Origin of the sequence: Aquamicrobium sp. LC103, from assembly GCF_001014615.2 — a bacterium.
GTDB lineage: Bacteria > Pseudomonadota > Alphaproteobacteria > Rhizobiales > Rhizobiaceae > LBCQ02.
Window position 1 is genome coordinate 1 of the sequence record NZ_LBCQ02000016.1, and the last position, 113,948, is coordinate 113,948.

Here is a 113,948-nt window from a genome sequence, read left to right on the forward strand (position 1 = left end):
CGCCAGCGCGGCGCCTGCCGCCGACACGCCGGCCGATCGCGGAGCCGCGATCTACGCCGCGGCTTGCGCCGTCTGCCACGACGGCAGCAGGCAGCCCCCCTTCGGCGGCGTTTCCCTGCGCCTGTCGACGGCGATCAACGCGTCCAATCCGCAGAACGCGATCAACACGATCCTGTTCGGCCTGCCGGCGGCCAGCGGGCGCCAGAGCGCGATCATGCCGGATTTCGGGGCGACCCTCAGCGACGAGCAATTGACCGATTTGCTCGCCTATCTGAGGGAGGAATTCGCCGGGCGGCCACTCTGGCCGGACGCTGCCGATCGCGTGGCAGCCACACGCAGTGGGGATTACCATGTCAGCGTTCGTCCGGCCGATGGCATCGAACGCGGCCCGGACAATATAGGAGCGCAGGACCGATGATGAAGCTCGATATCAACGGCGCAATCCATGAAGTCGAGGCGGACCCTTCCACTCCGCTGCTCTATGTGCTGCGCAACGATCTCGAAATGAACGGCGCCAAGTTCGGCTGCGGCCTTGGCCAGTGCGGCGCCTGCACGGTGATGGTGGACGGAAAGGCGGTCTTCTCCTGCCTTGTCCCGATCATGCTTGTGGAGGGCCGCAAGGTCAAAACGGTCGAGGGTCTCGGCACGATCGATGATCCGGCGCCGATGCAAATTGCGTTTATCGAGGAGCAGGCGGCGCAATGCGGCTACTGCATTCCCGGTATGATGATGCGGGCTCAGGCGCTGCTCGAATCCCGGCCGGATGCGAGCGACGCGGAGATTAGGACGGCGCTGGAGCCCAATCTCTGCCGCTGCGGGACGCATATGCGCATCCTGCGAGCCGTCCAGCGAGCGCGCGAACTCATGAAAACGGCCGCGGCGCCGGCCGCCAATGGAGGGAAAGCCTGATGAACGCCTCCAATTTCCCGGCTTTTTCCCGACGCGGTTTTCTTTTCGGCTCCGGTGCGCTCGTCGTCAGCTTTTCCATCGTTCCGCATGTTCTCGCTCAAGAGGGAGAGGTGCAAGGCGCTACTCCGGCGCCGGCGGAGCCGGATTTGCCCGGCAGCCTGGGCGATACCCCTTCCCTTGATGCGTGGATTCGGATCGAGGCCGACGGCGGCATCACCGTTTTCACCGGCAAGGCTGAGCTTGGACAGGGTACCAAGACTTCCCTACGGCAGATCGCCGCCGAGGAGCTGGAAGTCGAGCCTGCGGCAATCAACCTGATCACCGCCGACACGGCGCTGACGCCGAACGAGGGCTATACCGCCGGCAGCCAGACAATCCAAAACAGCGGTACGGCCATCCGCTACGCTGCCGCGCAGGTGCGCCAGATTCTCCTCGGACAGGCGAGCGAGAGGCTCGGCGTGCCGGCGGAGCAGCTTCGGGCGGAAGGTGGACGAGTACTCGGCCCCGGCGGCGCGTCGCTGGGCTATGGCGAGTTGGTCGCGGAAAATCTGCTCCACGTCAACGCCGATCCGGCCACGGTGCTCAAGGCCCCGGACACCTATCGAGTGATCGGCAAGCCTTTCGCCAGGGTCGACATTCCCGCCAAGGTGACCGGTGGAGAGGCCTATGTGCAGGACATGCGTCTGCCCGACATGGTCCATGCAAGGGTGGTGCGCCCGCCCAGCTACACCGCAAGTCTGGCCGAGCTCGACGAGCAATCCATCGAGGCCATGCCGGGTGTCCTGGCGGTGGTGCGCGACGGTGATTTTCTTGCCGTGGTGGCCGAACAGGAATTCCAGGCCGTGCAGGCGATGCGGGCCCTGGCCGCTGCGGCCAGATGGGAGGAGCGGGCGGCACTGCCCGACCAGCAGCAGCTTGCCTCCTTCTACGAGAGTTCCGCGACCGAAGTCGGGTCTGTCTCCTCGGTCGGTGGGGAAGCGATTTCCGGCGCGAAGACGATCGAGGCGCAGTTCATGCGCCCCTACCAGATGCATGGCTCGATCGGGCCGTCGGCAGCCGTGGCAATGCTCGAAGATGACAGGATGACGATCTGGACGCATACGCAAGGCGTCTATCCCGACCGCGGCGCCATCGCGCAAATGCTCGCCATGCCCGCGGAGAATGTGCGTTGCATTCATGTCGAGGGATCCGGCTGCTACGGTCACAACGGCGCGGACGATGCCGCCGCCGACGCGGCACTGATCGCCAGGGCGCTGCCCGGCCGGCCCGTCAGGGTGCAATGGATGCGCGAGCAGGAGCATCTGTGGGAGCCTTACGGCCCAGGCATGATGATGCGCACGCGCGCAACGCTCGATGCGGGCGGCAAGATCGTCGATTGGCACTACGATTTGTGGAGCAACACCCACAGCACGCGACCCGGCTCGGCAGGATCGCTTATCGCCGGCCGCCTCATGGGCCGGCATTTCCCGCAAGATTCCGCAACGCTCCGGATCTCGCCGCTGGGCAATGGCGACCGCAATGCCATACCGCTCTATGAAATTCCGAACCAGCGGATAAACTGGCATTTCATTCCGGACATGCCGGTGCGCGTGTCGGCCCTGCGAGGGCTTGGCGCCTATGCCAATGTCTACTCCATCGAAAGCTTCATGGACGAGCTCGCGCTTGAAGCCGGGGCCGACCCGGTCGAGTTCCGCCTGCGCCACATGACGGACCCTCGCGCGCGCAAGGTGATGGAGGTGACGGCGGATGAGTTCGGCTGGTCATCCGATCCCATGCCGGAGCGGCGCGGAAGAGGCTTCGCCTTCGCCAAGTACAAGAACCACGCCGCCTATCTCGCCATAGCGATCGAGATGGAAGTGGATGCCGATACCGGCCTTCTGCGCGTGTCGCATGTCGTTTCGGCGGTGGATTGCGGCGAGGCGGTCGCGCCGGATTCGATCATCAACCAGACGGAGGGCGGCATTCTCCAGTCGCTGAGCTGGACACTCTATGAGGCTGTCCACTTCAACGACACGCGCGTCACCAGTTCCGACTGGTCGGCCTATCCGATCCTCCGCTTCAGCGCGGTGCCGGACAGCATCGACGTGCATGTCGTGGATAATCCCGGGACACCCTATCTCGGCGTTGCGGAAGCCGCCCAGGGGCCGACCGCCGGAGCGCTCGCCAATGCGTTTCGCAATGCGACCGGCAAGCGCATCTACGACCTGCCTTACACACGCGAGCGGGTGAGGGCGACACTGGGTGTTTGACCTCGCCCGACAAGGCTTCGGGCGAGTGCCAGTTCGTCGGCTTGTCCATGAGCCCGGGAAAAGCTCACTTTTTGCTGGCTTCGTAGCGCGCCTTGTTCTCGGCATTGGGCGGATACAGGCCCGGCAGAGGGACACCGGCCTCAACCTCGCCCATGATCCATCCCTCCAACCGCTCCTGCTCCGGCGCGAGCGCGGCCACATCCTCGACCAATGAGGCAGGGATCAGGACCGCACCGTCCTCGTCGATGACGATCATATCTCCCGGATAGACGGCGACGCCGCCGCAGGCGATGGGTTCCTGCCAGTTCACAAAGGTCAGGCCCGCGACGGAGGGCGGGGCTGCGACGCCGTTGCACCAGACTGGAAGCCCGGTGGCGCGCACGCCCGCGACATCGCGCACGACGCCGTCGGTGACAAGCGCGGCAACGCCGCGCTTGTGCATGCGGGCGCAGAGGATATCGCCGAATATCCCGGCATCGGTCACGCCCATCGCGTCGACCACGGCGATACAGCCCTCGGGCATGGCCTCGATGGCAGCCCTTGTCGAGGTCGGCGAAGACCAGCTCTCGGGCGTGGCTAGGTCCTCCCGGGCCGGCACGAAGCGCAATGTGAAGGCACGGCCGACGATGCGCGGCTGGCCGGGGTTGAGCGGCCGGGCTCCTCGCAACCAGACATTGCGGAGCCCTTTCTTCAGAAGAATCGTGGTCAGCGTTGCGGTGGTGACGCCGGAAAGAGTTTCGATGAGCTTGTTTTCGTCGCTTGCTTCAGAGGTCATGTTTTCTTCTCCTCGTATCTCTTTGCCGTCTGCCGTGACTTATACGCGATACCTTGCGATCAACTCGGCCATGCGCTCTACCGCCGCCACCGCCGCTTTATGATCCTGGGAGAAGTTCAGCCGGACGCTATTTGCGGAATGCGGGGAGAATTCGGTTCCGGGCGTGACGACGACACCAGCTTGAATTCGCAGGAGCTTGACGAAATCCGAGTGAGAAACGCCGAGGTCCGGAAGACGCGGAAACAGATAGCTGCCCGCCTCGGGGGCGCGCGCAAAGGCGCCGTCAATCGCCTGCAGGACCTTCAACAGGTCGTCGCGGATCGCCTGATGCAGCCTTATGCGTTCGTCCATCCAACCCTCGGGCTCGTTGAACCAAGTCCTGAGCACCGCCTGGCTGTATCCTGCGGCCCTGAGCGAGACGATCGCCTGAAGCTTCTCCATGCGGTTGATGATCGTGCTCGAACCGAAGGCGACGCCGAGGCGGTAGCCGCTCAGCGATTCCGTCTTCGACGGCCCCATGATGGTGACGACATTCTCGGCATCGATCTCCTGGGCGCGTAGATGAGTGTAGGAGACGCCTTGGTAGCGCAGCCGGGAATAGAGCTGGTCGACGATCACTGTCGCGCCGTACCTGCCTGCGAGTTCCGCGATCCGGCGAATCTCGTCCTTCGAATAGACGACGCCCGCGGGATTGTTCGGATTCGAGAACAGGAAGATCTTGGCGCCTGCCTCGAAGGCCGCCTCGAGCTGGTCGAGATCGAGGCCGGCGCGTCCTTCCTCCGTACCGGAATAGTCGAGGCGAACCGGAATCATCTCGCCCTCGAAGAACTCCACCAGCTTGCGGTTGGCGAAATAGTCGGGCTGGACGATCGCCACCTTGTCGCCTCGCGAGACGGTAGCGGCGACGGCGAGAAAAAGCGCCCCTTGCGTGCCGGGAGTGATGATCATGCCGTCACGCGCGTTGACCGGAGCGCCGGTGAAGGCCGCCAGCTTTTCGGCCACCTGCTCGCGGATGTCGATGTCTCCACGATATTCTGTGTAGGCCTGCCTGCCGCCAAGCGAAACGCCTTCGGAGAACGTTTCGAACGAGCCGGGGGTCGGCTCGAACGCGTCAACGTCGCCGTGCGAGAAGTCGACGGGCGTGCCCTCCAGTACCTCGCCGCGCAGCAAGGCCACGAGGCCGGTGGATTGCTGCCGGACTTCCTGGCCGGGGGCGTTGTCGGTGCCCAGCCTGGAGAATTTGCTCAAGATCGACATTGGGTACTCCGTGAATCCAGTGGCGCAGCCATCGCCAATTTTCCCGATTGTATCTTCGCGGAATAAATGAAAAATCTCTTTTCATGTAGTTTTAGAAGATAGAATAATTATCTTTATGGACATCCGATTCCTCGAGAGCTTCGTTGCCGTCGCCGATTGTGGATCGATCGCAGTGGCCGCGCGCCGGCTGAACCTGACCCCTGCGGCGGTTGCCCAGAGGCTGAAGACGCTCGAGCGCGAGCTGGGGCATTCGCTCGTCAGCCGCGTCGGCCGGACGGTGCGGCCGACGGCATCGGGGCTGGCCGTGCTGCGGCACGCTCACCAGCTGATCGAGGGCGCGCGCGATTTAAAGGCGATAGCGGCCAATGACCTGCCCGCGGGTCAATTGCGGCTGGGCGCGACGGCGACCGCGTTGACAGGATTGCTCCCGGAGATCATCGCCATCCTCAGCGCACGTTATCCGCAGATCGAATACCACATCCGGCCCGGCGCTTCGGTCGATCTTTACCACGGCGTCCTGGCCGGCGAGATCGACGCGGCGGTCATCGTGCGGCCGCAGTTTCCGATGCCGAAATCGACCGGCTGGCTGACCCTCCGCCAGGAACCTCTGGTCTTGATCGCCCCTGTCGATCAGCCGCTGGATAGCCCAAAGGCGCTCATCGAGCGGTTCCCGTTCATACGCTACGATCGCAACCAGTGGGGAGGGCAGATCGTCGATCGATATCTACGAAACCACGATCTCGAAGTGCGGGAATGGCTCGAGCTCGACGCCCTCGATGCCATCGCGGCGTTGGTCGATCGCGGCCTTGGTGTTGCGATCGTACCCGACTGGGCTCCGCCCTGGCCCGACGGCTTGAAGCTTCGAAAGATACTTCTGCCGGACGGAGAGATACGCCAGTCGGGCGTGTTCTGGAGCCGGTCTGGCCCGCGAATCGCCGCCGTGCGCGCTTTCGTCGAAACCTGCGAAGAGATAGTCGGGAGAGGGCGGGACGTCCGCGCGGCGGTCGCGGCTCGCTCGCAACGAAGTCGGTAGCCGAGGGATGCCGGTTGCCGGGGCGGCGTCGCGCCATCCCGACAAGCGAAGGTTTTCGTCGTGCGACGTCAGCCTGATCGCGGGATCAGGCTTCCCGCAGCCTGGCCTCGGTGCGGGCCATCAGCCGGTCGATCTCGGCTATGTCCGTGGGCGAGAGCTTCGGCCCCGGCGCGCGCGTGGCGGCCGAGGCGATGGCGCCGCGTCGCATCATCACATATTTGCGCACCGCGAGGCCGAAGCCGGGCTGCTGTTCATGGCGCAGGATGGGGAGATAGCGGTCGAACAGATCTTCCGCCGCGTCTGGCTGCCCGGCTTGATGCAGCGCGACCGTCTGCACCAGCGCCTCGGGATAGGCAAAGCCCGTCATCGCCCCATCGGCGCCGCGCTGGAGTTCCTGCGGCAGATAGAGGCCGCCATTGCCGCAGAGGATCGACAGCCGTTCGACCCCCGTCGCCTCTTCCTGCTTGCGCAATGCGGTGATCTTGGAAAGCCCGGGCCAGTCCTCGTGCTTCAGCATCACGATTTGAGGGCGCTCGACGGTTAGGCGGCGGATCAGGGAAGCGGAGACCGGTTGACCGGTCGCGAGCGGGAAATCCTGAAAGACCAGCGGCACGTCGCTCCCCAGCGCGTCGCAAACCGCATGGATATAGGCCTCGATCCGGTCCTCGCGCGGCGGGCCCGCATTGGGCGCAACCATCAGCCCGGCCGCTCCGCGATCCATTGCGTAGCGACCGAGATCGGCGAGGTTGCGGAGGCCGGCATCCGAAACGCCTACGACGACCGGCAACCCACCGGCCGTCTCGATGACCGTATCGACTACCTGGCGTCGCTCGGCGGCCGTCAGCTTGTCCGCTTCGCCCATCATGCCGAGGATGGTCAGGCCGGAGACGCCGTGACCGAGATAGAAATCGACCAGCCGCCGCAGGCTTTCGAGATCGAGCGCGCCGGCATCCGTGAAGGGGGTCGCGGAGATGATGTAGACGCCGCTTGTCGCCCGGTTGATCTTCTGTGCCATTGTCTTCCCCTCAAATAGCCGCGCTGCGGCGGGTCTCGATATAGATGCGGCGCAGGTCGCGGGTCAGGGCCCCCGGCGTGCCGTCGCCGATCGCGGTTTCGTCGATACGGATCACCGGAACGACGAAATTCGTGGCGGACGTTATGAAGGCTTCGCGCGCCGAAAGCGCTTCCGCTGGCGTGAAGGCGCGTTCCTCCACGCGGATGCCGTTCTGGGCGGCCAGCTCGAGGACCGACCCGCGCGTGATGCCGGACAAGAGCGCGTGCGAAAGGTCGCGCGTCACGAGGACACCGTCCGCCGTCACGATATGAGCGTTCGCCGCGCTGCCTTCGGTTACAAAACCGTCCTCGACCAGCCATGCATCATCCGCACCGCGCGACATGGCTTCCATCTTCGCCATGGACGGATAGAGGAGCTGTATCGTCTTGATGTCGCGCCGTCCCCAGCGAAGGTCGGGCAGGAGCGCTACGGCGATTCCTTTCTCCGCGACCTGGTTCTGCAGCACGTTCTTGGCCTGGGTGAACAGAACGAGCGTGGGCGGCGTCCCTTCGGCGGGATAGGCGAAATCGCGATCCGCCACGCCGCGCGTGAGCTGGAGATAGATCATGCCCTGATCCAACCCGTTGCGGGCCACGATCTCGCGATGAACCGCGAGCAGTTCCTCCTCGTTCAGCGGCAATACCATGCCGAGCTCGCGGGCGGAGCGGTGCAGTCGCGCCGCATGCCCGGCATATTCGACCAGCTTGCCGTCCAGCACGCAGGTCACCTCATAGACCCCGTCGGCCATGAGGAAACCGCGATCGAACACGGAAATCCTGGCCTCGTTTTCGGGCAGCCACTCGCCGTTGAGGTAAACGATCCTCGTCACTTTTAAATCCTTCAAGATTTGGCAAAAGGCGCGATTTCGATGCCGTTTTCGACAAGCGCGCCGCGCAGAGTGCGTACGATTTCCACTGCTCCGGGCGTGTCGCCATGCACGCAAAGCGTGGCAGGTTCCACGGGAAGCTTTTTGCCGCCGGTGGTGGGGATATGACCGTTCATGACCATCTCCAGAACCTGATCGAGACTGTGCTGCGGGTCATGAATGACCGCACCGGGCTGGCTGCGCGGAGTGAGTTCGCCCGCGTCGGTATAGCTGCGGTCGGCATAGATCTCGCAGGCGACCTGAAGGCCGGCGTTCTCGGCGACCTTGTACGTCTCCGAATAGGGAAGGGTGACGAAGACCAGCGAAGGGTCAACCGCCTGGATCGCGCGCACGCACAGCGCCGCCAGATCGGGATCGACCGCCGCCATGTTGCCGAGCGCGCCGTGCGTCTTCACATGGGTCATGGGGTGGCCCTCGAGCGCGCACATGCCCTGCATCGCCACGATTTGGTAGATGATCTGGGTTTCCAGATCTTCCGGCCGCTCGCCCGAGATTCGGCGTCGGCCGAAGCCGTAGAGATCGGCAAAGGACGGATGTGCCCCGACCGAAACGCCGTTCTCCTTGGCCATCCGGATCGTGCGACGCATCACCACCGGGTCGCCTGCATGGAAGCCGCAGGCGATGTTTGCGGTGCTGACCAGCTTCAGCATCGCCGCGTCGTCGCCGATCGTAAAGGCGCCGAAGCTCTCGCCCATGTCGCAGTTCAGATCGAGTTTTCTGGTCATTCCCGCTCCCGCGATTCCGGTTTTTCCCTAGGGGTGGCCACTTTCGATTGACAGCCCGCCGCAAGCCGCCTCATATTGGAATACAGGTGGTATTCCGAAATCTCAAGTTCTTTCGAAGCCATCTCAATTCAGAAGGGGAAAAATCATGAAGCAGAAAAACATCTTCGCATTCGCGGCTGCCTGCGTCGTTTCGATTTGCGTGACGAGCGCTCATGCGGAAACTGCCTGGGACATGGCGGTCGTATGGCCCGAGGGCAATTTCCACACCCAGAACGCCATTGCTTTCGCCAAGGAGGTAAAGGAGGTGACGGACGGCGAGGTCGCCATCACCGTGCACTCGGGCGGCGCGCTCGGCATCAAGGGCCCGGAGGGCATGGCAGCGGTACGTGACGGCCTGGTGCCGATCGCGGACATCCTCCTGAACCAGCAGGTGGGCGAGGCCCCCGTCCTCGGTATCGAAACGTTGCCCTATCTGGCGCCGACCATGTCGGATCTCGCCCTGCTGCACAAATTCTACAGGCCCAAGCTGGAAGAGATTGCGGAGGGCATGAATCAGAAGTTGCTCTACATGGTGCCGTGGCCGGGCCAGGCGGTCTTCTCACCCAGCCAGATCGATACGCTCGACGACATGAAGGGGCTGACAATCCGCGTGGTGGACGCCAATGGCACTGCCTTCTTCGAGGCGCTCGGCGCGACGCCGATCCAGATGCCTTGGGGTGAAGTCGTTCCCTCGCTGGCCGCCGGCACGATCAAGAGCGTGACCACGTCCTCCTCCTCCGGCGTCGACGGGGCGTTCTGGGAATTCACGAAACACATGAGCACCTTCAACTGGCAGGCGTCGTCGAATGCGGTCACCGTCAATCTCGACGCCTGGAATGCATTGCCGCCGGAAACCCAGACCGTCATCGAGGAGGTTGCCGCGCGAATGGAAGGCCAGTTCTGGCTCAACAGCCGCGCCGAGGACGCCAAGAAGATCGCGCTCCTGAAGGAGCATGGGGTCGAAGTGCTCGCACCTTCCAAGGAATTGAGCGAAGCGCTGCTCGAGAAGGCCGTGCCGCTGTGGGATGAGTTCAAGGCGCGAGTGCCGGAAGCCGCGCCTTATGTCGACGCCTATCTCGCCGCCCGCCGGTGAGGCTGGTTCCGCAGACCCGGCATCCCTTCGGGGATGCCGGGGCCGCTCTCGACGACAGCCCCCGGCAGGGGGCGCTCAGCTCTAAATGGACAGTAACATGACGCTACCAATCCCCTCTCGCTTCCGAGGCATCATTGCCTTCATCGACGGGCTCACGGAAATCGGCGGCATTGTCGCGGCACTCAGCCTTCTGGGTATCCTCGTCCTTATCGCTTCGGAAATCTTCGCCCGCAATGTTCTGGGCCTTTCGCTTCACTTCTCCTGGGACCTCGCCGGGTATCTGATGGGGGCCTGCTTCCTCTTCGGCTGCGCTCCTGCCTTGAAGGGCGGCAGCCATGTGCGGGTGACGGCGCTGCTGGAGGTGCTGCCCGTATCGACAGCCCGGGTTCTCGAGCGGTTTGCCTGTCTGGTCGGTCTCGTCATCTGCGTTGTCCTCGCCTGGGCGCTCATCGACATGGCGTGGCTTTCCGGACAGCGGGGATCGACCGCGGCCACCGCCTTCAGAGTTCCGCTGGTCTATCCGCAGGCGGCGCTCGCGGCGGGTGCCGTGCTGCTCACCATGCAGTGCTTCGCCCAGCTTCTGCGGCTCCTGCGCGGCGAGATGCTCGCGACCGGTCCCGGGCTCGAATAGGGGGCGGCAATGGGAAAGATCATCACCACTCTTCTCGGTCTGATGACGCTGCTTCTCGGCAGCGGCATCTGGATCGGCATCGGGCTCATCGGCACCGGCGTGGGCCTTCTCGAACTCTTTCGCCCGCAGATGCCGGCTTTGAAGCTGATTGCCCAGCAAGCCTGGAATACGGTGGTCTCGCCGGAGCTTCTGGCGCTGCCGCTTTTCATTCTGATGGCCGAGATCCTGTTTCGAACCAGGATATCGGAAGCGCTCTTCACCGGCCTCTCGCCGTGGCTTCGGCGCGTTCCGGGACGCCTGAGCCATCTTACGGTAATGGGCTGCACGCTCTTTGCCTCCGTCTGTGGGTCTTCCGCGGCCACCACCGCGACGGTCGGCAGGATCACCGCGAAAGAGCTGATCGGCCGCGGCTACAACCGTGATCTCGTGACCGGCAGCCTTGCCGGCGCCGGGACGCTCGGCTTCCTCATTCCGCCGTCGACGATCATGATCATCTACGGCGTCATGGCCGAGGAATCGATCCTGCGCCTGTTCATAGCGGGCATCCTGCCGGGCTTTCTGCTTGCCGCCGCCTATATGGGCTATCTCGGAATCCGGGCGTGGCTGAATCCCTCGCTGGTAGGCACTCCGCCGCCTCCGACAACCCTGTGGGAGAAGCTCGTTGCACTCAAGGACCTGGGGCCGCTGCTGCTTCTGATCATCGGCGTGATCGGTTCCATGTACGGCGGCATCGCCTCGCCGACCGAGGCGGCCGCCGTGGGCGTTCTGGCGGCGATGGGTATCGGCTTCATGCAGCGCACCCTTGATCTCAAGGGCGTGCTGGTCGCGGCACGGCAAGCGGCGGAAAGCTGCGCCATGATCGGCTTGATTATGATCGGCGCGATGTTCCTCTCCACCGTGATCGGCTATCTCGGCGTGCCGCGATTCATTGCATCCGAAATCCAGAGCTGGGGCATGCCGCCCTTCATGCTGATCGTCGTGCTGCTGGTCTTCTACGTCATCCTCGGCATGGTGATGGAGGGGCTCGGCATCATTGTCATGACCTTGCCGATCACGCTTCCGCTGGCCATGGCCGCGGGCTATGACAAGGTCTGGTTTGGGATATTCATCGTGATTGTCGTGGAAATGGCGCAGATCACGCCGCCGGTGGGCTTCAACCTCACCGTGATCCAGCGTCTGACGGGTGACAGCATGGGCCGGATCACGCGCGCCGCCATGCCGTTCTTCTTCATCATGTCGGCTTTCGTTCTGTTGATTGCTTGGTTCCCCGGCATCGTCAGCCTGGTTCCAGGCATGATGGGTGGCCGTTGACACCCTTGAGCCCGATCTTCGAATGAGACCCGACCAGATGACCCCGACCATTCACCCCTGCGGCGACAGCGCGCTGATGCTGCAGCTCGGCGACAAGATCGACGCGGAGGCAAACGCCCGGATTATCGCCCTTGCCGCAAGGATCGAAGCGGCTGGGGTGATGGGCGTGGGGGAGGTGGTGCCGACATACCGTTCCCTGCTCCTGCGCTATGATCCCGAACGGATCCGGGGCGCGGAAGTCGAGCGTATGCTGCTGCGCGGCTACGAAGGACTTTCGGACACGGAGACCGCCGGCCGACATTGGACGGTTCCCGTCGTATACGGTGGCGAGGTTGGCCAGGATATCGAGGAGATGGCGCTTGCCAAGGGACTGACGCCTGACGAGATGGTCGCGCTGCATTCCGGCGCCGAGTATCGCGTCTACATGATCGGTTTCGCGCCCGGCTTCGCCTATCTGGGTGGTCTACCCGAGATCCTTCATACGCAGCGGCTTGCCACGCCCCGTCAGAACATTCCCGCGGGCGCCATCGGTATCGGCGGGCAGCAGGCGAGCATCAACTCGGTTGCGGGGCCTTCGGGCTGGCGCTTCATCGGCTGGACGCCGGTAAAATCCTTCGATCCCACCCGACCGGAGCCGTTTCTGTTCAGGGCGGGCGACCGCATTCGTTTCCGCGCCGTGGAGGTGGATGAGGGAAAGCTTCTGGCGGAACGAATCGAGGCGGGAGAAGCCGTCATCGAACCCGAGGCGGCGGCATGAGCATCGAAGTCCTGTCCAGCGGACCCATGCTGACGGTGCAGGATGCCGGTCGTTGCGGTCTGCGCCACCTCGGCGTCTCGAATGCCGGACCGATCGATGGGCCGGCCATGGCTCTCGCCAACGCGTTGTGCGGCAATCCCGTCGATGCGGCGGCGCTGGAGTTTGCCGGTCCTGGCGGCAGTTTCCGCAGCACGCGTGCGGTGCGTTTCGCCGTGACGGGCGGGCTTTGCGACATCCGCATCGAAGGCCGCCCGGTGCTCGCGAGCATGAGTCACCGGCTCAATCCCGGCGAAATCCTGCGGGTTGGAGTGCCCGACGGCGTGGTCTGGGGCTATCTCGCATTCTCCGGCGGGATCGCCATCGCTCCAGTGCTGGGATCCCGTTCGACACACCTGCGCAGCGGGCTCGGCGGTGTCGAGGGGCGCGCGCTACGGGCGGGAGACGTCCTGCCCCTCGGCCCGGATGAAATCGATGCGCCCTGCCTGCGTTCTGGCAATACGCTGCGTGGATCGAAGGTCGGCGAGCCGATCCGCGTCATCCTCGGTCCGCAGCAGGATTATTTCTCGGCCGAGATACTGGAGCGGCTGACAACCGAGGAATTTACGGTCACGCCGCAGCGCGACCGTATGGCGATGGTGCTGGGCGGCGTCGACATGCCCGCCGCCGGCGGGCACGACATCGTCTCCGACGGCACTGTTCCCGGTTCGATCCAGGTGCCGGGCTCCGGCCGGCCCATCGTCCTGCTGGCGGAAAGCCAGACCACTGGCGGCTATCCCAAGATCGCGACCGTCGTCTCCGCCGACCTGCCTCGGCTGGCGCAACTCCCGGTCGGAACCCGTTTCCGATTCGGTATCGTGTCGCGAGACGAAGGCGAGGAGCTCTGGCTCGCCCATTGCCGCAATTTGAGGGCGACGCTTGCCGATCTGGTGCCGAAGTCGGAAGGGGTGCTCCGCTCGGACTATCTGCTTTCCTGCGATCTGGTCGGCGGTATCTTCTGCCCCGAGGAAGTGGTCTGGTCCGAGCTTTCGCAAGGCAACAGGAGGTCGGAATGAATGGCTCCTCGAATCTGGCGCGCAATGCGCGTCGCCGGATCATCGACATGATTCTCAACGGTACGCTGAAACCCGGCGACGCTCTTCAGGAGGCGGCTCTGGGAGATATCCTCGGCATGTCCCGCACCCCCGTGCGCGAGGCGATCAAGCGGATCGAAAGCGAAGGGCTCGCCGTTTCCGCGGGCAGGTTCATCCGTGTTCGCCATCTTACGCCGGCGGAGATCGAGGAGATCTTCTTCCTGCGGCTTCAGCTCGAACCAATCTCGGCGCGCGCGGCGATCCGGCTGCCTGCGCCGCTGATAGACGGGATGGAGGCGCGTATCCGCACTTTGATGACGGACGGGCCGGATGGCGATGATCTGCAATGGCGCATTGACGACGACTTGCATGCCATGCTGGCGCGCGCGGCCGGAAATCGAACCACCGAAAGCGTAATCGCCGGACTGCGCAATCGCACCTGCGTCTTCGACCACAATCAGGTGCCCGAGCGCTTTCTCAAGGGCTGCGAGGAGCATCTCGAGATTCTGGCTGCGATCCGATCCGGTGATGCCGATGCGGTCGAGACGGCGGTGGCAAGGCATCTCGAACACGCGCGCGACGCCGTTCTCGCGCGCCTGCAGCAACTCCAGTCCCAATCCAAGCCAGAATCATGAAGTGCCTTATCATCCAACCGATCCACGAGGCAGGTCTTCGCCTGCTTGAGGAAAACGGCATCGAACCCGTCCTGTGCCCGGCATCCGACATGACCACCGTCGCACGTCATATTCCCGGCTGTGATGCCGCGATAACCCGCGATGCCGGCCTGAGCGCGGAGGCTTTCGCCGTTGCCGACCGGCTGCGGGCCGTCGTCGTCCACGGCACCGGCCATGATCCCGTCGACAAGGCAGCGGCGGCATCGCGCGGCGTGATCATCGCCAACACGCCCGGCGCCAATGCCCGCTCCGTGGCGGAGCTGGCTCTTGGTCTTGCCATCGCCGCGGCGCGTCGGATTACCGCCGCGGATCGTGCCGAGCGCTCCGGACAGGCAGGCTTCCGTGAATCCGCCCGCTTCACGGAACTTTCGGGCAAGACGGCGCTGATCATCGGCTGGGGCGCGATCGGTCGCGATCTCGGGCGGATGCTCGACCAGGCATTCTGCATGCGGGTCCTCGTCTACTCGCCGCGGGCGCCGGCGATCGAGCGCTGCGAGCGCGTTTCGACGCTTGCGGAAGGACTGGCCGAAGCCGATCTCGTTTCGCTGCACACTCCCCTTCGGCCCGAAACCCGTAACCTGATGGGAGCCGAGGCGTTCGCGGCGCTCAAGCCCGGCGCCATTCTGGTCAATGTGGCGCGCGCGGGTCTGGTCGACGAGACCGCGCTTATCGAGGCGCTTCGCTCCGGTCGACTTGGCGGCGCGGCTCTCGATGTCTATTCGCCGGGGGCGCCGCAGGGAGCGCTTGCGGATTTTCAGAATGTGATCTTCACCCCACATCTGGGCGGAACCACCGAGGAGGCGCTGCGCCGCGTGGCCGAGGCCGCGGCAAGCCATGTGATCTCCGCCCTTGCGGGAACCATGCCACCCACGGCGCTCAATCCCGAGGTCTGGAGGAAATCGGAATGAGCCGCGTTGCAGCAGCAGAGACATCCATGATCCTTGGCGAGACGATTTCGCGGGTTCTGTCTCGGGTGAACGCCCTTTCCGATGTCGGCCCGGGCTGGACGCGTCCTTCCTATAGCGACCTGGAAAGCGCCGCCCACGTCATTATCGAGGACGAGGCGCGCCGACTGGACCTTGATGTTCGGCGCGACGCGGCGGGCAATCTTTTCGCGCGTATGCAGGGCAGCGACCCGCAGGCGGTGCCGCTCTATGTCGGTTCGCATCTAGATACGGTGAGCCAGGGCGGTGCCTATGATGGCCAGGCCGGCGTGGCGGCGGCGCTGGCGCTGGTCGCGGCGTTGCGCGCCGAGGGGATTATCCCGCTCATGGATATCGTGGTCACCGTAACGCGAGCCGAGGAAAGCGTCTGGTTTCCGGTCTCCTACATCGGCTCGCGGGCCGCTCTCGGGCGGCTTGACCGCGAAGAGCTTCAGGCCAAGCGGGTCGATACCGGACAGAGCCTCGCCGATCATATGCGGCGGCAAGGCTATGATCCCGAGGCCGTCCTTGACGCGACGCCTCCCGCGCCCGCCAGGTTTCTGGAGTTCCATATCGAACAAGGGCCGGTGCTGCATGGCGCGGGTGAGCCCTATGCGATCGTCACCGCCATCCGCGGCGGCCTGCGCTACCGTTCCGCGTCGATCCATGGCGTCTGGGCGCATTCCGGCGCCGCGCCGCGCGAGGGCAGGGCGGATGCCGTCGTGGCCCTCGCCGATCTGATCATGGCGATGGACCGGGTCTGGGCCGAGATGCTTGGCGAAGGCGCCGATCTGACCGTGACATTCGGCCGGGTGGATGCGGCAGGTCCCGCCCATGCGATGGCCAAGGTGGCGGGTACGCTCGAGTTCTGCCTCGATATGCGCTCTTCCGACGTGGCCGCGCTCGATACTGCCGATGCCCGCCTGCGCGCCGAGATCGCTCGGATAGAGGCGGAGCGTCCGGGAATCCGTTTCGACCTCGGCCGGCAAAGCCGCAGCCATCCGGCTGCCCTTTCCGCTGCCATGGCTGATCTGGTCGAACGTGGAGCCGCAATGCGCGGCGACCGACCCCGCCGGATGCTCTCGGGCGGCGGGCATGATGCAGCCGCGTTCGCGGCCGCGGGCTGGGAAAGCGTCATGGTCTTTATCCGAAATTGGGACGGCAGCCATTGTCCCGAGGAAGGCATGGACGAAGCCGACCTTGTCAGGGCCGTGGAGGCCGTTCATGCTGCCCTCGTTGGGGGAGGCGGTTCATGACATCCGAGACACTGGCCCAGATGGCCTATCGCCGGATTAAGCAGGATATTCTCGAAGGCCGTATCCCGCCGGATACCATCGTGTCGGAGCGCGAGCTTGCCGAGAAGCTGGGGATTTCCCGCACTCCGCTGCGTTCCGCGCTGTCGCGCCTGGAGCGCGAGAACGTCATCGGCCGGCTGGACAACGGCGTATTGTTGGTGCGCTCGGTCTCGGTCGAACAATTGATCGAGATCGTACAGTTGCGCCAGATGCTGGAAAGCGCGGCTGCCGCGCGTGCCGCCGCTTTCGGGCTGACGCCGGAGCTTGAACGATTGCGCGAGGTGATGGCGGCTTATGCCGACGGCCTCAATGTCGCATTCGACGATTTCTGGAAGGAGGACGACCTGTTCCACGTCGCCGTGGCGCAAGCAGCGCGGCTGGATATCCTGCCGGGAATTCTCGCCGAGCAGCGCGCAATCGCCCGGCGCTGCACCATCACCCGCACTCATGACCGTTTTGCCGATCAGGCACGCGAACATATCGCCGTGATCGACGCCATCGCCAGGGGCGACGCGGAAGCCGCGCGCGACGCAATGTCATGTCACTTCGACAATGTGCGCCACCGTTTCCTCAACTGGCTTTCGCGTCATTGAAAGTAATCTGAAATGTCCATGGAACTTGCACTTGCCCGCCCGGAAAGCGGTCCGGCTCGCGGCTCGGAGGCGGTATTTCCCGCGGAGGAGTTCGCAACACGTATCGATCGTATCCAGAAAGCGCTTGCGCCGCTCGGCGCGGACGGGCTGCTTCTTACCGGTCCTGAAAACATCTTCTGGGCGACTGGCCGACAGACCGCGGGCTATTTCGCTTTCCAGGCGCTGGTCGTGCCGGCAAATGGCGATCCCGTGCTGCTCGTTCGTCAATTGGAGACGACCGGCGCGCGCGCCTCGACCTGGCTTGCGGACATCCGGGCATGGGAGGATGGCGAGGATCCGGCCAGGGCGCTTGGCGCTCTCGTCGCCGAATTGAAGCTGAGGCATCTCGCGATTGAGCGCAACGGGTGGTTTGTGAGCCCTGATCTGTTCGATCGCATCGCGAGCGAGCTTTTCGGCGCGCGCCTTTCGGACGGCTCGGGGCTGGTGGAGGGATTGCGGCTCGTGAAATCGGCGGCCGAGCTTGCGGCGATCCGTTTGGCCGCGTCCTATGCCGAGACCGGACTTTCCGCCGCGATCGATGCGTGCCGACCAGGCACCAGCGAAAACGAAGTGTCGGCCGCGATGATGGCCGCCGCCATTTCGGCGGGATCGGAAGCCATGGCGATGGAACCGCTCGTTTCTTCCGGGCCGCGCTCCGGCATTCCCCATGCCACATGGCGGCGGCGGGTGATGCGTGAGGGGGATGGAGTGTTCCTGGAGCTTGCCGCCAGCCGCGATCGCTATCACGCCGCATTGATGCGCAGTGTATGGATCGGGGAGGCGCCCGCCGACGCGCGGCGCATGATGGACACCGCCCTGCGTGCACTGGACGCCGCTCTGGGCGCGATGCGACCCGGCGTCGCCGGCTCCGCTCCCCATGATGCGGCGCAGATCGTGATCGACGCCGCCGGACATACCGCGGCCTTTCGCAAGCGCACCGGCTATTCCATCGGGGCCGCTTTCGCGCCCGACTGGGGCGAGGGGGCGATCATGTCGCTGTTTTCCAACGTGTCGCGCCTTCTGGAGCCGGGCATGGTCTTCCATCTGCCGGTGACCTTGCGAAGACACGGCGTATTCACCGTGGGCGCCTCGGAAACCGTTATCGTCACCGAAAACGGCGTCGAGCCGCTTTCCGGCTTGCCGCGAGGGATGACGATCCGCTAGGTCCGAACCCGATCCCTTTTGCAAGCGAGCGCGGGTATCCCTCCATGCCAGAAAGAAAGCCAAGATGAACTACGTCCTGCCGCCTGCTCTTCCGGCCTCGGTTCCAGTCGCCGGCCGCGACGAGCGATTTGCTGTCCGCCGCATTTACTGCGTCGGCCGCAACTATGCCGAACATGCCCGTGAAATGGGTCACGACCCGGAGCGTGAACCGCCCTTCTTCTTCTCCAAGCCGGCTGATTCGCTTCTGACGGACGATCGCGATTTGCCCTATCCGTCGCAGACCGGCGATCTTCATTTCGAGGGGGAGCTGGTCGTCGCGCTCGGCAAAGGCGCGCGGGACATCGCCGCCGACGATGCGCTGCAATTGGTCTGGGGCTATGCCGCCGGCAACGATTTCACGCGACGCGATCTTCAGGCCGTGGCCAAGAAGCTGGGACGGCCCTGGGACCTTGCCAAGGGTTTCGACCATTCCGCGGCCTGCGGCAGGCTGCATTCGGTGGCCCAGGTCGGCCATCTCGCAAGCGGCAGGATCCGGGCGCTCGTGAACGGCGAAGTCCGCCAGGACGGGGATCTGTCCCAGATGATCTGGTCGGTGGCCGAGATCATCGCCACGCTTTCGCAATCCGTCGCGCTCGAAGCGGGAGACTTGATCTTCACCGGAACACCCGCTGGTGTCGGCGCCGTGGAACGAGGAGATATCGTGGCGGTGGAGATCGCCGGTCTCAGTCCGCTGGTCACCGCTATTCGCTGACCTGCGACGGCTTGTTTGCGACAGCCGCATAATTGCTGCGCCAATCGCCTGCAGGCTGATTGCCGAACCGCCCCTTCGGGCGTGTTTTTAACGCGCGATCAAGGGTCGGGCGTCCCTTCGCGCCGGCGAACCATCTCGGCGATCCACAGCGGTGCGTAGGGTGGCGTGCAGCCGGGCGATGCGGGGTAGTCAATGAGAACGGCTAGCTGCTTTCCGATTCCGATTGCCCGGGCGCGATGTTCCGGATGACGAATGCCGATCTCGGCGAGGCAATGGTTCATGGCCCATTGCTTCTCGGCGGGAGCCTGCTTCATTTCGTTTTCGATCTGGCTGAGCAATGCATCGAGGTCGAGGCCTTCCGCGTTCTTGACGACTCTCTCGACCGTCAGGCTCCAGCCCGCGCGTCCGACCAGATTGTCGCCGTCCTTCCAGCCGAGACGAAGTTCTTCGCCGTGGCGGCCAGGCTTCACCACGTTCACGATGAACCAATCGAGGAGCTTGGGAGATCGGATGTCGTTGACCATCGCGTCGAGCTCGCTCGCTGAAAAGGCCTTCGGCCTGCAGACCAGCGTCGCGAGAAGGCGAGCGGCGGTGTCGCCTGTGGCCCAAAGCTGAAGCGCGAGTTCTTGTTGCGTCTTCAGACGCTTGGCAAGTGAGCGAAGGTGGGTGAGGTTGACGCCATGATCGTCGCCGCGGCGCTCGTTGACCGCGCGCATCTTCGGGTCTTCGAGCGTGGCGAGCTCGCGCATCACTTCCTTGGTGGTCGCGCCCGTCGACATGATGCTTCCCCATGTTTTCAGCCCGAGAGGTCTCCCGCACCCCGAACGGCTCCATCATAGCCCATGAGCAGCCTGGCAACAAAGCCGCCGAGCGGACGACATCTCGCGGCCTTCGTCCGGAGAGGCACGCGGATGCCCGTAGGCGAACTGCATATTTTTCCCGTCCGTTGTCGAAAGCGGCCGCGCCCATTCGTCCTTATTGTGTAGCGCGGGGCCGCAACGGCCCGAAGGAGAATAGAGATGAGGAAGATCATCACTGGTGCATTTGTGAGTCTCGACGGCATCATGCAGGCGCCGGGCGGGCCGCAGGAAGATCCTACCGGGGGCTTCGAATATGGCGGTTGGGCCGCCCCCTATTTCGACGGTGCAATGGGAGAGGCCGTGGGCGAGATATTCGCCGAGCCCTTCGACCTCTTGCTCGGCCGAAAGACCTACGACATTTTCGCTGCGCATTGGCCCTATGTCGGTTCCGACGATCCGATCGGCCCGTTGTTCGACCGCATCACCAAATATGTCGCGACCAGAAATCCCGATCTAAAGCTTGATTGGCAAAACAGCCAAACGCTCGGCACCGACGTGGTCGCCGCGGTGACCAAGCTGAAAGGGGAGGCGGCGCCCAATCTGCTCACTCAAGGCTCGACCGAGTTCCTGCAAACCCTGTTCAGGAACGACCTCGTCGACGAGCTCTACATCTCGTTTTTTCCGATCGTGCTCGGGAAAGGCAAGAAGTTGTTCGGTCACGGCGCCGTGCCGGGGGCGTTGAAACTCGTCAGTTCCAGGGTTTCTGGTTCCGGCGTGACGGTCAACAAATACGTTCGCGGCGGCGACATAGTCACAGGCTCATTCGAATTCGAACAGCCGACCGAAGCGGAACTGGAACGGCGCAAAAACCTGACTTGAGGCGGAAGGGAGGCGCTCAGTCATTTCTCCCGATGCAGAGCTTCCCTGAACCTCTTCCCTTCCGCATGAATGCCGTTTGCAGGGAAAGACATCGCCTTCCACAAGGCGATGTCGATCGTGGGGAAGCTACCGCTGCTTCAATTGACCACCGCGGCGGGATCGCCCGGCTCCTGAATGGTGCTGGGTGGCGGCGGTGCCTCGAACGTCCCAGGTTCCGGCGCGCCGCTGGCGGGTTGCGAACTGTTGCACCCGGAAAGCACGAGCATCGCGAGACCGATTGCGGGAAGGACGGCTTTGTAAAACATGTTTCCTCTTGGTCTTTGCCCGCCGCCGGTCGCATAGGGCAGAAGGCGACCCGACCGGTCAACCGAACCCGGGCTCAAGTTTGATTTCGGTCATTCATGATGGGCCGGCCTTCGAGGTTGAATGCGCGAAATCATCGGGCGCGGATCCAGTCGGCCTTCGGTCCGGTCGTCGGCGTCACACGCTGATCTCTCCATTGATCTAGCGGGCGGCGAGATGGATCTCCTTGCTGAAGGCATTCGTGAACGCCACGCCGCCCTTGTCGTTGGTTGCCTCGGCGAGCACGACGTCCAGAAACTCGCCCGTGACCCGTGCCACGGCAAAGCCGCCCATGAAGGTGGCCTTGGGCTTGAACAGGTCGATCCCATCGCTCTGATAGATCATCGGCGTCTCATGCTGATGCCCGTGAAAGAGGCCGATGACATTGTGGTCTTCGATCGCCGCAAGCAGCGCCCGCCTGTCGTCTCCGCTCCACCAATGCGGAGCGCCGGACCCTTCGGCATCGAACGTATGCCGATCCGGATCCCAATGCTCGGAGGAGAACGCGTCCCAGCCATAGTGCTGGAACAGGATGACTGGTCGACCGTCGCCGGCATTATCGGCCAAATCCTGCTTCAGCCAGGGAAGACTGTCCGCCGCGCCCCGGGTCTTGTCTCCGCCGAAGCGGTGAAGCTGGACGAGATGCAAGCCGCCCCAATCCCATGAATAGCAGTCGGACGAGGCATCGTAGTTGCCCGCCGGGACCGGTGGCTTGAAGAACACGCCGGGCCGGTGATTGATTTCCACGTAATCGCGAAGTTCGCGGCGATACCAGTCGACATGCGGCGGCGGTCCGTTCTGATCGAGATCGTGATTACCGAGCCCGGCATAAACGGGGAAATGCACCCGGTCTTCCCCCAGCCCCTGCTGATAGCGGTGGCTGAACTGCAGAAGCTGCGTGCCCTCATCGGGCATGGTTATCTGGCCGCCTCCGTCATCCGTCATGTCGCCGCCGACGACAAGGCCGGCCGGCGTGGAGATCGATGTTCCTGCGCCGCGAAGCCCCGTCGTCACCCCACCGATTTCGGTCGGCCAGCTGTGTCCGGCGATGTTGTTCAGCGCAGCGATGTGGCGGAGCAGGTTTTCATCGGTTTTTCCCTCCTCCTGGCAATTTGGACTGAGGCCGGTGGCCATGCGACAGGCATGCACGTCGGCGGTGAAGAGAAATGTGACGTCGATTGGCGGAATGGGATTTCGCGATTGACCGAAGGACATCGCGGGCAGAAGCCAAGACGCGGTGGCACAGGCGCCCGCGCCCAGCAATCTTCGCCTGGAAAGTGGTTCGAATCTCCTCATCCTGGGTTCCCGGCATCCGACTTCGGGATCATCCCGAAATCGTGCTGCGTGTTGAACGCCGATTCGGAGGCGGGCTGCGTTCCGGCAACCGTCACTCTGGAAAGTGAGCGACGTCGGGCGTCGTCGCGTATCCTTGCCGGCCTCTGTTCGGCGTCATCATACTCAATGGCGTCAGTTAACGCTGGAACTGCGCCGATTGCCAGTCCGAGACGATTAAAGGGCGGGCAGTCCTGCGCCGCACACGGGTACGGTCACGGTTTCGCCGGCGGCAACGCTTACCTTGCCCTGTGCGAGCGCAGCCACCGCCGCGGCGCCGCTGAGATCGGCGGCGAGACCAAATTCGAACCACAGCCAGTCGGCCGCTTCCTGCATGGCGTCGTCTTCGACCAGAACGACCTCGTCGACGACCGAGCGCGTCAGTTCGAACAGTTTTTCATCGGTGCGCCTGCAGGCCATGGTCGGCACGCGTGTTGTCACTTGCGCGAGCGTCATGACCTCACCGGCGGCAAGCGAATCGTGAAGCGTCGGCGAGCCGACCGGTTCCACGCCGATCACCCGTATCGACTGCTTCAGCGCCTTGAGTGCGACGCCCGCGCCGGTAATGAAGCCTCCGCCGCCGACCGCGATGACCACGACGTCGGTTTCCGGCGCATCCTCCATGATCTCAAGGCCCACCGTCCCTTGTCCCGCGACGATGAGCGGATCGGCGAAGGAGTGGAAATAGATCGCGCCTTCCCGCCTGGCGAAGTCGAGCGCGGCTGCATTGGCCTCGTCGAACTCGTTTCCGGCGATGATCGGATTGGCGCCCCATTTGCGGATCTTCTCGATCTTTTCCGGCGTTACGTTGGCGGGCAGGAAGAGCGTGGCCGGTACGCCGGCGACAAAGGCGCTGCGTGCCACGGCGAGCCCGTGATTACCCCCCGAGGCCGCGACGAGGCCGCGTCGAACTTCATCGGGAGAAAGCGAAAGCAGCTTGTTCGAGGCTCCCCTTGCCTTGAAGGATCCGGACGGCTGCATGCACTCGAGCTTGAGTTTGAGATTGCCGGCGGTGACTTCCCGGTGAAGGCCGCTGGCGTCCATCAGCGGCGTGCGCCGTACGAGCGGCCGGATGCGCTGCGATGCTGCCTCGATGTCCGCCAGTTTGATCATCACAGAACTCCTTTGAAGGGCGCGGCAACGACGAGGCAACAATTGCCGGGGCGTACCCTGCCGGGCTGCCGTCGGCCGTAGAGGATACCATCCTGTTGATAGGTCAACTCGCTCGGCGTCCGTGCCGGATCGTCCGGGAAGTGGATGCGGCCCGCCGGCTGGCCGGCCGAGACCTTTTCGCCGTTGGCGTGGAACGGCTCGAATATGCCATCGCCGCTCGCGAAGACATATCCCTTCTCACCCGGAATTTCGAGGATCGTGCGTTCCTCGCGCACGGCGTGAGCCACGGGCCGTTCGATCACGCCGAAATGGCCGAGCACGTTGCGAATGCCGTTGCGGCAAATCTTCAGCGCCTCGATGCCGACGGTGCCGCCGCCGCCCATTTCGGTGCCTACCGTCGTCAATCCAGCTCCGACGGAGCTGGCCGTGGAAGTGCGCGTTTCCCCCAGATTGCCGATGACGACGGTCAAGGGAGCATCGAAGGCAAGCACGGCCTCCACGTTGCGGCGATGATGCTCCTCGCTCGGGGCTGGTTCCACGATGGCGCTGGGGAGAATGTTCAGCGAGGAACCACCCGAATGCAGGTCCACGAAAGCGTCTCCGAGAGGATAGACCACGTCGTGCATGAAGGCGGAGATTTGTTGCGACAGGGAGCCGGCCGGATCGCCTGGGTAGGTCCTGTTCAGATTGAGGCCGTCGACGGGCGAGGTGCGTCGCCCGGCCATGACCGCCGGGATGTTGAGCGCCGGAAGAACGATCAGCCGGCCCTGGATGCTTGCCGGGTCGAGATCACGGATCAATTCGCCCAAGGCGATGGGGCCTTCATATTCGTCGCCATGATTGCCCCCGGTCAGGATGACCGTCGGTCCGCTCCCATTGCTGATGACGGCGAGTGGAATCCGCGTGGCGCCCCAGGCGTCTTCATGCGGCGAATGCGGGATATTCAATGTCCCGACCTGCTTTCCCTGGCGTTCGAAATCGACCGTCCAAAATGCCGTGCTGCGTCGCGCCATATTCGCAACTTCCCTCCGAATTTCCACAAAATGCAAATTGAGCGTTGTCAATCGCATCATAAATGATAACGTTGTCATAACTCGCCTGTCAGAGACCTACAAGGGGGCGGGACGCATTCAGAGGGGAGCAATGGGGATTGAAGCGAAGATAGATGGAGCCATCCGCGGCGTGCCGGTCGATCTGCCGGATTTCTCGGATGACTCGGTCGCGAAACTGGGATGGCGTCCAGAAGCAGGCGATACAGGATTGCCGGTTCTCACGCTCGATCGCGCCGCCTATCTGAACAACGTCGACGCCATGTTCACCTATGCGGCAGCGGTGGGAGTGGACATCGCGCCTCATGTTAAAACGCCGATGGCGCCTGCACTCGCCGACGATCTCGCCGCGCGTGGCGCCTGGGGCCTTACGGTTGCGGATGCGCGCCAGGCGTTCGTGTTTCTGAAGGCCGGGTTTCGCAAGCTGGTTCTCGCCAATCAGATAGGTGGCGCACGCAGCGGTCAGCGCCTCGGTCGCATGCTCGCCCGGTTTCCGGACGCGGAAATGATCCTGTTTGTCGACGGCGTCGAGGCGCTCGCGGCCGTGAATGCGGCAGGCGAGGCAGCCGGTCGCCCTCTCGATGTCCTGGTGGAGGTGGGCGGCGCAAGAGCCGGGGCGCGAACGATCGATGACGTCGCCGGCATCGTCTCGGCGGCGACGCGCGCCTCCTTCGTCCGGCTATCCGGGGTCGCGGCCTATGAAGGGGCGTCGGCCACCGCGGATGCGGATGGAACCCGTCGCGCGATTGCCGGTCTTCATGCCCTGGCCGGCGAGGCGCTCGCGCTGGTGCGGCAGGCGGAGCCCGGGCGCCGGCTGATCATAAGTTCCGGCGGCTCGTCCTTTTTTGATCTGGTCGTCGCGGATTTGGCCGAACTGGCGCGCGCGGACGGAAACACCCGGCTTCTGCTTCGCAGCGGCGCGATTTTCTTCCACGACCATGGTGTCTACCGTCGTGGTCTCGCCGAGCTGGATCGGCGTCGAGGCTTCGCGCCGGCCGGTCTCGGTCCTGCTTCCATGGCGTTCCGGCCTGCCTTGCGGATATGGGCGGAAGTCCTTTCGCGTCCGGCCGCGACGCTCGCCATCTGCGGCATGGGGATGCGTGACGTTTCCTTCGATCAGGGCTTTCCCGAACCGCTGGCCGCATGGCGCGAGGGGAGGCGGATCGCTCCTGCGGAAAGAACGGTGCGCAAGCTGAACGACCAGCACGCCTTCCTCGCCATAGCGCCCGACGACGGTCTCGAGGTCGGCGATATCGTCGAGTTCGGCATATCGCATCCCTGCACCTGCATCGACCGCTGGCGCTGGATATTCGAGCTCGACGAGGCGGGTTCGGTGCGCCGCCTGGTCCCAACCTTCTTCGGCTGACAATCATGGGAAATCTAAACTTTCGACCCCTGTGGCGTTATCAGGACGCGATCATCGAAGGCATCGTGACCACGCTGTGGCTGACGGTGATCGCGACGCTCGCCGGGCTCGTCATAGGCACGATCTGCGCCCTCGTCCTGCGCAAGGGACCGAAGCCGGTCCGCTATCTGATATACACCTATATCGAGATCATCCGGAACACGCCGCCGATCATCCAGATCTTCATCGTGTTCTTCGTGTTTCCCGGCTTCGGCGTTCGGCTGGACCCGTTTCCCGCCGCATCGATCGCGCTCAGCCTCTATTTCGGCGCCTATGCCTCCGAAATCATCCGCTCGGGTCTCGATTCCATTCCGCGCTCGCAGGTCGAGGCCGGTCATTGTCTCGGACTCAGCGGCCCGCAGGTCTTTTTCCACGTCGTGCTCGCGCCGGCGTTGCGAAACATCTACCCGTCCATCACCAGCCAGTTCGTGCTCGTCCTCCTCGGCACGTCGATAGCCTCGCAAATCTCGACCGAGGAGCTCTTCCACACCGCCGGTTTCATCGACAGCCGGACATTTCGAAGCTTCGAGGTCTATGCCCTCGTCGCGTTGATCTATGTGCTGCTGGTGACCGCCTTCCGCCTGCTCTTCGCACTCATCGGAAAGCTGGCTTTCCGCTGGCCGACACGGCGCTGAAGGAGAAACCGTCATGCGTCAGTTCTCTATGATCGATTTGGTGGCCTTGACCACGGCGCTTCAATACACGGTGCTGCTCGTGGTCCTGGCATTGGCGTTCGGAAGCCCGCTCGCGCTTTTCCTGGCGTTGTTGCGCACCACGCAGTCCACAATCCTGCGATTGTTCACGGCCTTCGTGCTGCAACTCGTCCAGGGCATACCGCTGCTTGCGCTGCTCATGTTCTTCTATTTCGGCCTGCCTGTTTTCCTGGGTGTGCAAATCCCGCCGCTGGTCGCGGTCACCGTTGCCTTCACCATCTACACCGCCGTGTTCCTCGGCGAGATCTGGCGTGGCGGCATCGAGGCGGTGAAACAGACGCAATGGGAGGCCGCCGCATCGCTCGGCATCAGCCGCTGGCAGCAGTTCCGCTATGTGATCGCGCCCCAGGCGATGAAGATCGCGCTTCCCGCCACGGTCGGCTTTCTCGTGCAGCTCATCAAGGGCACCTCGCTGGCGGCGGTCGTCGGCTTTGTCGAGCTGACACGTGCCGGCCAGCTTGCCAGCGCGGCGACCTTCCAGCCCTTGCTCATCTATTCGGTGGTCGCGGCGATCTACTTCGCGATCTGCTTTCCCCTGACACTCTGGTCCCGGAAATTGGAGGCCGTCCTCAATGGCTCTCGTTGAAATTCGCAACGTTCAAAAGTCCTTCGGCGCGCTGAAGGTCCTGCATGACGTCTCGCTTTCGATCGAGGAAGGCGAGATCGTCACCATCATCGGACGCTCCGGATCGGGCAAAAGCACGCTGCTTCGCTGCATCAACGCCCTGGAGGAGATCGACGGCGGCGAGATTCTCATCGAGGGACAGAAGGTCTACGGCAAGATGCCGAACCTGAAGGAGCTTCGCCAGCGCGTCGGCATCGTCTTCCAGTCGTTCAACCTGTTTCCGCACCTGAAGGTCGAGCGCAACATCACTCTTGCTCCGACCCTCACCGGCCGCGCCTCGAAGAAGGATGCGCGCGAGCTCGCACTGAGCTGCCTTGCCAAGGTGGGGCTCGAGGAGAAGGTCGACTCCTATCCCGAGCAGCTTTCCGGCGGTCAGCAGCAACGTGTGGCGATCGCCCGATGCCTCGCCATGTCGCCCCACCTCATGCTCTTCGACGAGGTCACCTCGGCGCTCGATCCGGAACTCGTCGGCGAGGTGCTGAAGGTCATGGAAGACATGGCGCGGCAGGGCATGACGATGGTCCTCGTCACGCATGAGATGGGTTTCGCGCGGGACGTGGCCACCAAGATCGTCTTCATGCATCAGGGTCGGGTCTGGGAAGAGGGGCCGCCCTCGGAACTGTTCGCGAATCCGAAGACTCCGGAACTGCGGGCCTTCATCGGCTCGACCCGACAGACTTGAAAAAACTTCATAAAACTGAGGAGAACCAATCTATGCGCATATTCAAGATGATGATGACGGCGGCGCTGCTCGTTGCGGCGCTGGCCTTGCCGGCGAAGGCAGACAAGCTGCAGGATATCCTCGGCGCGGGGAAGGTGCGCGTGGGCGTGCTGCTCGATGTCCCGCCCTGGGGATTCACCGACGACGCGGGTCAGCCGACCGGACTTGACGTCGAGGTCGCCAACCTCATCGCCAGCGAACTCGGCGTCGAGCTCGAGCTGGTGCAGCTAACCGGCACGAACCGGATTCCGAGCCTGCTTGCCGGCCAGGTCGACCTTCTGATCTCCGCAATCGGCGCGACGTCGGAGCGGGCTCAGCAGGTCATGTTCTCTCAACCCTATGCGGCGGTTCAGCTCGGTGTCTACGGTCCGTCCAGCATCGAGGCGACCGAAAACGTAGCCGATCTGGACGGCAGGCAGATCGCCGTCGCACGCGGCACCACGCTCGATCTCTGGCTGACCGACAATGCTTCGGGCGCGCGCATTTCGCGCTTCGAGGACGTGCCGTCCACATTGGCCGCCTATCTTACCGGCCAGGCCGAGATGTTCGCCGAAAACAGCGCGATCGTCGTCAACGCCAAGAAGGATCACCCGGACGCGGACATGGAGCTGAAATTCTCCATTCGGCAGTCGCCGGCCCATGTCGGCGTGCCGATGGGCGAGCACAATCTGCTTCAGTGGGTAAACACCTTCGTCTTCGCAAACCGCCTGAACGGTCGCCTGCCTGAGCTTCAGAAGAAGTGGTTCCAGGAAGAACAGGGCGATCTGCCGGCACTTTGAGCAACTCGAGGGTAAAGCACAGGACTGAATGATGACCATCAAACGTTTCCAGGTCGGACCGCGCATGAGCCAGGGCGTGGTCGCCCAAGGCATGCTTCATATCGCCGGACAGGTGGCGGACAACAGGAAAGGCTCGATCGAGGAACAGACGCGCGAGGTGCTCGCCAAGATAGAAGCGCTCCTTCGCGAGGCGGGGACCGACAAGTCCCGTCTGGTGACGGTCAACGTCTTCCTGCCGAACATCGCCGACTTCGATGCCATGAACTCGGTTTACGACGCATGGATCGATCCGGCAAATCCGGCGGCTCGTGCCTGTGTCGAGGCGCGGCTTGCCGATCCTGACCTGCGGGTCGAGATGACGGCCAGCGCGCTCGTCTGACCTTCCCGGCGGCCGGGTTTTCCCCGGCCGCCGGTGCCGTTTCAATTAAACTCGGCTTCCGGCGTCGCGCGAGACGAGGAAGCCGAGCCGATCCGGAGCAGCCCGCGCTGCCATCCCTGAAAGGATTTTTCTTGCACTCCGGTCTCCTGCATTCGCTTGATTTTGCCGCCGAGGGGCGGCAGGACGGCTTTCTCAGCATCCCTTATTCGATCGATCGCTCCCCCTATTTCCAGATTAAGATTCCAATCGTCCGCCTCAAGAATGGTGACGGTCCCCGTCTCCTCCTGATGGCTGGCAACCATGGCGACGAATATGAAGGTTGCATGGCCCTGGCCCTGCTGACGCGCCGCCTGCGGCCGGAAACGATCCGGGGCGAACTCACGATCCTTCCCTTCACGAACGCGCCGGCGGTGTTCGCGGCACGCCGCCGCTCGCCGCTCGACGACGGCAACCTCAACAGGGCGTTTCCCGGAAATCCGAACGGATCGCCGACCGAACGACTTGCTGCCTTTCTGGAACGCGATCTTTTTCCGCGCCATGACGTGATGCTCGATCTTCATTCGGGCGGCACGAGCATGGCTCATCTGGCGACGTCGCTCATCGAGCGCCAGGGACCGGCCGAGTACTTCGCAAGGACGCTGGAGCTGATGCGCGCGCTCGGCATGCCATACGGCTTCATAGCGGAGAACGGTTCCGATGCGCCGACCTCGCTGGCCGCTGCTGCGCGGGCGGGTATTGTCGGCCTGAGCGGCGAGTTCGGCGGCGGTGCGACCGTCACGCCCGCGAGCATGGAAGGCGCGATGTCCGCGATCGACAACCTGCTGATCGCCGTGGGCGTCTTGGATGGGCCCGTTCTCCTCGAGGAAAAACGACACAGCGAAACATCGCTGCTCGTGCTGAACAGTCACGAGCAAGCCATCTATGCAGACCGGCCAGGTTGGTACCAGCCGGCGCGCGACATCGGCGACGAGGTGGAGGCCGGCGACATTGCCGGTTGGTATCACGACTTCAATCGGCTTGATGCGCCGGAGCAGGTCTTGCGCTTCGGTCGAGCCGGCATCGTGCTGTCGCAGCGGCTGCATGCGATGTGTCAGACTGGCGACTGTCTTGTGCAGGTTGCGGTGCCGCACGTATAGAGCGTTTTGAGCGAAGCAATCGCGAGAGTCCGCAATGCCTCATTTTCCCTCTGAGATGGCCACGCCGGACCCGGTCGAACGTGTGCCCGTCACGGAGCCCTCGGACGGCATCCCGCCGATCGGCCAGAAGGTGAGGATCGAGGAGGTCGCGGCGCTCGCAGGCGTATCGCCGATCACCGTCTCGCGCGCGCTGCGCAATCCCGCCATCGTTTCGGAAGCGCGCCGGAAGCGGATCGAGGAGGTCGTCACCAAGACCGGCTACGCTTCCAATCCCCACGCCAGCGCGCTCAAGAGCGGCCGCTCGAACCTGGTGGCGGCCTTTCTGTCCAACATAACCAGCCAGCAATACACCGCCGCCGCGGAAGGGTGCGCGAAGGTGCTGGAGGAAGCGGGCTATCATCTGGTCATCGCTCGCACTTCCTATTCCTATGCGCGGGAGACGACGCTGATCCGGGCGCTGATGACGATGCGTCCGGCCGCGGCCTTCATCACCGGTGTGATGGAACTGGAAGAGAACCGCATCTTCCTGCGCAACCTCAAGGTTCCGATCGTGGAGAGCTGGGCCTATGCCAGCGATCCGATCGACATGCTCGTCGGCTTTTCCAATACCGACGGGGTGCAACTGGTCGTCGATCACCTCGCGGAGAAGGGCTACCGAAAGGTCGGTTTCGTCGGTCGCAGCAGCGGCCGGGGCACGATCCGGCTGAACGCGTTCCTGAAAGGGGCGGAAGCGGCCGGAATCGAGATCAAGGCGACCTTGACGGTGGCGAACGTGCAAGGGATCGCGGACGGCCGGCAGGCACTGCGCTCGATGCTCGCTGCTTCTCCCGACATGGACGCCGTCTTCTGCGCCAATGATCTCCTCGGTATCGGCGCGATGCTCGAAGCCCGCGCCATGGGCCTCAACATTCCGGGGGATCTGGCAATCGTCGGTTTCGGCGATAGCGAGGTGGCAGCGGAGGTGCCGCCGGGCATGACCACGGTGGTGGTCGATGCCCACGCGATCGGCGAAAAGGCGGGCGAGATGCTTCTGGCGCGCCTTACCGGGCAGAAAATCGAACGTCCATCCTGCCTCTTTCCCGTACGGCTCGAGGTGCGGGGCTCCTCGTAGCAGGCACGGCGGCGCCGGGCGCTGCATCAAAGCCGGCATCTCGGGTCGGCAATGAACTTCAAATGGAAACCGCGGGCGGCAGCTATCCGCAGTCGAAGTTCTTGTTGCTCGGGAACTTCCCGTGAGCCGGCTTTGCCTTGCTTGCGCTTATGAGAACGCTTGTCTTCAGCATAAAATACTAAAACCTGCCAAGCATTCGAAGTTATCGATGTGTTTCTTCCCAGTACCATTAACTCGCAAATGTCGTGCTTAAGCAATCGCTGAAGTAATCATGATCATTGCGAGGAGATCAATAATGAATGGGGAAGACAAGAATCTCGGCATGGGCCGCTCCATCCGGCGGCGCGATTTCATACAGGGAATGGCCGTGGCGGCAGGGGGCGCTGCCGCGCTTGCGGCAAGCTCCAAGGCCTTCGCACAGACCGCCGGTGGCACGATGGTGGCCGACGGGCCGCCGTCGCCCGGCAGCTACCCGCCGCTGCGCGACGGCATGCGAGGCATGCATCCAGGTTCGTTCGAGGCAGCTCATGCCTTGAGGGACGGTCAGGAATTCGGCGCGCCCGAGGACACCAAGGAGACATATGATCTCGTTGTCGTCGGCGGCGGGCTCAGCGGCCTGGCTGCGGCCTATTTCTTCCGCAAACGCGCGGGAGCATCCGCGCGTATCCTGATCCTCGACAATCACGATGATTTTGGAGGGCACGCCAGGCGAAACGAGTTTGTCCACGACGGCAAGCAGCTCATTGCCAATGGGGGCTCCTCCTACATGGTGGCTCCGTCCCAGTGGACCTACGAGTCGATCTCCCTCATCAACGAATTGGGTATCGCGAAGGGACATCCGACCGACAAGGTCGACCGCGAGCTCTATCGCTCGCTCGGTCTCAAGACCGCTACTTTCTTCCGCAAGGAAGTCTACGGGGACGACAAGCTCGTACCGGGAGGAACGCCGCTCAACCCGACGCCGGAGTTCCTTGCCGACACGCCGTTTCCTCAGGCGGTACGCGATGACCTGTTCAAGCTGGTCAAGGGCAAGGTCGACTATCTGGCAGGTCTTAGCGTGGACGAGAAGATCGCGAAGCTGAAATCGATCAGCTATCGCGACTACCTTCTGAATGTCGCGAAGGTACATCCCGATGTCGTGCCGCTCATGCAGGGCATGTGGTGTCTTGGGGCCGATATGGGCACGGCCTGGTTTGCCTTCTTCCGGATGAGGCCCGGTTTCGAAGGGCTGGGCCTGGAGCGTCCATGGGGTTCTCCCGAAAGCGAAGAACACATGGCGGACGATTTTTCGCTTCCGGCCGGCAACAGCGATATAGCGCGCCTCATCGTTCGCGCGCTCATACCGGAGGCGCTTGCGCCCGGTGATTTCGCGGAAGTCGAGACGAAACGTGTCGACTATGCCGCCCTCGATCAACAGTCCTCGCCGACGCGCATCCGTCTGGGCAGCCTTGCCACCCGCGTGAAGCCCGCCGGCGGCAGCCGTGTGATGTTCGAACCGGACGACGGCGAGATCGAGGTCACCTACATCAAGGACGACAAGCTGCAGCGGGTGCGCGGCAAAAATGTCGTGCTGGCCTGCATGAACAATGTCATTCCTTATCTTCTGCCCGAGCTGCCGGAGACCCAGAAGGATGCGCTTCGCCAGGCGGTGCGCGCGCCGAACCAGATGACGAACGTCCTGTTTCGCAACTGGGAGGCCTTCGCGAAGCTGAAAGTCAGCAGCGTGACCTTCCCCGGCACGTTCTTCGGTCGCATGGGATTGCCGACGCCGCGTTTCCTTGGGGAGATGACGCCGTCATTGGCTCCGTCGGAGCCGATAGTGGTGAGCTTCGGAACCGGTTCGAACTCCGGCATTTGCTCGAACGAAACCATGGTCGGCGAATTGCTGGGCGGGACGCCTCCGGAACCCGGGACGCCCATGGACGAGCAATTCCGCATGGTGCGCGCCGGATTGCTCGAGACACCTTTCGAGACGTTCGAGCGCGCAGTGCGCAGGCAGGCGGCAGCCGTCCTCGGTTCGGGCGGGTTCGACCCGGCGCGCGACATATTGGCGATAACCGTCAATCGCTGGCCACATGGCTTCACGACGGGGCGCAACACGCTGTTTGAGCCGGCGAAGCCAGACGACGTCTCACCGACGGTGATCGCCCGGCAGCCCTTCGGTCGAATTACGATCGCGAATGCGGATGCAGGCGGGGTGAGCACCGCCGGAACCGCCATCGACGAGGCTTTCCGCGCCGTGCGCGAATTGGAACAGCGAAGCCTCGGCTTCTACGAGCAGATTTGACGAGGCTGGTCGCCGGAGGCGCATTTCCGATGCGTCCCCGGCGGCCAAATTTTCGGGAAGGTCGACCGGTCCTTCGCTGCGACGGTCGCATTTGATTAGCCGGATCGTTCAATTTCTCTCTTCGCAATTGCACAAATCTATGCGAAGTGCCCCTGCGTCTGACGTAAGGGAAGGGATATCATGAGCGTGACGGGTCGCAAGGAATTGATCACCCCGCCGGGTATCGTGGCTGCGAAGGGGAAGCTCCCCATCGTCTGCCTGACCGCCTACACCACGCCTGTCGCGACCCTTGTCGATCCTCATTGCGATCTCGTGCTGGTGGGCGACAGCGTCGGAATGGTCCTGCACGGAATGCCGTCCACGCTTGGCGTGACGCTCGACATGATGATCCTGCATGGTCAAGCGGTTCGGCGCGGCCTGAAGCAGGCGCTGATGGTTGTGGACATGCCGTTCGGCTCCTACGAGGAAAGTCCGGAACAGGCTTTCCGCAACGCTGCCCGCGTGATGGCGGAAACCGGTTGTGCCGCGGTCAAGCTCGAGGGTGGCGAAGTGATGGCGCCGACGATCCGCCATCTGACCGCGCGCGGGATTCCGATCATGGCGCATGTCGGCTTGACGCCGCAGGCGGTCAACGCATTTGGCGGCTATCGGGTTCAGGGCAAGGGAACCGACGCGGAGCGGGTAATCCGCGATGCGGCGGCGGTGGCGGAAGCCGGCGCCTTTTCCGTGGTTCTCGAAAAAGTTCCTGAAACGCTTGCACGGCGGATCACCGGGGAGGTGGCGATACCGACGATCGGCATTGGCGCGTCGCCCGCCTGCGACGGCCAGATACTCGTGGTGGACGACATGCTGGGCATGTTCGATGCGTTCCGTCCGAAATTCGTCAAACGCTATGCGGAACTGGCGCAACTTGCCGGGAGCGCGATCGAAACCTACGCGCGGGAGGTGCGGACGCGCCGGTTCCCCGGACCCGAGCATGTCTTCGCTGAAGCCCGACAGACCACGGAAGGAGGATCGTCATGAGCGTCCCGATCGTCAGCACGCTTGCCGAGCTGCGGGCCACGGTAGCGGCATGGCGAAGCCGGGGGCTTCGCATCGCGGTGGTGCCGACGATGGGTGCTCTGCACGAAGGGCATCTGAGTCTGGTTCGCGCCGCGCTCGCCGAGTGCGACCGGGTCGTCGTGACCTTGTTCGTCAATCCGAAACAGTTCAACAGCGCTGCCGATCTGGCCGCCTATCCGCGCACCGAGCGGGAGGATGCCGCCAAGCTCGCGCCGCTCGGCGCCCACATGCTCTACGTCCCCGGCGTGGACGAGATCTATCCCGAAGGTTTCGCTACGACAATATCGGTGAGCGGTGTCAGCGAAGGCCTGTGCGGCGCGCACCGTCCCGGCCATTTCGACGGTGTCGCGACGGTCGTGGCGAAGCTGTTTCTGCAGACCGGCGCCGATCTCGCCTTTTTCGGAGAGAAGGATTTCCAGCAGCTTCACGTGGTGCGAAGGCTCGTCCGCGATCTCGACATACCGATCGGCATCGTCGCCTGCCCGACGGTGCGCGAAAACGACGGCCTGGCAATGTCGTCTCGCAATGTCCGGCTCCTTGCCGTCGAGCGCCGCGCCGCGCCGCGATTGGCCGGGATCCTGTTCGAGACCGCGGAGCAGCTTTCGAAGGGCGCGCCTGTCGGGACCGCGCTCGCGCAGGCCGAAAGCGCCATCGTCGCGGCCGGATTCGAAGAAGTCGAGTATCTTGATCTGCGCGGCGAGGACGATCTTGCTCCGTTGACGACGGTCGATCGCCCGGCTCGCCTGCTGGTCGCGGCGATGCTGGGGGGAACGCGCCTCATCGACAATGTCAAGGTCTCGCCCTCGCAGGCCGCCATGAGTGACCCGACGAAGTTCAAAAAGGTGGCCTAGGAATCGGCGGTCGTCGGGGAATGGAGCGACTGCCCTGAGTTTTTCAGGCGGTCGAAACGCGGATATTTCGGCCGGTTGATTTTCGACCTTGGGTTGTGGGCGCGCCGTGGAACACGCTCGGCGCGGCCGCCGGCTAGCTCGAATGGCGCATCAGGTCCTTCTTCATCTCGTCGAGGAGTCCGCCGATTTTTTCCTTCAACTCCGGCGTTCCCAGGCTCGTCGGATAGGAGATCGCGACACCGATCACCTCGAGGCTGTCAGGGTCGCGGAATGCGATGCCTTGCGAGGACACGCCCTCATAGGCTTCGTCCGATGAGGAGGACCGGCCGGTTTCCCGGACGCGCGCGATTCGTTCGATCAGCTCGTCGACGGTCCGGGGCGCATTCCGGGATATGAACGGCAGTTCGTCCGGCACACGCTGGCGCCATTCATCTTCATTGAGCAGTGCCAGCATTGCGCGGCCGTTCGAGGTCGCATGCGGCCAAGCGCGGTAGCCCGGTGCCGTGGCGATGGCGATCGGACTCGATCCTCGCAACATGCGCAGCACCGCCATTTGCGGCCCGTCGAAGACGGTGATGTAGCCGGTATGTCCGCCGACGGTGCAGACATGCTGCAAATGCTCCTGCACCCGGTCGAGAAAGCTCTGTTGGGAGTGGCAGATCTGCCCCAGCTCGAAAAGACGGATGCCCGGCGTGTACAGCCTGCTCGCGGGATCGAACTGAAGGAGGCCGCTCTCGCGGAGCGTCTTCATCACGCGCGACATGGTGGCCTTTGGACGACCGACGCGCCGTGTCAGCTCGGCCTGGGTGAGCGACGGTTCCTCGAGCGAGAAACAACCCAAGATGGCGACGGCATCCTCAAGCGAGCTCATTGATCAACCTCTGCTGGTAATTTGCACCAGTATTGTTCCATTATTGGAACCTAATGTCAAATATGAAACTTATGCTGGACTCGCCCATTCGTGCCGCCTATAAGTGGGGCAACATTCTTCATGCTTAAAAAACAGGCGGACGGGCCTGCCCCGGTCGATTTCTCGACGTGGCGGAAGAGGTCTCCCCGCCGACCCGGGACGGCAGAATCCACGTGAAGAAGACAGGCTTCCGCCGGCGATGGCGGCATCCGTCGGGGCCAGGTCGGCCCCGCCTAATGGGGATATGAATGCAATCGAATTCCAAGAATTTCCGGGCCGGCATCGATATTGGCGGTACATTCACCGATTTCATCCTGTTCGACGAGGCTGCGGCCTCCATTCGCCTGCACAAATGCCTGACCACGCCGAGCGATCCGTCCAAGGGCGCGCTCGGCGGTCTTGCCGACCTGGTTTCCGCTGCCGGCATCGCGGTTTCGGAGCTTGGCGAGATCGTGCATGGGACGACGCTGGTGACCAACGCGGTCATCGAGCGCAAGGGAGCGCCGGTCGGCCTCATCACGACGGAAGGCTTTCGTGACGTGCTCGAGATCGGCTCGGAGCAGCGTTACGACATCTACGACCTCTTCCTGACTTTCCCCGATCCGCTGGTCAACCGCTCGCGGCGGCTCGAGATTTCCGAGCGCGTTGGCGCGGACGGCGGCGTCATCCGGCCACTGGACGAGGTTTCCGTCCTGCGCGCGGTGAGGAAGCTCGCTGCGGACAAGGTCGAGGCGATCGCTGTCTGCCTCATGCATTCCTACCGCAATCCCGCTCACGAGCGACGGGTGCGGGAAATCATCAAACAGCATTATCCGGACATCTCCGTCTCGATCTCGTCGGAAGTCGTGGCGGAAATCTCCGAATATCAGCGTTTCGTGACGACTTGCGCCAATGCTTACGTTCAGCCGTTGATGGATCGCTATCTGCGCCGGTTGGAGCACGAGCTCAGGGCGCGGGGCTTCACGGGCGCTCTGCGCTTGATGCATTCGGCGGGCGGCCTGGTCTCGTTGGAGGAGGCGCGCGAATTCCCGATCCGGCTCCTGGAGTCGGGGCCCGCGGGCGGCGCGCTCGCCACCGCATGGTTCGGCAAGGCCGCCGGCAAGGAAAACGTCATTGCCTTCGACATGGGCGGCACCACCGCCAAGGCCTGCATGATCGAGAACGGCATGGCGCACATCGCCTCCTATCTCGAAGCAGGCCGTGTACGCCGCTTCAAGAACGGCTCGGGCCTGCCGATCAAGTCGCCTGTGGTCGACATGATCGAGATCGGCGCGGGCGGCGGCTCCATCGCCTCGATCGACGAGGTCGGCTTGCTGCAGGTGGGACCGCATTCGGCCGGCGCTTCGCCGGGGCCGGCTTGCTACGGAGCTGGCGGCGACAAGCCGACCGTGACGGATGCGAGCGTCGCGCTCGGCTATTACGACCCGTCCTTTTTCCTCGGCGGCCGCATGACGCTCGATCTCGACGCCGCCGAAAAGGCGCTTAAGACGATCGCCGAGCCGCTCAAGGTTTCGACCGTTGAAGCCGCCTGGGGCATTCACCAGGTGGTCGGCGAGAACATGGCGAGCGCCGCGCGCATTCATCTCGTCGAGAAGGGCAAGGACCCGCGCGGCTATTCGATGATCGGCTTCGGCGGGGCTGGTCCCGCCTTCGCTGCGCGGGTGGCGCGCATCCTCGGTGTTTCCGAAATCATCATTCCGCAGGCAAGCGGCGCGGCATCCGCCTTCGGCTTCCTCACGGCGCCGCTCTCCTTCGATCTCGTGCGCTCGCAACCGGTCGAGCTTTCGCCCGAGCTCGATGCCGCGGCGCTCAATGCCGTCTATGGAGAACTGGCCGAGGAGGGCAAAGCCAAACTCGTTGCCGCGGGCACCGATCCCGGGGATGTCGTGCTCGAACGCACGGCCGATATGCGGCTCGTCGGCCAGCTTCATGAAATCAACGTGCCGATTCCGGCCGGCGAACTGAATGCGGAAGCCTACGGGGTGATCCGCAAAGCCTTCGAGGACGTTTATTCCGCGCGCTACACCCGCGTGCCTGCGGAAGCGGAACTGGAAATCCTGACTTTCCGCATCAGGGCGAGCGGTGCGACGCCGCAGCTCTCCATCAGGCAGGCGGACATGCCGCAGGGCGGAGAAGGTGCTCTCAAGGGCCACCGCAGGGCTTATTTCGGCGAGGGTTTCGTCGATGCCGCCATCTACGACCGCTACAAGCTGACGCCTGGCATGACGGTCGAGGGACCGGCAATCGTCGAGGAGCGCGAATCCACCACGGTGGTTCCGCCCGGTGACGTGCTGACCGTCGACGCCGCCGGCAATCTGCGCATCGCCATCGCGGTTGCGAGCAAGGGCATGGACGTGGTGACGCCGGAGATGAGCAAGTCCCAGGCGATCGAGAAGATCGAGTCCGATCCGATATCGCTCGAGATCATGTGGAGCCGCCTGGTCACCGTCTCGGAAGAGATGTGGCACACGGTCTGCCGTACCGCCTATTCGCTGATCATCTCGGAATCGCAGGATTTCGGCTGCTCGATCCTCGACGCGACCGGGGAGACGCTCGCGCATTCGAGCCGCGTGATGCCGGTCTTCAATCTCACCTTGCCGATGGTGGTCAAGGCGGCGCTTGCCCGCTATCCGGTCGAGACGCTGGAGCCGGGCGACGTGCTCGTCTGCAACGATCCGTGGCTCTGCGCCGGGCATCTCTTCGACATCGCCGTGATCACGCCGGTGTTCAACGGCGGCAAGGTCGTGGCCGTCATGGGCACGGTCGGCCATGTCGGCGACATCGGCGGCACGCGCAACGGCATGAAGGCGACCGAAGTCTACGAGGAAGGCCTGCAGATTCCGCCGATGAAGCTGGTCAAGGCCGGCGCGGAGAACGAGGATCTCTTCCGTCTGATGGCCGAGAACATCCGTGATTCCCAGCAGGTCCTGGGCGATGTCCGCTCGCTGATCGCGGCCAACGAGACGGGCGCTCGTCGCCTTTCCTCCTTCATGGAAGAGTACGGTCTTTCCGATCTGCAGGCTCTCGCCGAGGTGGTGCAGTCACGTTCTGAAAAGGCGATGCGCGAGGCGATCCGCGCGCTGCCGGACGGCGTCTACGCTTCCGAGATCACCTACAATCCGCTCGGCACGCCGATGAGCGTGCCCGTCAAGATCACCATCAGCGACGACGAGATCGAGCTCGACTTCGAAGGCGCCCCGCCGGAAGTCCCCCTCGGCGGCATCAACTGCACGCTGAGCTACACGACGGCGCATTCGACCTACCCGTTGAAATGCATGCTGACGCCGAACGTGCGGGGCAATGCCGGTTGCTATCGCCCCTTCACCGTCAAGGCTCCGAAAGGGTCGGTCCTCAACTGCAACAAGCCGGCGCCGGTCAGTCTGCGCACCCGCACCGGCTGGTACACGTCCCCGAACATCTTTCGCGCCATCGCCGGCGCCGCGCCCGACAAGGTGGTTGCCCACACCGGCCTGCCGAGCCTGATGACGGTCTACGGCAAAACGCCGGAAGGCAAGGTCTTCTACGACCATCTGCTGTCCGGCGGCGGCCAGGGCGGCAGCGCGGCAAAGGACGGCAAGTCCTCCGTGCTGTGGCCGACATCGGCTGCGACATCGTCGATCGAGCTTCTGGAAAGCCGGTCGCCGGTGGTCGTGCTCGAAAAGGGCTTCGTGAAGGATTCCGGCGGCGCGGGCGAATATCGCGGCGGCCTCGGCGCGCGTATCCGGCTTGCCAAGCGCCACGATGACGGCCTGCCGCTCACCGTGTTCGTGTCACCGGAAGGCGTGAACGCGCCGATCGCGGGCTTGTTCGGCGGTGGTACCGGCCTGCTTGCGCACGGCCATGTGCTCGACGGCGAGGATAAGGTCGTCGAGGACGTGGGCAGCGGCGGCCTCGTCGTCGTCGACCGCGCCGACCGCGTGGTGGAACTGCAGCTCGGCGGCGGCGCCGGCTACGGAGATCCGCTCAAGCGGTCCGTCGAGCGCGTCGAGGAGGATGTGCGCGAGGACTATGTCAGCGCGGAAACGGCAGAGAGCGTCTACCGCCTTGCCGCCCGCAAGAAGGAACTCGCGGCCTGAAGCCTTGAACTATCGCGGGCCGGTTACGAAGCCGGCCTGCCCGTCAAGAACCGGCGGTGCCGGCAACAAAAGGGGAATGGATATGCTGAAACTCAACAAGCGACAGTTTCTGATCGGAGCCGCCGGCCTGACCGCGGCGGCGGCCATGCCGTGGTCCGCCGGTGCGGCGGGAAGAAAGATCATGGTGTTCGCGAGCACCGTCGACATCCCGAATTTCGATCCGCATGTGGCTACGGGCTACGCGCCGCAATGGCTGTTCCGCAACACCTACGATGCGCTGGTGCGTGTCGTCGGCAACCCGCCCGAACCGGCGCCGGGCCTCGCCAAGAGCTGGTCGCACTCAGAGGACGGCCTCACCTATACGTTCGAGCTCGACGAAAACGCGAAGTTCCACGACGGCTCGCCGGTCACCGCGAAGGACGTCGAATACTCCTTCGCACGGCTCCTGCGCCTGCAAAAGGGACCGGCATGGATGGTCGAGGGCATTCTCGACGAAACCAGCGTGAAGGCGAGCGGTGAAATGACCGTCACCATGTCGCTGAAGAAGCCGTTTGCGCCGCTCCTTTCCGTGCTGCCCTGGATGTTCGTGGTCAACTCCACCCTGGTCGAGGAGAATCTCGGCAGCGACGATGGCCAGGGCTGGCTGCTCGCCAACGTCGCGGGCTCCGGCGCTTTCAAAATGGGTCGCGCCAGGCCCGGCGATCTCTATCAGCTGGTCCGCGTGGAGGACGACTGGCACAAGGGCGGCAACATCGAGGGCGCGATCTGGAAGATCGTCCGCGAGGCGGCGACCACCCGCATGATGCTCCAGCGCGGCGAGGTGCATTTCGCGCTCGACCTGTTCGCCGAGGACATGGACGCCATCAAGGACATTCCCGGCGTGGCGCGGATCATGGAGCCGGACTATCGCAGCTTCTCCATCAAGATGAACACGGCCAAGGGACCGCTGGCCGACAAGAACCTGCGCAAGGCGATATCCTACGCCTACAACTACCAGTCCATGCTCGACGCGGCCGGTCCGGCCGAGCTGATGAGCGGCCCGCTGCCGACGGGCATGTTCGGCCACGATCCCGATCTCGCGATCTACCGGCAGGACATGGCGAAGGCCAAGGAGTATCTGGCGCAGTCGGAGCACAAGGACGGGGGCTTCACGCTCACCATGATGCATGCCGCGGGATACGAGAACCAGCGGCGCTGGTGCATGATCATGCTGGAATCTCTCAAGGCCCTGAACATCGGCCTCGACATCCGCCCCATGGTCTGGCCGGACATCGTGGCCATGGCGAGATCGCCGGAAACGATGACCGACCTCTATTCGATCTTCCAGTCGGCCAATTACGCGGATCCGGACAACACCGCCTTCGCCGGCTACCATTCGTCGCGCAACGGCCAGTGGCAGAACCCGGTCTACAGCAATCCCGAGGTCGACAAGCTGATCGAGGACGCCCGCGCGGAGGGCGACCCCGCCAAGCGCGCCACCCTCTACAGGAAGTTCCAGGAAGTCGTCATCGACGACGCGCCGGACATTTTCGGCGTGCTGGAGCTGCGCAAGTTCGCCATGCGCGACAACGTGCAGGACTACGCCTTCTGCCCGGTGGCGGCGAACACGATGGAGGTCTGGCCGCTCTCGCTCGCCTGATGTCCTGTCGCGGGCGTGCTCGCCGCGCGCCCGCGGACAAGCTGGAGCCTGGAATGCTGTTGTTCGTATTGCGCCGGTTGGTGCTCGTCGTGCCGATCCTGATCGGCCTCACCTTGTTGCTTTTCGTCGTCGCGCGCCTGCTGCCCGGCGACCCCGTCGGCCTTGCCGCCGGTCCGAATGCCACGCCTGAGCTGATCGCCTCGCTCCGGCAGGAATTCGGCCTCGACCAGCCGTTGCCCATCCAATACTGGACCTATCTCACAGGCCTGGTCACCGGCGACTGGGGTATGTCCGTCTTCACCCGTCGCCCGGTCTTCGAGGACGTGCTGACCTATCTGCCCGCGACGCTGGAGCTGGTCTTCGCCGCGCTCATCATCGCGGTCGTCGTCGGCATCCCGCTCGGCCTGCTCACCGCCGTCTACCGCAACGGCGTTCTCGATTACGCGACCCGCACGCTGGCGCTCGGCGGCATCGCCATGCCGCGCTTCTTCCTCGGCCTGCTCCTGCAGCTCGCTTTCGCCGCCTGGCTCGACATTCTGCCGCTTTCCGGCCGTTACCCGTTGATCGAGATTCCGCCCGAGACGGTGACCGGATTCTACACGGTCGACGCCCTGATCGCGGGCGACTGGTACGCCCTGCGGATCGCGCTGGCGCATCTGGCGCTGCCAGCGATCGCCATGGCGCTGTCTCCGCTCGCCACCATCATGCGCATGATGCGCGCCTCCACGATCGAGGTCCTGCAGCAGGATTATGTGATGACCGAACGCGCGCTCGGCCTGTCGAACCGGCTGATCCTCTTCAAATACGTCCTGAAGAACGCCATGACCTCGACGCTGACGGTGATCGGCCTCTACGTCTCCTGGATGCTCGGCGGCACGGTGCTGGTCGAAACGGTGTTCGACTGGCCGGGTCTCGGCCTCTATGCGACGCAGGCGATCCTCACCCAGGATTTCATGCCCGTCATCGGCGTCACGCTGGTCATCGCCATCATCTATCTCTTCACCATGCTCGTCGTGGACGTGCTTTACGGCGTCTTCAATCCGAAGGTGCGATACGCATGACAACACCTGAGCCGCTCGCCATTCCTCGGCGCAACCAGTCCGCGAGGCTGGAGAACTGGAGCCGGGCCTTCTATCGCTTCCGCCAGAGCTGGCTGTCGATGGTCGGATTGGCAATCGTCGTCGCCCTCATCGTGCTGGCGCTGCTTGCTCCCTTCATCGTTCCGTATCCGGAGCATGTCGAGGGCGTGACGAACACGGCCGCCCGCTTCCAGCCGCCCTCGGCGAGCGCCTGGTTCGGCACCAACGCGCTCGGGCAGGACATGTTTTCCCTCGTGCTCGTCGGTTCGCAGGTCTCGCTCTTCTCGGGCCTCGCGGTCGTCTTCATCGCCGTCGTCGTCGGCACGGCGGTCGGCGCCATCGCCGGCTATTTCGGCGGCTGGATCGACGAGATCCTGATGCGCGTCACCGATCTCCTGCTCACCATTCCAAGCCTCATCCTGGCAATGGCGGTGGCCGCGGCCCTGGGCACCGGCGTGTTCAACATGATCATCGCCATCTCGCTGACCTGGTGGCCGGCCTATGCCCGCCTGGTGCGCGGCGAGGTGATCGGCAAGAAGGAGGAGCAGTTCATCGCCGCCGCCCACGCGCTCGGCGCCGGCTGGCCGCGAATCCTGTGCCGCCACATCCTGCCCAACATCGTCTCGCCGATCATCGTCAAGGCCTCGCTCGACATGGGCTTCGCCATCCTCACCGTCGCCTCGCTGGGCTTCGTCGGCATCGGCGTGAAGCCGCCGACGCCGGAATGGGGCACGCTGCTCTCCGGCGCCCGCAGCTACATGCCGGACTATTGGTGGACGGCGGTGGCGCCGGGAATGGCGATCTTCCTGGCCGTGCTCGCCTTCAACCTCCTCGGCGACGGGCTGCGCGACGTGCTCGACCCAAAAGCGCGGCGATAGGGGGAGAGATGGCGCTTCTCGACATCAGGAACCTCAATCTCGCCATGCGCAGCTATGAGGGCGAGACGCAGATATTGCACGGCATCGATCTCGTCATCGAGCGGGGCGAAATCTGGGGCATGGTCGGCGAGACGGGCTCGGGCAAATCCCTGACGGGACTTTCGATCTCCCGGCTCATCCCGACCCCGCCCGGCCGCTACCTCGCCGGCTCGATCGAATTCCAGGGCACGGACGTTCTGAAGGCCGCCGAACGTGACATGCGGCGCCTGCGCGGCAGGCATATCGGCACGATTTTCCAGGACCCCACGACCAATCTCAATCCGGTCTTCCGGATCGGCACGCAGATCGTGGACGTCGCGCTGCATGCCGGTCATGCCGACCCTACCGTGCTCGGCCTTTCGGCCGGTGCTTCGCGTCGCGAATTCAAGCGAGCCGCGCGAGAGAAGGCGATCGAGATGCTCGACAAGGTGGGCATACCGAAGGCAGCCGAGCGTATCGACGACTATCCCCACCAGTTTTCCGGCGGCATGCGCCAGCGCGTGCTGATCGCCATGGCGATGATCGGCAAGCCGGACCTCTTGATCGCCGACGAGCCGACGACGGCACTGGACGTCTCGGTGCAGGCGCAGATCCTGCGCCTGATCCACGACCTGGTCGCCGAGCGCAATATCGGCGTGCTGCTCATCACTCACAATCTCGGCGTGGTCGCCCAGATATGCACGCATGTGGCGGTCATGCATCGCGGCCGCATCCTCGAATCCGGCAAGGTCGGCGACGTCCTCAAGCGGCCCGCCCACGTTTACACCCAGGCGCTTCTGAATTCCGTGCCGACCGTCCACACCAAGCGCGGCGAGCTGCGCGGCCTCAGCGGCCTGACGCCGGAGAGCTTCGCATGAGCCTCGTCATCGAAAACGTGACAAAGACCTTTCCGGGGCAGCGACAGGGACTGTTCGGCCGTGGCGACAGCTTCACCGCGCTCGACGACGTCAGCCTGCGCGTGGCGAAGGGCGCGAGCTTCGGCCTCGTCGGTGAATCCGGCTCCGGCAAGACGACGCTGACCCGTTGCATCCTGCGGCTCGAAAGCCTGACCTCCGGCCGCATATTGTTCGACGGCGCCGACGTACACGCGTTGGCGTCCGCCGAAATGCGTCGGCTGCGCTCCCGGCTCCAGATCGTCTTCCAGGATCCCTATGCCTCGCTCGATCCGCGCATGACGATCCACGACATCGTCGCCGAGCCGCTGGTCATCCATCGAGACGTGGTGAAAATGACGGAGCGCCAGCGCACCGAGCGGGTGGCCGAGCTTTTGCTGCAGGTCGGGCTCGGCACGCAGCACCTCTTCCGCTATCCGCACGAGTTTTCCGGCGGCCAGCGCCAGCGCATCGGCATCGCCCGCGCGCTCGCGGTGCGTCCGGAATTCCTCATACTGGACGAGCCGACCTCCGCGCTCGACGTCTCGGTGCAGGCCGAGGTGCTGAATCTCCTCCATCGGCTGCAGGTCGAGCTCGGGCTGACCTATTTCTTCATCAGCCACGATCTCGGGGTCATCCGCTACATTTGCGACGATGTCGCGGTGATCTATCGCGGCAAGCTGGTCGAACAAGGCCCGGTGGCTGAGATATTCGACCGGCCGCAAAACGACTATACACGTATGCTGCTTAACGCGATGCCGGACCCCGATCCGGACCGCTCGCCGTTCCGCCGGCCGGCGGAGGCCGGGGTTGGAGCATGATACGGAGAACAGAATGACCCTTCACGAAGAACTGACGGCGATTGCCGAGGAAGCCAGGTCCTGGCGCCGCCAGATCCATCAGTATCCCGAGCTTCTCTTCGACCTTCCAAGGACCGCGAAACTGGTGGCGGAGAAGCTCGAGGAGTTCGGCTGCGATGAAGTCGCTACCGGAATCGCCAAGTCCGGCGTCGTCGGCGTCATCAGGGGGCGCCGGGGAGAAGGGCCGACGATCGCGCTGAGAGCCGACATGGACGCGCTGCCGATGTCGGAGCAGACGAACCTTCCCCACGCCTCCAAGGTGGCTAACATGATGCATGCCTGCGGGCATGACGGCCATACCGCCATGCTGCTCGGCACCGCGAAGCATCTCGCCGCCTCGCGCGATTTCGCGGGCACCGTCGTGCTGGTGTTCCAGCCGGCGGAGGAGGGCGGCGCCGGCGGACGGATGATGATCGAGGAAGGCTTGCTCGAACGCTTCGGGATCGACGAAGTCTTCGGCATGCACAACGAACCCGGCCTCGCCGTCGGTTCATTCGCCACCCGTCCCGGCGCGATCATGGCGGCGGGCGACCGTTTCGTCGTGACGCTGAGAGGGCGAGGCGGCCATGCGGCAGCTCCGCATCTGGCGCGGGATCCGGTTCTCGCCGGCGCGCATCTGGTCACCGCGATCCAATCCATCGCATCGCGTCATACCGATCCGTTCGATCCGGTGGTGGTTTCGGTCACCTATCTCGCCGGCGGCAGCGCGACCGCGCTCAACGTCATCCCCGCCGCTATCGAGATTGGCGGTACCATCCGCACCATCGCCACCGAAACCCGCAAGGCCGTGGAAGCGCGCTTTCGCGATATCGTGACGACGACCGCCAGGCTTTTCGAGGCTGAGGCGGAGATCGACTGGCGGCCGGGCTATCCGGTCACCTTCAACGACCCGGCGATGACCGGCGCGGCGATTGCCGCCGCGGCGTCGGTTGCCGGGGCCGAAAGGGTCGACGGGGATTATCCCTGCACGATGGGTTCGGAGGACTTCTCATACATGCTGCAAAAACGGCCCGGCGCGATCATCTGGCTCGGCAATGGCGATTCCGCCGGTCTTCATCACCCTGCTTACGACTTCAACGACGACGCCATCATCCACGGCATTGGCTACTGGGCGGCGCTGGTCGATGCACGCCTGAACGACCGAGACGGCTGAGCTCGGCTCTCAGGGCCGCCCGCTTCGCATTCCCGCCGCTCGATGGAATGGGTCATTGCATTGATCTTTCCCTTCGCGGCGAGCGCATCGGTTCTGCCGAGGCTTCTCAGATCCGGCGTCACACCGGCGAACACGGTGAGCGGTCGCCGTTCGCCGCGATCGGGCGGCAGGCGCGGATATTTTCTTCGAAGATCGTCACGCTGGCGCATCAGGTCGCGACACGGGACTTCGTCATAGACGAGCGACGACTGGACCTCCGCCTCCTCGGCTTGCGGAACGGTCTGGCATCCCGAAGCCACCAGGCCGATTGATATGATGGCCGATCTCCAGCATCCGACGGACATTCTCGCCTCCTTCGCGCAGCCATTGCCCCACGAAGCCACACTGGTTGCGTGGGCAGCCATCTTGATGCGCGTCGACTGTGACATTGCGATGGAATTGCGCCGTGGCCAGATCGGCTTTCCAGAATAGATGTGGATTGGCGGGTTGCCGGGAATCGTTATGCCTCATAGTCTTTCTGGCTCGAGCAAGGCGGATCTGCTCGACCATAAGAGGAGGCTAAATTAAATGGACCGAATTTCTAGTGTCGCAGGCCTAGTTCTTCTTGCTGCGGCTGCTTCAAGTTCTGCATTGGCGCAAGGAGAAACGGAAGCGGTCAAGGCGGATATTATCATCGAGAACGGGTTTGTCTTCGATGGCACGGGGGCGCCATGGATGAAGGCGGATGTGGCGATCGCGGGAGAGCGGATCCTGGCGGTAGGTGAGTTGGAGGAGATGGAGGCGGATAGGCGCCTCGACGCGACCGGCCTTTACGTCTCGCCCGGGTTCATCGATGCCCATACGCACGCGGGTGTCGGCCTGGCCACCGCCGAGCTCTCTCACGGAAAGCCGCTTCTGGCTCAAGGGCTCACCACTGTCATGGTGAACCCGGACGGGGGCGGGGAAGTTGATCTCGCCGCGCAGCGAAAAGCGTTTCTTACCAATGGTATCGGCCCGAATATTGGCATGATGGTTCCGCACGGATCGGCCCGCAAGGAGGTGATGGGGGAAGAGGACAGCCACGCATCCCCCGAGCAGCTTGAACGAATGAAGGATCTGGTTCGCGCCGGGATGGAAGAGGGAGCCTTTGGAATGTCGAGCGGGCTTTTCTATGCGCCCGGCTCGTTCGCCGACATTTCCGAGGTCGTCGAATTGGGAAAGGTGGTCGGGGAATATGGCGGCCTCTATACGAGTCACATTCGCGACGAAAGCGACTATACGATCGGCCTGATCGCCTCGGTGGACGAGGTGATCAAGGTTGCCAGGGAAGCCGAGATTCCGGGCATCGTCACGCATGTCAAGGCGCTTGGCCCGCGCGTGTGGGGGTATTCTCAGGCCGTGATCCAGCGCATCGAGCAGGCGCGCGCGGAGGGCGTGGAAATGTGGGCCGACCAATATCCCTATGACGCATCCGCCACGGGGCTTTCATCCGCTCTGGTCCCCCGTCCGGCGATGGCTGGCGGCACGAAGGCGATGCTCGAGCGTTTCGACGATGCGGACCAGATGGACGAGATGCGGCCGCAGATCGCCGAGAATCTCGAGCGGCGCGGCGGCGCCGACCGTATCCAGATCAGAACCTTCCCGCCTGATACCTCCCTCGAAGGAAAAAGGCTGAGCGAGATCGCGCAGGCGCGCGGACTGGATCCGATCGAAACCACGATCGGAATGCTGAAGGAGGCGGATGGGGACGTCGGCATCGTCTCCTACAACATGCTCGACAAGGACATCGCCAATCTCATGCGGCAGCCTTGGCGAATGACGGCCTCCGATGGCGATCTCGTGCCGATGGGCGAGGGGGTTCCGCACCCGCGCAGCTACGGCACGTTCCCGAGAATGCTCGCCAAATATGCGCGCGACGAGGAGGTGGTGCCGCTGTCGACGGCCATCCATTCGATGACCGGCCTGCCGGCGACGGTGCATAGAATGAAGGATCGCGGTTTCATACGCGAGGGCATGATCGCCGATATCGCGGTGTTCGACCTCGAGAACCTGCGGGAGGTGGCGACATTCACCGACCCTCATCAGCTTTCGGAAGGGATCAGGTTCCTCGCCGTGAACGGAGAGCTGGCGATCGACGATGGCGAATTCACCGATGTCCTGAGCGGCAGGGTCCTGCACAGGAATGGCGAGGACCGGCTGCGGACGCAGTGACGTTCCCGACTTCGGTGCCTGCTTTTGCCGGCACTCACGTGCCGACCGGGATCCAGGCTTCGGCTAGTCGATCGAAGCCGTGGACTCCTCGTCAGGCCTCGTGGTCCATGGCGACGGGAACGAGCGGAGCTTGATGATCTCCGTTGCCGCCACCAAGACCATCTCCGCCAGATCGTCCTTGGTGAAGGATGCGGGATCCTTTGCCATCTGGAGCAATTCCTCCACTATGTCTTGCTCTTGGTCCATCTCGCCACCCCTTGCCTGCCGATCGTGAAAGCTTCCCAGCGATCGGCGGGCGAACATAGCTGGCAAATAGCTGTGTTCGTTCGACAATTTGGAGGAGGGACATGTTCGCAAAAGGCAGTCGGCCTACGCACCGGCGCGATTGCGGCAAAGGGGGCGAAAAGCGGGCGGATATGTGAACAATGAAAAACCCCGGCCGAAGCCGGGGTAAATACGTCGAATTCCGATGGTTTTCGCGCGATCAGTTCAACGTGATGCCCTCGGAGCGAATGATGTCCCCCCAGACCTTCATGTCGCGCTCGAGGATCGAGGTGACCGCCGTCGGCGCACCGGGATTGTTGGTCAGGCATTCGGCTTCCATGCGTTCGCGGATGCCTGCGTCCTGAAGTGCTATGTTGAGCGCCTCGTTCAGCCGCGTGACGGTGTCGTCCGGGGTTCCGGTAGGAACCATCAGCGAGTACCAGAAGGAACAGAGCAGGCCCGGATAGCCGGCTTCCACGACGGTCGGCGTGTCGGGCAGGCGCGCCATGCGGTCTGATGTCGTCACCGCAAGCATCTTCACCTCGCCGGACTTCTCATGCTCGATGAGAGAGGCGGGAGTGGAGAAGTTCAGGTCGTTCTGGCCGGCGAGCAGATCGAGGATCTGCGCGTTGTTGTTGCGATATGCGACCGGGGCCGAGGGAAGGCCGGTCGCCTTGCTGAAGAGGACGCCGAAGAGATGCGTGACGCTGCCGGGTCCAAGCGTGGCGTAGTGCAGAGGCTTGTTCCTCTCCTTCGCCCATTCGACGAGGCTCTTCATGTCGTCGACCGGGGCGGTCTTGGTGTTGACGGTGACGGTCAGCGGACCCTCGAGCATCATGCCGACGGGCTGGAAGTCCTCGATCTTGTAGGGAAGAGCCGAACGCAGGAGCGTGTTCAGCGGCAAGGTGCCGGTGGCGCCCACCAGGACCATGGTCCCGTCCTTGGGGCCACGCGCCACGCTCTGGGTTGCCACGATGCCGTTGCCGCCGGGCTTGTCCTCCAATATCACCGTCTGCCCCAGGGTTTTCGACATGTTGTCGGCGATCATGCGGATGATGTTGTTCACGGCGCTGCCGCCCGCGTAGGGATAGACGATGCGGATGGTCTCGCCGGCGGCGCGGGCGATCGTCGGCATGGCGAGCGGCGCAAGTGCTCCCGCGGTCATCAATTTGAGCGCATTGCGCCTCGAAAGCTGAAACATGCTGGTACCTCCCTGAAGCTTGTTCTGTAGCTAAAACAGTTCGCTCTATAACTAGTGACTGTCCGGTCAGTCAACAGCGTCCAAGGTCGATGATGTCAATTATTGGTTCTTGTCTGATCGAGAGTTGGCTGCTAGTGACTGACCGGTTGGTCAGCATGACTCGGATCAACGCGACGGCATCAAGCGGAAGTGGAGGGACTAAGGATGAGCGACGATTGCGTCAAATTGGAAGTGAGCGACCACATCGCTCTCGTTACACTCGACCGCCCGCCTGTCAACGCGCTCGACCGTCATATGCGGCGGCGGTTGATCGAGGTGTTCGATGAGATTTCCGACCGCGAGGATATTCGCGTCGCGGTGCTCACCGGTGCCGGCAAGGTCTTCTGTGCCGGCGCCGATCTCAAGGACCGTCCGGATGCGGAGAGGAAGGGCGATTTTCTCGAGCACAATCGCGTCACCCGCGAGACGGCGAATTCGATCCGCGAGTGCGCCAAGCCGATCGTCGCCGCGGTGAACGGTCCGGCCCTTGGCGCGGGACTCGGTCTCATGGCCGCGTGCGATATCTTTTACGCCAGCGAGAACGCCGTCTTCGGCATGCCCGAGATCGATGTCGGTCTCGCAGGCGGCGCCTCGATGCTCAAGACGCTGTTCGGCCGTTCCACCTTGCGCCGGATGTTCATGACCGGAGTGCGCCTCAGTGCGGCGGAACTTCACCAGCGGTGTGTGATCGAAGAGGTGACGTCGCCGGAGGATTTGCTGCCGACCGCGATGAAGACGGCCTCGCAGATCGCTTCCAAAAGCCCGATGGCCATCATTCACGCAAAGCACGCGTGCAACATGGTCGACCTGATGCCGCAGCGGGATGCCTATCGTTTCGAGCAGAACATCACGATGACGCTTTCCAAGACGGAAGACGCGAAGGAAGCTCGCATGGCGTTTCTGGAAAAGCGCAAGCCCGTTTTCAAGGGGCGCTGAGCCTTTGATGGTCGAGAGCATGACATTGGGACAAGGACTGGACGCGCTTTTCAGGCCGCGCTCCATCGCCGTTATCGGCGCATCGCAGGACGTGACGAAGATCGGCGGCCGGCCGCTGCAGCTTCTGCTGAAATACGGCTACGAAGGACGGATCTATCCGGTCAACCGCAATGGCGGCGAGGTGCAGGGCCTGCCTGCCTTCGCCTCGGTTTCCGATATCGCGGAGGCTCCCGAGCTGGCGGTCATCGCGGTGCCCGCGCAGGCCGCCCTCCAGGCGGTGGAGGAGTGCGGCGCAAAGGGCGTTTCGGCGGCGGTGGTGCTTACGGCGGGCTTCTCCGAGATGGGCGAAGAGGGTGCGCTGCTGCAGGAGCGTATCCGGGAAACGGCGAAGCGCAGCGGAATGCGCGTGCTCGGACCCAATTGCCTCGGATCGATCGGCATACCCGAACGGAGCATCGCGACATTTTCCATAGTCATCGAAGAGAGCCTGCCGAAGCCCGGCAAGGTCGCGATCGTCTCGCAGAGCGGCAACCTGGCGAGCTTCACCATGCGCCAAGCCGCCGACCGGGGAATAGGCATCAGTCGGTTTCTCGCCACGGGCAATGAGTGCGACGTCGATGTCGCCGACGGCATCGCCTATATGGCGCGCGATCCGGAAACCGAGATCATCCTGTGCTGCATGGAAACGGCACGCGATGCCGGCAAGCTGATCGGCGCGCTCGATCTGGCGCGCGCGGCGGGTAAGCCCGTTTTCGTCCTGAAGATCGGCTCGTCGGCAGCGGGAAGTGCCGCAGCAGCCTCGCATACGGGCGCGCTTGCCGGTTCGGACGCTGTGTTCGACGTGGTGTTCCGTGAGAGCGGCGCCGTCCGCGTCCACAGCATCGAGGAATTGATCAACGCGGGTCTGGCAAGCTCCGTCACCGGCCGGGGGCGGTTGCCGAAGGGCAATCGCGTCGCCCTGCTTGCCGCATCCGGCGGGTTCGGCGTGATGATGGCGGATGCGGCGAGCGCGCGCGGCCTCATCATGCCTGCCCTGGCGGAAGAGACGCAGCGCCGCATTCTCGAGGTCGTGCCCTACGCCTCGCCACGCAACCCGGTGGATACCACGGCCCAGGTCTCGGCGCGCCCGGAGCTTCTCGCGCGGGTGCTGAACGCGGTCGTGGAGGATGAGAGCTGCGACGTCACGATCATCCTGATGTCCAGCTCTTTGTTCGTGCCGAGGCTGCGCGACGTCTATCTCGCGGCGCTGGAGCAGGTGGCGCGGCAACATCCCGACAAGCTCCTGGTCCTTTGCTGCCGCGGGCCGGAGGACGCGATCGCACGCCTCAACGAGATGGGCTTCATCACCATAGAGGGGATCGATGCGGTCTGCTCGGCGGTCGCCGCGCTCGTACGCCTGGGTACGACGAAGGCCGAGGGAACACCGCGCGAAAAGGTCGAGCCAGCGCCGCCGCTGCCGGCCGCTGCCTTCGAGAACGAGAGTTCGGCCAAGCGCGTCCTGGCGGAAGCCGGCATTCCGATCCTGCGCGAGGCGGTGGTCCGGAGCGTCGACGAAGCGGCGAAAGCCGCCTCCGAGATCGGCTATCCGGTCGTCATCAAGGTGCTGTCGCCCGACATCGCGCACAAGAGCGAGGTCGGCGGGGTCGTCGTCGGCATCAAGGGCGAGGAAGAGCTGCGCAAGGCGTTCGAAGGCATGATGGCAAGCGTTGCCGACAAGGCACCGAATGCGCATGTCGACGGCGTTCTCGTCGTGGAGATGGCCGAAGGGGGCGTCGAGCTCATTCTCGGTTCGAAGCGCGATCCCATCTTTGGTCCTGTCGTGATGGTCGGGCTCGGCGGAATCTACGCCGAGATCATGCAGGACGTCGCTCTTCAGATCGCTCCCGTAAGTGAGGAACAGGCCTTCTCGATGATCCGGTCGCTCAAAGCCTTTCCCCTGCTGGACGGCGCGCGGGGCCGCCCCAAGGCGGATGCGCGCGCGGCGGCGAAGGCCGTTGCGGCCCTTTCCCATTTCGCCGCCAGCCATGCATCAAGCGTGGCCGAAATCGACATCAATCCGCTTCTGGTGCGGGCGGAAGGGCAGGGTGCGGTCGCCCTCGACGCCCTCCTCGTCTCCGCGACCGAGACGTGACCCAGGAACAGTCCATGAATGCGCCTTTTTCCAATTCCGATGCCCCAAGCCTGACGCTGTCGGGCGAGGCCTTGCGCACGCATGCGCGCGAGTGGCTCGAAAAGAACCTTCCCGAGAAATTCCGTACCGACCGGATGGTCGACGCTGCACCGACACTGGAGGAATCCAAGACCTACGAAGCCGCCTTGTATCGGGCGGGGCTCGTCGGCATCACCTGGCCGAGAGCCTATGGCGGCTATGGCCGCACCTTGCGCGAGCATCTGGTCGTCAGCCAGGAGATCGGCAGCGTGCCGATGCCCGAGAGCGTGAACTCGATCGGCAAGGAGCTTGCCGGCCCGATCATACTGGCGATCGGCAACGAGGAGCAGAAGAAGAGCTATCTTCCGGCCATTCTGGAGATGCGCGAGATCTGGTGCCAGGGCTTCTCGGAACCCGGCGCCGGCTCGGATCTGGCGGGCCTGCGCACACGCGCGGAGAAGATCGGCGGCAAATGGCGCGTCAACGGCCAGAAGATCTGGACCAGCGGAGCCTATCGCGCGCAGCGCTGCCTGCTCCTGGCGCGCACGGGCACGGTCGAGGATCGCCATCGCGGCCTCTGCCTGTTCGCCGTTCCCATGGACACGCCGGGCATCCGGGTCAACAAGATCAGATCGATCGACGGCAAGGAGAGCTTCTGCGAGGTCTTCTTCGACGATGTCGAGGTGGACGAGGCCGATGCGCTGGGCCTTCCCGACGAAGGCTGGAACGCGGCGATCCGGGTCCTTTCGATCGAGCGCGCCACCAACCGGATGCACCGGAGCTGGCGGTTCGAGAACGAGATGCGCCATCTGGTGTCCGCATGCAATGCCGATCCAGCTTTGAAAGCTCTCCTCGATGACGGCTATTACCGGCGCCAGCTCGCCCGGATCGGTGTCGATCTCGAAGTCCTGAAAGGGCATATCGAAACCGTCGTCGAGGCGCTCAGCGACGGCCAGTCGGTCGGCGCGCGCGGCAGCATCAGCAAGCTGCACTGGAGCGAGGCCCATCAGCGCTTCGTCGCGCTTGCCTTCGAGATGCTGGCCAAGGCTTCCAAGCCCGACCTGCCCGAAGTGCGCGCCGTGCGGAGCCGGTTCGAGAATCTCTATCTGCTCTCCTTTGCCGAAACGATCTATGCGGGCACGACCGAAATCCAGCTCGGCATCATCGCCGACCGCATCATGCAATTGCCGAAGGGAAGGAAATAGAATGACGAGCGAGACCGATTCCCTTGCTCCGGCGGATTTTGCGGAGGCGGCAAAGGCCTCCATCGCGGCCTCGACGGAGCTCGCCATGGCTGATGTCGCGACGCGCCTGGCGCAGGACGGTATCGCCGGAATGTTGGCGAGCGAGGATGCCGGCGGCCTCGGCCTGCCGGTCCGTTACGCGGTTCCCGTTCTCGCCGCGGCCGGCGAAGCGCTCTTTCCCTTCCCGTTGATCGAGACGCTCCTGGCGGCGCGTGCGCTCGACGCATGCGGTTCCGGGTCCGCCGCCGGCGTGATAACCGGCGAGACCGTCGCGACGATTGCCTGGGGTGGTGCCGCCGATGTGGCGAGGGAAGGAGACAAGATCACGTTGAATGGCGTCGTCTCCCTTGCGCCGCATGCCGACAAGGCGGATCTGGTGCTCGTTGCACTCGACAACGGCGAGGCGGTTGCCGTGCCAACCGCGGGGCTCTCCATTGCCGCGGCCTGGGGCATCGACCATGAGCGTCCCTGCTTCGAGATAAACCTCTCGGGGGTCGAAGTGGATGCGTCCTGCCTGATCCCGGCGGCCTCCTGGAAAGAGCTCATCGAGGACGCGCTCGTCTCGCGCGCCGCGGTGGCGTTGGGCTGCGCTGCCTCCTGCCTCGCCATGGCGGAGGAACATGCCAACACACGCATCCAGTTCGGCCGGGCATTGTCCGCCAACCAGGCGATGCGGCATATGCTTGCGCGTATGAAGATGCATGTGGAAAACATCCGTGCCGTCATCGACAGCGGCTTCAGCGCAGCCAATTCCTCCAGTCCGGCTCTGCGCCGGAAGGCGGCGTATCTGGCCGCGGTCTCCAGCGGAATTTTCGTGGTGGAGCGGGCAATCCAGGTGCATGGCGGCATGGGGTTCACCTGGGAAATGCCCTTGCATCGCCACTTGCGCTGGCTGCGGTCGCTCCAGACGCAGGGCGACAGCGACGGTCTTCTGCTCGAGGTCGCCGATGATCTCATCGGCTCCGCGGCAGCCTGAAACCAGATGAAATGAAAGTGCATCACCATGATCAGTTTTGACGGCAAGGTCGCCCTCATCACCGGGGCGGGCCATGGAATCGGGAAGGCGACGGCCAAGCTGATGGCCGCCCATGGAGCCATCGTCGGCGTGAACGACCTGAAGCAGGAATTCGTCGACGAGGCCGTGGCCGAGATCGCCTCCGCCGGCGGCAAGGCGATCGGCGTCGTACAGAATGTCGGCACCCGTGAAGGCATCCGCGCCGCAGTCTCCTCCCTCCATGAGCAGGCGGGGCGCCTCGATATTCTCGTGAACAATGCGGCCTGGGTCCGCTACCAGTCCATTCCCGACATCCAGCCCGAGACGATGGAACGGATGCTCGATGTCGGGTTCAAGTCGGTGATCTGGGGCATCCAGGCCGCCGCCGAGGTGATGGATCCCGAAAGGGGCGGAGCGATCGTCAACGTGGCTTCGCTCGCCGGCTTCCGCTCGGCGGTCAACAGCCTCGTCTATAGCGGCATCAAGTCCGGCGTCATGGGCATCACCCGCGCCGCGGCGGCCGAACTGGGCACACGCAACATCCGCGTGAACGCGGTCGGTCCGTCGGCCGTGCCCACGGAGGGCACCGAGAAACATCGCAACGCGGAACGCGATGCGAAGCGCATTGCCGCGACGCCGCTCGGTCGTTTGGGGAACGTCGACGACATCGCCAAGGCGATCTGCGTGCTGGCGAGCGACGCCTCCTCCTTCGTCACGGCACAGGTGCTCTATGTCGACGGAGGCGCGTCCCGCACGAGCTTCTGAATTGAGGAGAAGAATGAGGGAGGAAAGTTTGACCGAGAAACGTGTCGCGCTGGTGACGGGCGGAGCCTCCGGCATCGGTTGGGCGACCGCCGCCCGGCTTGCGTCAAGCGGTTCGCGGGTCGTCGTGGCGGATCTGGATGCCGCGAAAGCCCGCGAACGGGCGCGGGAGCTCGGGCCGGATCATCGGTGGCTGCGGGTCGACATGGGCGATTTGGCGGGGGCCGTGGACATGGTGCGCCAGGCGGCCGCCTTTGGCCGCCTGGACGTTCTCGTCAACAATGCCGGGCGCACCACCAGCGGCGGCGTGCCGCTCGTCGAGGACAGCCGCGAAACCTTCGACGGCATCATGGCGGTCAATCTGTCGGGCGGGCTTGCCGCGGCGGAGGAAGCCGCGCGCATCATGGCGATGCAAGGCGGCGGCGCGATCGTCAATGTCGCTTCGGGGGCCGCGTTTCGCGCCATTCCCTTGCGCAGCGCCTACAGCCCTTCCAAGGCGGGCGTGCTTGCGATGACGCAAAAGCTCGCCGCGCGCTGGGCGCCGCACCGCGTGCGCGTCAACGTCGTGGCGCCCGGCTTCGTCGGCACGGAGCTTCTTTCCCGCCTGATCGCCGAAGGCCGGCTCGATCCCTCCGACGCGCTGCGCAAGATACCTCTGGGACGCATGGGCACGCCCGAGGAGATCGCCGATTGCATCGCCTTCATGACGTCCGAGGCCGCCGGCGCGATCACCGGCTGCGCGCTCAAGGCCGACGGCGGATCGCAGGCCTTCGGCGGCAGCGGCGAGGCGGCGCGGAGGCTGGGGGCGGAACCCGCTTCGCCGCCGGAAGGCTTTCCCGTTGCCGCCATATTCGGGGCCACCTCCATCGGCATCGCCTGCGCCGAGAGGCTCGCCGGACGAGGCATGACGGTCGTGCTCGCTGACGATCGGAAAGCTTTTTCGTCGCCCTGTGCCGCGCGTTCGCAGCGTTTCGCGACGAGCGACGTCAACCTTGCCGATGATGCGGCGATGCGTGGTTTCCTCTCTTCCCTGGCCCGAAGTCATGGCCGTCTCGATGCCGTCATCGACGCGCGGGTCGATTTCAACGCCGCCTCGCGGTCAAGGACCGCGGCGGACACGCACGGCCTGCTGCGGGCGTCCGGGCCGATTCTGCTTGCCCAGGGATACGGAAGCATCGTCAGCATCGTCCGCTCCTGGGCGTGCCTCGACGATCCGGCGGAAGCCGCGGAAGAGGCAGCGATCGAGATGCTGTCGCGGACGGCGTGCTGCGAATGGGGCGGCTCCAACATCCGCGTCAATACGGTGGCCGTTACCGGTCCTGACGATGGACAGGACGCCAAACCCGCCTGCCGCCCGCTGGTTGCCTTCGACGTGGCGGCGGCGGCCGGCTTCCTGATCTCTTCGCAAGCATCCTACGTCACCGGCGCGACGCTCGATGTCGGCGTCCACGCCTTGGCGGGAGGGCAGGCCGCATGAGCGCGATCGTGCCGAGCGAGGCGGAAAAACGGCTCAAGGACGCCTTCATCCGCGCGCGCGGCTATTGGCGGCCGTGGACAGAGTTTCTGTTGCGGCACGATCCGTCCTTCCTGGACCTGTACGCACGCTATGCCGGCCATCCGGCCAGCCGCGGCTTCCTGTCGGAGAAAACCGTGGAGCTGATCTATGTCGCGCTCGACGGATCGGCCACGCATCTCTTCCAGAGTGGGCTTTCGCTGCATATGCGGCTGGCGCTCGAAAAGGGGGCGAGCGTCCGCGAGGTTCTGGGCGTGCTTCGTCTCGCCACGGCACAGGGTCTTCAGGGCACGTTCGCCGGCCTCTCCATCCTGGGCGAGGAAATGGAAGCGGCCGGACTGCCGCCGGTCGAGAGAAGGCTTTCGACAGAGGAGCAGGCCCTGAAGCGGCGCTTTGCCGACCTTTACGGGAGCTGCGAGCCGTTCGCGGAATTGCTGCTCGAGCGTGACCCGGACTATCTCCGCCTCGTCTGCGAGCTCCTCGAAGGATCGGGGGAGAAGGACGGGCTCGATCCGGAAACCGGCCTGCTGGTGGAAATCGCCCTCAGCGCGTGCTTCACCGGCCACGATGCCACAACGTTGCGGTCGGCAATCCGCCGGGCTCTGCGGGCGAAACTCGATCCGAACGCCATCGTGGAAGTTCTCCAACTGACCGCCCATCTGGCAGTCCATTCCTGCTCGGTGGGTATCCCGGAGCTTGAGCGGGTGCTGGCCGGGATCGAGGGGAGTCTGCGTTGACTGTCCGGTCAGTCATATCGTATAGGTCTCGCCGCTCGATGTGCGCCGGGGCTTGGAGGAGGCGGACATGCTTGCCCTGCATTGAGGCATTCGGTTCCGCGCGGCTTCGCCGCGGACCCACCTGGCAGTAACTCAACTCGGAGGAGCCAATGTTGAGATCCATTCCTCGCAATGACCTGATATCCGGCCTGGTCGTCATCGCGATCGGCGCTTTCGCTTTCGTCGAGGCGCTGAACTACCCGCTGGGCTCCACCCGCAATATGGGGCCGGGCTATTTTCCGATCATGCTGAGCACGCTGATGGTTCTCTTCGGCCTCGGCATCATCTTTGTCGAAGGGCGTCGCTCGCAATCCGAGGAAGCCGGAACCGAAGCGGTCGTGGCGGGTGTCCCGCTTCGTCCCATCCTCGCCAACATGGCTGCCTTCACTTCCTTCGCCCTGCTCGTCGAAGGCGCGGGTCTCTTCGTCGCCGCGCTGGCGGCGGTCTTCCTGGCGGGGCTCGCCAACAAGGAAACGTCCATACCGAAAGCGGCGATCATCGCCGTGGTGGTCTCGGCCTTGTGCTGCCTCGTGTTCGTCTACGGCCTGCGCCTTCAGATGAGGATCTTTCCCTGATGGATTTCTCCCAGCTTTACGATGGGCTGGCGCTGGGCGCCGCCCTGGTCTTCTCGCCGGAAGGCCTGTTCTACTGCTTCCTGGGCGTCTTTCTCGGCACCTTCATCGGCGTGCTGCCGGGCATCGGGCCGATGGCGACGATCGCGATGCTCATCCCGATCTCGTTCCATCTGGAGCCGGCCTTCGCGCTGATCACGCTCGCCGGCATCTATTACGGCGCTTCCTACGGCGGGTCGACCGCCTCGATCCTGCTGAACCTGCCGGGAACTTCCTCGAGCGCGGTGACGGTTCTGGACGGCTACCCGATGGCGCGTCAGGGCAGGGCGGGTGTGGCGCTGTTCATCACGGCGATCGCCTCCTTCATCGGCAGCATGGTCGGCCTCGTGGCGCTGGTCATTGCCGCGCAGCCGCTGGCCAAGCTTGCGATCGAATTCAGCGCGCCGGAGTATTTTTCCCTGATGCTCCTGGGCCTGCTCGCCTTCGCCCTTCTTGGCGGGCAGCGGCCTTTCCGTGCACTTGCGATGATGTCCTTCGGGCTCCTGCTCGGTCTTGTCGGCATCGACATCAACAGTGGCCAGTCGCGCTATGTCTTCGGGATCCCGCAGTTTTACGAGGGACTTTCACTGGTGGCGCTGGCCATGGGCCTCTTCGGCCTGCCGGAAATCTTCCAGAATTCCGGCAATTCCTCGCCGAAGGATCAGAACATGCAGAAAGTGACGCTGCGCTCGATGCTGCCCACGCGAGAGGACTGGCGGCGTTCCTGGATGCCGATGCTGCGCGGCACCGGCATCGGCTCGCTCTTCGGCGCGCTGCCGGGCACGGGCGGCGTCATCGCCTCCTTCATGTCCTACACGGTCGAAAAGCGCGTGAGCAAGGAACCCGAGCGCTTCGGCAAGGGCGCCATCGAGGGCATCGCCTCGCCCGAAGCCGCCAACAACGCAGCCGTGCAGACCGGCTTCATTCCGACCCTGAGCCTCGGCGTGCCCGGCGATGCCGTGATGGCGTTGATGCTTGGCGTGCTCATGATCCACGGCATTGCTCCCGGCCCCAACCTTGCCAACGAAGCGCCGGATCTCTTCTGGGGCGTCATCGTCAGCTTCGCCGTCGGCAACGTGATGCTGGTGATCCTCAACATCCCGCTGATCGGGCTGTGGGTGCGGGTTTTGCGCATTCCCTACAACATCCTCTTCCCCACCATCGTCCTTCTCGTGCTGGTGGGGGTCTACTCCGTCAACTATTCGGTGGTGGACATCTTCGTCGTCATGGCCTTCGGCGTGATCGGCGTGCTGATGCGGATGATGCGCTTCGAGGCGGCGCCCGTGATCCTCGGCTGCGTGCTCGGTCCGCTGATGGAAGAGAATTACAGGCGCGCGCTGGTGCTCGCGGACGGCGACTTCATGCATTTCGTCGAACGGCCGATCAGCGCCGTGCTGTTGATGTTCTGCGCCGCCCTGGTCGTCTTTTCCGTCTATTGCAACGTGCGTATCTGGGCCGCGCGGCGGAAGAAGCCGGCGGCTGCCTGAAGGAAACGGAAGGGCGCGGGCTTGCCGGACCGGCAGGCCCGCATTCCCGCCGGCGACAGGAACCACGGCGTGCGAGGAGGCATCGCAAGGAGAAACGTCCGGGGTGACGGCGCGAGATCGTCAATCGCGCGGCCGGAGGCCCTCGAAGATCATTTCAAAATACTGGCCGGCGATCTCGTGCGGGGTCATCGACTTCTTCGGATTGTACCAGCGCGGCATCCAGTTGAGGGCCGACAGGACGAGGCGTCCCGCCATGGCGACATCCACGTCGGATCTGATCTCACCGGCATCGATGGCTTCCTGGATGATCCCGCGCAATTGGCGCTCGTAACGGTCGCGCCGTGTCAGGCGCTCTTCCTGCTGGCGCAGCTCGGGGTCGTTCCAGAACGCCGTGGTGGACGCCATCCATGCCCAGCGGTTCCTGTGAAAATGATCGGCGGTCGCTGTCATGAACGCGCGCAGCTTGTCGGACGCCTTTTCTTCCCGCCGGACGCATTCCTCCACGTGAGTATAGAGATGAGCACTCACTTCACTTGCGACGATCGAATAGATTTGATCCTTGCTCTCGAAATGGTGGTAGAGCAGAGCCTTCGATATGTTGCAGGCGTTGGCGATCTCGCGCATCGAGGCGCCCTTGTAGCCTCTGCGGGCGAAGATCTCCGCCGCCGCCGCCTTGATCTGTTCTATGCGCTCGGCGGAATGCATCTCCGTGCGGCTCTTGCCCGTGTTGACCGATGTGTCCACCGCTTGCTCCAACTACCGATCCTTCAACCGTCGGCACGCGGCCGCGGTTTCGATTCTACCTTTTTACTATCATAGAGTTGATGAGAGCCAACAAGAATGAAAGTCAGCGTTACTCGTATCGGCACTTCCGTGGATCGGCTTGGCGAGAGTCCGCATTGGGACGAGGAGACCGGCAGCCTTTATTGGATCGACGCGGTTGAAGGGATCGTTCGCAGCTTTCATCTCGAGACGGGTCGAACCGCGGAGTGGCGTCTGCCGCCGCCGGTAGGCTCCATGGCGCTCGGCACGACCAACACGGCGATCGCCGCCCTGAAGGAGGAATTTGCACTGGTCGATCTGGCCGAGGGCGGTGTCAGGACCCTGCGCGGCATCGACGTCGACCATCCGGATGTGCGCATCAATGACGGCAAGGCGGATCGTGCAGGAAACTTCGTCGCCGGCACCATGCATACGGGACGTTTGGAAGGCGAGGCGCCGCTGGGCGGTATCTACCGGGTACGGCCGGGCGGAAGGCTGGAGCGTCTCGCCGATGGGTTCGGCGTGGCGAACGGACCGTGCTTTTCCCCGAGCGGCGGCACGCTCTATATCGCCGACACGTCCACGAGGAAGATGTGGGCCTTCGACTATGCGCCGGATGCACCATTGGGCGAAAAACGCCTCTTCGTCGACACGGATGCACTCGGCTCCGGTATCGATGGGGCGACGGTGGACGCGGAGGGCTGTCTGTGGGGCGTGCTGGTACGCGCCGGAAAGGTGGCGCGGTTCACGCCCGCCGGCCGCCTGGACCGGTTGATCGACATGCCCGTGACACACCCTACGAGTCTCGCCTTCGGCGGGCCGGATCTGGACCTTCTCTTCGTGACGAGCCTGTCGCGAAGCGCCAATCTCCAGGCGAACGAAGCCGAGGCGGGCGGGCTCTTCGCCGTCGAGGGACTGGGTGTGCGCGGACTTCCGGCGAGCCGTTTCGGGCGGGCCTGAGCGGCCCGGGATCTCACAGCCTGCTCCGGCCCGCGTGCTCGACGAGAAAGTCGAGGAAAACCCTGATCTTGCGCGGCAGATATGAGGTCTGGCGGTAGGCAGCATAGATGCCGCCGTCGAAAGTGGTGTTGGTGATGCGGTAGTCGGGGAGGAGACGCAGAAGCGTTCCGTCCCGAAGTTCGCTGCGCACGGTGAAGTCGTCGAGAAGCGCCACGCCGTCACCGATGACGGCCAGCCGGCGGATAAGCTCTCCGTTGTCGGTCCCGAGCGCGGAATCGATCTGCAATTCCTGCAGCTTATCGTCCTTCATGAACCTCCAGACCGCCGGTTCCGGCCCCAGGAGGTAGGTGAGGCAGTTGTGATCCTTCAGGTCGCCGGGCTCCGTCACGGTCGAGGAGCGGGCGAGATAAAGCGGGGAAGCGACGAGGATGCGCTGGCTGGAAAGGATCTTGCGCTGGACGAGACTGGGGTCCTGCGGCGCCGAAAAGCGCAGGTCGATGTCGTACTCCTCCTCGCGCAGGCGTATCTGCCGTTCCGACAGCGTCAGCTCCAGCCGGATTTCCGGATAGGCTTGCTGGAAGAGCGGGAGGAGGGGGCCCAGCACCTGCAATCCGAACAGCGTGCGCGAATGCACCCCGAGAACGCCCCTCGGCGTGGTCTGAAGCGCGGCGGCCTCGTGGTCGGCGTCGGCGATCTCCTCGAGGATGCGTTCGGCGCGGGCAAAATAATGCGTGCCCGCCTCCGTCAGTGCGACGCTGCGCGTGGTACGCGAGATGAGTTGGACGCCGAGCTGGGCTTCGAGTTCGGCGATGTGCCGCGACACCGATGCAGGAGACAGGCCCGCCGCCTTGGCGGCCTTGGAGAAACTGCCTTCGCGGGCGGCGCCGACGAAAATTTCCATCGCCCGCAGCTTGCTCATACACACCTCACTTTTTCATTTTCCGGAATAGTGATGTTCGAATTGAAGCAATTGTTATTCGAAATTTCGCCAATTAGCATCTTTGAAATTCAAAAAACGAGGAGCGATGAGATGGATTTCGGCGTCTTCATTCTGGCCCAGCAGCGCGGCTATCATCAGGCCCCCGAGACGGTCATCCGCAACGCCATCGAACAGACGGTCGCCGCGGAGGCCGCCGGCTTCTCCAGCGCCTGGTACGCGGAGCATCACTTCAACAACTACAGCCTTTCGCCGTCGCCGTTGATGATGGTTTCGCATGCGGCCGCGCTGACGAAGAAAATTCGCCTCGGCTCGGCCGTATGCATCCTGCCGCTCTATCAGCCGGTCCGCCTTCTCGCGGAAATCGGCATGGCCGACGTGTTTTCGAACGGCCGCCTCGAGCTGGGCGTCGGCTCCGGCTACCAGAAGTTCGAGTTCGACCGCTTCGGGGTGAAGATCGAGGAATCCCAGGAGATCTTCAACGAGACCCTCGACGTCCTCCAGAAAGCCTTCGCCGAGAAGGTCTTCTCCTATGAAGGCAAGCACATACAGATCCCGCCGACGTCGATCGCCGTGCGTCCTCTGCAGAAACCGCTGCCGCCGCTCTGGATCACGTCCGGCAATCCGCAGACGCTTTCCCGCGCTGTTCGCGAGGGACACAATATGTTCGTGACGGCGCTGCTCAACGGCATGGATGCCATCAAGACGCTGCGCGGCAAGCTGGAGGACGTGGCAGCTTCCGAGGGCAAGCAGATCGACGATCTGGGCTTCGGTTTCCTGCGCTGCGCCTTCGCCAGCGACAATCAGGCCGAGATCGACAGCTATCTGGACAATGCCCGTTTCCAGCGCCGCATTTCCGAGAGCCTCAAATATCGCCGCGCCGAGAGCGACGACGGCTACATGGTCAAGGAGGTGCCGGGCCAGAACGACCCGACATTCGAGCAGCTTCGCGCCAACCTGCCGGTCGGCAGCGTCAATCAGGTCATCGACCGGATGCTCGAGGAGATCAGCGTGCTCAAGCCCAAGCTCATCGCCATCCAGACCCAGCTCGGCGATCTCGATCAGAAGATGATGCTGAAGCAGATCGAGCTGTGGGGCGAGAAGATCATCCCCGCGATCCAGCGCGAGCTGGGACCGGGCAAGACGTCTTCCGCGCAGGCCGCCTGAGGCAGAGCCATGCTGATCCGGGTCACGCAACATGGCGAGCTGGTGCTCGAGGCAGCGGAGGATTTCCGCCGCTTCTCCATCAGCATCGACCAGAGCGCGGGCGAAGTCGCCCGCGCGGCTCTGACGCGCATCGCCCGTTTCGACGGGGACCAGTACGCATGGGTTCGGCAGGACGGGCTGCGCTCGCTCTCGCCGCTGGCGGGGGAAAGTTCCTGGGAAGAGGGGTTGGCGCGCATGCTCGATTTTGCCGCGACCAAGGGCTGGCTCGATCCCGACGGGGCGATCCGTGCCCATATCGAAAACGCCGAGGCGCTGGCGCGCCAGGGCAGGGAAGCGTTGCCGGGCGTCAACGCGCAGTGCTTCAAGGACGCGATGCGCAATCTGGCGGGCGGCGTCGCCCTTGTCACGACGGGCGAGGGAAATCGCCGCTCCGGCCTGACGGTGACGGCGGTCACCTCCGTGTCGGCGGAGCCTCCCTGCCTCCTCGTTTGCGTCAACACGTCCTCGGCCAGCCATGATGCCATCCTCGCGAACGGAGCCTTCGCTGTCAGCCTGCTTGGCGCGCGTCACGAAGAGGTGGCGCTGCGCTTTGCGGGCGTGGGCGGCATCAAGGGAGCCGAACGCTTCCTGGGGACGGATTGGGTGCCCGGGCCGACGCGCTCGCCGATGCTTACGGACGCGCTTTGCGCGATGGATTGCGAGGTGCTCATGCACCAGGTGGTCGGCAGCCACGGCATCTTCATCGCCCGTGTCGTCAGCACGCGCAACGGTGCGGGCGAGCCGCTGGTCAATTTCCAGGGCAAGCTCAGGGCATTCTGCGGCAATTGACGGACACTCGCGCTGGAAGACGAGACATGACGACAGCCTCATCAAGCACGAGGGAGCCTGCCGCCGCGGGCTCCCTTTCCGGCCTTCGGGTCATAGATGCAAGCCGTGTTCTCGGCGGCCCCTATTGCGCGCAGATCCTCGGCGATCACGGCGCCGAGGTGATCAAGATCGAGCCGCCGCAAGGCGACGAGACGCGCGCCTGGGGGCCGCCTTTCCAAGGCGACGCCGCAAGCTACTTTCTCGGCCTCAACCGCAACAAGAAGTGCATCGCGATCGACCTTTCCCTTCCTGCGGGGCGTGAGCTGCTCCTGGAGCTTCTGGCCTCGGCCGATGTCTTCATCGAAAACTTCAAGACGGGAACGCTCGAACGCTGGGGCATCGGCTGCGATGTCCTCCAGGAGCGCTTCCCCTCGCTCGTGCATTGCCGGGTCTCGGGCTTCGGGGCGGATGGGCCCTATGGCGGCCGGCCGGGTTACGACGCCGTGATCCAGGCGCTTTGCGGCCTGATGAGCGTGAACGGCGAAAAGGGCGGCGAGCCCCTGCGCATGGGAATTCCGGTGGTCGACATGGTCACCGGCCTCAACGCGGCACTGGGCATTCTGATGGCCCTTCAGGAGCGGCAGAGGAGCGGGAGGGGACAGTTCGTCGAAGCCGCGCTCTATGATTGCGGTATCTCGCTGATGCACCCGCATCTGCCGAACCACTATCTCGGCGGCAAGGTGCCGGCGCCATCCGGCAATGCTCACCCGAACATAACGCCCTACGACACCTATGCGACGGCAAGCCAGCCGCTGTTTCTGGCGGTAGGCAACAATCGACAGTTCGAGCGGCTCTGCGGCGAGCTGGGCAAGCCGGAGCTTGCGGGCGACGAGCGGTTCGCCACCAACGCGGCGCGCGGCGCCAACCGGTCGGCGCTGAAGGAGGAAATCGAGGCCTTGCTGGCTTCTCACGAAGCAGATGAAATCTCGCAGCGTCTGATTGCGGCGGGTGTGCCCTGCGGCCCCGTGCGCAGCATCGATGCCGTCGTGGCGGACCCGCATACGGCGGCGCGCGAAATGATCGTCGACATCGGCGACTACCGGGGCACGGGCAGCCCGATAAAGCTGTCGCGCACGCCGGCGACATATCGCCAGCGTCCGCCGGCCTTCGCCGAGCATACGGACGAGATTCTTCGGGCACGAGGCATATCGATCGAGCAATATGCGGATGCGGTGCCGCGAACCCGCAAGCCGGATTGAGAAGGCGGAGCCATCGGCTCCCCGGATGGACACGAAGCGGGCGGCGGCGGAATTGCCGCCCGCTTCTTTTTCCGCCTCAGAAGGTCTCGCCGGCCGCCGCCTTCTCCAGGAGCAATCCGGCCGGCTCATAAACCGCCTTGCCCGTACGCTCGTGCCAATGGCGCAGCCGCCCCACGATTTCAGATAGCGTTTGCAGGCCAGCCCAGAACATCGGGCCGCCCTTGGACAGCGGGAAGCCGTAGCCGCGGATCCACACCACGTCGATGTCGGAAGCGCGCGCGGCGATACCCTCCTCGAGGATCTTCGCGCCCTCGTTGATCATCGGATAGACCGTGCGTTCGACGATCTCCTTCTCGGAAACCTCGCGGCGGGTGATGCCGAGCTCGGCCCGTTTGCTTTCTATGAAATCCAGAACCTCGGGGTCGGGAATGCCCTTGCGCGAACCGCCTTCGTATAGATAGAAGCCGCGGCCGGTCTTCTGGCCGAAGCGGTCCTGTTCGCAAAGCCAGTCGGCGATGATCGCCTTCTTGCCTTGCGCCTTGCGATTGCGCCAACCGATGTCAAGACCGGCGAGATCGCTCATCTGGAAAGGTCCCATCGGCCATCCGAAGGCGGTGAATGCCTTGTCGACCTGTTGCGGGGTCGCGCCGTCGAGGAGCAGCGCTTCGGCTTCCTCTCGTTGCGCCGCCAGCATCCGGTTGCCGACGAAGCCATGGCAGACGCCGACGACGACCGGCGATTTGCCAATCCTGCGCGCGGCGGCAAGGGCGGTCGCGAGCACGTCCGGCGCCGTCTTCGCGCCACGCACGATTTCCAGGAGCTTCATGACGTTGGCGGGCGAGAAGAAGTGAAGGCCGACCACGTCCGAGGCCCGCCCGGATGCGGCGGCGATCGCGTCCACGTCCAGATAGGAGGTGTTGGTCGCGAGGATGGCGCCGGGCTTGGCGACGCCTTTCAGCCGTTCGAAGAGTTCGCGCTTTATGTCGATGTCCTCGAAGACCGCCTCGATGATCAGGTCGCAATCGCCAAGATCGCCGAAATCGGTCGAGCCGACGATGCGGCTCAGACGGGACGTCTTCTCGTCTTCACCCAGGGAGCCGCGTGCGACGGAGGCCGCGTAATTCTTCCGGATGGTGGAAAGGCCGCGGTTCAGCGCCTCGTCGCTTATCTCGAAGATCGTTACCGGGAACGCCGCATTGGCGAAAGCCATCGCGATGCCGCCGCCCATGGTGCCGGCGCCGATGACGCCGATCTTTTCGATCGGGCGCGGTGTCACGTTCTCCATGCCGGGAAGTTTCGCCGCTTCGCGCTCGGCGAAGAACACGTGACGCATGGCGCGCGATTCGGTACCGCTCATCAGGGCCAGCGCCGCCTCCCGCGCCCTCCGCATCGCCTCGTCGAACGGAAGCTCGATCGTGTCGCGCACGCTTTGCACAGCCACGATGGGCGCCTGGAGGCCGCGCGCCTTCCCCTTGAGGGTTTCCGCGATTGCCTCGAACGCGCGCATGTCGGTCTCTGCGATCTTCTCGTTACGCTCGCGCACAGGAAGGGGACGCGCGCCCTCGGCGAGCCTTTCTTCGGCGAACTTCACCGCCGCCCCCACATGCGCGCCGTCGGCCAACGCGTCGACGAGGCCCACGGCATGCGCTTCCTCGGCCGAGACAGGATCTCCCGTCACGATCATTTCCAACGCCTTCACCGCGCCGGTCACGCGCGGCAGACGCACCGTGCCGCCTGAACCGGGGATGATGCCGATCTTCACCTCCGGCAGGCCCAGCCTGGCGCCTCTGTCGGCGACGCGGTAGTGGCAGGAAAGGGCGAGCTCGAGCCCGCCGCCGAGCGCGTTGCCGTGAATGGCGGCCACCGTCGGCTTCTCGATGGAATCGATGAGCGCGATGAGGTCGGGAAGGATCGGCTTCATCATCTGTTTCGGCGTTCCGAACTCGGAGATATCGGCGCCGGAAATGAAGGTCCTGCCGGCGCAGGCGATGACGATCGCCTTGCAGGACGAATCGTCCCTGAGCTGCGAAAGCGCGCCCACCAAAGCCTGTCGAAGATCGAAGCCGAGCGCGTTGACCGGAGGGTTGTCGATGGTCGCGACCGCTATGCTTCCCGTGCGGGTGACCGTAATCAGATTGCTCATATGAAACTCCAGAGAAAGGCGAACAACCGGCAATTCCGCGTGGCAGGAACGTTGTCGGTCGGCGGGGATCGGGAAGCGCCCATTTACTTTCCGACCAGTCAGTATATAAATATCGCATGACAAGGAGCCCGTCCAGTTCCAATCCTGACGCGAGCGTGCGCCTCGGGCGGCCGCCGAAGCTCGACGACGCGCGCGCCCGCATACTGGCGGAGGCTGCCGCGCTCTTCGCCGAGCAGGGGTACGAAACCAGCTCCCTTTCGGAGCTTGCAGCAAGGCTGGGGCTCACCAAGCCGGCGATCTACCACTATTATTCATCCAAGCAGGACCTGTTCGACGCGGTGATCCTGGAAACCCTCACCGGCCTCGTCGCCAATGTGGAGGAGGCGCTGGCCGATACGACCGGCCCTTGCGAAAAGCTGCGCCGATTCATGGTCGGCCATGCCCGGTATTTCGCCGGTCACCGCGACGGCTTCGTCACCATGCTGGTTGGGTTCGGCGGGATGAAGAACACGGAGTTCCGCGAGGATTCGCTCGTGCTTCGCAGGCGCTACGAGCAGCTTCTTCGCGACATCGTCAGCGAGGGCGTGGAGACCGGAGCGTTCCGCCAGGTCGATCCCGTGGTGACCGCCCGCGCCATACTTTCGATGCTGAGCTGGATGGTCCGCTGGTTTCAGCCCTCGGGCGGAAAGACGGCGGAAGAGATCGCCCTCGAATATGTCGAGCTCCTCGCGCTCGAACGCTGATTTTTCACGGAAAGGCAGAAAAGACGATGGCCCTGGATGCGGCGACATTCGACATGCTTCTCGATACGGTTCGCCGGTTCGTGGCCGAGCGGCTGGTCCCTCTCGAACGCGAGATTTCGGAACGGAACGCGATACCCGACGACGTCGTCGCGGGGATGCGGGAACTGGGCCTGTTCGGCCTCTCGATATCGGAGGAGTTCGGCGGGCTCGGCCTTTCCATGGAGGAGGAGGTGCGCGTCGTCTTCGAACTCGGACGCACCTCGCCGGCATTCCGCTCGATCGCCGGCACAAATATCGGCATAGGCTCCCAGTCCATCGTCCTATCCGGCACGGCCGAGCAGAAGGACGAATATCTGCCTCGCCTCGCCTCCGGCGAGATCATAGGATCCTTTTGCCTGACCGAGCCCGACGCCGGATCCGACGCCATGTCGATCCGCACGAGCGCGCGGCGCGAGGGCGACCACTACGTCATCAACGGCACGAAGCGCTTCATCACCAATGCCCCGGTGGCCGACCTCTTCACGGTGATCGCCCGCACGGGCGAGGGACGCTCCGGCGATGCGATCTCGTGCTTCCTGGTCGAGAAGGGGACGTCCGGTCTCGTTCTCGGCGAGCCTGACAAGAAGATGGGCCAGCAGGGCGCGCTCACCTGCGACGTGATCTTCGACGATTGCCGCGTTCCCGCAAGCGCGCTTCTGGGCGGTGTCGAGGGCAACGGCTTCCGAACGGCCATGCGCGTGCTCGACAAGGGCCGGCTTCACATCGCGGCGCTGTGCGTCGGGATCGCGGAACGCCTCATAGAGGAATCCTGCCGCTACGCGCTCGAGCGCAAGCAGTTCGGCAAGGCGATCGCGGATTTCCAGCTCGTCCAGGCGATGATCGCCGACAGCCGCACCGAAACCAGCGCGGCGCATTGCCTCGTGCTCGAAGCGGCCCGCAAGCGCGATCGGGGGGATGACGTCACGCTCGATGCCGCCTGCGCCAAATATTTCGCGTCGGAAATGGTCGGCCGCGTGGCCGATCGCGCGGTGCAGATCCATGGCGGCGCCGGCTACATGGCCGAATATGCGGTGGAACGGTTCTATCGCGACGTGCGGCTTTTCCGCATCTACGAGGGTACCTCGCAGATCCAGCAACTCATCATAGCGCGCGAAACGCTCAAGCAGGCCGCGGCCTGAGCTTTCCGGAAGCGTGAAACCGGTATTGGCGCGGTCGTGACGTCCTTGCCGCTTGGCGCGGATTTCAGTTTTGCCGCATCACCGTTCATCTTCGCGAAAGCGATGCAACATGTCCTCGGTCGCCGCGGCATGCTGCATGCGGATGATCGCTTCGGCGAGTTGCAGGTCCTGGCGCCTGATCGCATCGATTAGCATGCGCTTTTCCCGTGCCAGCCCCGATTGCCGGCCCTCGCCATAGCCGAAACGGCGACGGAAGGCGCCGATGAGTTCCCAACCGCGCAGGAATATGCGGTGAGCTTCGAAGTTGCCGCCGATCTCTACGATCTTGGCGTGAAACTCTCGATTGAGCGTCAATCCGGTTTCAAGATCGTTGCGCGCGATCGCCTCCTCGAAGGCGGTGGCGATCGCTTCCAGCACGTCGATCTTTTCAAGCGTCATCATCCTGATGCCGCGCCTGAGAGCAAAGACGCGCAATTCCGTGTTGATCTCGAACAGATCCTCGACGAAATGCCGATCAAGCCGCCTGACCGTGGCGCCCCGGTTAGGCTCGATCTCGATCAGCCCCTCGCCCTCGAGCTTGCGCAGGGCCTCCCGCAACGGCATCGGGCTGAAGCCGAACTGGCTGGAAAGCTCGGCGACCTTGAGCCGCTCGCCGGGGCCGTATTGTCCGGACAGGATTGCTTGCCGGATCATGCCGGTCGCCTGTTCGACCGAGGTCGAGGACAGATCCTCGCTGCTCTGCTCGCGGCCTCCGTTCGTTCTGGTGCGACGCGCCTGAGTTGCCATTCTTTCGTTCCGACTGCCTTATGGCGGCGGCGCGCTCATTGCGCTCCGCAGCCTTCCCAAACTGGCCTGCCCGCAAGCAGGTGTCCAAAATCGCCGACGGGTGTCAAGCTTGGCCCGTCGCGCGACATTCCCGACGTGCCGGGTCAGGACGCGGCGTTGCGCTTCCTGACCATCGCCGCATGCTCGGCACCGATCACCACGAGATCGTCCTGGTTGATCAGCTCCGTCTTCTCGATGACGATGCCGCTGCCGTTCCGGCTTTCGCGCTTGCTGTCGAACACGACCCTGACGCGCAGGCTGTCGCCCGGAAAGATCGGCGCCCGGAACCTCACCTTGTCCCAGCCAAGCGAGGCGACGGAAGTGTTCTCGTAGAGCTTGAGTTCGGATTTGAGACCCTCGATGAGGGCGAGGCCGAACAAACCGTGGGCGATGGGACGTCCGAACGTCGTCCTGCGGCAGTATTCCTCGTCGGTGTGCAGCGGGTGCTGGTCGCGCGTGACCCTCCCGAAGGTCAGCACGTCGTCCATCGTCACGTGGTGAATGTCGGTGACGATTTCGTCGCCTATGACCACGTCTTCATAAAAGAGGTCGATGAAGGCCTCTCGCGGCTTGGTTGGCATGGCTCTCTCTGATTTTGGCACTGGTGTCGTCGTCTCGCGGTGCGGCCGGGGCTTTTCAGACATATTGCCGGAGGCCGGCCCGATCGACGGCTTGGGCGATCAGGCGGGTGGTATCGGCGGGCACCGGCAGAAGCGGCGGCCGTGGCCGGGCGCTCGCGATGACGCCGAGATGCCGCAGGCCGATCTTGAGCCTGGTGTGCATGTCGATCAGCGGCGGCGCGCCGTAGATCGTGCGCACGACCGGATAGAGGCGGTCGTTGATCGCGCGCATCACCTTGAGGTCCTCCGCCAGCGTCGCCTCCCATAACTCGGCCAGGAGATGCGGGATCATGCTGGCCATGCCCGACAATATGCCGTCGGCGCCGGTCGCCATCTGCGCGAAGAGCCAGTGATAGTTGGACGCGAGGATGGCGACGTCCGGCCGGGCGGCCTTGATCCTGCGGAGATTGTCCTCGTAGAGGGCGATGTCGGCGCTGCCCTCCTTCACGGCGATCACCCGTTCCCGCTTGCAGAGCTCGACGAGGACGGACGTGGCGAAGCCATTGCCCGACGCCACCGACTGCTGGAAGATCGAGACCGGAATGTCGACGGCATCCAGTATCCGGTCGACGAGGTCCACCACGTAGCGGGGATCGCCGGAAGCGCCGGCCGCGAATTGCGGCATCGGAAAGACGACCGCGACGTCGGCGCCGTGCTCCTGCGCTTCTCGGGCCTGCCTGACGGCGTCGTCGGTGGAGTAGGCGATTATGCCGGTCAGGAGCGGTCGCTTCTCGCCGATGAAGGCGCGGGTGCGCTTCAGGATCTCGACGCGCTCTTCAGCGGAAAGCGTCGCGCCTTCGCCGGCATGGCCGTTGACGAAGACCGCGTTGATGCCACGCGGCGTCGTGCAATAGGCGAGAAGCCGCTCATAGCTCTTCCAGTCGATGGCGAGATCTTCGTCGAAGGTGAGCACTGTGGCGACGGTCACGCCATCGAGGGAGATGTGTTTCATCGTGTTGCTCCTATGGTTGCGGCAAGCATCCCGCCGAGGCCCATGGGGCCTTCCATGAAAAGTTTCGCATCCATCAGCCTCAGATCCCGGGAGATGCGCGGCGCGAAGGAGATCTGATCGAGGATGTCTTCCTGCAGACGGACGCCCGGCGCGATTTCGGTGAGCACGAGGCCGTCGCCCTCGAGCCGGAAGACCGCGCGCTCGGAAACGAAGGTGACGTCCTGGCCTTTCTCACGCGCAAGGCGGCCGTTGAAGCTGACCTGGCCGACGGCCGGAACGAATTTCCGAAACTTTCCCTCGCGGCGGATCGTCAGCCGACCGTCGCCGACCGCAATGTCGAGCCCGCCTCCGGTCAGCGTGCCGCTGAACACAAGGCGCCGCGCGTTCTGGGTGATGTCGATGAAGCCGCCCGCGCCGTCGTAGCGGTCGCCGAAGCGCGTCACGTTGACGTTGCCGTCGCCGTCGACCTCCGCGAAGGACAGGAAGGCGCAGGTGAGGCCGCCGCCGTCATAGAAATCGAACTGGTAGGGCTGGTCGATGATGGCCCTGGGATTGTAGGCGGTGCCGAATTCCCGCGCATAGCCGGGCACGCCGCCGATGACGCCCGCCTCGACCGTGAGCGTCATGATGTCCTCGATGCCTTCCTCGGCGACGACGTTCGGGATCATGGCGGATATGCCGACGCCGAGATTGACCACGTCGCCCGGGCGCAGCGCCAGCGCCGCGCGGCGCGCTATGACCCGCTTCTCCGTCAGCGGATCCGGTTTCAGCGCGGAGATCGGCATGCGCGTCTCGCCGCTGCGGCTCGGATCGTAGGCTGTCGTATAGGTCTGCATCTGGTCCGGAGCGAGCACGAAGTGGTCGATCAGGAAGCCCGGGATCTTCACCAGCTGCGGGTTGAGGGTGCCGCGCTTCACCTGCCGTTTCACCTGGCAGACCACCGTGCCGCCGGCATTGTGGACGGCCTGGGCGATCGACAGATCCTCGCGCGTCGTGGCTTCGTGCTCCATGGAGACGTAGCCGTCCTCATCGACGCTCGTGCCCCTCAGAAAGGCGATATTCGGGGTGGGCGCGCGGTAGAAGAGCCATTCCCGGTCGGCGAGCTCGACGAGCTCGATCATCGGCGTTCGCGTGCGCGCGTTCATCCTCCCGCCTTCCTGGCGCGGGTCGATATAGGTGTGAAGGCCGACATGGGTGACGACGCCCGGCTGCTTGGCGGCCATGGCGCGGAACATCTGCGTCATCACGCCCTGGGGGAAGTTGTAGCCCTCCATGTGCTCCTCGACGATCAGCTTCATGAAGGGAAGCTGCAGGCCGAAATTGCTGCCGAAGACGCGGGTGACGAGATTTTCGTGAGCCAGCTGGCACAGGCCCTTCTCGGTGACGGCACCGATGCCGGTGACGTGGAGGAGCGTCAGGCCCGCGGGGTGCGCCTCCGCCAGGAAGCGTTTTTCCAGGCTCTCCAGAACGGTTTCCGGAACGCCGGTGCCGCCATTGCCTCCGACGACGAGAATGTCGCCGTCGCGCACGAGGGCGGCGGCTTCGTCGGGCGTGATGAAACTGACCATGCGTGCGTCCTCAGGCGTATTCTTTTTCGAGCTGGCGGGCGATGATCAGGCGCTGGATCTGGTTCGTGCCCTCATAGATCTGCGAAAGGCGCACGTCGCGGAACAGCCGTTCGATGCGGTACTCCCTGGAGTAGCCGTTGCCGCCGTGGATCTGCAGCGCATTGGAAATGTGCTGCATGGCCATGTCCGTCGTGAACAGCTTGGCGTGGGCGGCTTCCTTGGCGATGGAACGGCCGGCGTCGTGCAACCTCGCCGCATGATGGATCAGCAGCCTGGAGGCGGCGATGTCCTTCGACATGTCCGCCAGCATGAACTGGATCGCCTGGAACTTGATGATCTCGGAGCCGAACTGCCTGCGGCCCTTGGCATAGGCGATGGCGTCCTCCATGGCCGCCTGCGCCATGCCGAGCGCCATGGAGGACATCATCAGCCGGGAGAAATTGAAATTGCCCATCGCCATCTTGAAGGCGTCGTTTTCCGGGCCGATGCGATTTCGGACCGGCACGCGCACGGCATCGAAGCTGATCTGGCAATCCTCCAGCCCGTGCATGCCGAGAAGCTCCTCCGACTTGCCCAGCGTCACGCCCTTGCGGTCGGCCTCGACGAGAATGCAGCTTATCCCCTTGTGGCCGGCATTCCGGTCGGTCTTGGCGAAGACGACGACGAAGTCGGCGATGCGCCCGAAGGTCACCCACGCCTTGGTGCCGGTGATGACGTAGTCGTCGCCGTCCCGTTCCGCGACCGTGCTCATCGCGGCCACGTCGGAACCGCAATCCGGCTCGGTTGCCGCGGTGGCGGGAATGATGTCGCCGCTCAGGATTCCGGGAATCAGGCCCTTGTGAAACTCGTTGCCGTGCTCGTTGAGGAAATGCGCGGCTTCGACGGGGATGGCGTAAGCATTGCCGAGCGTCCCGGAGCCCCGCGCGATCTCTTCCATGACGAGGCATGCCGTGGTCGTGTCGAGCCCGCTGCCGCCCGCCTCCGGGGCCAGCGACACACCGAACAGCCCGAGCGCCGCCATTTCCCTGTAGAGCTGCCTCGGAAACACGTCGTCGCGATCGATCGCGCTCGCCGCGGGGGCTACGGCCTCGTCGGAGAAGCGCCGGACGCTGTCGCGCAGCATCCTCTGCTCCTCGGTCAAAAAGTAGTCCATGACTGCCTCTCTGGTGGCTTTTGTGATTAGTATTTGATCAAATATGAAGTCTATGCGTCGGCAAGCGCGCCGGCGTGCGCTGCTTCGTCGGGCTCTCGATCGAAGAAATAGATCACGACCGATTTCGGCGGCACGTCGTAGGCCGCGACGAACGCATCCGTCAGCAGTCGCGCCGCCGTGCGACGCAGATCCACTGAGCGTCGGAACGCGTGTACTTTCACGAATATCCTTTTCATTTCAGCCGAATAGCCATGAATTCCACGGTGAGCATAGCTGTTCGCGCCAATGTCGAAGAAATAGGCCGACACGATATCCGGTGCGATGTCATAGGCCTCGCAAAGGGCTTCGGTCATCAATTCCGTCGCGCGGCGCCGCTGTCGCGGGGTGGCCTCGAAATCAAAAACCTCCAAAAACGGCATGGCTTCTCCTGGTCAAAAAACTGGCAAATTTCGAAATGCATATTTCGAACGCATTTCAGCTTAATTGGCAGTTGACATTCGAGCTGATCAAATGTCAACCTAATTTGCATATTTTGGATCATATCGGCGGCGGACGGATCTGCGGTCGCCGCAAGGAAAGAGGAACCACCGATGGCCACCTTCCGGGGCAGCTATACCGTCATGGTGACGCCGTTCGACGAAGCCCTGCGGGTCGATGAGCCGCGATTGCGCGCCTTTGTCGACTGGCAGATCGAGCAGGGGGTGCAGGGGCTCATTCCGCTGGGCAGTACCGGCGAGTTCCTGTCGTTGACGCGCGAGGAGCGCAGGCTGGTGGCCGCGACGGTGATCGACCAGGCGCGCGGGCGCGTGCCCGTCATCGTCGGCACGGCCGCGGAATGGACGGACGAGGCGGTCTCGCTGAGCCGGGAGGCCGAGGAGCTTGGCGCCGACGGCGTCATGGTCGTGCCGCCCTATTATTCGTCGCCCACGGACGAGGAGCTGTTCGTGCACTACCGCCGCATAGGCGAGGCGCTTTCCATCCCCGTCATGGTCTACAACAATCCCAACACCGCCAATGTCGACCTGAGCGCGTCGCTGGTCGCCCGGCTGTCAGAGATCGACAATATCTCCTACATCAAGGAGTCGAGCGGCAGCGTCTCGAGAACCATGGACATCATTCGACTGTGCGGCGACCGCATCATCGTCTTTGCGGGCTACGATGCCTGGGAGAGCTACCGGGTCGGCGCGCAGGGCTACGTCTCGGTCTTCTCCAACATCGCGCCCGCGCTTTCCACCCAGCTCTTCAAGCTGACGGTCGACGAGGGCGACGGCGAGGCGGGCCGACAGCTCTATCATCGCATTCTGCCGCTGCTGCAGGCGCTGAGCGGCGATCTCTACGTCTCCGCGACCAAGGCGGCACTCGCGATGATCGGGCAGCCGGTCGGCTCGCCACGTCCGCCGCGACTGCCGCTTCCGGAGACGAAGACGGCTTCACTCAGGCAGGTTCTCGACGGAATGGGATTGATCGCGGCCAGTTGAGGACGATGCCGGATTCGCCCGTTCCGTAACACCAATAAAAGTAAAAACAGCCACCAAAGGGGAATGCATCATGACTATGAAATCGATGTTCGTTGCAATGCTCATGTCGGTCGCGTCGCTGGCATCCGTCGCCGAGGCCGCGGAAGTGACGCTGAAGGCAAGCCACAACGCCAATGCCGACGAGCCCTACAATCTCGGCATGGTGCGCATGAGCGAGCTCCTTGCCGAGAAAACCGGCGGCAAGGCCGAAATCAAGGTATTTCCGAATGCGCAGCTCGGCGATGAGATGGAAAGCATCCAGGGAACCCAGATCGGCACGATCGACATTGCGGTGACGGCCAACGAGACGCTCGTCAACTTCACGCCCGACATGGGCGTGCTCAGCATGCCGTTCCTTTTCGAGAATGCCGAGCAGATGGACCACGCGCTGAGCGCGTCGGAAGTCCGGGACTATGTCAACGAAGTGCTCGGCAAGCAGGGCTTTCGCCTGATCGGCTTCTTCTCGGCCGGCACGCGCCACATCATGACCAAGAAGCCGGTCGCCTCGATGGAAGACCTCGCCGGCATGAAGATCCGCACCATGCAGAATCCCGCCCATCTGGCGGCGTTCAAGGACTTCGGCGCGAACCCGACTCCGCTGGCCTACAGCGAACTCTACGGAGCGCTCGAGACGGGCGTCGTGGACGGTGCCGAAGCCGCGAACACCAACTACTATTCCAAGAAATTCTATGAGGTGGCGCCGAACTGGGCGATCGTCGGATGGCTGGAGCTCGTGGCGCCGGTCATCATGGGCGAGGCGCGTTTCCAGTCGCTGCCCGAAGACGTTCAGAACGCTCTCATGGAAGCCGGGGTCGAGGCCGCAACCTACCAGCGGCAAGCCTACCGCGAGAGCGATGCCAAGCTCTACGAAGAATTGGTCAAGGCCGGGGTCAACGTGACCAAGCCGGACATCGCGCCCTTCCGCGCGGAAGCCGACAAGATCTACTCCACCTACATCACGACCGACGAACAGAAGCGCCTTGTCGAGCTTCTCAAGGACGTGAAGTGACAGAGAACGGGCCGGATGTCCTCGACATCCGGCCGCTGCTTTTCAGGAGTTCGGATCGATGTCTGTGGCCATGAATGCCCTGAGTACGTGTATCCATGCCTTGCGCAAGGCGATGTCGGCGATCGTCATATTGCTGTTCTCGCTGATGATGATCGCCGTCCTGGTGCAGGTCGGCGGGCGCTATGTCTTCAACTATTCCATTGCCGGCGCCGCCGAGATCGCGACATTCAGTCAAATCTGGCTGGTGATGCTCGGTTCGGGCATCGCCATGGCGCGGCATCAGCATGTGGCGATCGATTTCCTGCCCGCGCAATTGCCCCTGCCGCTGGCGCGCGCGGCAAGCATATTGATCGTCCTGGTTACCATCGGTTTTCTGTGCGTTCTCGCTTACGGGAGCGTGCCCCTGCTGCGCCTGGGAATAATGCAGACGTCGTCCGCGATGCAACTGCCGATGTGGGTGATGTATCTGTGCCTGCCGGTCGGCGCGGCCTATGTCGCGCTGGAGCTTGTCGTCTCCATCGTTGAACGCTGGGACGATCCGTTCGCCGCAAATCAGTCGGACTTTGAAGAGGAGGCAGCATAATGGCCGTGATATTGGGTTGCTTCCTTCTGCTTCTGCTCCTCGGCGTCCCCGTCGTTTTCGTTCTCGGCGCATCCGCCGTCATCGCGCTCGTGACGACGACCGAGGTTCCGGTGGCGATCGTCAGCCAGCGGGTCTTCGCCGGGCTCAATTCCTTCACCCTGATGGCGATTCCGTTTTTCGTCTTCGCCGGCATCATCATGGATGCGGGAGGCATTTCGAAGCGGATCGTCAATTTCTCGTCCGCCCTGATCGGCTGGGTGACCGGCAGCCTGCTGCTCGTCGCTTGCGTCGCGGCGGCGGGTCTGGCCGCCATTTCCGGCTCGGGCTCCGCCGACACGGCGGCGATCTCGTCGATCATGCAGCCGCAGCTCAAGCGCCGGCGCTACGACGTCGATTTCGGCGCGGCCGTCATCGCCTGTGCGGGGTCGCTCGCCCAGGTCATCCCACCGAGCCTCACCATGGTGATCGTGGCCGTCGTGGCCAATCTGTCGATCGGTGCTCTCTTCCTGTCCGGCGTGGTGCCCGGCCTACTGTGCATCGCCGCCATCATGATCGCCGCCTATGTTCACGCCAAGCGGGGCGGCCCTCAATATCGCGAGACGGAGCCGTTCACCTTGGCGCGACTCGGCCGCACGACATATCAGGCGCTGCCGGCCTTCGGCATGCCGCTTCTGATCCTCGGCGGCATTCTCGGCGGCGCCTTCACCCCGACCGAGGCGGCCGCGGTGTCGGCCTTCTACGGCCTGATCGTCGGCATGTTCGTCTATCGCGAATTGAAGGTCTCGCATTTGCCGCAGCTCATCCTGCGCGCGGCTTCCCTGTCGGCCGCCGTCATGCTGATCATCGGCACCGCGAGCGTGTTCGCCTGGCTGGTCGCCAATGCGAACGTGCCGACGCTGCTCGGCAACTGGATCCGCGATCTATCCTCCGATCCGCTGGTCTTCCTGATCATAGTGAACGTGCTTTTCCTGATCATAGGCATGTTCCTGGAGACGATCGCAGCGATCCTGATCGTCGTCCCCGTGCTCATGCCGATCGCGCTCGACTACGGGATCGATCCGATCCACTTCGCCCTCGTGATCGTGCTCAACTGCGCGATCGGAACGGTCACGCCGCCCTACGGAATTTCCCTTTTCGTGGCCGCGAGCGTTGCCAACCGTCCGGTCATCAAGGTGGCGCGCAAGCTGCTGATGCCTTTTGCGGCGATGATGGCCATTCTGGTGCTGACCACGTTCGTTCCCGAGCTTTCCCTGGCGTTGCCGCGGATGGCCGGCCTCATCCAGTAACTCCCCGTTGAAAGGAAGAACATGTCCGGATTGACCGTCAAGGCGGGCCCTTATGAGTTCGCGGCCCGTTTCGAGGAAGACAAGGCGCCGAATACGGTGGCCGCCTTCCGCAAGGCGTTGCCCTTCGTCAGCCAGATCGTTCACGTCCGCTGGAGCGGGGAGGGGGTGTGGGTTCCGCTGGGCGACCATGATTTCGGCGTGGGCTACGAGAACCATACGAGCCATCCGGCGCCCGGCCATATCCTGCTCTACCCCGGCGGTATCAGCGAAACCGAAATCCTGCTGGCCTATGGCGGCGTCGACTTCTCCAGCAAGATGGGACAGCTCGCCGGCAATCATTTCATCACGCTCACGTCGAATCTCGACAAGCTGCCGGAACTGGGCAACGCCGTTCTCTGGAAGGGCGCCCATCCGATCTCCTTCGAGGAGGCCTGAGCGGGCCGGCGCATTTCCGCAGGGCGGAAGCGCACCGAACGGGGTGGCGAAGAATGGCCGGGAATATGAGCATGACCATTGCCCAAGACATGGAACCGGTCGATTTCGGGACCCGCCTGCGGCAGCATGCGGCCGAGCGGCCGGATCAAACGGCGATCACCGTTCTCGGCGCCGATGGCGCGGTCGAGCATGTGACCTGGGCCGGGCTCGACGCGATGGTCGACCGCGTCGCCCATGTGCTTCAACGGCGTCCGGTTCGCGAAGGCGAGGTCGTGGGCATCGGTCTCGCCAACGGCCTGCTGCACATTGCCTCGGTTCTGGCCTGTTGGCGCCTCGGCTGCACGCTCATGGCCTTCGATCCCGCCTCGCCGCAGGCGCAGATATTGTCCCTGCTCGAAAGGGCCGGGGCGGTGTGCGGGATCGTGGAGGACGAGGCGGGCAGAGGTGACGGGCTCTTCCTCGGCCGAAGCGAGCTCCTCTCGCTGCAGCGCCTTGCCGCCGGGGCGAAAATGGCGGACCGGATTTCCCGGCCGGGCAAGATCGTGCTTTCCGGCGGGTCCACCGGCATTCCCAAGCTCATGGTCGACGACCAGCCATGGGTCGGCGTGCCCGGCCGGCCGTGGGGCAATGTCGCGAAAACCCTGCGGTTCCGGCCCAACCAGAACCAGCTCGTCTGCGGAGCGATGTCCCACAACGCTCCGCTGACCTGGGCACAGCTCGGCCTCTTCGAAGGGCATCATCTCGTCGTCATGGAGCGTTTCGACGCGCTGCGCGCCCTGCGGGCGATCGACGCATATCGGATTCAGTTCGTCATGGTCGTGCCGACGATGATGGTGCGGATGCTGGACGTCCTGGAGAATGCAGGCGTCACCTTCGCGACGCTCGAGGCTTTCTACCACACGGCCGCCGTCTGCCCGGCATGGCTCAAGAAGGCATGGATCGAAATTCTCGGCGCTGACCGGGTCATGGAGATGTACGGTTCGGGCGAGAATGTCGGCCAGACCATCATCACGGGGCGGGAATGGCTGTCGCATCCGGGCTCCGTGGGCAGGCCCTTCGAGACCGATGCGCTTGTGCGCGGCCCGCAGGGCGAGGAACTGCCCCCCGGAGAGGTCGGCGAGCTTTTCATGCGACGCTGGTCCGGCGACGGCGGAACGCGCTATCTCGACCCCACCGTGACCGCCCGCACGGATATCGATGGCTTCACCAGCATCGGCGACATGGCCTGGATCGACGGCGAGGGCTATGTCCATCTCGCCGGCCGGCGCGACGACGTCATCAATACCGGCGGTGTCAAGGTGTACCCGGAAAAGATCGAGGCCGTGCTCCTGGCGCATCCGGATGTCCGCGACGTCGTCGTCGTCGGCATGGACGATCGCGAATGGGGCGAGCGGGTGCATGCCGTCATCGAGCCGTCCGAAGGCAAAAACCGCATCGAGCTGAGCGAGCTGAAAGCCCATTGCGCCGCGCATCTTGCCCCGGCGGAAGTTCCGAAGAGCATGAGCGTCACGGACCGGCTTCCACGCGACGGTTTCGGCAAGGTGAAACGTCGGCTGGTTCGCGACCGGATGAGCGATTTTGCCGGCACTTCCGGTGAGGTCGCGTAGGTTCCGCGAGCCCCGCAAGGAAGACATGGCGTGCCGGCAACGCCACCCGTCGGGGTGAGGCCGCCGGCGCAATCGTGGCAGGCATTGCGTCTTCGAAGGGCGCGCCGCGGCTCAGGCCATCGCCACCGCCGCGCGGGGCCGCACGCCGAGCAGGATGATCACGGTCGCCAGCAGGAGAAGCAGACCGGCCGAACCGAAGACGCCGCTCGCGCCGCTGATGTCGAATATTGCTCCGCCGGCGGCCGCGCCGATTGCGATGGCGAGCTGGATTGCCGCGACGATCAGGCCGCCGGCGCTTTCCGCCTGATCCGGAACCGTTCGGGTAAGCCAGGTGGACCAGGCCACCGGCACGGCACCGAAGGCTAACCCCCACAGGGCCACCATCACCGCATCCGTCACCGGCGTGTTGCCGAGGCTGACGAGGGCAATGCCGAGGACGCCCATCAGAAGCGGCATGGACAGCAGCGTCAGCCGCAAGCTGCGCTCGATCATTGGTCCCGCAAGGAGCGTGCCCATGAAATTCGCGATGCCGAATCCCAAAAGGATCGCCGATACCGCGCCGATGCCGACGCCCGTGACGGTCTCGAGGAAGGGGCGGATATAGGTGAAGAAGGCGAAGTGTCCGGTGAAGACCAGCATGACCGCGAGCATTCCTAAGCCCACACCGGGCCGGCCGAGCACCTCGGCCAGTGTCCGCAGGCTGGAGGAGCCATGCGGCGTCATTTTCGGAAGCGTGGCGAGCTGCACGATCAGCGCGATCATTCCGAGGCCGGCCGCCATGAGGAAGACGATGCGCCAGCCGGCGATCTCGCCGACATAGCTGCCGACGGGAGCGGCCAGGATCGTGGCGGCGGAAACGCCGCTGAAGATCATCGCCAGCGCCCGCGGCACCAGCGCCTCCGGCACGAGCCGCATGGCAGTCGCCGCCGACATCGACCAGAATCCGCCCAGCGCGATGCCGAGCAGCACACGTCCGATGAGCAGCAGGGGAAGGCTGGGCGCGAAAGCGACCATGAGGTTCGATCCGACCAGCAGCATCGAAAAGGCCAGCAGCACGCGCCGCCGATCTATATTTCGCGTTGCGGCGGAGATCACGAGGCTGGTCAGCAGCGCCACAACCGCTGTCGCCGTCACGGTTTGTCCCGCCATCCCCTCGCTGATGCCGAGATCCGCCGCCATCGGCGTAAGCAGGCTGGCGGGCAGGAACTCCGCCGTCACCAGGCCGAACACGCCGAGCGTCATCGCGACGACGGCGCCCCAGGCGGGTTCCTCCTCCACCCGCTTCGTCTGCGCCCAGTTCAAGGATTCGCTCATCCGTAAGCCCTTTCGAGAAAAAGAGTATTTTGCAGTGCAGCAGAAGTAGGATGGACTTTTCAGACGTTCTATGTCACGAAATCCGGAATGTTTGATCGAACGTCCGAAAATCGCTCGAGGGGACAAACCAGCTCCATCCCCACCGATCTCGTGAGCGAGTTGCTCATGGGCATGCGTCTCGTCGGGCTCGACTACCGCCGCATCGAGATTGCGCCGCCCTTCGGGCTGCGCTTCGGTACGGTGAACGGGCGGGCGCAGTTTCACTTCATCGCCCGTGGCCCGGTGTTCCTGCGCGGCGAAGGCGGGACCCTGCACGCCATGAACACCGGCGACGCCGTGCTTCTTCCACGCGGCGGCGTGCACGATCTCGTCTCCGAGCCGGGCCTCACCGGCCACGACGTCGCGGCCTTCGAGGCCAGAACGCTCTGCAACGGCGTCAGCGCCATCAAGTCGTGTTCGGGCGAGGAATGCCCGTCCACGAATGCGCTGGTCTTCAGCGGCTGCATGGAATTCGACCTTGGCTCCATGCATCCGCTGGTCGCGCTGATGCCCGAGGTGATGTTCGTCGGTACGCTTCTCGAACGCTACCCGGAAATCCTGCCGATGCTGGAGGCGATGGAGCGCGAGACCCGGAGTGATCGCGCCGGTTTCGCTGGAATTCTCGCCAGGCTTGCCGATGTCGTCTCGGCGTTCGTGGTCCGGGCCTGGGTGGAATGCGGCTGCGGCGATGCGAGCGGTTGGGTCGCGGCCCTGCGTGATCCCCGCCTTGGCCGGGTCATCGCCGCCCTCCATCGCGATCCGGGCAGGAACTGGACCGTGGCCGAGCTTGCGGCGGAAATGGGCAGCTCCCGTTCGGTCTTCGCCGAACGCTTTCTAAGCACGACCGGAATGACCCCCGTACGGTACCTGACGGAACTCAGGATGCGGCTCGCCGCGCAGTGGCTCGGGCGCGACCGGATGCCGATCGAAACCGCCGCCCACCGTCTCGGCTACGGCTCGCAGGCCGCGTTCAGCCGGGCCTTCAAGCGGGTGATGGGACATGCACCCGGCGCGGCCAAGGAAGCCAAGGCGGGCTAGGGTCACGGGCGGTCCGATGTCGCCGATGTGTGACGTGCCGGAAGCGACGGCTATCCCGCCAGATCCTGCTCGACCAGCGTCGTCCAGTAGCGTATGCCCGGCACGATCGCCGCATCATTGAAATCGTAGCGGGTGTTGTGGTGCAGCGCGCCGTCCTCCGCTGGCCCGTTGCCGAGCCACACATAGGCGCCGGGAACGCGCGTCGAGAAGATGGCGAAATCGTCGCCCGCGGTCGAAGGTGGGAAGCTTGCCAGCGCGTTTTCCTCACCGAGCGCGGCGCGGGCCGCGGCAAGAGCGCGTGCGCTCGCATCCTGCTCGTTGATGACCGCCGGCATGCCGCGCCTGTATTCATAATCGCAGCCAATGCCGCTGGCGGCCGCGATGCCCCGGGCGATCTTTCCGATCTCTTCCTCGATCTGGTCGCGCACGGCATGGCTGTAGGCGCGCGAAGTCCCTCCGATCCGCACTTCGTTGGGGATCACGTTGAGCGCCTCGAAATCGCCTGCCGCGATCGCGCAGGCCGAGACGACGGCGGCCTCGATGGGATCGGTTTTTCTCGAGACGATGGTCTGGATCGTACCCAGGAACTGGCCGGCCGCGACCGTCGGGTCGAGCCCCAGATGCGGCTTGGCGCCATGCGTTCCGACGCCCCTGAAAACGACTTCCCAACGGTCGGACGAGGCAAGCTGCGGGCCTTCGACCGCGGCGATCTTGCCGATTTCGAGCCCCGGCATGTTGTGAAGGCCATAGACGCGATCGACCGGAAAACGCTCGAAGAAACCGTCGTCGACCATCGCCTGCGCGCCGCCGCGCCCTTCCTCCGCCGGCTGGAAGATGAAATGGACGGTGCCCGAGAACCGGCGCCGCCGGGCAAGCAGCCGGGCAGCACCCAGCAGCATCACGGTATGGCCGTCATGGCCGCAGGCGTGCATCTTGCCGTCGAATTTGGAACGATAGGAACGGTCGAGCGCGGTTTCGGGCATGGCGAGCGCATCCATGTCGGCGCGCAGCGCGATCGCCGCGTTGCCTTCACCTATCCGAAGGGTTCCGACCACGCCGGTGCGTCCCATCCCGCAGTGAACTTCCATGCCTTCAGCTTTCAGGAAGTCCCGCACGATCGCGCTGGTGCGTTCCTCCTCGAAGCCGAGTTCGGGATGGGCGTGCAGGTCGCGCCTCAGGGCCACGAGCTCGTCGATTTCCTCGGGAGTAAGGAAGTTCTCGTCTGTCACGTCTGGACTCGTCCGGTCTCGCGGGTAGAAGGATGAACTTGGAAATCGCGCCTTTTGGCCCCGAAAAGCAACCCCTCGGAAAGCAAATCCCGTGGCTTTGTCCCCTCACCAGTTCTGGCAGGAAGTCTATTCTCCCGGCTCTTTCGCCGAGGAGACGCGGGAGGGATATCGCGAGATCTATCCCGCCACGCTCCCCGACGGCCGCGTCGTCGCGCTTCCCGTGCGCGTTCTCCCGGGCAATGGAGCGCGCGCGGTTGCCTCGCTCATTGTCAACCAGGCGAGCTTCGCCGTCGAGGATACGCTCGCCGCCTTCATGGCGGAAGATGCGCGCCGTTTCGTGCCGGACATCGTCGTCGGGGTTCCGACGCTCGGCCTGCCGGTCGCGGCCAATGTGGCGCGACGTCTCGGCCACGCGCGCATGGTGGCGCTCGGCACGTCGCGTAAATTCTGGTACGACGAGCGGCTCTCGGAGCCGCTGCGCTCGATCACCAGCCCCAATGGCGAAAAGCGGCTCTATCTCGATCCGCGCATGCTGCCGCTCCTGGAAGGCAGGCGCTTCGTCGTCATCGACGACGTGGCCAGCACCGGCTCGTCGCTCGCGGCGGTGCTGCGCCTGCTCCACGGCGCGGGGCTGAAGCCGCAAGCCGCCCTTTTCGCCATGCTGCAGGGTGAGCGCTGGCGCGCGGCCGTTGCCGCCTCTCCCTGGCCGGACCTGCCGGTCCTTGCGCCGATCGCTACGCCTTTGCTCACCATGGGTGCGAGCGGGCTTTGGAAGGCTGCGCCGCCCTGACCCCGTCAGGGGTGCAACAGCCCGGTAAACAGCGGCCGGACATAGCTCTTCATCGCCGCGTCCGCATCCTCGGTTGAAATCCACCGGTGAAGCTCGGCCGCAGAATTCGACGTCGTGTAGAGGAGTTGCCCGGCGATCCTCGCGTCGATAGGGCGCATGGAGCCGTCGGCGATGCCGTCCGAAACGATGCCGGCGAAGCGTTCCATGAGTTGGTTCATCCGCGCCACCCATTTCGGGCGCATCGGTTCCGGCATGGCGGAAAGAGCGGCGATGCGCAGCAGCGGCCCACGCGGAGAGAACTGGAAGCGGGTAAGCGCGGACACGGCCCCGCAGGCGCGGGACCAGCCGTCGGGCACCGTATCGATCGCGGCGCTTTGCGCATCGTGAATCAGCGAGAAGGTACGTTCGAAACAGTCGGCTACCAACTCGTCCTTGTCCTCGTTGTGATGGTAGAACGAGCCCTTCGTGACCGACAGCCGTGCCGATATCTTCTCCACCGATGCGCCGCGATAGCCATGCTCGTTGATGAGGAAGGTCGCCGCCTGCAGGAAGCGTTCGCGGGAACTGTCACCCTCCGACGAAACATGCTTTTGAAAGGACAGGAGCTCCGGAGGGGAAAAGTCCCGCGCTCCTTCTCCCATGCCGTCGGTGAGGATATCGGCGAGCCGCGCGGCGACGCGGGGATAGTCCGCGAGGTCGTAGCGGCGTATCCAGTTCTGCACGCTGTGCACCACGGATACGATGAGATGGGTGCGGGCAATGAGGTCCGTGCGTTCGACCTCCGGCATGTCGTTCGCCAGGAGGAGCTGCCTGATGCTGCGGAACATGTCGACATAGCTGGCGAAGACCGCGCTCGCATGCGGCTCTTCAAGCGCGCGCAGATCGTTCGACGACAAAAGCTCGGCGCGCGAGCCAGTGGCGATTTCGGCGTGCAGTTGAACATAAAGCGTCAGGAAGCGCCGCAGCCGTGCCCGGGCGGTGATCTCCTGGTCGGCGGCGACTGTCGCGGTCCGTATGATCGTTTCGATCGTTCGCAGGAAGCAGGCGGCCGCCAGGTCTTCCTTCTTGCGGAAATAATAGCTGATCGAATTGGTGAGCAGGCCGACTTCCGCGCCGACGTCGGTGAGGGTGGTTCCCCTGACCCCGTGCTGGTTGAAGAGCCTGGCCGCGGCTTCGAGAATGAGCGTCCGTTTTTCGCCGAAACGGCGGGTCTGACGGGCGGCGACGGCCGGCGATCCGTTCATGGGATTTCTTCGTTCGGTTGCCCGTGCCCGCGATGCTTCCGCGGACACGGGATTCGGATAGGCTTTACTGGCTGACGCTGTCAACGGGGACGATTTCGCCGCCTTCGACATAGGCGACGACGATCCTGGCATTGGTGCCGCCCTTTTCGTCCACGCTGTCGATGCTGGCGGGATTGCGCTCCGGCGAAAGCGAGCCATAGGCCTCGCTGAGCTTGGCCATGACCGCCTTGGGATCGTCGACGGAGCCGGCGAGCTTCATGGCCTCGGCCACCGCGTTGAGCGCTGTGTACATGTAGGAGGTCTCGGTGCCGGGGATCTTGCCGTTGTTTTCCTTGGTGAAGCGTTCGACAAAGGCCTTGGCGCCTTCGCGCTGGTCCGAAACCAGCGGCATCACGCCGATGGAGTTCTCGAGCTGCGACATGTCGTTGATGACACGGTCGATCTCGTCGAGCTTCGCCTGGTCCATGATGATGAAGCCGCCCTGGAAGCCGAGCTCGCGCGCAGTGCGCATCACCAGCGCGGTGGGCTCGGAGGCGCCGCCGACGAACATCACGTCAGGGCTCGCCGCAAGCGCGCGGCTGACGCCGGAATAGAAGTCGGTGTCCTTGTTGTAGGACATCGGGTTCTCGGCAACGATCTCGCCGCCAGCTTCCTCCCAAGCCGGCTTGAACAGCGCCGCCCAGGCCTTGGCGTAGTCGTGATCGCCGCCGACCATGGCGAGCTTCGGTCCGGACCGCTCCATCGAGGTCTTCACGAAGGTTTCCACATAGCCCGCGAAGGAGGGCGGAATGCGCAGCGTCAGCGTGTTCCCGCGCTCGGTCATTTCCGGCACGCTGGTATAGGCGCCGAGAATGAAGCCGTCCTGCTGGTTGAACTCCTGCAGGGCGAAGGCGCCGCCCGAATGCGGGGTGAATATCACCGGCGAATTGTATTGCGTGGCGAGCCGCTTGGCGTTTACCGCTGCCTCGCTCGGCGCGTATTTGTCGTCGAGCGCGACGATCTCGAAATTGTAGGTCTTGCCATCGACCTCGATGCCGCCCGCCTGGTTGATCTCGGCCGCCGCCATCTGCAAGCCGGTCAGCGTGTTCTGCCCGTAGAGCGCGGCGCCGCCCGAAAGCGGACCGGTAAAGCCGATATTGATCTTTTCCTGCGCGAACGCCGCGCCGCTCATCGACGCTGCCACCGCGACGCCCGCGGCGAGCGACTTCATCTTCGATAGAATGCTCATTCGTTCCTCCGTGGTGAACGGCTGGCGGAACGCCGGCCGACTAGCCGCCGATATAGGCTCGGCGAACCGTTTCATTGTTGAGGAGCTCTTCCCGGCTCCCTTCCAGCACCACGCGCCCGCTCTCCATCACATAGCCGCGGTCGGCGATCTGGAGAGCCGCGTAGGCATTCTGTTCGGCCAGAAGCACGGTCGTGCCGCCGGCGTTGATCGACTTGATCGTATCCAGCACCTGGCGCACGACCAGCGGCGCGAGGCCCAGCGACGGCTCGTCGAGCAGGAGGAGCTTGGGCCTGCCCATCAGGGCGCGGCCGATCGCCACCATCTGCTGCTGGCCGCCCGACAGCGAGCCTGCATGGTCGTCGCGTTTTTCCCGAAGGATCGGGAACATCTCGTAGATTTCCTCGAGCCGGGTCTTGAGCCCTGCCTTGTCCGCCCTGTGGACATAGCCGCCGAGCATCAGGTTGCGCTCGACGCTCATGCTCGCGAAGAGCTTGCGGCCCTCAGGACATTGGACGAGGCCGCGCGAGACGATCGTGTTGGGCGAGGCGCGCGTAATGTCGGTGCCGGCAAGCCTGACCTTGCCGCCGCTGAGCTTGCGCAGGCCGGAGATCGCCAGGAACATCGAGCTCTTGCCGGCGCCGTTGGCGCCGAGCATCACCACCAGCTCGCCTTCGCGCACGGAGAGGTTGATGCCGTCGAGAGCCCGGAAGCTTCCGTAATTCAGCTTCACGTCTTCAAGCTGCAGCATCGTGGCCCGCTCCAAGATAGGCTTCGATCACGAGAGGGTTCGATCTGATCTCGCCAGGGCTGCCGTCGGCGATCTTCACCCCGTGGTCGAGGACGATGATGTGGTCGGCCAATCCCATGACCATGTCCATCTTGTGCTCGATGAGGCAGATGGTGAGGCCTGACGCCGCCATCTTGCGGATCAGGTCGGCAAGCCCGGCGGTTTCCTCCGGATTGACGCCGCCCGCCGGCTCGTCGAGGAGGAGGACTTTCGGATCGGTCGCCAGGGCCAGCGCGAAGGCGATGCGCTTGCGCTCCTCCTGGGTCACGTCCGCCGCCAGCCGGTTGGCTATGTGGCGCAGGCCGACGAAATCGAGCGCTTCCTCGGCCTTGTCGCGGCAGATGCGTTCGTCCTCGCGCAGCCGCGCCGTCTGGAAGATCGCATCGAAAAGACCCGAGCGGGTACGCAATCGATGGCCGACGATGAGGTTGTCCATCACGGTCGCGCCGTCGAACAGGCTGGTCGTCTGGAAGGTGCGCGCGATCCCCAGCCTCGCCATCTCGTCGGGGCGCTTCCCGTCGACTTTCTCCCCCTCGAAGCGGAGTTCGCCGGAGGTCAGGGGGAAGGTCCCGCTCACGAGGTTGAAGAAGGTGGTCTTGCCGGCGCCATTGGGGCCGATGATGGCCGTGATCTTGCCGCGCTCGATCCGCGCGTCGACGTCCTTGACCGCGTTCAAGCCGCCGAATCGCTTGGTCAGGGCCCTGGTCTCGATGATGATCTCAGACATTGGCGCGCGCCTCGTCGTGGAGTTCCTTGGACTTGCGCTTTGCCGCGCTGGCAGCGCCGCCGCTCTCGCGCCGCCTCGCCTGCCAACGCGTGTAGGTGCCGATGATGCCGTTGGGCCAGAACATCACGAGCAGGATCAGCAGCGGCCCGAACACGATCATGCGGTAGGTTTCCAGGAACTGCAGCGACTGCGTGATCCAGGTAAGCGCAATGGCGCCGAGAACCGGCCCCATCAGCGTGCCGATGCCGCCGACGAGCACGAAGGCGACCATGTCGAAGGTGTGGTACTCGCGCGCGAGGTCCGGTCCGAGAAAGCGCACGAAACCGGCAAAGAGACCGCCGGCCAATCCGGCGTAGAAGGTCGACAACGTGAAAGCGAGGACCTTGGTGCGCATCAGGTTTATGCCGAGCGCCTCCGCGAGCTCGTCGGAGTTGCGGATGGCGACGAAGGAGCGCCCCACGAGCGAGCGGACGATCCGGCGCTTCACGAAGATGGCCAGCACCAGGAAGGCGAGCACGAGGAAATAGACCGAGCGCGTGTTGTCGAAGGTGAACGGGCCGATCGGGGAGGGCGCCGGAATGCCGATGACGCCGACCGTGCCGTGGGTGAGCGTGTCCCACTTTTCGATCAGCAGATAGATGATGTAGCCGACGCACAGCGTGAAGATGGAGAAGAAGTGGGTCTTCAGTCGCAGCGAGAGCAGCCCGCCGAGAAAACCGAGAAGCGCGGCGAGCGGACCGGCGAGCAGGAAGGCGATCCAGAACGGCACGCCGTAGTCCACCGTCAGAAGCCCGACCGTGTAGGCGCCGATGGCCATGAAGCCGGCATGGGCGAGGTTGAGCTGGCCGGTATAGCCGACGATGATGTTGAGACCCATCGCCGCGATCGCCCAGATGAAGGCGAGCGCCATCACATAGACCTGGTATTCGTTCGAGGCCAGGAACGGAAAGGCGACGGCGATCGCGAGCAGTGCGGCGTAGAGCCCGTATTCGAGACGGCTGTCGAGCTTCATTAGCGCACCTCGCTTGGGAACAGGCCTTGCGGCCGCAGGGAAAGGATGATCACGAGGAGCGCGAAGGCGATGATGTCCTTGTAGGCGGGCGAGATGTAGAAGGCGCCGAAGGCTTCCGCGAAGCCGATGATCATGCCGCCGACGATGGCACCGGGTATCGATCCCATTCCGCCAAGGATGATGATCACGAAGGCCTTGAGGATGACGAGGTGCCCCATCGCCGGGAAGATCAGGTTGATCGGCGCGAAGAGCGTCGCGGCCACCGCGGCGAGCGCGCCGGAAATGGCGAAGGTCAGCAGCGATACCTTCACCGGATCGATGCCGACGAGCGCGGCGCCCTCCCGGTTCTGCGCCATCGCGACGATGGTGGAGCCGGTCGTCGTCCTGCGCAGGAATATCTGCAGCCCGATCATCAGAATGAAAGCTGCGACGATGATCAGGATGCGCTGGGCGGGCGCGGTCAGGTCCGCGAAGCGCAATATCTGCGTATAGGGGGCCGGCAGCCTGTGGAAATCGGCCCCCCAGATCGCCTGCACCACGGCTTCGAGGAAGAGCAGCAGCCCGATGGCCGCGATCATGTCGTGGAGCGCCGGCGCATTGCGCAATGGATGGAAGATCAGCCGTTCCGAAAGCATCGCCAGCACCGCGACCGCCGCCGCCGAGCAGAGCATCGCCAGCCAGAAGTTCAGCCCGAACGACCCGGCAAGATAGAACGATATATAGGCGCCGACCATGTAGAACGCGCCATGGGCGAAATTCGGAATGTGCAGGATGCCGTAGACGAGCGTCAGCCCAAGCGCGACCAGGCTGTAGACGCTGCCGAGCGTCAGTCCGTTAAGAACCTGCTGGAAGAATATGTTCATGGGCTGCGGCTCCTCCTCCAAGGCGCTGCCTGATCCTGTCTTGCGGCGTCAGGGCTGGACGTGCTCCTCCCGCCTCTGCCGCCGATCTCGTTTCGACGATGCCGCCTGGGGCGCCGCGAGCCTTTCCTCTCAGGCTCGTTCCTCAATTTTCATGAAGATGGCATGGTCGATATGCAGGCGTCAACATGCCGAAAACAAGATAATACGGGCATAATTCGCATGTCTGGATCGTAGAGAATTTGGCTATCGAAAAACAGGTACGGAAATCGAGAACCGGCGGAATCCGCGATGCCAAGGAGCGATGGGATGCCGAAGGCGCGCCGCCGCTCGCATCAGTGCGGCGGCCGCCGGTTCCGAGGTCGCGACGGTCAAGGTGAGGAGCGGTCCCGCGACATGGCCGAATATGCCGAGCGATGCCAGCTAGAAGATCGACCAGCCGGTGAGGGAATCGAAGGTGTCGAGGGCAAGGGCGGCGGTGACAGAATTGCCGTGCTCGTCCAGGCCTGGTCCCCAGGCGACAGCGGCGCAACGATCGGGAACGACGGCAAGTATGCCGCCACCGACGCCACTTTTGCAGGGCAGGCCGATGCGGTAGGCGAATTCGCCGGCCGCATCGTAGGGGCCGCAGGTGAGCATCAGCGACACGATGCGGCGTGCGTCCTTCGGCGTCAGCAGCCTCGATCCGTCGGCGCGCAGACCGTGCCGGGCGAGCAGGAGCCCGGCACGGGCGAGTTCCTGCGCGCTGATCGTGATCGAACACTGCCTGAAATAGTGGTCGAGGGCATGCTCGACGGGATTGAGCATGTTTCCGAAGTCGGCCATCAGATGGGCGAGCGCCCTGTTGCGATGCCCGGTCTCGGATTCGGAGGCGGCGGTGACGCTGTCGACGTGCAGGTCGGGGTTGCCGGTCTCGGCGCGCAGCAGGCCACGCAGCGAGCCGAGCGCGTCTCCCGTATCGGCGAGCAATTGGTCGGTGACGACTATGGCGCCGGCATTGATGAAGGGGTTGCGCGGAATGCCCTTCTCGAACTCGAGCTGGAACAGGGAGTTGAACGCGCTGCCGGATGGCTCGCGATGGACGCGCTTCCAGATCGCCTCGTCGTCGTGGCTCAGAACGAGAGCGAGGGTGAACACCTTGGAGATGCTCTGCAGCGAGAAGCGGACGTCCTGATCGCCGACGCCGTAAACGTCACCATCGACGCTCGCCACCGCGAAGCCGAACTGCTTCGGATCGACCTCGCCGAGGGCCGGGATGTAGGTGGCGACCTTGCCTTCGCCGATGTGCGGGCGAACGGTCCTCAGGACTTTTCGGGCGGCCTCGTGGAGATCAACCATGAGCGTGGGCCTTCTTTTCGGACAAGGCTCGTCGTTCCGGGGGAGGAACACGCCCGGAAGCGAGGCGCGCCGCCCGGTCCTCGGGCGGAAGCCAGCTATCCTTGCGGAACCATTCGAGCACGATGGGAGCGGCGGTGAAGATGATGGCACCGCCGGCGACGAGGGCGACGTAGATGGCGGGATTGCCTATGGGCAGTTGATCCGGTGGGACGAAGGCGAGCACGAAGGCGAACGCCACGGCTGCGAAGCCGATTCCCGCCACGAGCCACATGCCGACATTGCCACCCGGGACTTTGAAGGAACGTTCCAGATCGGGCTGGGTGTAACGAAGCCGGATCGCGGCGGCATACATCAACAGATAGACGATGATGTAGAGGCTGACGGCCATCGCCGTGATGAGGAAGAACACCACGGAGACATCGGTCACGACCAGATAGATCGACGACAGGGCGGTGACGACGATACCCTGGATGATCAGGATGTTCTTCTGCACGCCCGTCTTGGTGGTTTTCTGCATCCATGGCGGCAGCTTGCCGTCGTGGGCCGTGGCGAGCAGGCCGCGGCTCGGTCCCGTGATCCAGGCGAGGACGCCGCCGAGCGCGCCGTAGCAGATGAGCAGGCTCAGGACCGGAACCGGCCAGGTCGAGCCGAGCATCGCGGTGAAAACGGTCGAGAATGCATCGAAGACGCCGGTCTGGAGGTTGATCTGCTCGTAACGGAGGATACCGGCGATCGCCAATGCGCCGAGCGTGAATATAGCAAAGGAGACCAGGGCGGCGATCATGATGACGACCGGATAGCCGGTCTTGGGATTGCGCAACTCGTTGGTGTGGACCGCCTGCGATTCGACCCCGGCGAAGCTGAGCAGGATGCCGGCGAGGAATGCGAGGCCTCCCAGGCTGGTGACATAGGGGAACCAGCGCGGGTGGGGATGCCCGTCGGTGGCCACGGCAACCGACGGATCGGTGGCGACGTTCCACCCGATGGTGTGGCCCGACATCACCCACCACAGGCAGGCTCCGATCAGGATGAGGCCGGGTATCGCGGTGCCGAGGATGAAGCCGTATTGGGTGACCTTGGCGGCAAACTGGGTGCTGACAAGCGCGACTAGGGTGCACAGCCAGAACGCGACGACGGTGAAGAGGCCGACATAGATGTTGTTGTTGGCCAGGTCGGGCGCACCGAAGGTAAAGGCGAGCGCGGCCGCGGCAAAGCTAAGCCCGGTGGGATAGAAGACGATGTTCTGCACCCAGGAGAGAAAGATGGCGATGAAGCCGACTGGCTTGCCGAATGCCTCGCCCACCCAGACGTAAATTCCACCCTCGCGGTTGCCGAAGGCGCCGCCGAGTTCGGCGGCCACCAGACCTGCCGGAATGAGGAAGAGGATGACCGCGAAACCGATGTAGAAGAACATTTCCATTTCTTCCTTGGCCATCATCGGCAGGCCGCGCAGGCTGGTGACGATGGATGCCGCGGTCATGAATCCCAGTGCTGAGACGGTAATGGTCTTGTTCACGATCGTCCTCCGGACCCGAAATGACGTGAAGTCGTCCTGAAAAACCGAAGTAGGCGCATGGTCAGCATTTGCTGACGGTCGTCACCTCGTGGTGGTGAAGCTTCGGCGGTGTCGAGGTGCCGCCATGCTGCTTCAGCCAGTCGCAGGCGTGGATGATGTCCTTGGCCAGCCCGTTGATGACGTTCAAGTTGAGATGCGGGCGCACCACGACGCGCAGGCTGTTCACCGATTCCGCGTTTGGCGGCATCGAGTAGGCGGAGAGCACCCAGCCGCGCTCGCGCACCTTGGCCGAGACGTCGAATTCGTTGAAGTTCTTGAACTCGTCCTTGAGCGTCAGCGCGACGACGGGAATGCGCTGGGTCTTGTTCATGATCTCGAAATAGCCGCTTTGGACGAGCAGCTCGCGCAGATGCTGCGCGTTGTCGACCGTGTGCTGCATGATCTCCTTGTAGCCGTCGAAGCCGAGGCGCACGATGGTGTAGTACTGGTAGGCGATCTGCGCCGCGTTGCGGCTGAAGTTGAGGGTCGCCGTCGGCATCTCGCCACCGAGATAGTTCACGTAGAAGACGAGATCCTCGTTGAAGATCTTGCGCTCCCTAAAGACGATCCAGCCGAGGCCGGGGGGCACCAGCCCGTATTTGTGCCCGGACGCATTGATCGACTGGACGCGCGGCAAGCGGAAATCCCATTTGTAGTCCGGATAGAGGAACGGGTTGACGAAGCCGCCGGAGGCGCCGTCGACATGCATGGGAATGCTGATGCCGGTGCGTTTCTCGTAGGCGTCCAGCCAGTCGTGGATTTCCTGGAAATCGTCGTCCTCGCCCGTGAAGGTCTGGCCCGCGATGGCGACGACGGCGATCGTGTTCTCGTCGACCAGTTCGTCGAGGTGCTCGGTCGTCAGCCGGTAATTGCCCGGCTTCAAGGGCGCGATGCGAGGCTCGACGTCGAAATAGCGCATGAACTTCTTCCAGACGATCTGGACGTTGCCGCCGGTGACCAGGTTGGGCTTCGAACCATCCTTGCCGGCGGCCTCCCGCGCCTGCCGCCAGTTCCATTTGTGGGCGAGGCCGGCGAGCATGCAGGCCTCCGAAGAGCCAACGGTGGCCGTACCGTAGGGCTCCACGCCCTTCGGACCGTTCCAGAGCTCGTGCAGCCATCGCACCATGCGGCTCTCCATGGCGAAGAGCTGCGGGTACATGTCGTGGTCGATGTAGTTCTTGAGGAAGTTTCTCCGGCCGACTTCCAGCGCCTCGGGCTCGGTGAAGGTGGTCACGAAGGACGAAAGATTCATCACCGGTTGCGAATCCGACCAGGCTTCGCTGTTGACGATCGCCTCGGCGGCAAAGGCGGAGATGCTCTTGCGGGGGAAGCGATCCTCGGGGATTTCCTCGTTGAAATCATCGTAGAAGATGTCGAAAGGGGACTTGTGTTTCATGGTGCGACTCCTGTCCGCGCCCCGTTGGAGCGATGTATTTTCAAACAGTGAGCGGCAGTCCGTTGACGGACCAGGGGGCATCCGCGAGGCATCTATCTTCGCAACCGCAGATTTTAACCGGCTATCTGCGTCGTGTTCGGTGAATGCATATGAGAAAGGCTGGCGGCTATCGTGTCCCGGCAGAAAATCCGCCGATTTCGCTGGCTCTGCGGCACGTCCATTCTCCTCTCCTCGCCAAATGATGCGTCAGAGCGTGAATGACCCCTTCCATTTCCCCGTAACTTCGATCCTGCACTTGAAATGGCGGATTGTCCAGAAGCTTTTCTGTCAAATCCGCAGTTAACATCATGATAATTATGGTAATACCCGGGACTTTGCAGTCCATTCTGGTTTGTTAGTTTCTGCTAATGGAAAAGGAGCTTTGAATGCCGGTTTATCTTCTTGCGTCTTTTCGATTTCGCCTATTAGTATCGGCGCCGAGACTATGCCTGACGATTTTCCCCTGAAAGGGAGTGAGGTTGGACATGAGCAACTGGTCCCGCGCCACGGCGATTTCGTCTCTGCTTTCCTTCCTCGCGATAGCCGGCTGCTCGCAAGAGGCCGAACAGCCGCAACCTCCGCGTGCCGTCCGCGTCGTGGAAATCGATCCCCAGAACGCGCCCCTCGCGGCCGCGCAGGGAAGCGGGCGCATAGAGGCGCGCAGCACGGCCAGCGTCGGCTTCCTCGTTGCCGGGCGCTTGACCGAGCGGCCCGTCAACGTCGGTACTTCGGTTGCGGCCGGCGACCTCATCGCGCGGATCGATCCGACGGATTTCCAGAACAAGGTCGTCGCGGCCCAGGCGCAGGTCTCGGCGGCTCAAGCCACGGTCGATCAGGCCTCCCCGCAGGAAAGCCGGCTCAAGAAACTGCTGGAGGACGGCTTCGCCACGCGCCAGCAATATGAGGCGGCCCTCCAGGCGCTGCAGGGCGCGCAGGCGCAGCTCAACGGCGCCTCGGCCAATCTGAAGCTGGCCGACGACCAGTTGAAATACACCCAGCTTCTCGCGCCGACCGACGGGGTCGTCACGGCCACCGCCGCCGATGTCGGGCAAGTCGTCGCAGCCGGACAGACCGTGGTCGAACTCGCCCAGCATGGCGAACGCGACGCGGTCTTCGCGATCGCGCCCCAGCACGTGGCCTATGCGCAGATCGGCATGCCGGTGAAGGTGTGGCTCCAGGACAAGCCGTCCGAGACGACCGCCGGAACGCTGCGCGAGGTGGCGCCGAACGCCGATCCTGTCACCGGCACGTATCAGGTCAAGGTCTCGCTGCCGGACGCTCCCGCCGATATGCGCCTCGGCGCGATCGTCGTCGGGCATGCGGAAGTGGAGGGCGGGCTGATGGTGCGGGTGCCGAGCACCGCCCTGCTGCAAACGGGCTCGGAGCCGCAGGTCTGGGTCGTTTCCCAGCCCGCGGGCGAGGTCGCGAAACGCGCGGTCACCGTCCTGCGTTACGAGGCCGACGGCGTGATCATTTCGGACGGGCTGGAGAAGGGCGATCTGGTGGTGACCGCGGGCGTCAACTCGCTCACCGACGGCCAGAAGGTGACCGTCCAGAAAGCGGCCGCGCAATGACCCGCTTCAACCTGTCCGATTGGGCGGTCCGGCACCGCACGCTCGTCCTGTTCTTCATGATCATCTGTCTCGTCGGCGGGGTTCTTTCCTTCTTCAATCTCGGACGTCAGGAAGACCCCGACTTCGCGATCCAGACCATGGTGGTGCAGACCGTCTGGCCGGGCGCCACCACCGGCGACACGATGCTGCAGGTCACCGACCGCATCGAGAAGAAGCTTCAGGAAACGCCCAATCTCGACTTCATCCGCAGCTTCACCAAGCCGGGCGTGTCCGTGGTCTTCGTCAACCTGCGCGAATCCGTCGACGCCGAGGACATTCCCTGGATCTGGTACGAAGTCCGCAAGAAGGTCTCGGATATCGCGCAGACGCTGCCCGACGGTGTACGCGGCCCGTTCTTCAACGACGAGTTCGGCGACGTCTTCGGCAATGTCTACGGCCTGACGGTCGACGGGTTTTCCCAGCGCGAGGCCAGGGATTTCGCCGAGACGGCGCGCTCGAGCTTCCTGCGCGTGGCGGATGTCGGCAAGGTCGAGCTTTTCGGCGCGCAAGACGAGAAGATCTATCTCTCCTTCTCGCCGGCGAAGCTTGCGGCGCTCGGGTTGAACTTCAACCAGGTGCTCGCCGCCATCGGCGACCAGAACGCGGTCGCGCCAGCCGGCGTCATCTCCACCCGGCAGGAGAACATTCTCGTCGAGGTCTCCGGCGCGATCGAGAGCGAGCGCGGGATCGAGGCGATCAACTTGTTCGTCAACGGCCGGTTCTATCCGCTGACCGAGCTGGCGACGATCACGCGCGGTTATGCCGACCCCCCGTCGAAAATGTTCCGCGTCAACGGCAAGGCGGCGATCGGCATCGCCGTCTCGATGCGTTCCGGCGGCAACAATCTGACCTTCGGCGAAGGGTTGAACAAAGCGGCCGCGCAATTGCAGCAGCAATTTCCAATCGGCGCCGACATCGTTCTCGTCTCGGACCAGCCGCAAGTGGTCAGTCAGGCGATCGGCGGCTTCACGCGTGCGCTCTTCGAGGCGATCGCCATCGTGCTCGCGGTCAGCTTCCTGAGCCTCGGCCTGCGCGCCGGCCTCGTGGTGGCGCTGTCGATCCCGCTCGTTCTCTCCATCGTCTTTCTCGGAATGGAAATGCTCGGGATCAGTCTCCAGCGTGTATCGCTCGGCGCGCTCATCATCGCCCTCGGGCTCCTCGTCGACGACGCGATGATCACGATCGAGATGATGGTTTCGAAAATAGAGGAGGGGATGGAGAAGCTGAAGGCGGCCACCTTCGCCTATATCTCCACCGCCTTTCCGATGCTGACCGGCACATTGGTGACGCTCTTCGGCTTCCTGCCCGTCGGCTTTGCCGACAGCATGGTCGGCCAATACTGCTTCTCTCTCTTCGCCGTCATGACGCTGGCGCTTCTGTCTTCGTGGTTCGTCGCCGTGATCTTCGCGCCGGTGATCGGCGTGACGGTTCTGCCTTCGCAACTCACCAAGAAGAAGGATTCGGGCTTCGTGGCGCGGTTCCGCGGGAGCTTCCATCGCGTGCTCGTCGGCTGCATGCGCCATCGCTATTTGACGATCGCGGTGACTTTGGCGCTGTTCGTCGCTGCGCTGTTCGCGCAGCAATTCGTGCAGAGGCAGTTCTTCCCGGCATCCGACCGGCCCGAGCTGCTGGTAACGCTGACCTTGCCCAAGAACGCCTCGATCTTCGCCACGGCGGAGCAGGTGGACGCGGTCGAGAAGCTGATCGAAGGGGATGCCGATATCGAGCGCTATTCGTCGACGATCGGCGGCGGCGCGGTACGCTTCTATCTTCCGCTGGACGTGCAGCTCGACAATGATTTCCTCGCCCAGTTCGTGATCGTCACCAAGGGGTTGGAGGAGCGCGACCGGTTGCGGGCGAAGCTCGAGAACGCATTCGCCACGGGTTTCGACAATGTGCTTGCGCGCGTGTCGCCGCTCGAACTCGGCCCGCCCGTGGGTTGGCCGGTGCAGTACAGGGTGAGCGCCTCGACGCCGGACGAGGCCCGCGACATCGCCGGGCGCGTGGCCGATGCACTGCGCGCGTCGAATGCGGCGCGTACCGTCAATCTCGACTGGAGCGAAAAGAACAAGACCGTTCGCCTCATCGTCAACCAGGACCGGGTGCGCCAGCTCGGGCTGAGCTCGCTTGCGCTCTCCGAGCTTCTCTACACGGTCTTCAACGGCGCGCCGGTGACCGAAATTCGCGATTCCATCTATCTCGTCGACGTGCTTGCCCGCGCCGGCGACGAGGACCGTCTGTCGCTCGACACGCTGCGCAACATGCAGGTGAACCTGCCGACCGGCGGCGCCGTGCCGCTCGCCGAGATCGCGTCGCTGAGCTACACGCTCGACGACGGCTATATCTGGCGGCGCGACCGTCTGCCGACGATAACCGTCCAGGCCGATACGGCACCGGGGCTCGAAGCGCCGACCGTCTACCAGCGTCTCGCCGCGCAGATCGACGAGATCGGCGGCTCATTGCCGCCCGGCGCCGCGATCGTCGAGGGCGGCACCGTCGAGAAGAGCGCTTCGAGCAACGCCTCCCTGCTGGCAAAGGTGCCGTTGATGGTCATGCTGATGCTGATCGTGCTGATGATCCAGCTTCAGAGCTTCTCGCGCCTGTTCCTGGTCATCAGCGTGGCGCCGCTGGGCGTGATCGGCGTCGTCGTCGCGCTGCTTCTCACCGGCTCGCCGCTCGGCTTCGTCGCCATTCTCGGCCTCATCGCCCTCGTGGGCATGATCATCCGCAACTCCGTCATCCTCGTCGACCAGATAGAGCACAACCGTGCCGCCGGCGCCGATCCCTGGACCGCCGTGGTGGAGGCCGCGCTTCACCGCCTGCGACCGATCCTGCTGACGGCTGCCGCCGCGATCCTCGGCATGGTGCCGATCATGCGCGACGTGTTCTGGGGGCCGATGGCGTTCACCATCGTCGGCGGGCTCGCCTTTGCGACCGTGCTGACCTTGCTTTTCCTGCCGGCGCTTTATGTCGCGTGGTTCCGAGTGGAGGAGCCGGAATCGGACGTTCCGCGAAAATCGCCCAGCGAGGGTGGTTCCCTGGCGCTGGAAACCGGGAACTGACCGGTCTCGATCTCGGAGCCGGCACGCTTTAGGAGAAAAGCGCCTCGTAGATCAGCTTCACCGAGAGCAGGCTGAGCAGGATGAGGATCGCGCGGTCGAAGGTTTCCTTGGAGAAGCGGCGGGCGAGAGCGGAGCCGACCGGCATGAAGGCAAGTATCGGCGCCATGGCCGCGAGGCTGATGGCGAGTCCTTTCCACGAGAGGATGCCGACATAGCCGAGCGAGGCGATCTGCAACGCGGTCATGACGGCAAAGAAAACCGAGATCGTGGAAATGAAGAACGGCCGCTCCAGCCGTATTGCGTTGAGAAAGGTGATCGAGACGGGTGCGGAGATGCCGGACGAGCCCTGCAGCATGCCGGCGATCATGCCGGCGGGGATGCTCAGGCGCTCGGCGAAGGGATAGGCGATCTTCCAATTCGGCTTGCCGATGCGCAGGAGTACGTAGAAAAGCACGGCGGCCGCGACGATCATCGACAGGATGGCCGGAGAGAAGGAGGCGAGCATGAAGGTGCCGATCAGGGCGCCGGCGCCGCCGGCGAGCGCGAAGCTCCAGACGAACGCCGACGGCAGCCTGTGGGCGCGAAAGAGCCAGCCCTGCCACATATTGGTGAGCAGGTTCGGCATCAGCATGACGACGACGGCGAACTTGACGTCGAAGACCATGGCGAGCGCCGGCACGGCGAGGATCGGCGCGCCGGCCCCCGTCGCGCCCTTGAGCACGCCGCCCATGGCGAGGCACACGAAGATCAGCGCGAACTGCGCCAGGTCGATGGTCATGTCCTGATGTGCTCTCGCCTGTCTCGGGCATTTGTCGTTCAGTTGCGGTCGGAAACGGCGATCCGCAGCTCGAGAACCGCCTGCCGGCGCTCCTTCCTTATCACCCCGATGGCACGCTCGAGCGCGGCGGGCAAGTCCTCGCCATGCTCGACGCGCTCGGTATAGGCGCGACTGGCCGCGGCGACCATGGTGTAGTCCGGCGCCGGCTCCAGCGAGGTCAGCGGCATCTGGTTGGCCTTCGCCGCCGCGCCGCCCGGATACGCGCTGACGACCGAACGGCGCACCGCGTTCCACAGTCCGTTGTTCTTGATGATCGTCAGGATCGGAAGCTCCAGCGCCTCGGCGATCTGGTGGCAGGCGACCGGGTTGGCGAACATGTAGGAGCCGTCGCCGATGCAGGCGATCACCAGACGTTCGCGGTCGGCGAGCTGCGCGCCGAGCGCGGCGGGCAGCGCCCAGCCGAGGCCGCCGGAATGCGGATTGTTGAAAATGCGATTGGGACCTTCGACCCGCATCGCCCCGGCGACGACGCCGAGCTCGCCGAATACCACCGCGCGCTCGTCCATGGCCTGTGAAATGCAGTGGCTCATCCATTCCGCGCTCATCGGGCTCGCCTTGCCCTGCTGAACGAGGGCGGCCGCCGCCGCGAGCCGCTCCTGAGAGCGCCCGGCTATCGCCGCACGGCGTTCGCGATTGTCGCCGGCCAGCGGTTCCATCGCGCGGCGCAGCGCCTCGATGCCGGCCGCTGCCTCTCCGGTTATCGCAAGGTCGGCCTGGTAGCCGCGGATAGGCATGCGCTGGAAGAGCGGATCGGGAGCAAGGTGGATCACCCTGGTCTGGTCCGAGGGCCTGTGTAGCGATTCCATCCACGGCACGCCGCTGTCGACGACGAGGATGACGTCGGCTTCCGCGATCGGCCCCTTCACGTCGTAGCCGAGGAACATCGGATCGTCGGAGGCCATGACGTTGCGAATGGAGAACGGCTCGACGACGGGAATGGCATGAGCGTGGGCAAGTTTCGAGATGGCCTCGGCCGCGCGGCCTTCCGTGTCGCCGCGCTGGCAGATGATCAGCGGGTTCTTGGCCTCCGCCAGCCATTTCGCGGCTTGTGCAATCGCGTCCGGATCGGGGAAGGGCGCGGTTGCGGCCGCTTGATGCGCGGCGGGTCGGGCCGCGTTCGGCGCGATCCTTTCCATCAGCGGTTCGCGCGGCAGGCTCAGATAGACCGGTCCGCGCGGTTCGCTCATGGCGAGGCTCGCCGCCCGTGTCGCCAGGAGATCGCCCTGTTCGGGATAGCGCATCTCGTAGTGGAACTTGCTGACGTTGCTGACGAGGCTGCTCTGGTCGTACATTTCCTGGCCGTACTGGATCGGCGTGACGCGCGCGCCCTCCCGTCCGCTTTCGGTGATCGGCGTGCGACCGGACATCATCAGCACGGGTATGTTGTCGCTTGCGGCGTTGATCATGCCCATGGCGGAATTGGCGAGCCCGACATTCACATGGACCATTGCCGCCTGCAGCTTTCCGCTGACGAGATAGTAGCCATGCGCCATCGCCACGCCCGCGGTTTCGTGCGGCACGGTCACCGGCACGGGAACGGAGGACTGTTCGAGCGCGGCCAGCGCCTCGATGATCGGCGGAAAATCGGTGCCGGCATTGGCGAAGACGTAGTCGACGCCGGCGCGCTTCAGCCCAAGCAGGAGGTTCTCCGCGCCGGTCAGGCCTTCGCGGGTGGCGCTGTCCGGTGAAGCCGGATGTGAGTTGAGCATCGATTCCTCCACAATCTCATATTCTCATATGTTTGCGCGCGCTGCGCGGTCTTCGCCAATGCCCAGGAAAACTCAAAAAATGGCCGTAATTCCTCGGAAGCTTGGCTTCTCCTGGTGCAGTAGCGTGAAAAATGCACTTGTAATGTAGGCAAATGCAAGTGCATCATGGAGCAATAATCTCTTTTTATGGGATTTTTGCATCATCTGGAAACGGAGATGCCGAGGAGCAACCGGAGGAGAAACATGAAAGCCTTTTTTGTCCCGGCCGTTTTCGCGGCCGCGGTCGCATTTGCCGGCCCCGCCTTGGCCCAGACCGTGGGCATCGCGACGTCCAATCCCGGCTCGATCTTTCACAATATCGGGACGGCGGTGGCGAGCGCGGCAAGCCGCGCGGGCCTCAACGCAACCATCCAGCCGGCGACGAGCCCCAACCAGTACATTCCCTTCGTCGCGCGCGGCGGCATCGAATTCGGCGCCGCCAACCTGCAGGAAGTGAACTACGCGCTCGAGGGCAAGGAGTGGTTCGAAGGCTCCGTCAATCCGGATCTGCGGATCGTCGGTCTCGTCATGCCGCTCGTGGAGGCGATTTTCGTGCGCGCGGATTCCGACATCAAGTCGATCGCCGATCTGCGCGGCAAGCCGATGGTCGACGGCTATACCGCCCAGAACACCATTCTTCCGCAGCTCGACGCGATGTATGCGACAGCCGGCATGACGCGTTCCGACATGCAGCCGGTGCAGGTGCCGAGCGTGGTCGGCGGCGCCGACGCCTTCATCGCCGGCGACAGCGTCGGCTTCATCTTCGCCCATGGCGCCGGCAAGGTGCGCGAGGCGGATGCCGCCGTCGGCGGCCTGCGGGCGCTGCCGATCGAAAACACGCCGGAGAACCTGGAAAAGGCGCGCCAGTTCTGGCCGGTCGCCTTCTTCGCGGACATGGAGCCGGGGCCGAACGCGCCCGGCGTTGAGGAGAAGTCCACCTTCTTCGCCTATCCGCAGGTGATCTTCACCAACGCCAACGTGCCCGACGACGTCGTCTATCAGATGACCAAGGTTATCCATGAGAGCAAGGAGGCCATGGCCGGCACATTCGCGCCATTCAGGGCTTTCAACCCCGATGAGATGGTGGGCGAGACGGGGACGTCAGAATACCACCCCGGCGCCATCAGGTACTACAAGGAAATCGGTATCTGGAAAGAATAGATGACGATGGCTCAGAATTTGTCAGGAAAGCCCGCGCTCGGGCTTTCCCCTTCCATCTGGCGGCCGATCGTCGAAATCTTCGCGGTCTGCCTCACCGTGCTCGCGATCGCCTGGGCGCTGGCAGTGCCGCGGGCGCTCGGCGTCGCCTTCTATCCGCAGCAATTCATGGCGGGCATTCTCGCCTTCACGCTGCCGATCGCGTTCCTGATGCTGCCGGCGGACCGCACCAGCGACCGCACGACGGTTCCCTGGTACGACTGCATCGCGGCCGTGGTGTCGTTCGCCGCGCTCGCCTACATCACGCTGCGTTATTCCGCCGTCGTGAACCTGATCTTCGCGAGCCCGCCGAGCGCCTATATTCCCGGCGCGATCGTCATCCTGCTTCTCCTGGAGGCAGTACGCCGGGCGACCGGCTGGGCGCTGGTGATCATCATGGCCGTCTTCATCCTCTACGGATTGTTCGGCAACTACATGCCGGGGCGGCTTGCCGGCCGCGCCCAGGACTGGCAGATGCTTGCCGGCTACATGGCCTATGACAGCAACGGCATCCTAGGACTTCCGCTCAGTGTCGCGGCAACGATCGTCGTCGCCTTCATCCTGTTCGGCAACCTTCTGGCGGCGACCGGCGGATCCAAATTCTTCACCGACGCCGCGCTTCTCGGCATGGGCCGCTTCCGCGGTGGTTCGATGAAGATCGCGGTGGTGGCGTCCGCATTGTTCGGATCGATATCGGGCTCGGCGGTCGCCAATGTGGTCGCGACCGGCATCGTCACCATCCCGATGATCAAGCGCGACGGCTATCCCGCCCACAAGGCCGGGGCGATCGAGGCGGTCGCCTCGACCGGTGGGCAGATGATGCCGCCGGTCATGGGCGCGGCCGCCTTCCTGATGGCCGAGTTCCTGCAGATCTCCTATGCGGAAGTGGTCATGGCGGCGCTGGTTCCGTCGCTGATCTACTATGCGGCGCTGTTCATCCAGTCCGACCTGGATGCCGCGCGCCTCGGCATCTCCCGGGTGCCGGAATCCGACATTCCCGATCGCCGCATGGTGCTGGGCGGATGGCATTTCATCCTCGGCTTCGCGGTGCTGATCTATGCGCTCTTCGCCTTGAACTGGCAGCCGGAGCGGGCCGCTCTGACGTCGTGCCTCGTCGTCATCGCGACTTCGATGATCTTCGGCTATCATTCCGCTCGGCCGACGATCAGGTCGCTTCTGGAGACCATACCGGGCACCGGCAAGGCGGTGGTGGAGATCATCCTGATCTCGGCGGCGGCGGGCATCGTGATCGCGATCCTCAACGTCACCGGCCTGAGCTTCAACCTGACCTATGCGCTGGTGCAGCTCGGTGGCGGCAACCCGCTCATTCTGCTTCTCCTTTCGGCGGTGATATGCATCGTGCTCGGCATGGGCCTGCCGACGCTCGGCGTTTACGTCCTGCTCGCCGCACTGGTGGCGCCGGCGCTCATCGAAGTGGGAATCAACCCGGTTGCCGCGCATCTGTTCATTCTCTACCTGGGGATGATGTCGATGATCACGCCGCCCATAGCCATCGCCGCCTTCGCGGCCGCGAGCATCGCCAAGGCCTCGGCCATGGCGACCGGCTTCGCGTCGATGAAGTTCGGCTGGTCGGCCTTCGTCATACCGTTCCTGTTCGTCTTCTCGCCCACGCTCATCCTGATCGGAGAGCCGGTCGAGATCGCGATCGCGATCGTCACGGCGGTGCTCGGCGTATGGCTGGTCTCGGCCGGCCTGTCCGGCTATTTCGTGGCCAAGCTGACGCCGATGAGGCGGGGGCTGTTCATCGTTCTCGGCCTGCTCGCGCTTATCCCCGCCGGCACCTTCCCGGGGGCCGTCTATACCGATATCGTCGGCGTCCTGGGCGGGCTTGCGATAATGGGGGTCGAGTTCGCGGCTTCGATGAGAAAGAGCGAGAAGGCGGTGTCTTGACGAAGAATGGCGGCAACAGTCTCGAACGTGTCCTGGCCGTTCTGGAGGTTTTCAGCGAGAACCACCTGGAATGGACGCCCGAGGAACTGATGGAGGAGTTGGGCTATAGCCGCCCAACCCTCTACCGCTACCTCAAGACGCTGCGGGAAGCGGGTCTTCTGACCTCGATGCCCAATGCCGGCTTCACGCTCGGGCCGAAGGTGGTCGAGATGGACTACCTGCTGCGCAAGTCGGATGCGCTGATCCTCAACGGATCGGCGCATCTGAAGAATCTCACGGAGCGATATAGTTGTACGGCACTCCTGGTGCGCTGGTATGGCGACAAGTTGCTCTGCGTGGATTCCCTGGCCTCGGTGAAGAACCCGCGCAGCTCCTATCCGCGCGGCCGCCCCATGCCGCTCGGGCGCGGGGCGATCGCCCGTTCCATCATGGCTTTCCTGCCGCGCCGGCATTTGATGCCGATGATCGAGCGAACGTTCGACGAATTGCGCGCGGTCGGCCTTGGAAATACGCCCGATGAGATAGTGGAAAGCCTGAAACGCGTGCGAAAGGCCGGTTATGCCGTAGCCTTCGGCGAGGTTACGCCGGGCGTGGTGGGCATCGCCGCGCCTGTTTTCGATGCCGGCCAGAGCCCGATCGCCAGCGTCTGCGTGACGATCGCCGGCCATCTCGTCAACGGCAAGACCATCGAGGAGATCAGCCTTGAGGTGCGCGGCGCCGCGACCCAGGTCAGCGAGGCGCTGTCGCTGCATCGTCATGGAGTGGATACGACAGATATTCTCACAGAGTGAGATTTCATATTGACTTCGATGGCTAGGCGCCGCATCTTGCCCCGACATTTCGGGAGCGAGACTTCATGCAGAAAATCGACATCTTCAATCACATCTGGCCGAAGCCCTTCTTCGATGCGCTGATCGCGCATATCGGCGAGATGACGGACATCACCATGCGCTCGGGCGCGGTGCCGATGATGACGGAACTGGACCGTCGCTTCGAGGTCATGGACATATTCGGCGACGATTATCGCCAGGTGCTTTCGCTCGCCTCGCCGCCGCTGGAAAAGCTTGCAGGTCCGGAAAAGGCGCTGGAACTGAGCCGCATCGGCTCCGATTCCATGGCCGAACTGGTCGCGAAGCATCCCGACCGCTTCCCCGCCTTCATCGGCACCGCGCCGATGAACAATCCGGATGCCCTCGTCGAGGAATGCCGCCGCGCGGTCGAGGATCTCGGCGCCGTCGGCATGCAGATATTCACCAACATCGCCGGCAACCCCGTCGATCTACCGGAATACGAGCCTTTCTTCGAATATATGGCCAAGGCGGGCAAGGCGGTCTGGCTCCACCCGGCGCGAGGGGAGAATTTCCCGGACTATCTCAAGGAGAAACGCTCGGAATATGAGATTTGGTGGACGTTCGGCTGGCCATACGAGACCTCGGCGGCGATGGCGCGCATGGTGTTCTCGCGGCTGTTCGACAAATATCCGGGCCTCAAGGTTGTCACCCACCATGCCGGCGGCATGATCCCCTTCTTCGAAGGCCGCGTCGGCCCCGGCTGGGACCAGATGGGCAAGCGCACGACGGATCGCGATCTTGGCGCAGTGCGCAATGCGCTGAAGCGTCCGCATCTCGAATATTTCAAGGAGTTCTACGCCGACACCGCTTCGTTCGGTTCGCGCAAGGCGATCGAGCACGCGATCGAGTTCTTCGGCGAGGACCGCGTCATGTTCGCCTCCGATGCGCCCTTCGATCCGGAGGGCGGACCGATGTATATCCGAGAGACGATCCGCATCCTGGACAGCCTCGACGTTTCGGACGAGGTGCGCCGCAAGCTCTATCAGGACAATGCGGTGAAGCTGCTCGGGCTGAAGCTTTAGGAGGCAGCTATGGCGAACACTCTCCCTGAAGCCCGCAACTATATAGACGGCGAGTGGCTGGGTGGAGGCGCGGCGCTCGACAGCCGCAACCCCGCCGACGGAAAGGTGCTCGGAACCTATGTTCCCGGCACTAGGGCACTGGCCGACCAGGCGGCAGCCGTTGCGCGCGAGACCTTCGAGCGCAGCGCCTGGGCGTCGTCGCCGCGCCTGCGGGCCGCGGTGCTGTTCGAATTCGCCGATCGCCTGGAAGCCGCCAAGGAGGAGATCGCCGATCTGGTCGTGGCCGAAAACGGCAAGCTCAGGCGGGAGGCGCTCGGCGAGACGATGGGCGCGATCTCGGAGGCCCGCTACTATGGCGGCCTCGCCCGCACCGTGCTCGGGCGCACCATGGAAACCGCGCCGGGCAATTTTTCCATGATGAACCGCGAAGCCGCCGGCGTCGCCGCCATCATCGTTCCGTGGAATGCGCCGGTCACGCTTTTGGTGCGCTCGCTCGGCCCCGCGCTCGCCGCCGGCTGCACCACGGTCATCAAGCCGGCGCCGCAGACGCCGCTGATCCATGCACGCGTGATGCGATGCCTGGCCGAATGCCCGTCGCTGCCGAAAGGCGTCGTCAACTCGGTCAACGAGCACGGCTCGGAGGTCGGCGAGGCGCTGGTCGCCTCGAACGACATCGACGTCATCTCGTTTACCGGGTCGAGCGCCACGGGCAAGCGCATCATGGCGGGCGCCGCCCCGACCCTGAAGCGGCTTTCGCTCGAGCTCGGCGGCAAGGCGCCGGCCGTGGTCTTCGCCGACGCCGATCTCGACCAGGCCTGTCGGGAACTCACCGGCGGCGCGCTCACCATGGCGGGACAGATCTGCATCGCGGCGGCGCGCTTTCTGGTCGAGAAGTCGGTCGAGAAGGAATTCACCGATCGCATCAAGGCCGCTTTCTCGGCAGTGCGCGTCGGGCCGGGCGCCGATCCGCAAAGCCAGATGGGCTCGCTGATCGACCATCCGAACCAGGACCGCGTCCTGCGCCTCATCGAGCGTGCCGGCGACGAGGGCGAACTGGTGCTGAAGGGCGGACCGGCCGCCGGCGCGCTTTCGGCCGGCGCCTTCGTCACTCCGTCGCTTTTCCGCATCGAGGATGTGAATTCCGATCTCGTCCAGGAAGAGCTCTTCGGTCCGATCGTCTCGATAGAGACCTTCGCGGACGAGGCGGAAGCCGTCGCCAAGGCGAATGCGACGCGCTACGGACTTGCCGCAAGCGTGTTCACGCGCGACCTCAACCGATCGATGCGGATGTCGCGGGCGATCCGTTCCGGCACCGTCTGGCTCAATTGCCACGGCAGGCTCTTCGCGGAGGGCGAGACGGGCGGCTACCGCCATTCAGGCCTCGGCCGGCTTCATGGCGTGGAGGGGCTCAACGACTTCCTCGAAACCAAGCATGTCTATCTCGAGGCCGGAACGGCCTGAGCCGAACGGAATCGCGTGAACCGATGGAAATGACCGCCGACCGCGCGGCGCGGCGGCTGAGGGAATGATGGATCGGACTATGGAGAATGCGGCGGAAAAGGCGGCCGACGTCGTGATCGTCGGCGGCGGGCCGGTAGGCATGGGGCTTGCCATCGAGCTTGGCCAGAGGGGCGTCGGCACGATCGTCGTCGAGCGCCATGCGTCGCCGCAGCCCGTTCCCAAGGGCCAGAACCTGACGCAGCGCACGATGGAGCATTTCCATTTCTGGGGCGCGGAGAAGGAGTTGCGCGCGGCCCGCACCGTGCCGAAGGAATATGGCATCGGCGGCCTGACTGCCTACGGCACGTTGCTCGGCGACTATCATTACGACTGGCTGCAGCGCGAGCTCGTGCGGCCGTTCTACTACACCGACAATGAGCGGCTTCCCCAATATGCGACGGAAGAGGTGCTGCGGGCGCGGGCGGCCCAACTGCCGACGGTCGAACTTCTCTATGGATGGAGCGCCGCGGGGATCGAGCAGGGCGAGGACGGCGTCGCCGTCCTCGCCAAGCGCAAGGACGGCGACGAACATCTCACGGTGCGGGGCCGCTATGCCGTTGGCTGCGACGGCAGCCGTTCGCTCGTGCGCGAGGAGGCGGGCATCGCCCAGACGCGTTCCGAGCACGACCGGCTGATGGTGCTTCTCGTTTTCCGCTCGACCGGGCTGCATGAGCTCCTCAAGCGGTTTCCGGGCAAGTCGTTCTACAATGTGCTGCATCCGGACCTGAAAGGGTATTGGCAGTTCTTCGGCAGGGTCGATCTCGGCAATACCTGGTTCTTTCACGCACCGGTGCCGGCGGATACGACGAAGGACAATTTCGACTTCAAATCCTATCTCCACCGCGCGGCCGGCGCCGAGTTCGACGTCGATTTCGAACATATCGGCTTCTGGGACCTGCGCGTCGCGACCGCCGACAGCTATCGCAAGGGCCGCGTCTTCATCGCGGGCGATGCCGCCCACAGCCATCCGCCCTATGGCGGCTACGGCATCAATACCGGCTTCGAGGATGCGAGAAATCTCGGCTGGAAGCTTGCCGCCACGCTGCAGGGTTGGGCGGGACCGCGTCTGCTCGACAGCTATGACGAGGAACGACGTCCGGTCTTCGCGTCCACCGCGCGCGACTATATCGAAAAGGCCATCGAGAGCGATCGCGCGTTCCTCGAGGCTTTCGATCCCCGGCGCGACCGCGCGGCCTTCGAGGCCGAGTGGATCGCAAGGGGCTCCGGCGCACGCGGCGAGGTGAACGCCTTCGAGCCGAACTATCGTGGCTCGCCGGTCGTGGCCGGTGCGCCGGGCGCGAAGACCGACGCCGTCGGCGGCCACAGCTTCAGGGCGCGGCCCGGCCACCATCTGGCACCGCGGCGGCTGCCGTCGGGCGCGAACGTGTTCGAGAAGCTGGGGGAGGGGTTCACCCTGCTCGCCCTTGACGGCGATGCCGACGCAATCGCGGGTTTCAGAAATGCCGCCGCGCGTCTGGACCTGCCGCTGGAAATCGTGGCCGAAGCCCGCGAGGGCGAAGTGGATGCCTATGAAGCGCGCTACATCCTGGTGCGCCCGGACCAGTTCGTCGCGTGGGTTTCCGACGAGACCCCCGCAAACGCGCTCGAGGTGCTTGAGCGGGCGATCGGCGGCGGAACGGGCAACGGAACGGCCGCGACGGCGCCGAGATCCTTGGTGGAGCACGGACCGGCGGGCGAAAGATAAAGGGCTTGGCCAAGGCCATCGCTCGCGTCGGCGCTGGAACATCGTGCTCCGCATGCGATCGCCCACTCCGCGCGGCATGGCGAGGCGTCCACCGATAAATTCCCACGAAACCGGGCTTCGACAACGCTCAATAAATCCGTTGCCGACGTATTGACGTTGAGCAAAGGAAAATTATCGTGTACCTGAATGGCAGCGCTGCCATTCTCGAAATTCCCGGCCGTCGCGGTCGGCCCAACGTGCGGAGTTCTGCCATGACTCGTGATGCCAAGCCCGGAAACCTCCGCTCGCGTGCGTGGTTCGACAATCCGTCGAATCCGGACATGACGGCGCTTTATCTGGAGCGCTATCTGAATTACGGCCTGACGCTTGAGGAGCTTCAGTCCGGAAAGCCGATCATCGGCATCGCCCAGACCGGTTCCGACCTTTCGCCCTGCAACCGTCACCATCTCGAACTTGCGAAGCGGGTGCGTGAAGGCATTCGCGAGGCTGGCGGGATCGTCATCGAGTTTCCCGTCCATCCGATTCAGGAAACCGGCAAGCGGCCGACGGCCGGGCTCGATCGCAACCTCGCCTATCTCGGCCTCGTCGAGATCCTCTACGGCTATCCGCTGGACGGCGTGGTGCTGACGATCGGCTGCGACAAGACAACGCCCGCCTGCCTGATGGCGGCCGCGACCGTGAACATCCCGGCGATCGCGCTTTCGGTCGGTCCGATGCTCAACGGATGGTTCCGCGGCGAGCGCACGGGCTCGGGCACGATCGTATGGAAGGCCCGCGAAATGATGGCGGCGGGCGAGATCGACTATGCCGGCTTCATCAAGCTCGTCGCGTCCTCGGCACCCTCCACCGGTTATTGCAACACGATGGGTACGGCGACGACGATGAACTCGCTGGCCGAGGCGCTCGGCAT

The 113,948-nt window shown here is 64.1% G+C and carries 103 protein-coding genes (1 of these 103 running past the window's edge); 67 read left to right on the forward strand and 36 right to left on the reverse strand.

Going from position 1 to position 113,948, the window contains the following annotated elements:
• The 3 genes from XW59_RS25905 to XW59_RS25915 form a co-directional block, all read left to right on the forward strand.
• The coding region (locus tag XW59_RS25905) for a cytochrome c (protein ID WP_137327104.1) at positions 1-418 on the forward strand (418 nt) is incomplete at its 5' end.
• Positions 415-909: a (2Fe-2S)-binding protein gene (locus XW59_RS25910; protein ID WP_047148309.1), complete on the forward strand. Its 495-nt coding sequence runs from the start codon at positions 415-417 to the stop codon at positions 907-909. The genes XW59_RS25905 and XW59_RS25910, both read left to right, overlap by 4 nt.
• Positions 909-3,158, forward strand: coding sequence for a molybdopterin cofactor-binding domain-containing protein (locus XW59_RS25915; RefSeq protein WP_047148310.1), 2,250 nt, complete (start codon positions 909-911; stop codon positions 3,156-3,158). The genes XW59_RS25910 and XW59_RS25915 overlap by 1 nt, the downstream gene beginning before the upstream one ends.
• Positions 3,159-3,222: 64 nt before the next feature.
• Here the strand turns inward: XW59_RS25915 and XW59_RS25920 are convergent, their stop codons facing one another.
• Both XW59_RS25920 and XW59_RS25925 read right to left on the reverse strand, forming a co-directional pair.
• Positions 3,223-3,933, reverse strand: coding sequence for a ribonuclease activity regulator RraA (locus XW59_RS25920; RefSeq protein WP_047148311.1), 711 nt, complete (start codon positions 3,931-3,933; stop codon positions 3,223-3,225).
• 39 nt (positions 3,934-3,972) lie between these two features.
• On the reverse strand, positions 3,973-5,190 hold the full coding sequence (locus XW59_RS25925; RefSeq protein ID WP_047148312.1) for a pyridoxal phosphate-dependent aminotransferase: 1,218 nt from the start codon (positions 5,188-5,190) through the stop codon (positions 3,973-3,975).
• Between the two features lie 115 nt (positions 5,191-5,305).
• Here XW59_RS25925 and XW59_RS25930 point away from each other — a divergent pair, with 115 nt between their 5' ends.
• Complete coding sequence (locus XW59_RS25930; protein ID WP_047148313.1) at positions 5,306-6,223, forward strand: LysR family transcriptional regulator; 918 nt, start codon at positions 5,306-5,308, stop codon at positions 6,221-6,223.
• 85 nt (positions 6,224-6,308) lie between these two features.
• On the opposite strand, the gene XW59_RS25935 is transcribed toward XW59_RS25930, so the two are convergent.
• Genes XW59_RS25935 through XW59_RS25945 form a run of 3 tightly spaced genes read right to left on the reverse strand, consistent with a single transcriptional unit; the run spans position 6,309 to position 8,888 of the window.
• Positions 6,309-7,238, reverse strand: a complete 930-nt coding sequence (locus tag XW59_RS25935) for a dihydrodipicolinate synthase family protein (RefSeq protein ID WP_047148314.1) — start codon at positions 7,236-7,238, stop codon at positions 6,309-6,311.
• 10 nt (positions 7,239-7,248) lie between these two features.
• Entirely contained in the window at positions 7,249-8,106 is an 858-nt protein-coding gene (locus XW59_RS25940) for a D-amino-acid transaminase (protein ID WP_047148315.1), read from the reverse strand.
• Positions 8,107-8,117: 11 nt separating this feature from the next.
• On the reverse strand, positions 8,118-8,888 hold the full coding sequence (locus XW59_RS25945) for a 5-oxoprolinase subunit PxpA (protein WP_047148316.1): 771 nt from the start codon (positions 8,886-8,888) through the stop codon (positions 8,118-8,120).
• 145 nt (positions 8,889-9,033) lie between these two features.
• Here XW59_RS25945 and XW59_RS25950 point away from each other — a divergent pair, with 145 nt between their 5' ends.
• From XW59_RS25950 to XW59_RS26000, 11 genes are all read left to right on the forward strand, one after another.
• Positions 9,034-10,020: a TRAP transporter substrate-binding protein gene (locus tag XW59_RS25950; RefSeq protein ID WP_047148317.1), complete on the forward strand. Its 987-nt coding sequence runs from the start codon at positions 9,034-9,036 to the stop codon at positions 10,018-10,020.
• A 97-nt stretch (positions 10,021-10,117) separates the two neighbouring features.
• On the forward strand, positions 10,118-10,651 hold the full coding sequence (locus XW59_RS25955) for a TRAP transporter small permease (protein ID WP_047148318.1): 534 nt from the start codon (positions 10,118-10,120) through the stop codon (positions 10,649-10,651).
• 9 nt (positions 10,652-10,660) lie between these two features.
• Positions 10,661-11,962, forward strand: a complete 1,302-nt coding sequence (locus XW59_RS25960) for a TRAP transporter large permease subunit (protein WP_047148319.1) — start codon at positions 10,661-10,663, stop codon at positions 11,960-11,962.
• Between the two features lie 37 nt (positions 11,963-11,999).
• The gene (pxpB, locus tag XW59_RS25965; protein ID WP_047148445.1) at positions 12,000-12,719 is read left to right on the forward strand and encodes a 5-oxoprolinase subunit PxpB; all 720 of its coding nucleotides are present in this window, start codon (positions 12,000-12,002) and stop codon (positions 12,717-12,719) included.
• A complete protein-coding gene (locus XW59_RS25970) occupies positions 12,716-13,771 on the forward strand; it encodes a biotin-dependent carboxyltransferase family protein (RefSeq protein WP_047148320.1) in 1,056 nt (351 codons plus the stop codon). Before pxpB ends, XW59_RS25970 begins: the two co-directional genes overlap by 4 nt.
• Complete coding sequence (locus XW59_RS25975; RefSeq protein ID WP_047148321.1) at positions 13,768-14,424, forward strand: GntR family transcriptional regulator; 657 nt, start codon at positions 13,768-13,770, stop codon at positions 14,422-14,424. The genes XW59_RS25970 and XW59_RS25975 overlap by 4 nt, the downstream gene beginning before the upstream one ends.
• Complete coding sequence (locus tag XW59_RS25980; RefSeq protein WP_047148322.1) at positions 14,421-15,371, forward strand: NAD(P)-dependent oxidoreductase; 951 nt, start codon at positions 14,421-14,423, stop codon at positions 15,369-15,371. The genes XW59_RS25975 and XW59_RS25980 overlap by 4 nt, the downstream gene beginning before the upstream one ends.
• Entirely contained in the window at positions 15,368-16,642 is a 1,275-nt protein-coding gene (locus XW59_RS25985; RefSeq protein ID WP_047148323.1) for a hydantoinase/carbamoylase family amidase, read from the forward strand. The genes XW59_RS25980 and XW59_RS25985 overlap by 4 nt, the downstream gene beginning before the upstream one ends.
• Positions 16,639-17,274, forward strand: coding sequence for a GntR family transcriptional regulator (locus XW59_RS25990; protein WP_047148324.1), 636 nt, complete (start codon positions 16,639-16,641; stop codon positions 17,272-17,274). The genes XW59_RS25985 and XW59_RS25990 overlap by 4 nt, the downstream gene beginning before the upstream one ends.
• A gap of 18 nt (positions 17,275-17,292) precedes the next feature.
• Positions 17,293-18,477, forward strand: coding sequence for a Xaa-Pro peptidase family protein (locus tag XW59_RS25995; protein WP_047148446.1), 1,185 nt, complete (start codon positions 17,293-17,295; stop codon positions 18,475-18,477).
• A gap of 64 nt (positions 18,478-18,541) precedes the next feature.
• On the forward strand, positions 18,542-19,228 hold the full coding sequence (locus XW59_RS26000) for a fumarylacetoacetate hydrolase family protein (protein ID WP_047148325.1): 687 nt from the start codon (positions 18,542-18,544) through the stop codon (positions 19,226-19,228).
• A 98-nt stretch (positions 19,229-19,326) separates the two neighbouring features.
• On the opposite strand, the gene XW59_RS26005 is transcribed toward XW59_RS26000, so the two are convergent.
• Entirely contained in the window at positions 19,327-20,007 is a 681-nt protein-coding gene (locus tag XW59_RS26005) for a DNA alkylation repair protein (RefSeq protein ID WP_047148326.1), read from the reverse strand.
• A gap of 240 nt (positions 20,008-20,247) precedes the next feature.
• Here XW59_RS26005 and XW59_RS26010 point away from each other — a divergent pair, with 240 nt between their 5' ends.
• The gene (locus XW59_RS26010; protein WP_047148327.1) at positions 20,248-20,907 is read left to right on the forward strand and encodes a dihydrofolate reductase family protein; all 660 of its coding nucleotides are present in this window, start codon (positions 20,248-20,250) and stop codon (positions 20,905-20,907) included.
• 137 nt (positions 20,908-21,044) lie between these two features.
• Here XW59_RS26010 and XW59_RS29460 read toward each other — a convergent pair whose 3' ends face one another.
• From XW59_RS29460 to XW59_RS26025, 4 genes are all read right to left on the reverse strand, one after another.
• Positions 21,045-21,212 carry a hypothetical protein gene (locus XW59_RS29460; protein ID WP_170990226.1) on the reverse strand — a complete coding sequence of 56 codons (168 nt, stop codon included), beginning with the start codon at positions 21,210-21,212 and terminating at the stop codon, positions 21,045-21,047.
• 199 nt (positions 21,213-21,411) lie between these two features.
• Complete coding sequence (locus XW59_RS26015; RefSeq protein ID WP_047148328.1) at positions 21,412-22,545, reverse strand: metallophosphoesterase; 1,134 nt, start codon at positions 22,543-22,545, stop codon at positions 21,412-21,414.
• A 213-nt stretch (positions 22,546-22,758) separates the two neighbouring features.
• The gene (locus tag XW59_RS26020) at positions 22,759-23,694 is read right to left on the reverse strand and encodes a pyridoxal-phosphate dependent enzyme (protein ID WP_047148329.1); all 936 of its coding nucleotides are present in this window, start codon (positions 23,692-23,694) and stop codon (positions 22,759-22,761) included.
• Positions 23,694-24,707 (reverse strand): succinylglutamate desuccinylase/aspartoacylase family protein, encoded by a 1,014-nt coding sequence (locus tag XW59_RS26025; RefSeq protein WP_047148330.1) that lies wholly within the window; start codon positions 24,705-24,707, stop codon positions 23,694-23,696. Before XW59_RS26025 ends, XW59_RS26020 begins: the two co-directional genes overlap by 1 nt.
• Positions 24,708-24,837: 130 nt before the next feature.
• On the opposite strand from XW59_RS26025, the gene XW59_RS26030 reads away from it, so the two are divergent.
• From XW59_RS26030 to panC, 11 genes are all read left to right on the forward strand, one after another.
• Positions 24,838-26,109, forward strand: coding sequence for an alanine racemase (locus XW59_RS26030; protein ID WP_047148331.1), 1,272 nt, complete (start codon positions 24,838-24,840; stop codon positions 26,107-26,109).
• A gap of 5 nt (positions 26,110-26,114) precedes the next feature.
• Positions 26,115-26,783, forward strand: a complete 669-nt coding sequence (locus XW59_RS26035; RefSeq protein WP_047148332.1) for an amino acid ABC transporter permease — start codon at positions 26,115-26,117, stop codon at positions 26,781-26,783.
• A gap of 13 nt (positions 26,784-26,796) precedes the next feature.
• Positions 26,797-27,447: an amino acid ABC transporter permease gene (locus XW59_RS26040; protein WP_047148333.1), complete on the forward strand. Its 651-nt coding sequence runs from the start codon at positions 26,797-26,799 to the stop codon at positions 27,445-27,447.
• Complete coding sequence (locus XW59_RS26045) at positions 27,434-28,168, forward strand: amino acid ABC transporter ATP-binding protein (protein WP_047148334.1); 735 nt, start codon at positions 27,434-27,436, stop codon at positions 28,166-28,168. Before XW59_RS26040 ends, XW59_RS26045 begins: the two co-directional genes overlap by 14 nt.
• A 32-nt stretch (positions 28,169-28,200) precedes the next feature.
• Positions 28,201-28,986 (forward strand): transporter substrate-binding domain-containing protein, encoded by a 786-nt coding sequence (locus XW59_RS26050; RefSeq protein WP_047148335.1) that lies wholly within the window; start codon positions 28,201-28,203, stop codon positions 28,984-28,986.
• A 31-nt stretch (positions 28,987-29,017) separates the two neighbouring features.
• On the forward strand, positions 29,018-29,365 hold the full coding sequence (locus tag XW59_RS26055) for a RidA family protein (protein WP_047148447.1): 348 nt from the start codon (positions 29,018-29,020) through the stop codon (positions 29,363-29,365).
• Between the two features lie 131 nt (positions 29,366-29,496).
• Positions 29,497-30,501, forward strand: coding sequence for a succinylglutamate desuccinylase/aspartoacylase family protein (locus tag XW59_RS26060; RefSeq protein WP_047148336.1), 1,005 nt, complete (start codon positions 29,497-29,499; stop codon positions 30,499-30,501).
• 34 nt (positions 30,502-30,535) lie between these two features.
• Entirely contained in the window at positions 30,536-31,612 is a 1,077-nt protein-coding gene (locus tag XW59_RS26065) for a LacI family DNA-binding transcriptional regulator (RefSeq protein ID WP_052958473.1), read from the forward strand.
• A gap of 295 nt (positions 31,613-31,907) precedes the next feature.
• Positions 31,908-33,899, forward strand: coding sequence for an FAD/NAD(P)-binding protein (locus XW59_RS26070; protein WP_052958475.1), 1,992 nt, complete (start codon positions 31,908-31,910; stop codon positions 33,897-33,899).
• A gap of 180 nt (positions 33,900-34,079) precedes the next feature.
• Entirely contained in the window at positions 34,080-34,922 is an 843-nt protein-coding gene (gene panB / locus XW59_RS26075; RefSeq protein ID WP_047148337.1) for a 3-methyl-2-oxobutanoate hydroxymethyltransferase, read from the forward strand.
• Complete coding sequence (panC, locus tag XW59_RS26080; protein WP_047148338.1) at positions 34,919-35,812, forward strand: pantoate--beta-alanine ligase; 894 nt, start codon at positions 34,919-34,921, stop codon at positions 35,810-35,812. Before panB ends, panC begins: the two co-directional genes overlap by 4 nt.
• 133 nt (positions 35,813-35,945) lie before the next feature.
• Here the strand turns inward: panC and XW59_RS26085 are convergent, their stop codons facing one another.
• Complete coding sequence (locus XW59_RS26085; RefSeq protein ID WP_047148339.1) at positions 35,946-36,683, reverse strand: IclR family transcriptional regulator; 738 nt, start codon at positions 36,681-36,683, stop codon at positions 35,946-35,948.
• A 287-nt stretch (positions 36,684-36,970) separates the two neighbouring features.
• Between XW59_RS26085 and XW59_RS26090 the strand changes: the two genes are divergently transcribed.
• The 7 genes from XW59_RS26090 (at position 36,971) to XW59_RS26120 (ending at position 47,318) form a co-directional block, all read left to right on the forward strand.
• Positions 36,971-40,798, forward strand: a complete 3,828-nt coding sequence (locus XW59_RS26090; protein ID WP_047148340.1) for a hydantoinase B/oxoprolinase family protein — start codon at positions 36,971-36,973, stop codon at positions 40,796-40,798.
• An 82-nt stretch (positions 40,799-40,880) separates the two neighbouring features.
• Positions 40,881-42,437 (forward strand): ABC transporter substrate-binding protein, encoded by a 1,557-nt coding sequence (locus XW59_RS26095; RefSeq protein WP_047148341.1) that lies wholly within the window; start codon positions 40,881-40,883, stop codon positions 42,435-42,437.
• A 53-nt stretch (positions 42,438-42,490) separates the two neighbouring features.
• A complete protein-coding gene (locus XW59_RS26100; RefSeq protein ID WP_047148342.1) occupies positions 42,491-43,498 on the forward strand; it encodes an ABC transporter permease in 1,008 nt (335 codons plus the stop codon).
• On the forward strand, positions 43,495-44,394 hold the full coding sequence (locus XW59_RS26105; protein WP_047148343.1) for an ABC transporter permease: 900 nt from the start codon (positions 43,495-43,497) through the stop codon (positions 44,392-44,394). Before XW59_RS26100 ends, XW59_RS26105 begins: the two co-directional genes overlap by 4 nt.
• An 8-nt stretch (positions 44,395-44,402) precedes the next feature.
• Positions 44,403-45,290, forward strand: a complete 888-nt coding sequence (locus XW59_RS26110; protein ID WP_047148344.1) for an ABC transporter ATP-binding protein — start codon at positions 44,403-44,405, stop codon at positions 45,288-45,290.
• Positions 45,287-46,126, forward strand: a complete 840-nt coding sequence (locus tag XW59_RS26115) for an ATP-binding cassette domain-containing protein (RefSeq protein WP_052958478.1) — start codon at positions 45,287-45,289, stop codon at positions 46,124-46,126. The genes XW59_RS26110 and XW59_RS26115 overlap by 4 nt, the downstream gene beginning before the upstream one ends.
• A gap of 13 nt (positions 46,127-46,139) precedes the next feature.
• Positions 46,140-47,318, forward strand: a complete 1,179-nt coding sequence (locus XW59_RS26120; RefSeq protein ID WP_047148345.1) for a M20 aminoacylase family protein — start codon at positions 46,140-46,142, stop codon at positions 47,316-47,318.
• Here the strand turns inward: XW59_RS26120 and XW59_RS26125 are convergent.
• The gene (locus XW59_RS26125; protein WP_136068473.1) at positions 47,270-47,662 is read right to left on the reverse strand and encodes a hypothetical protein; all 393 of its coding nucleotides are present in this window, start codon (positions 47,660-47,662) and stop codon (positions 47,270-47,272) included. The two genes, XW59_RS26120 and XW59_RS26125, sit on opposite strands and share 49 nt — an antisense overlap.
• A 370-nt stretch (positions 47,663-48,032) precedes the next feature.
• On the opposite strand from XW59_RS26125, the gene XW59_RS26130 reads away from it, so the two are divergent.
• Positions 48,033-49,508: an amidohydrolase family protein gene (locus tag XW59_RS26130; protein ID WP_170990227.1), complete on the forward strand. Its 1,476-nt coding sequence runs from the start codon at positions 48,033-48,035 to the stop codon at positions 49,506-49,508.
• Positions 49,509-49,571: 63 nt separating this feature from the next.
• Here the strand turns inward: XW59_RS26130 and XW59_RS26135 are convergent, their stop codons facing one another.
• Both XW59_RS26135 and XW59_RS26140 read right to left on the reverse strand, forming a co-directional pair.
• A complete protein-coding gene (locus tag XW59_RS26135) occupies positions 49,572-49,754 on the reverse strand; it encodes a hypothetical protein (RefSeq protein WP_136068475.1) in 183 nt (60 codons plus the stop codon).
• Positions 49,755-49,992: 238 nt separating this feature from the next.
• A complete protein-coding gene (locus tag XW59_RS26140; RefSeq protein ID WP_047148349.1) occupies positions 49,993-50,973 on the reverse strand; it encodes a tripartite tricarboxylate transporter substrate binding protein in 981 nt (326 codons plus the stop codon).
• A gap of 204 nt (positions 50,974-51,177) precedes the next feature.
• Between XW59_RS26140 and XW59_RS26145 the strand changes: the two genes are divergently transcribed.
• The 9 genes from XW59_RS26145 (at position 51,178) to XW59_RS26185 (ending at position 61,484) form a co-directional block, all read left to right on the forward strand.
• On the forward strand, positions 51,178-51,948 hold the full coding sequence (locus XW59_RS26145) for an enoyl-CoA hydratase/isomerase family protein (RefSeq protein ID WP_047148350.1): 771 nt from the start codon (positions 51,178-51,180) through the stop codon (positions 51,946-51,948).
• Positions 51,949-51,967: 19 nt separating this feature from the next.
• The gene (locus tag XW59_RS26150) at positions 51,968-54,079 is read left to right on the forward strand and encodes an acetate--CoA ligase family protein (protein ID WP_082137799.1); all 2,112 of its coding nucleotides are present in this window, start codon (positions 51,968-51,970) and stop codon (positions 54,077-54,079) included.
• A 14-nt stretch (positions 54,080-54,093) separates the two neighbouring features.
• A complete protein-coding gene (locus XW59_RS26155) occupies positions 54,094-55,302 on the forward strand; it encodes an acyl-CoA dehydrogenase family protein (RefSeq protein WP_137327105.1) in 1,209 nt (402 codons plus the stop codon).
• Position 55,303: 1 nt separating this feature from the next.
• On the forward strand, positions 55,304-56,317 hold the full coding sequence (locus XW59_RS26160) for an acyl-CoA dehydrogenase family protein (protein ID WP_047148353.1): 1,014 nt from the start codon (positions 55,304-55,306) through the stop codon (positions 56,315-56,317).
• A 27-nt stretch (positions 56,318-56,344) separates the two neighbouring features.
• On the forward strand, positions 56,345-57,100 hold the full coding sequence (locus XW59_RS26165; RefSeq protein WP_047148354.1) for a glucose 1-dehydrogenase: 756 nt from the start codon (positions 56,345-56,347) through the stop codon (positions 57,098-57,100).
• Positions 57,101-57,128: 28 nt separating this feature from the next.
• The gene (locus tag XW59_RS26170) at positions 57,129-58,574 is read left to right on the forward strand and encodes a glucose 1-dehydrogenase (RefSeq protein ID WP_170990228.1); all 1,446 of its coding nucleotides are present in this window, start codon (positions 57,129-57,131) and stop codon (positions 58,572-58,574) included.
• Positions 58,571-59,347: a carboxymuconolactone decarboxylase family protein gene (locus XW59_RS26175; protein WP_052958483.1), complete on the forward strand. Its 777-nt coding sequence runs from the start codon at positions 58,571-58,573 to the stop codon at positions 59,345-59,347. The genes XW59_RS26170 and XW59_RS26175 overlap by 4 nt, the downstream gene beginning before the upstream one ends.
• Before the next feature lie 149 nt (positions 59,348-59,496).
• Entirely contained in the window at positions 59,497-59,961 is a 465-nt protein-coding gene (locus XW59_RS26180; protein WP_047148355.1) for a tripartite tricarboxylate transporter TctB family protein, read from the forward strand.
• Complete coding sequence (locus XW59_RS26185; protein ID WP_047148356.1) at positions 59,961-61,484, forward strand: tripartite tricarboxylate transporter permease; 1,524 nt, start codon at positions 59,961-59,963, stop codon at positions 61,482-61,484. Before XW59_RS26180 ends, XW59_RS26185 begins: the two co-directional genes overlap by 1 nt.
• 120 nt (positions 61,485-61,604) lie before the next feature.
• Here the strand turns inward: XW59_RS26185 and XW59_RS26190 are convergent, their stop codons facing one another.
• Entirely contained in the window at positions 61,605-62,228 is a 624-nt protein-coding gene (locus tag XW59_RS26190; protein WP_246666228.1) for a TetR/AcrR family transcriptional regulator, read from the reverse strand.
• 96 nt (positions 62,229-62,324) lie between these two features.
• Between XW59_RS26190 and XW59_RS26195 the strand changes: the two genes are divergently transcribed.
• Positions 62,325-63,206: an SMP-30/gluconolactonase/LRE family protein gene (locus XW59_RS26195; RefSeq protein WP_137327106.1), complete on the forward strand. Its 882-nt coding sequence runs from the start codon at positions 62,325-62,327 to the stop codon at positions 63,204-63,206.
• Positions 63,207-63,219: 13 nt separating this feature from the next.
• Here the strand turns inward: XW59_RS26195 and XW59_RS26200 are convergent, their stop codons facing one another.
• Positions 63,220-64,125, reverse strand: coding sequence for a LysR family transcriptional regulator (locus XW59_RS26200; protein WP_047148358.1), 906 nt, complete (start codon positions 64,123-64,125; stop codon positions 63,220-63,222).
• 111 nt (positions 64,126-64,236) lie between these two features.
• On the opposite strand from XW59_RS26200, the gene XW59_RS26205 reads away from it, so the two are divergent.
• From XW59_RS26205 to XW59_RS26215, 3 genes are read left to right on the forward strand one after another with little or no spacing between them, the layout of a single operon-like run.
• Positions 64,237-65,310, forward strand: a complete 1,074-nt coding sequence (locus XW59_RS26205; RefSeq protein ID WP_047148359.1) for an LLM class flavin-dependent oxidoreductase — start codon at positions 64,237-64,239, stop codon at positions 65,308-65,310.
• A 9-nt stretch (positions 65,311-65,319) separates the two neighbouring features.
• The gene (locus XW59_RS26210) at positions 65,320-66,138 is read left to right on the forward strand and encodes a flavin reductase family protein (protein ID WP_246666229.1); all 819 of its coding nucleotides are present in this window, start codon (positions 65,320-65,322) and stop codon (positions 66,136-66,138) included.
• Between the two features lie 26 nt (positions 66,139-66,164).
• Positions 66,165-67,376: a CoA transferase gene (locus tag XW59_RS26215; RefSeq protein WP_047148360.1), complete on the forward strand. Its 1,212-nt coding sequence runs from the start codon at positions 66,165-66,167 to the stop codon at positions 67,374-67,376.
• 76 nt (positions 67,377-67,452) lie between these two features.
• Here the strand turns inward: XW59_RS26215 and XW59_RS26220 are convergent, their stop codons facing one another.
• Positions 67,453-69,519: a 3-hydroxyacyl-CoA dehydrogenase NAD-binding domain-containing protein gene (locus XW59_RS26220; protein WP_047148361.1), complete on the reverse strand. Its 2,067-nt coding sequence runs from the start codon at positions 69,517-69,519 to the stop codon at positions 67,453-67,455.
• A gap of 116 nt (positions 69,520-69,635) precedes the next feature.
• On the opposite strand from XW59_RS26220, the gene XW59_RS26225 reads away from it, so the two are divergent.
• On the forward strand, positions 69,636-70,262 hold the full coding sequence (locus XW59_RS26225) for a TetR/AcrR family transcriptional regulator (RefSeq protein WP_047148362.1): 627 nt from the start codon (positions 69,636-69,638) through the stop codon (positions 70,260-70,262).
• Positions 70,263-70,288: 26 nt separating this feature from the next.
• Positions 70,289-71,440, forward strand: a complete 1,152-nt coding sequence (locus tag XW59_RS26230) for an acyl-CoA dehydrogenase family protein (protein ID WP_047148363.1) — start codon at positions 70,289-70,291, stop codon at positions 71,438-71,440.
• 78 nt (positions 71,441-71,518) lie between these two features.
• On the opposite strand, the gene XW59_RS26235 is transcribed toward XW59_RS26230, so the two are convergent.
• The 6 genes from XW59_RS26235 to XW59_RS29550 all read right to left on the reverse strand — a co-directional run bounded on the left by XW59_RS26235 (position 71,519) and on the right by XW59_RS29550 (position 76,977).
• The gene (locus XW59_RS26235) at positions 71,519-72,226 is read right to left on the reverse strand and encodes a GntR family transcriptional regulator (protein ID WP_052958490.1); all 708 of its coding nucleotides are present in this window, start codon (positions 72,224-72,226) and stop codon (positions 71,519-71,521) included.
• Between the two features lie 143 nt (positions 72,227-72,369).
• On the reverse strand, positions 72,370-72,846 hold the full coding sequence (locus XW59_RS26240) for a MaoC family dehydratase (RefSeq protein WP_047148364.1): 477 nt from the start codon (positions 72,844-72,846) through the stop codon (positions 72,370-72,372).
• A gap of 55 nt (positions 72,847-72,901) precedes the next feature.
• Positions 72,902-73,837 (reverse strand): dihydrodipicolinate synthase family protein, encoded by a 936-nt coding sequence (locus tag XW59_RS26245; protein WP_047148365.1) that lies wholly within the window; start codon positions 73,835-73,837, stop codon positions 72,902-72,904.
• Entirely contained in the window at positions 73,834-75,405 is a 1,572-nt protein-coding gene (locus tag XW59_RS26250) for a CoA-transferase (protein WP_047148366.1), read from the reverse strand. Before XW59_RS26250 ends, XW59_RS26245 begins: the two co-directional genes overlap by 4 nt.
• Positions 75,406-75,415: 10 nt before the next feature.
• Positions 75,416-76,558, reverse strand: a complete 1,143-nt coding sequence (locus XW59_RS26255; RefSeq protein WP_047148367.1) for an acyl-CoA dehydrogenase family protein — start codon at positions 76,556-76,558, stop codon at positions 75,416-75,418.
• A gap of 50 nt (positions 76,559-76,608) precedes the next feature.
• The gene (locus XW59_RS29550; protein ID WP_047148368.1) at positions 76,609-76,977 is read right to left on the reverse strand and encodes a hypothetical protein; all 369 of its coding nucleotides are present in this window, start codon (positions 76,975-76,977) and stop codon (positions 76,609-76,611) included.
• Between the two features lie 171 nt (positions 76,978-77,148).
• On the opposite strand from XW59_RS29550, the gene dapA reads away from it, so the two are divergent.
• The 6 genes from dapA to XW59_RS26290 all read left to right on the forward strand — a co-directional run bounded on the left by dapA (position 77,149) and on the right by XW59_RS26290 (position 82,995).
• Positions 77,149-78,036 carry a 4-hydroxy-tetrahydrodipicolinate synthase gene (dapA, locus tag XW59_RS26265; protein WP_047148369.1) on the forward strand — a complete coding sequence of 296 codons (888 nt, stop codon included), beginning with the start codon at positions 77,149-77,151 and terminating at the stop codon, positions 78,034-78,036.
• A gap of 70 nt (positions 78,037-78,106) precedes the next feature.
• Positions 78,107-79,084 carry a TRAP transporter substrate-binding protein gene (locus XW59_RS26270; protein WP_047148370.1) on the forward strand — a complete coding sequence of 326 codons (978 nt, stop codon included), beginning with the start codon at positions 78,107-78,109 and terminating at the stop codon, positions 79,082-79,084.
• Between the two features lie 58 nt (positions 79,085-79,142).
• Positions 79,143-79,667: a TRAP transporter small permease gene (locus tag XW59_RS26275; RefSeq protein WP_047148371.1), complete on the forward strand. Its 525-nt coding sequence runs from the start codon at positions 79,143-79,145 to the stop codon at positions 79,665-79,667.
• On the forward strand, positions 79,667-80,953 hold the full coding sequence (locus XW59_RS26280; protein ID WP_047148372.1) for a TRAP transporter large permease: 1,287 nt from the start codon (positions 79,667-79,669) through the stop codon (positions 80,951-80,953). The genes XW59_RS26275 and XW59_RS26280 overlap by 1 nt, the downstream gene beginning before the upstream one ends.
• 21 nt (positions 80,954-80,974) lie before the next feature.
• Positions 80,975-81,388 carry a DUF3830 family protein gene (locus XW59_RS26285; RefSeq protein ID WP_047148373.1) on the forward strand — a complete coding sequence of 138 codons (414 nt, stop codon included), beginning with the start codon at positions 80,975-80,977 and terminating at the stop codon, positions 81,386-81,388.
• Between the two features lie 71 nt (positions 81,389-81,459).
• Positions 81,460-82,995, forward strand: coding sequence for an AMP-binding protein (locus XW59_RS26290; RefSeq protein ID WP_206077756.1), 1,536 nt, complete (start codon positions 81,460-81,462; stop codon positions 82,993-82,995).
• Between the two features lie 111 nt (positions 82,996-83,106).
• Here the strand turns inward: XW59_RS26290 and XW59_RS26295 are convergent, their stop codons facing one another.
• Positions 83,107-84,309, reverse strand: coding sequence for an MFS transporter (locus XW59_RS26295; protein WP_047148375.1), 1,203 nt, complete (start codon positions 84,307-84,309; stop codon positions 83,107-83,109).
• A gap of 87 nt (positions 84,310-84,396) precedes the next feature.
• On the opposite strand from XW59_RS26295, the gene XW59_RS26300 reads away from it, so the two are divergent.
• A complete protein-coding gene (locus tag XW59_RS26300) occupies positions 84,397-85,386 on the forward strand; it encodes an AraC family transcriptional regulator (protein ID WP_047148376.1) in 990 nt (329 codons plus the stop codon).
• Between the two features lie 50 nt (positions 85,387-85,436).
• Here XW59_RS26300 and XW59_RS26305 read toward each other — a convergent pair whose 3' ends face one another.
• The gene (locus XW59_RS26305) at positions 85,437-86,615 is read right to left on the reverse strand and encodes an amidohydrolase (RefSeq protein WP_047148377.1); all 1,179 of its coding nucleotides are present in this window, start codon (positions 86,613-86,615) and stop codon (positions 85,437-85,439) included.
• A gap of 97 nt (positions 86,616-86,712) precedes the next feature.
• Between XW59_RS26305 and XW59_RS26310 the strand changes: the two genes are divergently transcribed.
• Entirely contained in the window at positions 86,713-87,405 is a 693-nt protein-coding gene (locus tag XW59_RS26310) for a phosphoribosyltransferase (RefSeq protein WP_206077759.1), read from the forward strand.
• A gap of 5 nt (positions 87,406-87,410) precedes the next feature.
• On the opposite strand, the gene XW59_RS26315 is transcribed toward XW59_RS26310, so the two are convergent.
• From XW59_RS26315 to XW59_RS26355, 9 genes are all read right to left on the reverse strand, one after another.
• Positions 87,411-88,649 (reverse strand): TetR/AcrR family transcriptional regulator, encoded by a 1,239-nt coding sequence (locus tag XW59_RS26315; protein ID WP_047148379.1) that lies wholly within the window; start codon positions 88,647-88,649, stop codon positions 87,411-87,413.
• Positions 88,650-88,713: 64 nt separating this feature from the next.
• Entirely contained in the window at positions 88,714-89,877 is a 1,164-nt protein-coding gene (locus tag XW59_RS26320; protein WP_052958494.1) for an ABC transporter substrate-binding protein, read from the reverse strand.
• A 40-nt stretch (positions 89,878-89,917) separates the two neighbouring features.
• Positions 89,918-90,625, reverse strand: a complete 708-nt coding sequence (locus XW59_RS26325) for an ABC transporter ATP-binding protein (RefSeq protein ID WP_047148380.1) — start codon at positions 90,623-90,625, stop codon at positions 89,918-89,920.
• Positions 90,612-91,391, reverse strand: coding sequence for an ABC transporter ATP-binding protein (locus tag XW59_RS26330; RefSeq protein ID WP_206077760.1), 780 nt, complete (start codon positions 91,389-91,391; stop codon positions 90,612-90,614). Before XW59_RS26330 ends, XW59_RS26325 begins: the two co-directional genes overlap by 14 nt.
• Complete coding sequence (locus XW59_RS26335) at positions 91,384-92,403, reverse strand: branched-chain amino acid ABC transporter permease (RefSeq protein ID WP_047148381.1); 1,020 nt, start codon at positions 92,401-92,403, stop codon at positions 91,384-91,386. Before XW59_RS26335 ends, XW59_RS26330 begins: the two co-directional genes overlap by 8 nt.
• Positions 92,403-93,266, reverse strand: a complete 864-nt coding sequence (locus XW59_RS26340) for a branched-chain amino acid ABC transporter permease (protein WP_047148382.1) — start codon at positions 93,264-93,266, stop codon at positions 92,403-92,405. Before XW59_RS26340 ends, XW59_RS26335 begins: the two co-directional genes overlap by 1 nt.
• A gap of 420 nt (positions 93,267-93,686) precedes the next feature.
• A complete protein-coding gene (locus XW59_RS26345; RefSeq protein ID WP_047148383.1) occupies positions 93,687-94,601 on the reverse strand; it encodes a glutaminase in 915 nt (304 codons plus the stop codon).
• On the reverse strand, positions 94,594-96,117 hold the full coding sequence (locus XW59_RS26350) for an amino acid permease (protein ID WP_206077757.1): 1,524 nt from the start codon (positions 96,115-96,117) through the stop codon (positions 94,594-94,596). Before XW59_RS26350 ends, XW59_RS26345 begins: the two co-directional genes overlap by 8 nt.
• A 61-nt stretch (positions 96,118-96,178) precedes the next feature.
• A complete protein-coding gene (locus XW59_RS26355) occupies positions 96,179-97,552 on the reverse strand; it encodes a glutamate decarboxylase (protein ID WP_047148384.1) in 1,374 nt (457 codons plus the stop codon).
• A 524-nt stretch (positions 97,553-98,076) separates the two neighbouring features.
• Here XW59_RS26355 and XW59_RS26360 point away from each other — a divergent pair.
• Both XW59_RS26360 and XW59_RS26365 read left to right on the forward strand, forming a co-directional pair.
• Positions 98,077-99,165, forward strand: coding sequence for an efflux RND transporter periplasmic adaptor subunit (locus XW59_RS26360; RefSeq protein ID WP_047148385.1), 1,089 nt, complete (start codon positions 98,077-98,079; stop codon positions 99,163-99,165).
• Positions 99,162-102,266 carry an efflux RND transporter permease subunit gene (locus tag XW59_RS26365; protein ID WP_047148386.1) on the forward strand — a complete coding sequence of 1,035 codons (3,105 nt, stop codon included), beginning with the start codon at positions 99,162-99,164 and terminating at the stop codon, positions 102,264-102,266. Before XW59_RS26360 ends, XW59_RS26365 begins: the two co-directional genes overlap by 4 nt.
• Positions 102,267-102,294: 28 nt before the next feature.
• On the opposite strand, the gene XW59_RS26370 is transcribed toward XW59_RS26365, so the two are convergent.
• Together XW59_RS26370 and XW59_RS26375 are read right to left on the reverse strand one after the other, a co-directional pair.
• The gene (locus XW59_RS26370) at positions 102,295-103,044 is read right to left on the reverse strand and encodes a sulfite exporter TauE/SafE family protein (RefSeq protein WP_047148387.1); all 750 of its coding nucleotides are present in this window, start codon (positions 103,042-103,044) and stop codon (positions 102,295-102,297) included.
• A gap of 38 nt (positions 103,045-103,082) precedes the next feature.
• Positions 103,083-104,813, reverse strand: a complete 1,731-nt coding sequence (locus XW59_RS26375) for a thiamine pyrophosphate-requiring protein (protein ID WP_047148459.1) — start codon at positions 104,811-104,813, stop codon at positions 103,083-103,085.
• Positions 104,814-105,056: 243 nt separating this feature from the next.
• Between XW59_RS26375 and XW59_RS26380 the strand changes: the two genes are divergently transcribed.
• The 7 genes from XW59_RS26380 to XW59_RS26410 form a co-directional block, all read left to right on the forward strand.
• Complete coding sequence (locus XW59_RS26380) at positions 105,057-106,013, forward strand: TAXI family TRAP transporter solute-binding subunit (protein WP_047148460.1); 957 nt, start codon at positions 105,057-105,059, stop codon at positions 106,011-106,013.
• Positions 106,014-107,960 (forward strand): TRAP transporter fused permease subunit, encoded by a 1,947-nt coding sequence (locus tag XW59_RS26385; RefSeq protein ID WP_246666230.1) that lies wholly within the window; start codon positions 106,014-106,016, stop codon positions 107,958-107,960.
• Positions 107,957-108,751 (forward strand): IclR family transcriptional regulator, encoded by a 795-nt coding sequence (locus XW59_RS26390; RefSeq protein ID WP_047148388.1) that lies wholly within the window; start codon positions 107,957-107,959, stop codon positions 108,749-108,751. Before XW59_RS26385 ends, XW59_RS26390 begins: the two co-directional genes overlap by 4 nt.
• Before the next feature lie 65 nt (positions 108,752-108,816).
• Positions 108,817-109,833, forward strand: coding sequence for an amidohydrolase family protein (locus XW59_RS26395; RefSeq protein WP_047148389.1), 1,017 nt, complete (start codon positions 108,817-108,819; stop codon positions 109,831-109,833).
• Positions 109,834-109,842: 9 nt separating this feature from the next.
• A complete protein-coding gene (locus XW59_RS26400; protein WP_137327107.1) occupies positions 109,843-111,294 on the forward strand; it encodes an aldehyde dehydrogenase family protein in 1,452 nt (483 codons plus the stop codon).
• A 67-nt stretch (positions 111,295-111,361) separates the two neighbouring features.
• Positions 111,362-113,038: an FAD-dependent monooxygenase gene (locus XW59_RS26405; RefSeq protein ID WP_082137801.1), complete on the forward strand. Its 1,677-nt coding sequence runs from the start codon at positions 111,362-111,364 to the stop codon at positions 113,036-113,038.
• Between the two features lie 251 nt (positions 113,039-113,289).
• Positions 113,290-113,948: the 5' end (the start) of an IlvD/Edd family dehydratase gene (locus XW59_RS26410; protein ID WP_047148392.1), read on the forward strand. It continues 1,159 nt past the right edge of the window; the window shows 659 of its 1,818 coding nt (coding positions 1-659); the start codon lies at positions 113,290-113,292; its stop codon lies off the right edge, out of view.

What these genes read in the sequence shown, in the direction of transcription:
- pxpB (WP_047148445.1), top strand. Translation starts at nt 12,000, where the DNA reads ATGACCCCGACCATTCACCCCTGCGGCGACAGCGCGCTGATGCTGCAG.
- XW59_RS25915 (WP_047148310.1), top strand. Translation starts at nt 909, where the DNA reads ATGAACGCCTCCAATTTCCCGGCTTTTTCCCGACGCGGTTTTCTTTTC.
- XW59_RS26325 (WP_047148380.1), bottom strand. Translation starts at nt 90,625, where the DNA reads ATGCTGCAGCTTGAAGACGTGAAGCTGAATTACGGAAGCTTCCGGGCT.
- XW59_RS25920 (WP_047148311.1), bottom strand. Translation starts at nt 3,933, where the DNA reads ATGACCTCTGAAGCAAGCGACGAAAACAAGCTCATCGAAACTCTTTCC.
- XW59_RS26130 (WP_170990227.1), top strand. Translation starts at nt 48,033, where the DNA reads ATGAAGGCGGATGTGGCGATCGCGGGAGAGCGGATCCTGGCGGTAGGT.
- XW59_RS26125 (WP_136068473.1), bottom strand. Translation starts at nt 47,662, where the DNA reads ATGTCCGTCGGATGCTGGAGATCGGCCATCATATCAATCGGCCTGGTG.
- XW59_RS25950 (WP_047148317.1), top strand. Translation starts at nt 9,034, where the DNA reads ATGAAGCAGAAAAACATCTTCGCATTCGCGGCTGCCTGCGTCGTTTCG.
- XW59_RS26340 (WP_047148382.1), bottom strand. Translation starts at nt 93,266, where the DNA reads ATGAACATATTCTTCCAGCAGGTTCTTAACGGACTGACGCTCGGCAGC.
- XW59_RS26020 (WP_047148329.1), bottom strand. Translation starts at nt 23,694, where the DNA reads ATGATCAAACTGGCGGACATCGAGGCAGCATCGCAGCGCATCCGGCCG.
- XW59_RS26150 (WP_082137799.1), top strand. Translation starts at nt 51,968, where the DNA reads ATGACATTGGGACAAGGACTGGACGCGCTTTTCAGGCCGCGCTCCATC.
- XW59_RS26240 (WP_047148364.1), bottom strand. Translation starts at nt 72,846, where the DNA reads ATGCCAACCAAGCCGCGAGAGGCCTTCATCGACCTCTTTTATGAAGAC.
- XW59_RS26300 (WP_047148376.1), top strand. Translation starts at nt 84,397, where the DNA reads ATGTTTGATCGAACGTCCGAAAATCGCTCGAGGGGACAAACCAGCTCC.
- XW59_RS26180 (WP_047148355.1), top strand. Translation starts at nt 59,497, where the DNA reads ATGTTGAGATCCATTCCTCGCAATGACCTGATATCCGGCCTGGTCGTC.
- XW59_RS26270 (WP_047148370.1), top strand. Translation starts at nt 78,107, where the DNA reads ATGACTATGAAATCGATGTTCGTTGCAATGCTCATGTCGGTCGCGTCG.
- XW59_RS26395 (WP_047148389.1), top strand. Translation starts at nt 108,817, where the DNA reads ATGCAGAAAATCGACATCTTCAATCACATCTGGCCGAAGCCCTTCTTC.
- XW59_RS26065 (WP_052958473.1), top strand. Translation starts at nt 30,536, where the DNA reads ATGCCTCATTTTCCCTCTGAGATGGCCACGCCGGACCCGGTCGAACGT.
- XW59_RS26375 (WP_047148459.1), bottom strand. Translation starts at nt 104,813, where the DNA reads ATGCTCAACTCACATCCGGCTTCACCGGACAGCGCCACCCGCGAAGGC.
- XW59_RS26345 (WP_047148383.1), bottom strand. Translation starts at nt 94,601, where the DNA reads ATGGTTGATCTCCACGAGGCCGCCCGAAAAGTCCTGAGGACCGTTCGC.
- XW59_RS25980 (WP_047148322.1), top strand. Translation starts at nt 14,421, where the DNA reads ATGAAGTGCCTTATCATCCAACCGATCCACGAGGCAGGTCTTCGCCTG.
- XW59_RS26245 (WP_047148365.1), bottom strand. Translation starts at nt 73,837, where the DNA reads ATGAAACACATCTCCCTCGATGGCGTGACCGTCGCCACAGTGCTCACC.
- XW59_RS26055 (WP_047148447.1), top strand. Translation starts at nt 29,018, where the DNA reads ATGACCATCAAACGTTTCCAGGTCGGACCGCGCATGAGCCAGGGCGTG.
- XW59_RS26030 (WP_047148331.1), top strand. Translation starts at nt 24,838, where the DNA reads ATGGGGATTGAAGCGAAGATAGATGGAGCCATCCGCGGCGTGCCGGTC.
- XW59_RS26215 (WP_047148360.1), top strand. Translation starts at nt 66,165, where the DNA reads ATGACGACAGCCTCATCAAGCACGAGGGAGCCTGCCGCCGCGGGCTCC.
- XW59_RS25925 (WP_047148312.1), bottom strand. Translation starts at nt 5,190, where the DNA reads ATGTCGATCTTGAGCAAATTCTCCAGGCTGGGCACCGACAACGCCCCC.
- XW59_RS26085 (WP_047148339.1), bottom strand. Translation starts at nt 36,683, where the DNA reads ATGAGCTCGCTTGAGGATGCCGTCGCCATCTTGGGTTGTTTCTCGCTC.
- XW59_RS26250 (WP_047148366.1), bottom strand. Translation starts at nt 75,405, where the DNA reads ATGGTCAGTTTCATCACGCCCGACGAAGCCGCCGCCCTCGTGCGCGAC.
- XW59_RS29550 (WP_047148368.1), bottom strand. Translation starts at nt 76,977, where the DNA reads ATGCCGTTTTTGGAGGTTTTTGATTTCGAGGCCACCCCGCGACAGCGG.
- XW59_RS26275 (WP_047148371.1), top strand. Translation starts at nt 79,143, where the DNA reads ATGTCTGTGGCCATGAATGCCCTGAGTACGTGTATCCATGCCTTGCGC.
- XW59_RS26070 (WP_052958475.1), top strand. Translation starts at nt 31,908, where the DNA reads ATGAATGGGGAAGACAAGAATCTCGGCATGGGCCGCTCCATCCGGCGG.
- XW59_RS25975 (WP_047148321.1), top strand. Translation starts at nt 13,768, where the DNA reads ATGAATGGCTCCTCGAATCTGGCGCGCAATGCGCGTCGCCGGATCATC.
- dapA (WP_047148369.1), top strand. Translation starts at nt 77,149, where the DNA reads ATGGCCACCTTCCGGGGCAGCTATACCGTCATGGTGACGCCGTTCGAC.
- XW59_RS26220 (WP_047148361.1), bottom strand. Translation starts at nt 69,519, where the DNA reads ATGAGCAATCTGATTACGGTCACCCGCACGGGAAGCATAGCGGTCGCG.
- XW59_RS26255 (WP_047148367.1), bottom strand. Translation starts at nt 76,558, where the DNA reads ATGGACTACTTTTTGACCGAGGAGCAGAGGATGCTGCGCGACAGCGTC.
- XW59_RS26005 (WP_047148326.1), bottom strand. Translation starts at nt 20,007, where the DNA reads ATGTCGACGGGCGCGACCACCAAGGAAGTGATGCGCGAGCTCGCCACG.
- XW59_RS26365 (WP_047148386.1), top strand. Translation starts at nt 99,162, where the DNA reads ATGACCCGCTTCAACCTGTCCGATTGGGCGGTCCGGCACCGCACGCTC.
- panC (WP_047148338.1), top strand. Translation starts at nt 34,919, where the DNA reads ATGAGCGTCCCGATCGTCAGCACGCTTGCCGAGCTGCGGGCCACGGTA.
- XW59_RS26115 (WP_052958478.1), top strand. Translation starts at nt 45,287, where the DNA reads ATGAGCCTCGTCATCGAAAACGTGACAAAGACCTTTCCGGGGCAGCGA.
- XW59_RS26025 (WP_047148330.1), bottom strand. Translation starts at nt 24,707, where the DNA reads ATGGCGCGACGCAGCACGGCATTTTGGACGGTCGATTTCGAACGCCAG.
- XW59_RS26100 (WP_047148342.1), top strand. Translation starts at nt 42,491, where the DNA reads ATGCTGTTGTTCGTATTGCGCCGGTTGGTGCTCGTCGTGCCGATCCTG.
- XW59_RS26285 (WP_047148373.1), top strand. Translation starts at nt 80,975, where the DNA reads ATGTCCGGATTGACCGTCAAGGCGGGCCCTTATGAGTTCGCGGCCCGT.
- XW59_RS26225 (WP_047148362.1), top strand. Translation starts at nt 69,636, where the DNA reads ATGACAAGGAGCCCGTCCAGTTCCAATCCTGACGCGAGCGTGCGCCTC.
- XW59_RS26120 (WP_047148345.1), top strand. Translation starts at nt 46,140, where the DNA reads ATGACCCTTCACGAAGAACTGACGGCGATTGCCGAGGAAGCCAGGTCC.
- XW59_RS26040 (WP_047148333.1), top strand. Translation starts at nt 26,797, where the DNA reads ATGCGTCAGTTCTCTATGATCGATTTGGTGGCCTTGACCACGGCGCTT.
- XW59_RS26295 (WP_047148375.1), bottom strand. Translation starts at nt 84,309, where the DNA reads ATGAGCGAATCCTTGAACTGGGCGCAGACGAAGCGGGTGGAGGAGGAA.
- panB (WP_047148337.1), top strand. Translation starts at nt 34,080, where the DNA reads ATGAGCGTGACGGGTCGCAAGGAATTGATCACCCCGCCGGGTATCGTG.
- XW59_RS26050 (WP_047148335.1), top strand. Translation starts at nt 28,201, where the DNA reads ATGCGCATATTCAAGATGATGATGACGGCGGCGCTGCTCGTTGCGGCG.
- XW59_RS25910 (WP_047148309.1), top strand. Translation starts at nt 415, where the DNA reads ATGATGAAGCTCGATATCAACGGCGCAATCCATGAAGTCGAGGCGGAC.
- XW59_RS26155 (WP_137327105.1), top strand. Translation starts at nt 54,094, where the DNA reads ATGAATGCGCCTTTTTCCAATTCCGATGCCCCAAGCCTGACGCTGTCG.
- XW59_RS26090 (WP_047148340.1), top strand. Translation starts at nt 36,971, where the DNA reads ATGCAATCGAATTCCAAGAATTTCCGGGCCGGCATCGATATTGGCGGT.
- XW59_RS25995 (WP_047148446.1), top strand. Translation starts at nt 17,293, where the DNA reads ATGGAACTTGCACTTGCCCGCCCGGAAAGCGGTCCGGCTCGCGGCTCG.
- XW59_RS26045 (WP_047148334.1), top strand. Translation starts at nt 27,434, where the DNA reads ATGGCTCTCGTTGAAATTCGCAACGTTCAAAAGTCCTTCGGCGCGCTG.
- XW59_RS26385 (WP_246666230.1), top strand. Translation starts at nt 106,014, where the DNA reads ATGACGATGGCTCAGAATTTGTCAGGAAAGCCCGCGCTCGGGCTTTCC.
- XW59_RS26280 (WP_047148372.1), top strand. Translation starts at nt 79,667, where the DNA reads ATGGCCGTGATATTGGGTTGCTTCCTTCTGCTTCTGCTCCTCGGCGTC.
- XW59_RS26195 (WP_137327106.1), top strand. Translation starts at nt 62,325, where the DNA reads ATGAAAGTCAGCGTTACTCGTATCGGCACTTCCGTGGATCGGCTTGGC.
- XW59_RS26015 (WP_047148328.1), bottom strand. Translation starts at nt 22,545, where the DNA reads ATGAGGAGATTCGAACCACTTTCCAGGCGAAGATTGCTGGGCGCGGGC.
- XW59_RS26230 (WP_047148363.1), top strand. Translation starts at nt 70,289, where the DNA reads ATGGCCCTGGATGCGGCGACATTCGACATGCTTCTCGATACGGTTCGC.
- XW59_RS26370 (WP_047148387.1), bottom strand. Translation starts at nt 103,044, where the DNA reads ATGACCATCGACCTGGCGCAGTTCGCGCTGATCTTCGTGTGCCTCGCC.
- XW59_RS25970 (WP_047148320.1), top strand. Translation starts at nt 12,716, where the DNA reads ATGAGCATCGAAGTCCTGTCCAGCGGACCCATGCTGACGGTGCAGGAT.
- XW59_RS26380 (WP_047148460.1), top strand. Translation starts at nt 105,057, where the DNA reads ATGAAAGCCTTTTTTGTCCCGGCCGTTTTCGCGGCCGCGGTCGCATTT.
- XW59_RS26185 (WP_047148356.1), top strand. Translation starts at nt 59,961, where the DNA reads ATGGATTTCTCCCAGCTTTACGATGGGCTGGCGCTGGGCGCCGCCCTG.
- XW59_RS26235 (WP_052958490.1), bottom strand. Translation starts at nt 72,226, where the DNA reads ATGGCAACTCAGGCGCGTCGCACCAGAACGAACGGAGGCCGCGAGCAG.
- XW59_RS26315 (WP_047148379.1), bottom strand. Translation starts at nt 88,649, where the DNA reads ATGAACGGATCGCCGGCCGTCGCCGCCCGTCAGACCCGCCGTTTCGGC.
- XW59_RS26205 (WP_047148359.1), top strand. Translation starts at nt 64,237, where the DNA reads ATGGATTTCGGCGTCTTCATTCTGGCCCAGCAGCGCGGCTATCATCAG.
- XW59_RS25990 (WP_047148324.1), top strand. Translation starts at nt 16,639, where the DNA reads ATGACATCCGAGACACTGGCCCAGATGGCCTATCGCCGGATTAAGCAG.
- XW59_RS26355 (WP_047148384.1), bottom strand. Translation starts at nt 97,552, where the DNA reads ATGAAACACAAGTCCCCTTTCGACATCTTCTACGATGATTTCAACGAG.
- XW59_RS26105 (WP_047148343.1), top strand. Translation starts at nt 43,495, where the DNA reads ATGACAACACCTGAGCCGCTCGCCATTCCTCGGCGCAACCAGTCCGCG.
- XW59_RS25955 (WP_047148318.1), top strand. Translation starts at nt 10,118, where the DNA reads ATGACGCTACCAATCCCCTCTCGCTTCCGAGGCATCATTGCCTTCATC.
- XW59_RS26140 (WP_047148349.1), bottom strand. Translation starts at nt 50,973, where the DNA reads ATGTTTCAGCTTTCGAGGCGCAATGCGCTCAAATTGATGACCGCGGGA.
- XW59_RS26320 (WP_052958494.1), bottom strand. Translation starts at nt 89,877, where the DNA reads ATGAGCATTCTATCGAAGATGAAGTCGCTCGCCGCGGGCGTCGCGGTG.
- XW59_RS26360 (WP_047148385.1), top strand. Translation starts at nt 98,077, where the DNA reads ATGAGCAACTGGTCCCGCGCCACGGCGATTTCGTCTCTGCTTTCCTTC.
- XW59_RS25945 (WP_047148316.1), bottom strand. Translation starts at nt 8,888, where the DNA reads ATGACCAGAAAACTCGATCTGAACTGCGACATGGGCGAGAGCTTCGGC.
- XW59_RS26335 (WP_047148381.1), bottom strand. Translation starts at nt 92,403, where the DNA reads ATGAAGCTCGACAGCCGTCTCGAATACGGGCTCTACGCCGCACTGCTC.
- XW59_RS26095 (WP_047148341.1), top strand. Translation starts at nt 40,881, where the DNA reads ATGCTGAAACTCAACAAGCGACAGTTTCTGATCGGAGCCGCCGGCCTG.
- XW59_RS26175 (WP_052958483.1), top strand. Translation starts at nt 58,571, where the DNA reads ATGAGCGCGATCGTGCCGAGCGAGGCGGAAAAACGGCTCAAGGACGCC.
- XW59_RS26035 (WP_047148332.1), top strand. Translation starts at nt 26,115, where the DNA reads ATGGGAAATCTAAACTTTCGACCCCTGTGGCGTTATCAGGACGCGATC.
- XW59_RS26110 (WP_047148344.1), top strand. Translation starts at nt 44,403, where the DNA reads ATGGCGCTTCTCGACATCAGGAACCTCAATCTCGCCATGCGCAGCTAT.
- XW59_RS25930 (WP_047148313.1), top strand. Translation starts at nt 5,306, where the DNA reads ATGGACATCCGATTCCTCGAGAGCTTCGTTGCCGTCGCCGATTGTGGA.
- XW59_RS26010 (WP_047148327.1), top strand. Translation starts at nt 20,248, where the DNA reads ATGAGGAAGATCATCACTGGTGCATTTGTGAGTCTCGACGGCATCATG.
- XW59_RS25935 (WP_047148314.1), bottom strand. Translation starts at nt 7,238, where the DNA reads ATGGCACAGAAGATCAACCGGGCGACAAGCGGCGTCTACATCATCTCC.
- XW59_RS26330 (WP_206077760.1), bottom strand. Translation starts at nt 91,391, where the DNA reads ATGTCTGAGATCATCATCGAGACCAGGGCCCTGACCAAGCGATTCGGC.
- XW59_RS29460 (WP_170990226.1), bottom strand. Translation starts at nt 21,212, where the DNA reads ATGTTTTACAAAGCCGTCCTTCCCGCAATCGGTCTCGCGATGCTCGTG.
- XW59_RS26160 (WP_047148353.1), top strand. Translation starts at nt 55,304, where the DNA reads ATGACGAGCGAGACCGATTCCCTTGCTCCGGCGGATTTTGCGGAGGCG.
- XW59_RS26405 (WP_082137801.1), top strand. Translation starts at nt 111,362, where the DNA reads ATGGATCGGACTATGGAGAATGCGGCGGAAAAGGCGGCCGACGTCGTG.
- XW59_RS26145 (WP_047148350.1), top strand. Translation starts at nt 51,178, where the DNA reads ATGAGCGACGATTGCGTCAAATTGGAAGTGAGCGACCACATCGCTCTC.
- XW59_RS26200 (WP_047148358.1), bottom strand. Translation starts at nt 64,125, where the DNA reads ATGAGCAAGCTGCGGGCGATGGAAATTTTCGTCGGCGCCGCCCGCGAA.
- XW59_RS26135 (WP_136068475.1), bottom strand. Translation starts at nt 49,754, where the DNA reads ATGGACCAAGAGCAAGACATAGTGGAGGAATTGCTCCAGATGGCAAAG.
- XW59_RS25985 (WP_047148323.1), top strand. Translation starts at nt 15,368, where the DNA reads ATGAGCCGCGTTGCAGCAGCAGAGACATCCATGATCCTTGGCGAGACG.
- XW59_RS25960 (WP_047148319.1), top strand. Translation starts at nt 10,661, where the DNA reads ATGGGAAAGATCATCACCACTCTTCTCGGTCTGATGACGCTGCTTCTC.
- XW59_RS26400 (WP_137327107.1), top strand. Translation starts at nt 109,843, where the DNA reads ATGGCGAACACTCTCCCTGAAGCCCGCAACTATATAGACGGCGAGTGG.
- XW59_RS26165 (WP_047148354.1), top strand. Translation starts at nt 56,345, where the DNA reads ATGATCAGTTTTGACGGCAAGGTCGCCCTCATCACCGGGGCGGGCCAT.
- XW59_RS26210 (WP_246666229.1), top strand. Translation starts at nt 65,320, where the DNA reads ATGCTGATCCGGGTCACGCAACATGGCGAGCTGGTGCTCGAGGCAGCG.
- XW59_RS26000 (WP_047148325.1), top strand. Translation starts at nt 18,542, where the DNA reads ATGAACTACGTCCTGCCGCCTGCTCTTCCGGCCTCGGTTCCAGTCGCC.
- XW59_RS26290 (WP_206077756.1), top strand. Translation starts at nt 81,460, where the DNA reads ATGACCATTGCCCAAGACATGGAACCGGTCGATTTCGGGACCCGCCTG.